The organism is Rhodanobacter sp. FW106-PBR-R2A-1-15 (genome assembly GCF_058789735.1).
The window spans coordinates 1-111,741 of sequence record NZ_JBYTEM010000007.1 but is presented as its reverse complement, the minus strand read 5'-3'; the positions used below and the strand labels follow the sequence as shown (position 1 = coordinate 111,741).

Sequence of the window (111,741 nt, the reverse complement as noted above, 5' to 3'; positions counted from 1 at the left end):
CCTCGTCGCGGAAGCGGAACAGCGGGGCAACGGGGCCGAAGGTTTCTTCGCGAAAAATTTTCGCCTGCGTCGGCACATCGGCAAGTACGGTCGGTGAGAAGAAATTGCCGCCAAGCGCGTGCCGCTTTCCGCCGCTGACAAGTCGCGCGCCGTGGGCGAGGGCGTCGGCGATGTGGTCTTCGGTTTTCGCGACCGCCGCGGCGTCGATCAGTGGGCCGAGCGTGACGCCGGTGTCGAAGCCGTTGCCGACCTTGAGCGTGGCGACGGCATGTGCAAACTTTTCCTCGAACGCGTCATAGATGCCGTCCTGGAGAAGAATGCGATTCGCGCAAACGCAGGTCTGTCCCGCATTGCGGTATTTGCAGGTCAGAGCGCCGGCGACTGCGGCATCGAGGTCGGCATCGTCGAAGACGATGAACGGTGCATTGCCGCCGAGCTCCATGCTCGCCTTCTTTATGCCTGGCGCGCAGCGCGCGAGCAGTTCTGCGCCGACCTCGGTGCTGCCGGTGAACGAGAGTTTGCGCACGAGAGGGTGGGCTGTGAGTTCGCCGCCGATTGCACGGCCCGATCCGGTGATCACGTTGCACACGCCCGCCGGCAGGCCGGCGCGTTCGGCGAGTACGGCGATCGCGAGTGCGGAAAAGGGTGTCTGGCTTGCGGGGCGCAGCACGCCGGTGCAGCCGGCCGCCCAGCCGGGGCCTGCCTTGCGCGTGATCATCGCCACCGGGAAGTTCCACGGCGTGATCGTGCCGAATACGCCGATCGGCTCCTTCCGCACGAGAATGCGGCGGCCGGCGCGGTCCGGCGGAATCACGTCGCCGTAGACACGCTTGCCTTCCTCGGCGAACCATTCGATGAAGCTTGCCGCGTAGGCGATTTCGCTACGGCTCTCGGCCAGCGGCTTGCCCTGCTCGGCGGTAAGTATGCGCGCGAGATCCTCCTGGTGCGCGAGCATGAGTTCGAACAGCCGCCGCAGCGGCTGTGCGCGAGCCTTGGCGGTCAGCGCGCGCCATGCGGGCAAGGCGCGCGCCGCAGCTTCGATGGCGCGGGCGGTTTCGGCCGCGCCGAAGTCGGGTACACAACCGAGCAACGCGCCTGTCGCCGGATCGGTGACCTCGATCGCCGGGCCCGGACCCACGGGGATCCACTCGCCACCGATGAAGTTCGCTTCGCGCAGCAAGCCTGGGTCGTCGAGCATGGAAAGGAATTCGGTGTTGGCCATGAAAGAGCTCCGAAGAAAAATTCGAATCAGGACCGGCTTGCCAGCTCGGCGAGAATTTCCGCCCCGTGTTCGTCGAGGCGCGGTGAGCGACGGTTCGTGGTGAGCGCGCTGTCCGACATGCGAATCGGCGTGCGCAGTCCGGGAATGCCGTCGTTCTCCACGAGCATTTCGCGCGCGCGGAATTGCGGATCGGCGAATACGTCGGCGACGCTGTTGATCGGACCTGCCGGCACGCCGGCCGCGTCGAGCGCAGCGAGTAAGTCGGCACGGCTGCGCTGGCGGGTCGAAACCGCGAGCAGGCCGGCGAGTTCCTCGCGATGCTGAACGCGCAAAGCATTGGTCGTGAACCGCGCATCCTCCGCCAGCGCCGCAAGATCGAGGATGCGGCACAGCCGCACGAACTGCGCATCGTTGCCGGCGGCGACGATGATGTGGCCGTCGGCGACGGGGAGAGTCTGGTAGGGCGCGATGTTCGGATGCACGTTGCCGAGGCGATGCGGCGTTGTGCCGGAGGCCAGGTAGTTCATCGCCTGATTGGCGAGCACGCCGGTCATGCAGTCGAGCAGGGCCATGTCGATGTGCTGTCCGCGGCCGGTCTTTTCGCGCGCCAGCAGCGCGGCCTGCACGGCGACGACGCCATAGAGGCCAGTGAAGATATCGGCAAAGGCGACGCCGATCTTCTGCGGCTCGCCAGCCGGGTCGCCGGTCAAATCCATGATTCCGGAAAGTCCTTGGATCATGAAGTCGTAGCCGGCGAGCGACGCATACGGTCCGGTCTGGCCGAAACCGGTGATCGAGCAGTAGATCAGACGTGGATTGAGCGTCGCGAGGCTGGCGTAATCGAGGCCGTACTTCGTCAGTCCCCCGACCTTGAAGTTCTCGATCAGCACATCGGCTGTCGCGGCGAGCTGGCGCACGGTTTCGAGGCCTTTCTCGCTGGCAAAGTCGGCGACGATCGAGCGCTTGCCGCGATTGCAGGCATGGAAGTACGCAGCGGTCTTCTCGCCGCCGCACTCGATGAACGGCGGCCCCCAAGTGCGGGTGTCGTCGCCGGCGGGGCTTTCGACCTTGATCACCTCGGCGCCGAGGTCGGCGAGCGTCTGGCCGAGCCAGGGGCCGGCGAGAATGCGGGCCAGCTCGACGACGCGCAGACCGGCGAGCGGTGCGGTGGACATGATGGACTCCGGGCGAGTATCGCTGTATGTCTCGAATTTACCGATCCGCAACGAGGAGCAGGACGAAGCTCGCTGCCAACGCCACCGCGCCAACGATGCCGAGCGCAGTGGTGCCGGATACCTGAAATGCGGCACCTCCGACGAGTGGGCCGAGCGCGGTACCGAGTCCCTGCATTGCCGCGATCAACGCGACGAAGCGGCCACGCACGTCGCATTGGCTGACGATCGCCATTTGATGCGGCAGGCCCGTGCCGACGCCGAAGCCGAGGCCGGCGATGACGAAGGCGAACCACGCGATCGTGCCGGCATGGCCGAGCGCGGCCATGCACACCGCGAGCAGGACGTAACTTGCGACCAGGACCTGCCAGCGACCGAAGTGTTTGCCGAACAGGGCGATGCCAACCGAACCGAGGCCGGTGAAAAGGAGATTGGAGGAGAGCACCGAGGCAACGGTCGGGCCGGCGAAGCCGGCTTGCGTGCCGATGCGCTCGGCGAAAGCCCAGACCGCGGCGAAGGCCAAGCTGAAAAGGGCGATGGCCGCCAGACCGCAGGCAAGCGGCAGGCGTTTTTCGTCACCCGTGCCGGTGTGGGTCGTGGCCGCAGTGTTGTCGAGCCTCGCGGGAAGCTTTACCGCAGCGGCGGCCAGCAGGCCGATCAGCAAGGCGATGGCCGTCGTCATGCCGAAGAGGCCGCCCTGCGGCAGCACGAGATGGCCAATGACGAAGGTTATGGCGGCAAGCATCGGATAGCCGATCGCGATGGCCAGGGCGAACACGCGTTCCGCATTCGGCGTGGCACCGAAGACGCGATAGGCGACCACCCAGAATGCGCCAAGTGCAAGGCCGATGCCTGAGCATGCCGCCAGCGCAGGGGGGTAGCCGATGCCGCGGGCGAGGCTCGCCAGCCCCAACCATACGAGCAGCACGCCAGCCGCGACTACCCCTCGCGGCGACATGCGCGTGCTCCACCAAGGCGCGGCGAGCCCGGCTATGGTGAAGCCGGCGAGGTAGGCCGAACCGAGTGCACCGGCCTGTGTGGCGGAGAGCCCGCCACGATCTTCTTGCAGGCCGATGAAAAATGGCAGGAACGCCCAGAACAGGCCGCCGGCGGTGAACAGGGCGATCGCCGCGCCGATCGCGGCACGATCGGGCGCCGTTGCCGGGGTGGAATGCGTCTGGCTCACAGGTCCATGCCGAAGCTGACGCCGAAGGTGCGCGGCATGCTCCAGTCAAGACCGGCAATGCCCGCACTGACCACCTGATAGGCCTCGGTGACGTAACGACGGTCGGTGAGGTTATGCACCCACAACTGCACGTGCCACTTGCCGGGGCCGTTGTCGAGCGTGACACTGGCGTTGGCAGTCATGTGAGGAGGCGAGATCAACGCGCGCGTACCGAGAAGGTCGCGGTAGATCGTATCTTCCCATTTCACGTCCATTTGGGGCACCAGCTGGTAGTCGCCCGAGATATCCCAACGATAGCGTGTGCTCGCGTTGAATTGCCGGGTCGGCGAGTTGGCGAGCGGGCGTCCCTTGATATTGACAATGTTGCCGAAGAGGTCCTGCACGAACAGGTCGCGCAGTTCGGTGTGCAGGTAGGCGCCGCCGAGGGTGACGTCCCAGAACGGCGTCGGGCGGGCGATCAGTTCGAGTTCGCCGCCGTAGATGTCGGCGCCTTTGCCGTTGGTCAGGTACGGCGCATTGACGCCGGTGCGGTTCTCCACAGCAGTGAGCTGGATACCTTTCCAGTCGTTGTAGTAGATCGCGCCGTTGAGCTGCACGCGCTTTTGCAGCGCGGTGAGTTTGAAGCCACCTTCATAGGTGACCGCGGTTTCGGATTTCGTCGGTTCGAGCGACTGCGGATTGGAGATGAAGTAGGCGCTGTAGGTGCCGGCGTTGAAGCCGCGCGACACGTTGGCATACAGGAGCAGATTCTTGTTCGGCTTGTAGTCGAGCCCGAGCTTGCCCGACAACTGGCTCTGGTCCATGCGGCTGGTGCCGGCGAACGACGTGAGCGCCGCGCCGCCGTTGGGCGTGAAGATCTCGCGGTAATCGTACTGGCGGCGCACGCCGCTATCGCGCAGCCCCGCGGTGAGCTTGAGTTTGTCGGTGAGGGCGTAGTCGATCTGGCCGAATGCGCCCCACGTCGAGGTGCGCAGGGTCGAGTAGTCCGCGATCGATGCGCCGAACCAGCGCGTGAAATCGGAGACGAAGATCGGATTGCCGGAGAGACGATCGTGCGAATAGTAGAGGCCCGTCATCCAGTTGAGCCGCTCTTTTGTATTCGAGGCGAGGCGCAGTTCTTCGGAGAACTGGTTGATGTCGCTACCGCGCACCGTGTCGATGATGTTGTTGGGGCCGGCGTCTTCGTCGTAGCCGGCACGCCGCGTCATCCAGTCGTAGCCGGTGACCGAGGTCAGCTTGACTGCGTCGAGATCCCAATTGATCTCAGTGGAGAAGCCTGCGCTCTTGTCGTGATTGCGGCCGTGCAGGCTCAGCGGATTCCGGTATGGGTCGTTGCTGGTGTTGTGGTAGCCGCTGACGTCAACACATTGTGCATTTGCCAGGCCGATATTGCCGGCGAGAAAGGCGGGACAGATCTGGCCCGCATTTGCCTGGCCCGGCGGCACGAGCGCGGCGACCTGCGAAAATGGCCACGTGTCGGAGCGGTCCGTACCACCGTGAAAGTTGACCAGCACCGACAAGGCATCGGTGGGGTTCCAGAGTACCTGCGCGCGCCAATACGCCTGGCGTAACTGGCCCGTCTTAGTGCCGTCCGCGCTGTTGCTGAACGGCCCGCTCCATTGGCGCACGAGGCGCGTGGACAAGCGGTAGGCAACCTTGTCGGACAACGGCCCACCGATCGCGCCTTCCGCGGCGGCATATTGATAACTGCCGTAGTCGACGGTGAAATAGCCATCGGGATAGAACGTCGGCCGTACCGAGATGAGGTTCATCGCACCGCCGATCGTGTTTCGTCCGTACAGCGTGCCTTGAGGGCCCTTGAGCACCTCGACGCGGTCGAGGTCGAACATGCGCAGGCCGAGCAGTGGCGGCGAGGACAAGTAGACGCCGTCGGCGTAGACGCCGACCGACTGCGGCGACAGTTCGGTGAAGTTGTCCGCGTTCATGCCGCGGATCGTGATCTCGGGATAGCCGTTCTCGCCGAACGGGCCGTGCATGTTGATGCCAGGCGAGTAGCGGGCAATGTCGGTGAGCTTGGTCGCGCCCATTTCGCGCAGGTCCGAGCCGACGAAGGCGTCGATCGTGATGCCCGTGTCGTTGATCGAGACCGCCCGGTGTTCGGCGGTGACGGTGACTGCCTGCAGCTCCGCAATGTTCTTGGCGGGTTTATTAGGTGTCTCGGCCTTCTTCTTTGCCGGCGGCACCGTGGTTTTGGTGGGCTGCGCTGCATCGGACTCGTTGGCTGCGTAGGCGGGCGACGCACCGACGAGGGCAGTGGTGGCGAGGAGGGCAAGAAAACTGCTGACGGAATGGTTCACAAGCACTCTCCCGAGCAATGCTGACTTGGAATTCCCCTCGCGAGCGCAAGAGGGTAAGTTATTTCTACATGATGACAATGTATATATGACTGGTTGACTAGTCAAGTGGCATCGTATTCGTTGGCCAGATGCCGGTTTCGAACCTGTCAGACGCGCCGCACCCGCATGCGGATCGCCTTGGTTTGCAGGTAGGCGTCGAGTCCTTCGCGACCGAGTTCGCGCCCCATGCCCGATAGTTTCCAGCCGCCGAACGGCGCCTGCAGCTCGGAGGTGTCGTTGACGTTGACGCCGATCATGCCGAACTCGAGGCGCTCGGCGAGTGCCCAGCCGCGCTCGAGATCGTTGGTATAGAGGTACGCGGCAAGGCCGAATGGCAGGCCGTTGGCTAGTTCGAGCATGTCGTTCTGGGTCGAGAAGGCACGGATCGCGGTGAGTGGGCCGAACGTCTCGGCGTTCATCGGCAGGCTGTCGAGTGGCGCATCGTCGATCAGCGTGGGGCGGAAAAAATGGCCTCCGCGGAGTGCCGCATCTTTGGGCGCGTGGCCGCCGGCGACGAGCTTGCCGCCCTTGCTGAGGGCATCGTCGAGATGCTCCCGCGTGCGGCTGATCACGCCGGCGTTGAGCGTAGGTCCGTAGGCGACGCCGGGCTCGCTGCCGGGGCCGAGCTTGATCGACTCGGTCAGCGCCACCAGGGCGTCCACGAAGCGGCGGTGTACGCGCTGGTCGACGAGGATGCGATTGACCGCGATACAGATCTGGCCCATGTTCGAAAACGAACGGCGCACGGCGGCGGCGGCGGCGGCTTCGATGTCGGCGTCGGCGAGCACGATGAATGGTGCATGGCCGCCCAGTTCAAGGACCACGCGTTTCAGGTTGCCCGCCGCGCGGCGGGCGATATCCTGCCCGGCAGCGACCGAAGCCGTCGCGGAAATCGCTGCAATGTCCGGGTGCGCCGACAATGCCGCGCCGGCGCTGGGGCCCGTGCCCGGCAGGTTGGCGAGAACGCCGGCCGGCAGCCCCGCAGCGTGGAAGCAATCGACGAGGCGAGCGATCGCGAACGGCGTTTCGTGGGGTGGCTTGATGACGATCGGGCAGCCCGTGGCGAGCGCGGGCGCGATCTTCCAGCAATACAAATCGACCGGATAGTTCCACGGCACGATGCCGGCAGTGACGCCGATAGGCTGACGCGAGACCACGGTTTTGACGTCGAGGTCCGCGGTCGGACGCAGTTCGCCGCCGAGGCGACGGCCTTCCTCGGCGTAGTAGCGCAATACCTTGAGCCCGAAATCGACTTCCTTGCGCGCATCGGGAACGGGTTTGCCCTGTTCGAGGGTCAATAGGCGGGCAATTTCGTCGCCTTCGGCTTCGATTCGGTTGGCGGCATCGTGCAGGATCGCCGCTCTCGCATCGGCCGGCATGCCTGCCCATGCAGGCAGTGCCCGTTTGGCGGCGGCGACTGCACGGTCGACGTCAGCGGCATCGGCCAGTGCGGTCCGGCCGATGAGGTCGCCGGTGGCCGGATCGCGTACTTCGAACCAGTTATTATTCAGCGGCGCATGCCACTTGCCGTCGTAAAATAGAGTGGTTTCCATGTGCGACTCACATTGTCCGCATCGAGAGCCGGCGCCACAGCTCGGCGTAGTTGAGATCGTTCTGGCGATCGGCCGCGGCTTTTTCGGTCGTGTTGGGATTGACCATGAGCATCGGCTTGGCCCCGCGCGCGGCGAGCTTCTCGACCGTCGCCGCATTGATCGCCTGGCCGATCGCGATCGCGAGGCTCGTCGAGGTGGCGCCGGTGCGGCCGGCGACGCCTTCGACCTCGAGCGCCGCGTCGCCCCTCGGCACACCGGTATCGATCACGACGTCGGCGATTTCGTAGAGGTGCTTGCCGCTGGAATGGCGCGAGGGGGTTGACGACGAATGCGGCACGCTGGTCACGCCGATGACGCGCAGCCCGCGGCGTTTGGCGCCTAGCGCGATATCGAGAGTCACCGCGTTGAGGCCCGAATGCGAGAAGATCAGCATGCTGTCATCGGACTCGATCTGGTGCGCGGAGAGAATCGCGTCGCCGTAGCCCTCCTGCGCGTGGATGAAGCGGTATTGGCGCGCCCCCATGTCGCCGAGTACGTGGTGGAACGAGATCATCGTGCTTTCGACGATGGGGCGAAAACCGACGACGGTACCGGTACGCGGAAACATCTCAAGCGCGGCGAACGCACCGTGCCCGGTGCCGAACGTGAACACGAGACGGTCGCGGGCGATCGTGTCGGCGCAGATTTCGGCTGCGGCATCGATCGCTGCCGCTTGCGTATCGAAGATATGTTCGAGGCGACGGGAAAGAAGCTGGTGATAGTCGCGAACGATGCTCATGCGTGGGTTTCCTCGATGGTGGCCGGAGTGCGCACGAGCGCGTCCAGGCCGAAACGGAACAGCTCGCTTTCGCGGGCAAGCATCGTTTCCGCACCCAGCTTGTCCCGGGTCAGGCTGTCGACGCTTGCCACGCAGAGCGTGCCGACGCGGGCGCGTAGCGCCGCAGCAGCGGCGAACAGTGCAGAACTCTCCATGTCGATCGCGTGGACACCCTGGGCGATGAGCGTGGCGCGCGTCTCCTCAACGCGTGCGGTATCGGCGGGATCAAGCGCGAACATGTCCCGATAGAAGCCGTCGTAGCTGGCGAAACGTACCTGATGCCAAGTCCGGCCGCTCGATGCGAGCGTGCTCTCCAGGTTCGCGCGCAGGTCGACGTCCGCCATAGCGCGATCACATGGCCCCGCATACACCTGTGAGGTGCCTTCGCGGCAGAGCGCGTCGGCGCCGACGACAAAATCGCCAAGCCGGATTGGCGGCAAGGTCATGGCGGTGCCCATGCGCAGGAAGCTGCGCACGCCGAGATCGAACAGTTCGTGCAGGACGATGGTTGCGATCGGTGCGCCCATGCCGAAGGTGGCGGCGGTGATGCGGGTGCCGTTCCACGTTCCGGTGATCGTGCGCAACATGCGGTTTTCGCCGAGCCATTGGACGTCGGTGAGCAGGTTGGCCAGGCGATCAATGCGACCGGGGTCGCCGAGCAGTACGGCTCGCGGAGCCACTTGGCCAGAATTAATACCGAGATACCAGGCGCGTTTCATCGAATATGACTCTCGTAATTTGCAGAACTTAGGTACGCCGGCGCAGCAGTTCGGACGAAGCGAGCGCGCCGGACCGCACGGCGGCGACGGGATCCGTCTCGCCGCCGAGCAGGGCGGCGAGCGTCGCGCCGGCCAGCGTATCGCCGGCTCCCGTTGCATCACCCACTTGCAACGGGGTGACGGGGATATGCATCGTGGTGCCGCGGCTGCGGATGTGGATTGGTTCGGCGCCGCGCGTCTCGACAACGATTTGTTCGGCATCGGCATCGACTGTGGCGTCGTCGATCCAGGTGCGTTCGTCACCGTTGCAGAATACGTAACGTGCGCGTTGCCCGAGCCGTGTGCGCAGTTCGGGCGGAAATGAGATTGGATCGTTCTTCGCGACCCATACGATGAGAGCGTCGTCACGCGCGATGTCGAGCGCGCGCAATCCACAGGCGGCGGGGCCGACGGTAACCACGACCATATCGGCCTTGCGGATCAGGTCTTCCTGTGTCGACGTCGTGGCGCTGCCCGCCGAGCCGAAATCGATCAGGCATGCGCAGCGGCCGTCGTCCTTATAGAGCAACATGGAAACCGGCGTCGTGGCTCCGGTTGAGGCATCGATACCCTGCGTGCCGATGCCATGGCGATGGCAATGGTCGGCATAGAGATTTCCCATGGCGTCGTCGCCGGTCCAGGTGACGATATCGACGCCGAAGCCGGCTTGTGCAAGCGGACGCGCGACATAGAACGAGCACCCGCCGGGCCGCGGCCACTCATCGTGCGGACGGCTGCTGATACGGCTGGTCCAACCCCAGCGGACATCGCCGTCAACGCTCGCGGCGTAGTCGAGGCAGGCGTAGCCGAGCACGGCGATGCGGGTCATAAGAGCACCTTGCAAGCGTCGTCGGTCGACGATAGCCAGCCCATGTAGCGACGAATATCCTCGCGGGCGGCGGCGGCGAGTTCGGCGCGGTTGGAGTTGGTGGCATCGCCGACAAGCAGGCAGCGATAGCCAAGGCCGAAACCGTCCTGGATCGTCGCGCGCACGCAGACGTTGGTCTTGACTCCGGCGACAATGAGGCGGCGCACCCCGTTTTCGCGAAGGAGCAAGTCGAGATCGGTGCTGAAGAACGCGCTGAAGCGACGCTTGATCAGGCCGATTTCGCGTGGAGCACCGTCCGAAGGCGGGCCGAACCCGGTGAAATACTGCGCATTGAAGGAATCGCCTTGTCCATGCGCTGGCAGCTTGTGCGACTCGAAGTCGGCGAGTCCCGGTCGGTGCACGTCGGCGACGTGGACGATCAGGCGGCCGCCGCTTCGTGCTGCATCAAGCAGGATGGCAAGTTGCGGCAGGATGTGTTGCGCTTCTGGATAGAAGTTCTCGCCGTCAGGATGGAAAAATGCGTTCTGTACGTCGACCAGGACGAGGGCGACCTCGCCTGCGCTAGGATCGATTGCGTTCGATGTCCCCGACATGGTGATTTCCCCCTAGATCTCAGGAAATCTTCCAGCCGAGCCGTTGCAACTTGGCCCGGCTTGAGCGTCCGGCTTGCGGAACTGCGAGGCTGACCGTGTAGCTGTAGCTCTCGCCTGCATAATCGGATTCGACTATTTCAAGCAGGCCACTGTCGGCGTCGTAGCTCTTGCGATGCAGCGTCATCAATACGGCACGAGCCGGTAGCTTGAGCAGGCGAGCTTCCTGCGCCGTAGCCGCGCGCGCGTGCAGGATCTCCTCGGCATGATCGACCGGAATGCCGGCTTCGGTGTAGGCGCGATAGAGGGAAAAGTCCGGCGCGCGCAATTCCTCGGCGTTTTCCGGAGCGAGCGCCTTCAAGCGACTCGCGATGCGCATCGGCAGGATGCTGTTGTGGATCGACCATGGTGTGCCATCGACAAAGCGCAAGCGCAGGAGTTGCACCGCCGCGGTAGTGCAGCCGTATTGCAAGGCTTGCTCGCGCGTCAAATCGTTGCGCTTCAAAAGCTTGTGGGAGGGCTTGCGGCCATGCTGTCGCACGGTTTCGGAAAAGCTCGCGAGCAGACCGGGCTGGCGATGCAGGGCAGGGCGCGAAACGTACGTGCCAGCGCCTTGGCGGCGCTGAACGAGACCTTCCTGAATCAACATTTCGACAGCGCGTACCACCGTGCCGCGGCTAATGCCGTACAGACGACACAGTTCCGGTTCACTCGGCAATGTATCGCCGGGATTCCAGCGGCCCGACAGGATGCCCTCGCGCAAATCGTTGGCGAGCTGCAGGTAAAGGGGAGACGCTTGTTTGGTCAGCGATGGCATGTAGGTATTCTCGCATTGTTAAGTTGACTAGTCAACTAATAGAACCCATGACGTCCTTGTAGATGACTTGAAGGGAAGTTCAGCTGGCGCGGCGGGGGGAGTTTAGAGGATGGCCGAAGCTGGCCCGCCCAGCACGGCATTCGGGCCAAGGGCAGGAAGCGGTTCAAGGTCGCCACCGACAGCAACCACGACCTGCAGATTTCAGGGCGGTGCTCGCGGACTACGGCATCGCCGCGTCGATGAGCCGGCGCGGCAACTGCTGGGACAATGCCTGCAGCGAAACGCTGTTCGGTTCGCTGAAGGTGGAGCGACTGCACGGCCAGCGCTTCCTCACCCGTCGCCATGCCAAGGATGAAACGCTCGCTTGGCTGCTCCGGTACGGCCAGTCCCGATTGCACTCCACCTTGAACTACGTCAGCCCGATGCAGTTCGAGCAACACTGGCCGGCGGGCCAAGCTACGCAAGCCAGCTCATGACCCCGGTTGCGCAGATGTACGCCAGTCGCGACGACGATTTCGGAAACGGCCGCCTCGGCCGCACGGTCTTCGAGCAGACGATCGAGCATCAAGCCGAACGACTGATGGACGACCCCGCCGCATCGACGCGGATCATCACCAGGGCCGACGTTCTCAGGCTGCGAACTGAGACAGCGTGAACGGTGGCCTGGCAGGAGCCCAGTTTGGATTAAGCCATGAATCGGGTACGGGTTGACCCATGTGTCGAGGGTGACCGGTATCAGCAAGCCTTTACGTACTTGAAAGTCACCGACAAACAGCAATAACCACTCCATGGGTCCGCTTCCGACCCGAAGCGGACATCGCGGATGTCATCGAGCGAAACGCCTACGTCCGCATCTGATGCCGAGAGATTCCGGCTTTCTTCAGGATGATGCGTGGCGTGCGGTGACTTGCCTCGCAATCACGTATCCGCGCCGGTCGCAAACCCTTCGCGCGTGCCGCGGGTGAACACGCGGTCGCCGTCCAGCACGTCGCCGGCGGCGTGCGCGGGCTCGGCCTTGAGCTTCGCGTAGATCGGCGTGAAGTCCGGGCGAGTCGCCTCGAACAGCTGCTCGAAACTGTCGATCACAAAGTAGGTCTGCTGGTAGGTGTCGATGCGGTAGCGCGTGCTCATCACGCGCTCCAGGCCGAAGCCGATGCGGTTCGGCGAGGGCGAATCGAGGCAGTAGATCGACTCGCCCTTGGAGCTGACGATGCCGGCGCCGTAGATGCGCATGCCTTCGTCGGTGTGGATCAGGCCGAACTCCACCGTGTACCAGTACAGGCGGGTGAGGTTCATCAGCGCCTCGGGGCCGATGCCGAACGCCTTCATGCCGCCGCGGCCGTAGGCCTGCATGTAGTCGGCGAACACCGGGTTGAGCAAGAGCGGCACGTGGCCGAACAGGTCGTGGAACAGGTCCGGCTCGCTCAGGTAGTCGAGCTGCTCGGGCTTCCTGATCCACCAGCTCACCGGGAAGCGGCGATGCGCCAGGTGGTCGAAGAACACCTCGTCCGGCAGCAGGCCCTCCACTGCCACCAGCTCCCAGCCGGTGGCCTTGCGCAGCACGCGGGTGACGTCCTCGAACTTCGGGATGCCGCCGTTGCCCAGGCCGAAGCGCTCCACGCCGGCGAGGAACTCCCGGCAGGCGCGCCCAGGCAGCAGTTCGCGCTGGCGCTTGAACAAGGTGTCCCACACCTCGTGGTCGCTGCGGCTGTAGCTGGCCCACGGCTGTTCGACCACGCCGGTGGCGTAGACCGGGATGTAGCCGCGGTCGGTCTGCTGGTGTTCGACTTTGCGTGGCGTGTCCATGGACTCGATTCCGGTGCGGCCTGGGGCAAGCCACAGCATACGGCGGCTCCGCCGCACCAGGGTTGTTTTGTTGCATTGATTGACGCAAGAAATGCACTATTCTTGCCTGAATATAAGCATTATGTGAGGTTTATTGCGCATGACGACACTCGACCGTACCGACCTGCGCATCCTGGCCGTATTGCAGAGCGAGGGCCGCATCACCAACGCCGAGCTGGCCGAGCGGGTCAGCCTGTCGCCCTCGGCCTGCCTGCGCCGGCTGCAGCGGCTGGAGGGGGACCAGGTGATCACCGGCTACGCCGCCCAGGTCGACCCGCAGGCCGTGGGGCTGGGCCTGCAGGCGTTCGTGCGGGTGCAGCTGGTGAAGCACGAGAGCGCGGCGGTCGAGGGTTTCGTGGCCTGCGTCAACGGCTGGGACGAGGTGGTCGCCTGCCACGCGCTGACCGGCGACATGGACTACCTGCTGCACGTCTACGTGGCCGACCTGAAGGACTTCTCGCGCTTCCTGCTCGACCATCTGCTGAACGCCGCGGGGGTGGCCGATGTCAATTCCAGTTTCGTGCTGCGCACGGTGAAGCGCTCGCCCTCGCTGCCGTTGGCCCAGCTGGAGCGCTGATAGGTTGATTCTTCAACCTCTCAGACCGGCCACGAAGGCCGGGCATGAAACAGTCACGCGTGACTGTTTCATGTGAGCGAGTCCAGGCGTGTACCGGACTCGCGACAGAAGAAAACCACAGGACGTGGTTTTCTTCACGAACTCTGAGCCGCGCCGCGGCCGCAGTCGACTGACGCTAAACTAACTGACCGATGAGCATCGACACCACCACCACGGCCGAATCCGAGCGTGACCCGCTGCGCCCGCTGCGTTACCTGTGGCGGGTGCCGCTGGTGATGCTGCACCTCGTGCTGGGCGTCGCGCTGTGCGCGCTGATCCTCAGCTGGAACCAGCGGGCGGTGATGAAGGATGGCCGTGAGCCGTTCGCGCACCGCATGATCCGCTGGTGGTCGCTCGGTTTGCTGCGCATCCTCGGCCTGCGTGCGGTGCGCTTCGGCGAGGTGCAGCGCGACCCGGTGCTGTTCGTGGCCAACCACACCTCGTGGATCGACATCGTGATGCTGCACAGCCAGCGCGCGGCCTGCTTCGTGGCCAAGGCGGAGATCGCCGGCTGGCCGCTGGTCGGCTGGCTGGCCAGGAACGGCGGCACCATCTTCCATCGCCGCGGCAACAACCATTCGTTGTCCACGGTGATGCAGGCGATGGTCGAGCGGCTGCGCGAGGGCCGCTCGGTGGCGGTGTTCCCGGAAGGCGGCACCGGCTACCACGGCGTGCTGAAGGTGTTCCATGCGCGCATCTTCCAGGCGGCGCTGGACGCCGAGGTGCCGGTGCAGCCGGTCGCGCTGCGCTTCGCCCGCGGCGGGCGGCGCGTGCTCGACGCCGGCTTCCGCGAACACGAAAGTTTCGTGCGCAACATCGTGCGCATGCTGGGCGAGGCGGCGCTGGACGCCGAGGTGCATTTCCTGGCGCCGGTACCGGCCAGCCCGGACGCGCGCCGGCGCATGGCCGAGCTGTCGCGCGAGCGCATCGCCGCGGCGCTGGAAGACCGCACCGGATGAGCCTGCTGTACGGAAAGGATTTCCGCCCGCCCTGGCCGCTCACCAGCGGCCACATCCAGACCATGCTGTCCTCCAGCGGCGTGCGCCGCCTGCTGCTGCCGCGCGCGGCGAAGGCCGTGCTGCAGGGCGCCGAGGCGGTGGTGGTCGACGGCGGCGGCGGCGTGCGCCTCACCGGCGCCTACACCGCGCAGCGCAGCCGCCCGCAGCCGCGCGGCCTGGCCGTGCTGTTCCATGGCTGGGAAGGCAGCGTGGACTCCACCTACGTGCTGCAGACCGGCAGCCGCCTGCTCGCCGATGGCTGGGACGTGTTCCGCCTGAACTTCCGCGACCACGGCGACAGCCACGGGCTCAACGAGGCGCTGTTCCACTCCTGCCGCCTCGACGAGGTGGTGCACGCGCTGGGCGACATCGCCGCACGCTGGAGCGCGCGGCCGATGGCGCTGGCCGGCTTCTCGCTGGGCGGCAACTTCGCGCTGCGCGCGGCCATGCAGACCTCGCGGGTGGGCATTCCGCTCAGCTACGCGCTGGCGGTGTGCCCGATCATCGACCCCGGCGAAGGCCTGTTCTCGCTGGAGGAAACCGCGCCGTGGTTCTACCAGGCCTACTTCATGCGCAAGTGGCGGCACTCGCTGCTGGCCAAGCAGAAGGCATTCCCGCAGCACCGCTACTTCGAGATGTCCGAACTGAAGCAGCACCTGCGCGGGCTGACCGAGTCGCTGGTGCTGCGGCATACCGACTTCAAGTCGCTGCAACAGTATCTGGACGGCTATTCGGTGGCCGGCGACGCCATGCAGGCGCTGCAGATTCCCGCCACCATCCTCACCGCCAGGGATGACCCGGTGATTCCCGTCGCCGGCTTCGAGAAGCTGGAACTGCCCGCCAACGTCGAGCTGGACATCGCGCCCTACGGCGGCCACTGCGGCTTCATCCGCGGCTGGGACATGACCAGCTACACCGACGACTACATCGCCGCGCGCTTCAATGCGGTGGCGGACGCAGCCATGCCGGCGGGCTGAGTACCGCTACGATCGCCTGGAGAGCGGGTGCCACGGACGAATGCGCACCATCATCGCGGACGGCGGGGGCGGACATGGTCGGATCGGGACGGGAGGCGTGGCGGGTTGCATCCGGCGGGCTATGCCTGGGCCTCTGCCTGGCCTGCCTGCTGCTGAGCCCTGCGGCCGGCGCCGCGGACACCAGCTTTCTGCGTTCGTTCGAAAGCGGCGAACCGGCGCCGGCACCGCCGCTGGCCGGCGCCGCATTCACGGTCGAGGTGGCCGGCGGCCCCAGTCAGGCGGCGGCATTGACGGCCAAGCCGGGCGTCGGTTTCGCCGGACAGCGTTCGCTGCGCTACCGCGGCAGCCGCGGCGGGCAGCAGCAGGCGGAGCTGTACGCGGTGGAGCTGCCGGTGCGGCCGGATACGCAGCTGTCGTACCTGATCTTCCCGCAGTCGAACGGGGGCGACCTGCGCAACCCGGCCACCTACGTGGCGGTGGACCTGCTGTTCGACGACGGCAGCCGGCTGTCCACCCGCGGCGCGCGCGACCAGCACCGCATCGGCGCCGCGGCGCGCGCGCAGGGCGAGGGTCGCACGCTGTATCCGGACCAGTGGAACTACCTGGCGATCGACGTGGGCGCGGTCGCCGCCGGGCGCACGATCAAGCGCGTCGTGCTGATGCACGACGGCCCGGCCGCCAGCTTCGAGGGTTACCTGGACGAGCTGCGTCTCGGTGCCGTGCCCGTCGATGCGCGCCGGCGCCCCAGCGAGTTCGTCGACACCCGCCGCGGCAGCAACTCCAACGCCCGCTTCTCGCGCGGCAACGCCTTCCCCGCGGTGGCCGTGCCGCACGGCTTCAACTTCTGGACGCCGGTGACCGACGCCGGCTCCGACTGGATCTATCAGTACCAGCAGCGCAACGGCGCCGACAACCGCCCGCGGCTGGAGGCGTTCGCGCTGTCGCACGAGCCGAGCCCGTGGATGGGCGACCGCCAGACCTTCCAGCTGATGCCGGCCGCGGTGGCGCATGGCGCGCCCAGCGCGAACCGCGCGGCGCGCGCGCTGAGCTTCAGCCACGCGAACGAGACCGCGCACGCGCACACCTACCGCGTGGCGTTCGATGACGGCATCGTCACCGAGATCGCGCCGACCGGTCACGCCGCGATGTTCCGCTTCACCTTCGCGGGCGACCGTTCGCAGCTGGTGTTCGACAACCGCGACGACCGCGGCGGCATCATGTTGAACCCGGCCACGCGCAGCTTCAGCGGCTGGTCCGACGTGAAAAGCCGCCTTTCCGCCGGCGCCACCCGGCTGTTCTTCTACGGCGTGCTCGACCAGCCGGTGCGCGAAAGCGGCCGGCTGCGCGGCGGGGGCCGCGACCACGTGGCGGCCTGGTTCGGCTTCGACACCACGAAGACGAAGGTGGTGAACCTGCGCATCGCCACCTCGCTGATCAGCGTGGCGCAGGCGCGGCACAGCCTGGCGCTGGAGATCGCGCCGGGAGAAAGCTTCGACGACGTGCGCGGGCGCGCGCAGCGGCAGTGGGATACGCAACTCGGCATCGTCAGCGTGGATGGCGCCAGCGCCGACGAACGGACCACGCTGTATTCCAACCTCTACCGCCTGTTCCTATACCCGAACGTGGCCTACGAGAACACCGGCAGCGCGGCGCAACCGCGTTATCGGTATGCCAGCCCGTTCTCCGCGCCGACCGGCCAGGACACGCCGACGCACACCGGCGCGCGCGTGCTCGACGGCAAGCCCTACGTCAACAACGGCTTCTGGGACACCTACCGCACCGCGTGGCCAGCCTACGCGCTGCTCACGCCGAGCAAGGCGGGCGAGATGATCGACGGCTTCGTGCAGCAGTACCGCGACGGCGGCTGGATCGCGCGCTGGTCGTCGCCCGGCTACGCCGACCTGATGGTCGGCACCAGCGCCGACGTGGCCTTCGCCGACGCGTGGCTGAAAGGCGTGCGCCACTTCGACGTGCGCGCGTTCTACCAGTCCGCGCTGAAGGATGCCACCGTGGTCAGCCCGCTCGCCGGCACCGGCCGCAAGGGGCTGCAGCGTTCGATCTTCAACGGCTACACCGATACCGGGGTGAGCGAGGGGTTGTCGTGGTCGATGGACGGCTACATCAACGACTTCGCGATCGGCAACCTCGCCGCCGCGCTGGCGCGGCAAGCAGCCACGGACGACCCGTACGCCGCGCACTACGCCGCCGACGCGGCGTACTTCCGCCGGCGCGCGCTGGGCTACGCCAACCTGTTCGACCCCGCAGTCGGCTTCTTCGTCGGCCGCGACGCCGCGGGCCGCTGGCACCACGACGCGCAGGATTTCGACCCGCTGCGTTGGGGCGGCGACTACACCGAGACCGACGCCTGGAACATGGCCTTCCACGCGCCGCAGGACGGCGTCGGGCTGGCCGCGCTGTACGGCGGCCGCGACGCGCTGGCGACCAAGCTCGACGCACTGTTCGCCACGCCGGGCGAGTTCCACGTCGGCAGCTACGGCGAGCCGATCCACGAGATGCTGGAGGCGCGCGACGTGCGCATGGGCCAGTACGGCCACAGCAACCAGCCCTCGCACCACATCATCTACATGTACGACTTCGCTGGGCAGCCGTGGAAGGCGCAGGACAAGCTGCGCGACGTGCTGAGCCGCCTCTACGTCGGCAGCGAGATCGGCCAGGGCTATCCCGGCGACGAGGACAACGGCGAGATGTCCGCCTGGTACCTGTTCAGCGCCGCCGGCTTCTACCCGCTGCGCATGGGCACGCCCGAATACGTGATCGGCGCGCCGTACTTTCCGCACCTGGACATCGCGCTGGAGAACGGCAGGCACCTGGTGATCGACGCGCCGGCAGTCAGCGACCTCAACCGCTATGTGCAGGGGCTGCGCGTCAACGGCAAGCCCTGGGACAAACTGACCCTGCCGCACGCGCTGCTGGCGCAGGGCGCCACGCTGGAGTTCGCCATGGGGCCGCGACCTTCGCGCTGGGCCAGCGGCGACGATGCCGCGCCGTCATCGCTCACTGCCGCAGGCCTGCCGCAGCCGTGGCGCAACCTGCTCGACCAGCGGCTGGGCCGCGCCCGCGCCGTGCCCGCCATCGCCGGCCTGCCGCTGCTGTTCAACCACGACTCCGGCGCCGAGGTGGCGCTGCCCGCCGCATCGACCACGATCGACTGGCGCTTCGCGCGGCCGCTGCGGGCGAGCATGCTCACGCTGACCGCCGGCAGCACGCTCGCGGCGCCGTCGGGCTGGCAGCTGCAGGGCTCTGCCGACGGCCAGCACTGGTCCACCCTCGATACGCGCCGCGACGAACGCTTCGCCTGGCCGCAGCAGACCCGCGCCTTCGCCGTGCGGGAAGCGGGTGAGTACGCGTACTACCGGCTGCGCCTTGACCCAGCGCCGGATGGCGCCCGCCAGGCCCTCGCCGAAATCGAACTGCTCGGCGTCGCCCCCGACCCGTAGGAGCCCGCTCGCGGGCGATGCTTCTGGAGCCGGGATGACCAGACGTTCGTCTGTTGAGAGCCGGGATTCGGGATTCGCAAGATCAAAAGCATCGCCCGCGAGCGGGCTCCTACGCGATCTGCCCGGGGCTGCGCTGGCGCATCCAGCAGGCGATGCTCAGGCGCTCGCGCGTGGCCGGCAGCACCTCGTGCTCGAACTGCGCGGAAAGGAACAGCGCCAGCGTGCCGGCGCGCGGGAGAACGTCACGGTGCGTGCCGTCGCCCAGGTACAGCCGCAGCGCGCCGCCGTCGGCTTCCTGCCAACCCTCGTTGAGGTAGAACACCGCCGACAGCACCCGCGCGTCGCTGTCGCGCAGGCGGTCCAGGTGCCGCGCGTAGCGTGCGCCGGGCGCATACACCGCGTAGTGCGCCTCGCTTTCCACCAGGCCCAGCATCAGCTCGCGGTTGAGTGCGCGGCGCAACGCGTCGATGCGCGCCACGAAGGCCTGCTGCGGCGGGCTCGGTGCGGCGAAGTCGAGCCACTGCGTGCGGTCGCCGCGCAGCGCCGTGGCGGTGCGTGCCGCCCCGACCCGCGCCGGCGTCAATCGCTGCGCCACATGCAGCGCCGCACACTCGTCGGCCAGCGCACGGGTCTGCGCCGTCGTCAGCAGGCCGCCCAGCACGCAGCAGCCCTCGCTGGCCAGGGCATCGGCGGCAGTGCGGAACAGGCGGTCGTCATCCATGCGCGCAGTGTAACCAGCGCGGCTCATGGCGGGCGCTGGCGCAGCGGCTGCAGCAACCGGGACAAGCCGTTATGGTCGATCTCCAGCATCAGCGCCAGCAGCCGGCCCAGCTCGCCGGCAGGGAAACCCTTGCGCGCGAACCAGGTCAGGTAAGCCCCGGGCAAATCGGCCAGCAGCCGGCCCTGGTACTTGCCGTAAGGCATGCGCACCGTCACCAGTTTCTGCAGGTCCTGCGCTTCCATCGATGCCTACTTCGCGAACGGCTGCCTCACGGTTTCACCAACTTCAACGTCATCCGATCCGACTCGCCGATCGCCTTCATCTGCGCGTGCTCGTTGTCGGGCCCGGACAGATCCGGCGGCAGGCGGTGCACGTTGATGTCTTCCGGGTCGTTCGGGTTGGCATTGATCTGCGATACGCCGGCCACGCGAAAACCGGTCTTGAGGGCCAGCGCGATCAGGTAATCCTCGGGGAGACGGTGCAATGCCCCGGCGCTTTCCACGCCATCGGCGAACGGTTTGGCGCGGTGTTCGGTGACGCCGAACACGCCGCCGTGCTTGAGCACGTTGAACGCAGCCTTGAACACGGCATCGAGCGTGGCCGGACTGTGGTTGAGCCAGTCGTGCGTGTTGCGGAAGGTGAGCACCATGTCGGCGGAGTTGTCAGCGCCCAGCTTCACCTGCTCCGGTGGGGCGAATGGGACGATTTTTGCGATGTGTCCGTACACCGCCGGGTCGGCCTTGAGCTTGGCGATGAACTTCGCGGCGGATGGTGGCGCCGCTTCGACCAAGTGGCCGTGCGCGTGGAGAAAAGGTGCGAGGATCTCGGTGTACCAGCCACCGCCGGGTGCCAGCTCGACCACCGTCATGTCCGGCTTGATGCCGAAGAACTGCAGGGTCTCGAGCGGATGCCGATATTTGTCGCGGGCCCGGTTCGCGTCGGAGCGCCAGGGGCCGTTCACCGCTTGCTGCAGCGCCGCGGTGGTGCTGTCGGCTGTGCTGGAGGGAGCGGCGCTGGCGACGGCCGGGGGCAGCAGGGCCGCGAGCAGCAGGATGAGCAGCTTGCAGGTACGACGAAACATGGTTCGACCCTCCTGACGATGGGCGTTCCAGACTACGCCGAAACGGGGCGCGGGGTCGCCACCGCGCCGGCGTTGCGCAGCGCGGCTCTGCGTCGTTCAATCCGCCGCCACGCAGCGCCCCTGTGCCCACGCCCGCAGCGCGTCCACCTGCTCGCGCATCAGCACCGATAGCGGGCGGGTCTGCTGCAGCGCGTGGAGCAGGGTGGCCTGGTCTGGCGGCGTGCCGTTGCCGGCGGCGTCGTACAGCGCGCTGACGATGGTCTGTTCGATCTCGGCGCCGGAAAAGCCGTCGCTGGCGGCGGCGAGGGCGGGCAGGTCGAAGCCGGCGGGATCGAGCTTGCGGCGTTTCAGGTGCATCGCGAAGATCTCGGCGCGCACGGATTCCTGCGGCAGGTCGACGAAGAAGATCTCGTCGAAGCGGCCCTTGCGCAGCAATTCGGCAGGCAGCTCGTTGACCGCATTCGCGGTGGCGACGACGAACACCTTGGCCTTGCGCTCGGCCATCCAGGTCAGCAGGTAGCCGAGCACGCGGCGCGACACGCCGCCGTCCTCGCCGCCGCCGGCCAGGCCCTTCTCGATCTCGTCGATCCACAGCACGCATGGCGCCAGCAGCTCGGTGCTGGCCAGCGCCTCGCGCAGGTTCTTCTCGGTTTCGCCCTGGTACTTGTCGTACAGCGTGCCGAAGTCCAGCCGCACCAGCGGCACGCCGAAGCCGCCGGCGATCGCCTTCGCCGCGAGACTCTTGCCGCAGCCCTGCACGCCGAGCAGCAGCACGCCTCTGGGCGGGTCGAGCACGGGGTCGGGCGCGGCGGCGAGGAACACCGCGCGGCGCCGCGCCACCCACTCGCGCACGCGGGCCACGCCGGCGATATCGGCGAAGCTGGCGGTGGCGTACTCGTAATGCAGCAGGCCGGAGCGGTTGAGCAGCTCGAACTTGGACTGCATCAGCACCGGCAGGTCGTTCGGGCCGAGAGCGCCGTCGGCGTAGATCAGCTTGCGCACGATGCGCCGCGCGTCCGGCGCGGACAGCCCGAGCAGGTTGCGCACGATGGTGCGCGCGGCGTCGTTGTCCACCTCGATGCGGCGGTTCTGCTCGCGCTGCCAGGCCGCTGCCTCGCCGCGCAGGATGCCGGCCAGTTCCTTCAGGTCGGGCAGCGCCAGCGGCACGCGCAGCGACAATGCCTCCAGTTCCTCGGGCAGCTCGACCTTGGCGCCGACCAGCACGATGGTGTGCGCGGCCGAGCGCTGGCGCTGCACGATCTCGCGCAGCTGGCGCAGGCTCATCGCGTAGCCGAGCAGCCCGTGGAAATCGAACATCAGGTAGATGCCGCGCTCGTCCTGGGCGCGGATCGCCTCCAGCGTGGCGGTGGCGTCGGGCGCCACGCCGCCGGCGGCGGCGAAGTCCAGCCGCTGCAGGCCGTCGGTCAGGGTCCAGCGCCACAGCGGGTGCAACGCCTGCGCGATCACGTGGCGGAAGCACTCGATCACCCGCTGCTCGTCCACCGTCTCGATCACCAGCAGCGGCGTGGCCGCGCGGACCAGGGTGGTGAGGTCGTCCAGTTCGCTCATGCGGTCCCCCCGAAAGGGCGCAGTCTAGCGGGCGGCAGGGTTTCTGGCTGCATGCGCTCCGGTATACGCTGCGCCTCCCCTCTCGATCACGGAGCCACCGCCATGCGCCTGCTGCTGCCGTTGCTGCCGTTGCTGCTGGTCCTGTCGTCGCTGCCGGCGCTGGCCGCGCCGCCGCTGGATCGGCTGACCCTGCCCAAGGGTTTCCACATAGCGCTGTACTCCGACCAGGTGCCGGATGCGCGCGAGCTTGCGCTGGGCGCGAAGGGCACGGTGTTCGTCGGCTCCAACGATGCCGGCAAGGTCTACGCACTCACCGACACGAACGGCGACGGCGTCGTCGACAAGGTGCGGGTGATCGCCAGCGGCCTGCAGCTGCCGGTGGGCGTGGCGTTCAAGGATGGCGACCTGTACGTCTCGGCGGTGAGCCGCATCTACGTGCTGCGCGATATCGAGAACCGCCTGGACGATCCGCCGAAACCCGTCGTGGTCACCGACAAGCTGCCCAGCGAGACCCACCACGGCTGGAAGTTCATCGCGTTCGGCCCGGACGGCAAGCTGTACGTGCCGATCGGCGCGCCGTGCAACATCTGCGACCCGGCGCCGGCGTACGGCAAGCTGATCCGCATGAACGCCGACGGCAGCGGCTGGCAGGACGTGGCCCACGGTATCCGCAACTCGGTCGGCTTCGACTGGCAGCCGGGCACGCGGCGCCTGTGGTTCACCGACAACGGCCGCGACCTGATGGGAGACGACCTGCCCAGCGACGAATTGAACGAGGTCACCGGCCCCGACCAGCACTTCGGCTACCCGTACTGCCACCAGGGCGACACGCTCGACCCCGAGTTCGGCAAGGGTCGCCGCTGCAAGGATTACGTGCCGCCGGTGCTGAAGCTGGGCGCGCACGTGGCCGCGCTGGGCATGCGCTTCTACGAAGGCCGCATGTTTCCGCCCAGCTATCGCGGTGCGATCATCGTGGCCGAGCACGGCTCGTGGAACCGCACGCGGAAATCCGGCTACCGGGTGATGACGGTGCGCCTGCACGGCAGCAAGGTGGTGGCGTACGAGCCGCTGATCAGCGGCTTCGAGCGGGACGAAAGCGCCTGGGGCCGCCCCGCCGATGTGCAGCCGCTGCCCGACGGCAGCGTGCTGGTCAGCGACGACCTGGCCGGGGCGGTGTATCGGGTGACGTATGGAAGCCGGGATTCGGGAGACGGGATTCGGGATTCGCAAGAGCGCCCGCGCGCGAGCGTAGATGCCCCCGCAAGCCCATGAGGGTAGGCTTGTCGTAGCGCGTTTTTCCGTATCCCGAATCCCGCCTCCCGAATCCCGGAGCTCTTATGCACCTACGCAGCGACAACTTCGCCAACGGCCAGCCAATTCCCGCCGAGTTCGCCTTCGGTAAGCGCGGCGATCCGGTCGCGCTGTCGGACAACCGCAGCCCGCAGCTGGCGTGGAAGGGCGCGCCGGCCGCCACGCGTTCGTTCGTGCTCACCTGCATCGACTCCGACGTGCCCAGCCGCGGCGACGACGTGAACCAGCCCGGTCGCAGCGTGCCGGCCGACTTGCCGCGAGTGGAGTTCGTGCACTGGCTGATGGCGAACATCCCTGCCGAGTGCGGCGAGTTGGCCGCGGGCAGCTGCAGCGACGGCGTCACCGCGCATGGCAAGCGCGCGCCGTTCGGGCCGCCGGGCAGTGTGCAGGGCATCAACGACTACACCGGCTGGTTCGCCGGCGACGCTGACATGGGCGGCGATTATCTCGGCTACGACGGCCCGTGCCCGCCGTGGAACGACGCGCTGCTGCACCATTACCACTTCAAGCTCCACGCGCTCGACACGGCTGCGCTGCCGCTGCACCACGGCTTCACGTTGGCCGAGTTGCGCGCGGCAATGGCCGGCCACGTGCTGGCCGAGGCGGAGCTGGTCGGCACCTACAGCCTGAACCCGGCGCTGGCCGGCTGAACCCGCGTAGCGCAAACGTCGGCAGCGCGTGCACGGCGCTGCCGGCACCCTTCACACCCGCATGGCGCAGGCTGTGGGTGAATGGCCGCAACGGCGGTTCCCCGCCACCATTCCCCCCGAGGACGCCCCCATGCTTCACTACGCCCTGGTTTTCCTGGTCATCGCAATCATCGCCGCCGTGCTCGGCTTTGGCGGCATTGCAGGTGCCGCGGCCGGGATCGCGAAAGTCCTGTTCATCATCTTCCTCATCCTGGCGATCATCGCGTTCTTCCGCCGCACCAGTTGAGTGCGACCATCGAACCGCGACTGTGCCACCATGAGTCTTCTCCGGAGCATGCCATGAACGAGCAAATCCAGCCCCCCGGGCCGGCCGCCGGTGACCGCATCGACCAGCGCGCCGAGCGCATCAAGCAGGCCACGTCCGAAGCAGTGGCGGCCACCAAGGACAAGGTCGAGCGCGCCGCCGACCGCGTCGAGGAAGGCCTGCACCATGCCACCGACAAGGCCGCCGGCGCCGCCCACAAGGCCAGCGACAAGGCGGCCCGGGTCGGCGAGCGCGGCCGCGAGGTCTACGACGAGACGAGGGACCGCGCCGACGCCTGGCTGGAGCAGGTGCGCGACTACGTGCGCGAGAAGCCGGTGCAATCGGTCGCCATCGCGCTGGGCGCCGGCTGGCTGCTCGGCCGCATCCTGCGGCGTTGACCCACGCGGCACGGGGGCCGGGGATGCACGACGAGGAAGGTGAGTCGCCCCGTGCAGCGCCGTCGCCGGAGCCGTCGCCGCCACCGTCCGGGCTGCTTGACGAGCTCGGCCGGTTCGGCCGCGCGGCGAGGCAGCTGTTCGGCGCCCAGGCGCAACTGCTGGCGGCGGAACTGGGGTTGGCACGCAGCGCCGTGTCATGGCTGTTGCTGGCCGGCTTGGCCGCCACCGTCGCCGGCGTCGGGCTCGGCCTGACCCTGCTCGGTCTGGCCGGCGTGCTGCTGGCAACGTGGTTCGATTCGTGGATCTGGGCGCTGCTGCTGCTGGCGCTGCTGCAGGTGCTGTTCCTGTTCGGCGCGATCGCGCTGTTCCGCCGCTGCATGCACTGGATGAGTCTGCCGGCCACACGCAGCGAGTGGGGTGCGATGATGCGCGCGGGCCTGCAGCCGGCGGAGCCCACCGCCGAGCAGGATCGCCGCGCGGAGGATCGGGCATGAGCCTGTTCAGGCAGGTGGCAAAGGTGCAGGCGGCGCAGCGACGCGTGCATGCGGCGCGCCATGCCCTGGCCCCGCCGACGGCGGCGCTGCTGGGCCGCGGCCGCGAGTATCCGTTGACCATGGTGGGCACCGCGGCCGGCGCCGGCTTCGTGCTGGGCAGCCTCAACGTGCATCCGTTGCGGGTGCCGGGGCTGGGTGCGCTGCTCGGCGACCACCTGGCCGAAGTGGCCGCCCACGCGGTGCGGCTGGTCGCGGAACTGGCAGCGGTGGCGCCGGTCGCCGCGGCCGCGGCGCATGCGGCGGACGACGAGCCGGCATGAGCGAATCCGCACCGGTACTCCCGCCGGCGCCCGGCGACGCCGCCGCCACGCCGCCGGCGCCACCGGCGACTGGCACGGCGTTGCACCCGGAGCCGCCACGGCTGGCCGCCGCGCGCGCCACGCGCCGCCACCTGCGTGCGCTGCGCGTGGTGCTGAACACACTGCTGCTGCTGGCGCTGCTGTACACCATCACGCTGAGCAAGGCGCTGTTGATCCCGCTGGTGCTGGCCGCGTTCATCGGGCTGGCGCTGAACCCGATCGTGGCCTTCGGTACGCGCCTGCATCTGCCGCGCTGGCTCACCGCCAGCGTGTTGATGCTCGGCCTGATCGTCGGCATCGGCAGTGGCGTGGGCCTGCTGGCGCAGCCGGCGGTCGGCTGGTTCCACGACGCGCCGGCGGCGATCAAGAGCTTCGTGCCGAAACTGCGCAGCTTCACCCGGCCGCTCGAAGCAGCCAACCGCGCCACCCAGACCCTGGTCAGCGGCAGCACCCGTGCGCCTGCGCCGCAGGCCACGCCGATCTCGATCAGCGCCTGGGACGTGGTTGCCACCACGCCGAAGGTGCTCGCCGCGGTGCTCGGCGTGCTGCTGCTGGTGTTCTTCTTCCTGATCTACGGCGACTCGATGCTGCGCCGGCTGGTGGAGATCACCCCCGGCTTCACCTACAAGCGGCACGCGGTGAGCATCGTGCGCGGCATCCAGACCGAGGTGTCGCGCTACCTGCTCACCGCGCTGCTGATCAACGCCAGCCTCGGCGCGGTCACCGCCGGCATGCTGTGGCTGTACAAGGTGCCCGATCCGCTGCTGTGGGGCGCGGTGGCGATGTTCGCCAACTTCATTCCCTACGTCGGCGCGATCGTCACCACCTCGCTGCTGGCGGTGGTGTGCATGCTCTACGCCAGCGACGCCAGCCTGGAAGTGTTCCTGCCGGTGTTGACCTTCGCCGGCATCACCGCGGTGGAAGGCAACCTGATCACGCCGCTGATCCAGGGCGCCAGCATGCGGCTGTCGCCCATCGCCATCCTGCTGTGGCTGCTGCTGTGGGGCTGGCTGTGGGGCATCCCCGGCGCGCTGCTGGCGGTGCCGATGCTGACCTGCACTAAGCTGATCTGCGAGCGCGTGCGCGGCTGGGAGTGGTTCGCGCACATCGTGCAGCGTTGAGCGTCCGCAAGCGGCGTAACCTCACCGCGATGTGGCTTCGCCGTCGCGGAAGAGCCGTGCGGTTGCCGCCGGGATGGTCCGAATCGCTGCCACGAGCAGCTGCATACAGGGGAGCAATGATGGAAACCAGCAACACGATCCACCTTGGCCGGCGGCGCTTCCTGCAGGCCTCGGCCATGGGTGCGGCGGCCTTGTCGACGAGCCTGCTGGCGGGCGAGGCCGTGGCCCGACAGGGCACCGGCTGCGCCAGCTTGCCGCCTTCGATCATGGCGCTGCAGCCGGTACAGTCGCAGATCGTCCCCATCACCGACGCCGAACGCCGGGCCCGCCTGAACCGGGCGCAGCAGTTCATGGCCGAAAACAAGATGGATGCCATCTTCATGGATGGCGGTGCCTCGCTGAACTATTTCACCGGCATGCACTGGTTCACCAGTGAGCGGACCATGGGCATGCTGCTGCCCAGGTCGGGGGATCCGATCTACATCACACCTGCATTCGAACTGAGCCGCGCGCTGGAGCAGATCAAGTTCGGCCATGACGTGCGTGCCTGGCAGGAGCACGAAAGTCCCTACGAGAAGATCGCGCAGATCATGGCCGAGCTGCACGCGTCCACCGGAACGCTGGGCATCGAAGATCAGGTACCGTTTTCCCGCGCCACCAACATCGGCAATGCGATGCCGCACGTGCGGCTCGTGTCCGCCATGCCGGTTACCGCCGGCTGCCGTTCGATCAAGAGTCCGGCCGAGCTGGCCCTGATGCAGGTCGCCAACAACGCGACGCTGGCGGTGTACCACGCCGTGTGGAAGGCGCTCGAACCCGGCATGACGCAGCAACAGGTGCTGGACTGGATCGGTGCCGCCTACGGACGTCAGGGACTGGCAGGCGAGGCGATCGTCAATGTCGGAAAATACTCCGCCCAGCCGCACGGTTCGATCGCTCCGCAGAAAATCGTCGAAGGCACGGTAGTGCTTATCGACGAGGGCTGTTTCGTGGAGGGCTATCAGAGCGACATCACCCGTACCTTCGTCCTGGGCAAGGCCTCCGACAAGATGAAGAAGGTATTCGGCATCGTGCAGAAGGCGCAGCAGGCGGCGCTGAAGGCGGCGCATCCGGGTGCCACGATGGAGTCGGTGGATGCCGCCGCCCGCAAGGTGATTGTCGACGGTGGCTACGGACCGGACTACAAATATTTCGCGCACCGCCTCGGTCACGGCATCGGCATGGACATGCACGAGTGGTACTACCTGGTACGCGGCAACAAGCGAAAGATCCTGGCAAACATGACCTTCAGCGATGAACCGGGTATCTACATTCCCGGCGAGTTCGGCGTGCGGCTCGAGGACATCATGTATGTCACCGATGACGGTGCGCGATGGTTCACGCCACAGAGCCCGTCCATCGAGCAGCCTTTTGGCTAGGCGTTCCGCCGGACGATTCCATTGATCAAGACCGGACCCAGGTGCCGCGCATGCTGGCCGCGTGCCTGCTGGAGAAGGACATGCCGGAACCGGTGATGACCGACGTCCGCTCCACCGGCAAGCCGGTGTGGATCGTCTACCTGCGGAAGCAGCAGCTGTCGGCGCGCGTGCAGGCCTTCATCGAATGGGTGCGCGAGCTGTTCGAGCACACCAGCCAGCCGGGCCAGCACATGGCCGGTGCGCCGAAGGCCGCGTCGAAACCGCTGCATGGGAAGGCGTTGGTCGAAGCCGCGTAGGCGCTGCATCCAGCAACGGCCGCACCTCCGGCCGCGGCGGGTTCAGGCACCGGCCGGCACCAGCAACAGCAGCGCCACGCCGAGCGCGATGCGGTAGACCGCGAACGGGGTGAAGGTGTGGCTGCGGATGTAGCCGAGCAGCCACTTCACCGCGATGAAGGCGACGATCGCCGAGACCACGAAGCCGACGACCAGCGCGGTCCAGTCCTCGTGTGCGGCGCCGCCGTCTTTCACCACCTTCAGCAGCTCGTAGCCGGTGGCCGCGTACATGGTGGGGATGCCGACCAGGAACGCGAACTCGGTGGCCGCCGCGCGGTTGCTGGTGCCGAACAGCAGCGCCGCGAAGATCGTCGCGGCCGAGCGCGAGGTGCCGGGGAAGATGCCGGCGGCCATCTGCGCAATGCCGACCAGGATCGCCACCTTCCAGGTCACCGCGCTGCGCTCGGGCTGGCGCGCGGCCAGCCGCTCGGCGGCGATCATCCACAGGCCACCGATCACCAGCGCCCAGGCCACCGGGGTCACCGTCTCCGGCAGCTTGAAGCCCAGCTTCACCGCGACGAAGCCAAGTACCGCGGTGATCAGGAACGCCACCGTGAGCTTCAGCAGGTAGTCGCGGTTGGCCGCGTCGCGCCACTGCGTCAGCAACTGCCAGATACGCCTCCAGTAGATCAGCGTGACCGCCAGGATTGCGCCGGCCTGGATGCCGATGTTGAACAGGTCCGAGCGCGCGCCCAGGCCGAACTTCTCGGCGATCAGCAGGTGGCCGGTCGAGGAGATCGGCAGGAATTCGGTGATGCCTTCGATGATGCCGAGCAGGATGACATGGAGCAGGTCGGTCACGGGTGGGTCCGTTGGCGGGCGGGGGTGGGACGCCGTCGAGCGGATCGCCGGCGTGAAACGCCATAGCTTACGGGCTTTGCCCTCGCGCCAGATGGCTGCAGGCTGAGCGACCGGTCGGAACGCGCACGCACTGCAACAGTGCAAACCGGCCGCGCCGACGGGTGCGGATGGTGCTAACGCCGGTGCGGGGCGTTCGCGCACGGCGTCGCCAACGCCGTCACGGCAACGGTTTGCGCCCGTGGCACGCGGCTTGCTGAGCATGACAAGCCATGCAAACGCATGGCCGTGTCGCGGTGGCTCATGGACGTCTGGACGGCCATTCGCGCGACGTCATCAGCGGAGGGCGCGGTCCATGCAGCGAAGCTGGTTGTACATGGTGGTCGTCGCGCCGTGCTGTGCCGCTTCCGGCCACGCATCGGCGCAAGTCGGCGAGGTGCCGGCCAGCCGGTGGGTGGTCAGCGCCGGCATGGTCAGCGACTACCTGTTCCGCGGCCTGTCGCAGACCGATCGCCAGCCTGCCGTGCAGGCCGGCGTCGAGTTTGATCATGCCAGCGGCTGGTACGTGGGCGGCTGGGGCAGCAATGTCAGCTGGCTGTCCGATGCCTCGACGTCCGCCGCACTGATTTCAAGCAGCGTGGAGCTCGACCTCTACGGCGGCTGGCGCGGCAGCTTCGGCAGCGACTGGAGCGGGGACGTCGGCGTGTACCGCTACCAGTACCCCGGCAGTTATCCGGCGCGCTTCACCCTGCCGAATACCACCGAGGGCTATGTCGCGCTGGCCTGGAAAAGCGTGTCGCTGAAGTACTCATACGCGTTTACCGACCTGTTCGGCTACGCCGGCAGCCAGCACAGCGGCTACCTGGACCTGTCGTGGAACCAGCCGTTCGCGCCGGGCTGGCTGCTCAACGCGCATGTCGGACACCAGCACGTAAGGAACGTGCGCGGCGCCTCGTTCAGCGACTGGAAGCTGGGCGTGACCCGGAACTTCGGCAGCGGTTGGTCGGTGGCACTGGGTTACTGCGACACCAACGCGAACGCGTCGATCTACACCAATGCGCGCGGCCACTACCTGGGCCGCGCTACCGCGCTGCTGAGCGTGGCCAGGTCGTTCTGAAAGACATACACCCGGAGCCATCCATGAAAATGATCACCAGCGTCATCCGTCCGTACAAGCTCGACGAGGTCCGCGACGCGCTGGCGCATGCCGGCGTGTCGGGCATCACGGTGACGGAGGTGCGCGGCTTCGGTCGCCAGAAGGGCCACACCGAGCTGTATCGAGGAGCCGAGTACGTGGTCGATTTCCTGCCCAAGCTCAAGGTCGAGGTGGTGGTGCCCGACGAGCTGCTCGACGCGGCGCTGGAGGAAATCCAGCGCGCCGCGCGCACCGGCAACGTCGGTGACGGCAAGGTTTTCGTCACCGGCGTGGAGCAGGTGCTCCGCATCCGCACCGGCGAGCTCGACGCCGATGCGCTTTGACCCACTTCCGTCATTCGCGCGCAAGCGGAGATCCCGTGTCTTTGGTCGTTTGCCGAGCATATGAAGGCGCTGGATGACCAGCTTCGCTGTTGATAAAGCGCCTCCCGCTTTCGCGGGGATGACGACCTTTAGCAAGCGTCATCCCCTCTGACCCGCATCCTGTGAGGTTTTCCATGAAACAGTTCAGGTTCCACCGTGGTGTCGGCGCGAGCTTGGCGTTGGCCCTGACCGCGCCGCTGCTGCACGCCGCCACGCCCGCGCCCGTGGTCGACAAGGGCGACGTGGCGTGGATGCTCACCTCCACCCTGCTGGTGCTGCTGATGACGGTGCCGGGGCTGGCGCTGTTCTACGGCGGCCTGGTGCGTGCGAAGAACGTGCTGTCGGTGCTGATGCAGGTGCTGACGGTGTTCTCGCTGCTGCTGCTGCTGTGGGTGGTGTACGGCTACAGTCTCGCCTTCAGCGGCGGCGGCGCGGTGATCGGCAATTTCCACAAGCTGTTCCTGCACGGTGTGACCAAAGACACGCTGGCGGCCACGTTCAGCGCCGGCGTGGCGCTGCCGGAGTACGTGTTCGTGGCGTTCCAGGCCACCTTCGCCGGCATCACCGGGGCGCTGATCGTGGGTGCGCTCGCCGAGCGCATGCGTTTTCGCGCGGTGCTGCTGTTCACGGCGATCTGGTTCACCTTCGCCTACCTGCCGATCGCGCACATGGTGTGGGCGGGGCCGAGCGGCTTCCTGTTCGCCCGGGGCGCGCTGGATTTCGCCGGCGGCACCGTGGTGCACATCAACGCCGGCGTGGCCGGCCTGGTCGGCGCCTGGCTGGTCGGGCCGCGGCTGGGCTTCGGCCGCGAGCCGATGAAGCCGCACAACGTGACGTTCACCATGGTCGGCGCGGCGCTGCTGTGGGTGGGTTGGTTCGGCTTCAACGCCGGCTCCAATCTGGAGGCGAACGCGGGCGCGGGGCTGGCCTTCATCAACACCCTGCTGGCGGCGGCGGCGGCGGTGCTGACGTGGCTGGCGGTGGAGGCGGCGATGCGCGGCCACGCGTCGATGGTGGGTGGCGCCTCCGGCGCGGTGGCTGGCCTGGTCGGCATCACCCCGGCCTGCGGCACGGTGGGGCCGATGGGCGCGATCGTGATCGGCGCAATGGCCAGTTTGTGCTGCGTGTGGGGCGTGACCCGGCTGAAGAAGCTGCTGCGCGCGGACGATGCGCTGGACGTGTTCGGCGTGCACGGCGTCGGCGGCATCGTGGGCGCGTTGCTGACCGGCGTGTTCACCGCGCCGGGGCTGGGCGGCACCGGTGCGGCGAACTATTCGGTGATCCGCCAACTCGGCGTGCAGGCGCTGGGCGTGGGTATCACCGTGCTGTGGAGCGGCGTGGTTTCGGTGCTGGGCTATCTGGTCGTCAAGCTGGTGTTCGGCCTGCGCGTACCCTACGAGGCCGAGCGCGAGGGGCTGGACATTACCTCGCACGGCGAAAGCGCCTACGATGGCTGAGCGGGGCATCGGGCAGCGGGATCGGATGAGTCATGATGGTGCAATATGGCCTTTGTATTGCACCATCACGTTTCCTTCTGATTGGCCCGAGGCAGCGAAAACTTCCGTCAGCCGTTGCTGCGCAACGGCTGCAGCCATTGGCACGGGCCTTGCTCAAGCCAGCTCACCATCCATCGCCGAGGTTGCTCCATGTCCGCCAACAAAGTGCTCGACCTGATCCAGGAGCATGAGGTCGAGTTCGTCGACTTCCGCTTCGCCGACATGCTCGGCGTGCACCACCACGTCACCTTCCCGGCCCACGCGATCGACGAGTCGACCTTCGAGGACGGCAAGATGTTCGACGGTTCCTCGATCACCGGCTGGAAGGGCATCAACGAGTCGGACATGATCCTGCTGCCCGATCCGGACACCGCCCACCTCGACCCGTTCAGCTCGCACACCCAGCTGATCCTGCACTGCGACGTGCTGGAGCCGTCGACCATGCAGGCCTACGGCCGCGACCCGCGCTCGATCGCCAAACGCGGCGAGGCGTTCCTGAAATCCACCGGCATCGCCGACACCGCGTTCTTCGGGCCGGAGCCGGAGTTCTTCATCTTCGATTCGGTGCGCTGGCAGAACGATCCGGGCCGGGTGTTCTACGAAATCGGCTCCGAGGAAGCGGCGTGGTCGTCGCGCTACAAGTACGACGGCAACAACAGCGGCCATCGCCCGGGCGTGAAGGGCGGCTACTTCCCGGTCAGCCCGGTCGATTCGCTGGGCGACCTGCGCGCCGACATGTGCAAGGTGCTGGAGTCGCTGGGCCAGAAGGTCGAAGTGCACCACCACGAGGTAGCGAACGCCGGCCAGTGCGAGATCGGCGTGAAGTTCAACACGCTGGTGAAGAAGGCCGATGAACTGCTGACGATGAAGTACGTCATCAAGAACGTGGCGCACCAGAACGGCAAGACCGTCACCTTCATGCCGAAGCCGCTGGTCGGCGACAACGGCTCGGGCATGCACGTGCACCAGTCGCTGGCGAAGAACGGCGAGAACCTGTTCGCCGGCGACCTCTACGGCGGCCTGTCGCAGACCGCGCTGTGGTACATCGGCGGCATCTTCAAGCATGCCCGCGCGATCAACGCCTTCGCCAACTCCACCACCAACAGCTACAAGCGGCTGGTGCCGGGCTTCGAGGCGCCGGTGATGCTGGCCTACTCGGCGCGCAACCGTTCGGCGAGCTGCCGCATCCCGTACGTGGCCAGCCCCAAGGGCCGCCGCATCGAGGTGCGCTTCCCCGATCCAATGAACTCCGGCTACCTGGTGTTCACCGCGCTGATGATGGCCGGCCTGGACGGCATCATCAACAAGATCGACCCGGGCGCGCCGGCCGACAAGGACCTGTACGACCTGCCGCCGGAAGAGGAGAAGAACATCCCGCAGGTGTGCTCCAGCCTCGACGCCGCGCTGGAAGCGCTGGACAAGGACCGCGAGTTCCTGAAAGCCGGTGGCGTGTTCACCGACGACTTCATCGACGCCTACATCGAGGTGAAGATGAAGGAAGTGACCAAGTACCGCGCCAGCACGCATCCGCTGGAGTTCCAGATGTACTACTCGCTCTGATCAAAGGCGGCTGCAAGCGCGGGCACATCGGAACGACAACGGGCGCCTCGGCGCCCGTTGTCGTTTTGGTCGCCCGAAGGATCCACGCGTTCGCCGATGACATCTGTCCGGGCCGATACCTCACAACCGCCGCGACGACAGCCAGTTACAGTGACGGGACAATGCCTGCAGTGAACCCGCACAAGGAGTCGGCCATGCGGCAACTACCCGCCCAGTTTGAAGACCATGCGATCCGCCGCGTCTACGACGAAGCAAGCGAGACCTGGTGGTTCTCGGTGGTGGACATCGTGCAGGTGTTGACCCGACAGCCAGATTACCAGACGGCGCGCAACTACTGGAAAGTCTTGAAGAACCGGCTGGCCAAAGAAGGAAGTGAGTCGGTTACAAAATGTAACCGACTGAAATTGACCGCAGCGGACGGCAAGAACTACGTCACCGACGTGGCCACCGCCGAAACCTTGCTGCGCTTGGTGCAATCCGTGCCCAGCCCGAAGGCCGAGCCGATCAAGCTGTGGTTGGCCAAGATCGGCTACGAGCGCATACAGGAACTGGCCGATCCGGCCTTGGCGCTGGACCGCGCCCGCGCGACGTGGCAGAAGCACGGTCGCAGCGAGAAATGGATCAGCCAGCGCATGACCGGACAGGAAACGCGAGCCAAGCTGACCGACTACTGGGACAGCCACGACGTGAAGCGTGGTCAGGAGTTCGCCATCCTCACCAACCTGATCCACGAGGAGTGGACCGGCCTTGGCGTGAAGGAGCACAAACAGCTCAAGGGGCTGAAGACACAAAACCTGCGTGACCACATGAGCGAGGCCGAACTGATCTTTACCGCGCTGGCCGAGCTGTCCACCCGGCAGATCGCCGAGACCACCCAAGCCACCGGCATGCCGGCGAACAAGGTGGCCGCGAAGAGTGGCGGCGCGATCGCGAAACGTGCTCGGCTGGAGCTGGAAAGCCAAACCGGCAAGAAAGTGGTGACCGGCGAAAACTATCTGCCGCCACCACGTCAGCGGCGCTTGAAGAAGCCGGGCAAATAGCGCGAAACGGAAAGTGGAACGCGGCAAGTCAGGCGAAGCTGGTTTGACTTGTCCGTCCCGTTTCCGCAGCTCAGAACGTCACCTGCGTGTACAGGCCGATCACGAAGGCGTCCGGGATCTTGCCGGTGCCGCCGGAGCGGAATACGTACTGCAGGTTCGGGCGCAGGGTCAGCCAAGGGGTGATCTTCGCGCCGTAGTCGATCTCGGCGATGGTTTCGTACGTCTGGATGCCGACGCTGCCGGGTGCCACCCGGTTGCGGTCGCGCTGGTAGCGGGTCAGGCGCGGGTTGGTGCGGCCGCTGGCCACCATGAACGAGATCACGTCGTTGTCGCGGCCGGGGAAGGTGCCCTGGTAGTGGCCGCCGAGCAGCCAGAAGTCGCGGAAGCGGGCGGTGGCTTTGTCGCCGACGCCGGCCATCAGGCCGAGGTTCAGACCGCGGTTGGAGTCGGGGCCTTCGCGATAGACCATGCGGTCGGCGATCACGTAGCCGCCGGAGCGGCCGTTGTGGTGCAGGAAGTGGGCGCCGGTGAGGCCGGCTGGCTGGCCGTTGATGTCGGTGTACACGTCCGGCGTGCCGGCGGTGTTGTAGTAGGCGCCGAGCTTGAGAACGCCGGGCAGCTGGCCGCGGCCGGTACTCCAGCCCAGTTCGACCGGCACGAACACGCCGCGGTGCTTGAAGCTGAGATTGAAGCCCTGGTCCTTGTTGCCGGCTTTCTCGTTGTCCAGGTAGGCGCCAACGGCGACGTAGAAGTTCGGCGTGGCGTGCCACTTCACGCGACCGCCCCACTGCGCGACGGGGTAGTTGTGCGCGCCGCTGTTGGTGGTCATCGCGTTGGCGTGGCCGCAGATGATGCCGTTCTGGAAACTGCAGAACGCCGGCAGCCGCGCGAAGTCGTCACCCACCGGCGACCAGCCCAGCTGCATGAACAGCCGGTGGTCGAGGAAGTCCTGCTGCCAGTTCAGCTCGGCCAGGCGGAAATTCTGCCCCGCGCCGTACAGTTCCTGCACCGAGAACTGGTTGCCCAGCGCCTCATTGCTCAGGCTGCGGCCGTCGCGTTCGGTGACGGTGAACTGGATCTTCGCGTTCGGCACGCCCCACAGCTTGTCGAGATCGAAGTCCGCACCGGCGTCGAGTTGCTGGGTGTAGCGCGCGGTTTGGCGGTGGCCGCCGGACAGGTTGCCCGCGCTTTCGGTGGTCCAGTGTGCACGCAGGGTGATGCCGTCGTTCTGCAGTTGCGTACGCGTGCCGCCCCAGTCGCCGGTCAGCGTGGGTCGGGTGAGCCAGCTGCTGGCCTGCTGCGCCATGGCCGGCAGCGCGCCCAGCCACAACGCGCCGCCGAGCAGCAGGCCGGGGTTCGTGCAGAAAAGATGGCGCATGGGCTCAGGCCCGGCCGGAGGAAGTTCGGCGCTGTCTGCGCCGGCGCCACAGGACGATGAAGGCGAGGATCAGCAGCAGCACCACCACCATCGCCAGCCGTGTCAGCGCGACCAAGTGCGACGGCGCGCCGCCGCCGCGCAGGTTGGCGACCTGCGTCGCGGTGATCCGTGCGGCGGGGTTGCCGTAACGCAGCGTCAGGTAGTTGCCCAGGGTGGCCACCTGGCGGTCGGACAGCGCGTCGGCGAAGCCCGGCATGCGCACGCCGGAGTCGCCGGTGTGCCAGCGGATGCCGTTGAGGATCACCAGCACCAGGTTGGCGGCGTCGGCGCGGCCGGTGGCGGTGTTGTGGAACAGCGGCGGCAAGCCGCCGTCGAAGCTGCCTTCGCCGCTGGCCTGGTGGCAGCTGGCGCAGTGCGCGTCGTAGAGCTGCGCGCCGTTCCACTGCTCGCCGTCGTCAGGCAGCGCGGTGCCGCGCTGGTCGGCGATCCCGTCGAACGCCGCGCCCCAGCGGTCGACGGGCCTGGTCTCGGCCGGGTCATGTTGCGCGGGGACCGTCTTCAGGTAGGTGGCGATCGCCTGCAGGTCGGCGGGTTCGAGATGCTGCAGGCTGTGCTCGATCGCCTCGGCCATCGGCCCGGCCGCTTGCGCCTTGCCGCGGGCGTGGCCGAGTCGCAGGTAGTCGACCAGGTCCTGCTCGCTCCAGTTGCCGATCCCGCTGTCCGGATCGGCGGTGATGTTCGGCGCGCGCCAGCTGCCGACCATGCCGCCGGCCAGTGCCTGCGACGGGCGCTCGGCCATCAGCAGGTTGCGCGGCGTGTGGCAGGTGCTGCAGTGGGCCAGCCCGCGCACCAGGTAGGCGCCGCGATTCCACACCTCGCTCTTGGCCGGGTCGGGCGTGAACGGCTTGCGGTCGAGGAACAGCAGGTTCCACGCCGCCATCGACAGGCGGATGTTGAACGGGAACGGCAACCGGGTCGGCGCCGGCTCGCTGTCCACCGGCGCCACGCCGTGCATGAAGTACGCGTACAGCGCATGCATGTCGTCGTCGGTGATCTGCGCGTAGGCGGTGTAAGGCATCGCCGGGTACAGGTGCTTGCCGTCCGCGCGGATGCCCTTGCGCACGGCGTCGCGGAACTGCGCCTCGGTGTAGTTGCCGATGCCGGCGCCGGCCGACGGCGTGACGTTGGTGCTGATGATGTCGCCGACCGGCGTAGGCACGGTCAGCCCGCCGGCGTAAGGCTTGCCGCCGGGCGCGGTATGGCAGGCCACGCAGTCGCCTGCGGTGGCCAGGTACTGGCCGCGCTGCAGCAGGGCGGCGTCAGTGTTGTCGGCTGCGCCGGCAGGCGTGGCGACGAGCAGGCCGAGCAGGGCGAGCAGCGGGAGGCGGCGGATCAGCGCGTTCATGCCAGGCCCGCCTCGTGGCTGGTGTGCGTCGTGGCCGTGCGTGCCTGTTTCGCCGGCAGGATGTGCTCGGCGGTGCGCAGTGCCAGCGCCACCGCGGTGAGCGTGGAGTTCATCGTGGCTGCGGTGGGCATCACGCCGGTGCTGCAGACAAACAGGTTCTCGTGGTCGTGCGTGCGGCCGAACGCGTCGACCACCGAACTGGCTGGGTCGTTGCCCATGCTCATCGTGCCGGTGATGTGCTGGTTGTTGGCGAACTGGCCTTCAGCGCTGTAGCGCAGCCCGGTGCCGCCCATCAGCTCGGCGATGCGGGCGAAGTCGGCCTTGGACACTTCCGCGGCGCGGCGCGTGTAGTCGTCGATCGCGTAGCGCGCCTCCGGTTTCGGGATGCCCATGGCGTCCTTCTCCGAACTGAGCGCGATGCGGTTGTCGGGGTTCGGCAGCACCTCCAGCACGTTCTTCACGTTGACCTGGCGCGCGGCGCGCCAGCGCAGCTGCTTCCCGAACTCCGCGCCGTACACGCCTTCCTTGATCAGGTCGTTGGTGACGCTATACACCTGCGAGATGTTGGTGAAGTCCAGCCGGTACGGCGCGTGCTGGCTGCGGAACGCACCGTCGCGCAGGGTATTGATCGAGCTGGGGCTCTGCGGGCCGCGGCCCAGCCACAGTTCCTCGTCGGCGTAGAAGGTGAGCGAGGTGCTGGGGTGGTCCATCAGGTGGCGGCCGACCATGCCGGAGCTGTTGGCCAGCCCGTTCGGGTATTTGCTGCTGGCCGACAACAGCAAAAGCTTCGGGCTTTCGATGCCGTTCGCGGCGAGGATGAAGGTCTTGCCGGTGACGCGGTGCTCACTCTTGTCCGGCGCGTAGTAGCGCACCGCCGCGATGCTTCCCTTGGCATCGTGCTCGATGCGGTAGACCACTGCGTTGGGCAGCACCTTCACGCCCGCCGCCTCGGCTGCTTCCACCGCGTTGATGCCCAGGTACTGCGCGTTGACCGGGCAGATCGGCTGGCAGCTGTTGTTGCCCACGCAGGCCGGTCGCCCGTCGTAGCCGCGACTGTTGCGCGCCACCGTGTTGGCGACCACCGGATACACCGGCGCCAGCCGTTCGCGGAAGCGGCGCATCGACCACGGCTCGGCCACCGGCTCCATCGGGAACGGGTGCTGTCGCGGCGAGCCGGTGTTGTCCGCGCCGGCCACGCCGAGAATTTCTTCCGCTTCCTGGTACCAGGGGTCGAGTTCCTCGTAGGTCAGCGGCCAGTCCACGCCCACGCCGTACAGGCTCTTGATGCGCACGTCGTTCGGTACCAGCCGCCACGCCTGCGCGGCCCAGTGCCAGGTGGTGCCGCCCACCGCGCGGATGTACTCGGCCTGGTACGGATACGGCCCGGCCTGTTTCAGGTAGCCGTTGTCCTTGGGCACGTAGATCGGATGCGGCGCCCACGCCGACGGCGGGTACGGCGCCATCCAGTTGCCCTTCAGCGGCGAGTTGCGGAACGCGGCGACGATGCGGGCGCGTTCCAGCCGCGGCCCCGCTTCCAGGATCAGCACCGAGGCGCCCTGCTGCGCCAGCCGCCGCGCGGCCAGCGCGCCGACGATGCCTGCGCCGATCACCACGATGTCAGCCGACTGCTGTGCGGACATGCCTTGCCACTCCTTCAGACAGGTTTGCCGGTCCAGCTGCCGTAGCTGCCGTAGGCATAGGTCGGCGGCTTCAGCACGTCGGCCACGATCACTGCGTTGAGCGCGGTCTCATAGGCGACGCAGCGCGCGCCTTCGCCGCTACCGATCACGCCCAGGCACCAGGCGCTGACGATCTGCCGCGGCAGCGGCGCCAGCGCCGCATGTTCGGTATCCAGCACGCCCTGCAATTGCAGTGGGTCGATGTGGCGTTCGTTGATCAGGGCCAGCAGCGCCTGCACGTCGGTCGGAAAAGTCGAATGGGCGGCGGCGAGGGCGTCGTACAGGCGTGTTGCCTGCGCGGCATCCAGCGCCTGCCGTCCGACCAGGATCGCCGACAGCGCGGTGAACGCGCCAAGGTCGGCGCGCGGCGCCGGTTGCGCCAGCGCCCAGGGGATCAGCGAGGCGGTGTAGGCGGTGAGCAGGCCGACCAGCAGGCGCCGCCGCGCAGGATCGGTGGGGCTGCCGCACGGAGTGTCGATGCTCTCGGGCAGGTTCGTCGCCATGATGTTCCCCAGCTTGATGCCACCATCCGGCGACTTGCCGGACACGGCAACGCTACTCTGCTGCGGGCTCAAGACGATGTGAAAAAATCCGGACCGCGAAAGCCGCGATACGTGGTTGGCGCCTTGCGAAAGGTAAAGGCATCGCCGGGCTTTCTGCAGCATCGCTGCAGCCATGCCGACGGAGAGATCTTGCGGTATCTCCACCTTGCAGCGTTCACGCATGTGTGACGAGCGACGGATCAACGTCATGCCGCGCGATGGCCCACGACCGTGTCGATCCTTCCATCGATCGCGTCGAGCCGGGGGAGCATCGCCGACCGCGCGGCATGCAACGCGGTGCCGCACGCGGAGGCCGTTGGTCGAAGACGCGTTTCATCGTGGCGTCGGCGGCGGCTTCTCCGGCGCGTACCCGACGGGTCGGCAAGTTCAACTCCGTGAGAGGGGAGAACATCGTGGACAAGTTGATCAGCGTGGCGGCGCGCCTGTTGATGGCGCAGCTCTTCATCATCTCGGGCTGGCAGAAACTGACAGGCTACAGCGGCACCGAAGGTTACTTCGCCCAGATGGGCATTCCCCTGGTTGGCGTGGTGACCCCGCTGGTCATCCTCATCGAACTGGGTGGCGGGCTAGCCCTGCTGTTCGGGTTCAAGACCCGTTGGGTGGCTGCCGTCATGGCGCTGTTCACCGTAGGCTCGGCGCTGGTCGCGCATACGCATTTGGCCGACCCCAGCCAGGCCATCAATTTCATGAAGAACCTCTCGATCGCCGGCGGCCTGCTGTGGTTCGTCAGGAACGGCGGCGGCACGGCAAGCGTCGACGCTGCGATGGACCGACCATCGCATTCATGACCTGCGACCGGTAGCGTCTCGCCGAAGCGTCGGCGCATGCTTTCCCGGTAGGCGTCATCGGTCTGCGGTTTCACGAACAGGTCGATGACTTCCGGGTAGGCCTGGCGGATCTTCCGTTCGAGGGCGAGCACCAGATCCTCGATCTCGCTGGCGCGGATGTCGTCGGCGAACTGCAGGCTGAGCGCGGCGACGATCTGGTTCGGTGCCAGTTGCACGGTGAGCAGTCCATTGACGCATGCTATCGGGCCCTGTTCCTGCGCGATGCGCAGGATCGCCGCATGCAGCCGGCGATCGCCGCGTTCGCCGATTAGCAGGCTCTTGCTCTCGCGGGCGAGCAGGGCGGCGACGAAGGCTAGCAGCAGGCCGATCAGGATCGAGGCGATGCCGTCGGCGGCCGGCAGCGCCAGCGTGGTGGCGGCATAGGTGCCGGCCACGCCGATCGCGATGCCGACCAGCGCGGCGCTGTCCTCGAACAACACCATGAAGGACGGCGGATCCTTGCTGCGGCGGAAGGCCTCGTAGTAACCCAACGGACCCTTGGCAGCCCGGAACTGGTGCAGCGAGACCAGCCAGGAGGCGCCCTCGAACACGAAGCACAGGCCGAACACCACGTAGCTCACCAGCGGGTGGGTGATCGGCTGCGGCTGGCGGACATGGACGATGCCCTGGTAGATCGACACGCCGGCGCCCAGCGCGAACACCATCAAGGCGACGATGAAGCTCCAGAAATACAGCTCGCGGCCATAACCCAGCGGATGTTCCGGGTCGGCCTGCTGCAGCGAGCGGCGCATGCCGTGCAGCAGCAGGAGCTCGTTGCCGGTATCGACGAACGAATGGACGGCCTCGCTCAGCATGGCCGAACTGCCGGTGCCGATCGCGGCGGCGGTCTTGGTGAGCGCGACCAGCAGGTTGCCCGCCAGCGCGGCATACACGCTCAGGCGTGTGGAGGATATGGAGGCCATGAACTTCCCCGCCGTCGTCGCTGCACTGGTCCAGCGTCGTTGCCGCCGGTTCCGGCGGCAACGGTGTGCCGCCGCCCTAATCCTCCCTGGGCAGCACGGTGAGCACGCGCTCAATAAAGATGTGCAGTTCCTTCATGTAGTTGCTGAGGAACTCGGTGGTCGATTCGTCGCTGACCGTGCCGTCCTCGGAGATCAGCCCCGGCTTGAACTGGATGTACGCCTCCATGGTGTTCATCAGCGGCGAATTGCAGAAGCACAGCACGCCGCGCAGCTGCTGCTGGGCGACCGCGGTGCCGATCGAGCCGGGCGAGGTGCCGATCACCCCGGACGGCTTGCGCGCGAACGAGTTCTTGCCCCACGGCCGGCTGGCCCAGTCGATCGCGTTCTTCAGCCCGCCGGGAATCGAGCGGTTGTATTCCGGGGTGACGAACAGGATGGCATCGACTTCGGCAATCGCCTGCTTGAACGCGCGCGCCACCGGCGGGTAGTCGGCGTCGTAGTCGTAGCTGTACAGCGGCAGGTCGCGGATCGGGATCTCCACCAGTTGCAACGTGGGTGGTGCGAGCCGGACCAGCGCCTTGGACAGCAGGCGGTTGATGGAGCCCTTGGCGAGGCCGCCGACGATGTAGCCGACCTTGAACGTAGTCATGGGAACTTCCTCGTGGGTGACGTGGGGTGGCGCCGCTGGAACCGTCGCGGCGGGTGATCTCTCAGAGCTTGTGAAGAAAACCACTTCCTGTGGTTTTCTTCTATCGCGAGTCCGGTACAGGCCCGGACTCGCTCACGCGAATCAGGCACTGACGTGTCCGATCCGCGCCCGGCCATCGGGCAACTGCTCCCTGCGTTGCCTCAACTCGGGCATCGGGCAACTGCTCCTGCGTTGCCTCAACTCGGGCATCCATGCCCTCGCCATGCCATCGCCCTGGCCGCGCTTCGAGGTTGAAAAATCCACAACCTCTCAATGGCAGGCCGGGTTTGCTGCGCCCGCCATGGCGAAGAAGGTGATGGTGGCCGGCGCCAGCGCGGCGCGACCGGCCGCTTCCGCGGCGCCCTGCAGCGGCGGCAACGCGTCGCCGGCAGCCAGTGCCAGCGCGTGGCCGTTCAGCTGCACCTGGCCGTCTTCAAGTTTCGCTGCACCCAGGGTGTAGCGCCGGGCCGGCAACGGCAGCTCGATGGCGGCGGGCTGGGTGCGGCTGTTGTTGATCGCCAGCACGGTCACGCCGCCGGCGTGTCCGGGCAGGCACTGCGCGTACAGGTGCAGGCCGGGACGTGACGGGCCGGCGTCGAGCACGGTGGTGCCCATCAGCCGGTGCCACAGCAGGGCCGCCCAGTAATTGGGCCGGGGCGCGAAGGTGTTCTGGTCGAGCAGACCATATTCGCTGGATGCCAGCGTGTTGTGGAACACCACGCTGACGCCGCGCCGGGCCAGCCGCCCGAGCTGGTCGAGGTAGCGGAAGCTGTCCAGGAACGTCGCCGCCCACGGGTTGCCGCCGCAGGCCGCGTCGGCGGTCTCGGTGATCCACACCGGCTTGCCCGGAACGTAGCGGTCGCGCAGGCCTTTCACGTAGAAGTCGTAGCTGGAGTCAGTGCGCGCCAGCCACGCTTCGGACAGTGCGTCGGCGGCCGTGGTCTGCGCGCCGGCGCCCATCGACGCGCAGCGGATCGAGGCCGCGCCGTAGAAGTGGTACGAGAACACGTCGAACGCCGGCTTCGGCGTGGCGGCGAGCATGTCCGCGGTCCTGACCAGGCCGGCGGCCAGCCCGCCACCGCCCATGGCGGGCATCAGCACGCCCTCGCCGACCGAGCCGGGGCCGACGATCCGCATGTCGGGCGCGGCCTTGCGCGCGAACGCGCTGAACACCGCGAAATCGCGCGCATAGTCCTGCGCGGTGTAGCCCTTCGGGGCGCCGCCGTAGACCGGCATGTCCGGTTCGTTGAAGAACTCCGCCGCGGCGATGTGGCCGCCGGCCATCTTGGTATAGGCCACGAACTTCCGTGCCTGTTCGGACGTCCAGACACCGTTCTGGTCGCGCACGCCGGCGCCGATGGCGAAGGAGGTGACCAACCTGGCGTCCACCGCCTGCGCGAAGTCGATCACGCCCTTCCACGGGCGTCGCTCGAGCACGCCCTGGAAACCTTGCGGCACCTGGGCTGGCGCGGGGCCGTCGGCATCGTGGAAGTACACCGTATTGGCCCAGGTGCCGCTGGTGCGCATGTAGGCCGGCCCGAGCGCCGCGGCGAGTTTGCGCAGGCGCGGGTTGGACAGGTCGATCGGCGCTCGCGCCTGGAACATCGTCGGGTCCTGCCCGGCCACTCCGGCCGCCGCCTCGCCCGCCGCCGCCCTGGCTTTCATCACCGCGACGCTCTCTACGGTATACGGCTTCCAGAAGTTGCCGCCGACCACTTCGGCCATTTCCACGTTGTAGGACTGGTAGCGCGCGTCGACGGTCGCGATCGCCGGCAGCGTGGCCGGAGCCAGCCGAATCGTCGGAGCCGGCGCCGGTGTTGATGGCGCGGCCGCGCCCGCGCTTGCCGCCAGCGCGGCGAGGAAGGCAGCGCCGACGAATCCGATCAGCCTGTTCGTTGTCATGTGCCGAGCCTCGTGGGTGGACGTTCCGCCAAGCCGCCGCCGCGTGTCGCGATATGCGCGGCGGTCAGTGTCCGCTGGAGTCGCCGCGGCGGGTGGTCTCGAACAGGAACCAGGTGCGCCGTTCGGTCTCGTCGATCCATTCCTCGATCAGGCTGGCGGTGGCGATGTCGCGCCGTTCCTCGCACACGCCGTGGGCCTCGCGCAGGCGCGCGGCCAGCGCCTGGTTGTCCTCGCGCAGCTCGGCCAGCATGTCGGTCGGTTCGACGTAGTCGGCGTCGTTGTCGTTGACGCGCTGCAGCCGCGCGATGTGGCCGATCGAGCGCAGCGTGCTGCCGCCGATCTTGCGGATGCGTTCGGCGATCGGGTCGGTCATCGCGAACAGCTGGTCGCCCTGCTCGTCGAGCAGCAGGTGGTAGTCGCGGAAGTTCGGCCCGCTCATGTGCCAGTGGAAGTTCTTGGTCTTCAGGTACAGCGCGAACACGTCGGCGAGGATCGCGTTCATCGCGCCGCTCACGTCGCGAGTGGCGCGGGCGTCGAGATCGCTGGGGGTAGCCAGCGGAGCGTGTTGTATGCGCTGTGCGGAGGCCTTGCTGGAGCCGGATTTCTTCATGAGGTGAGTCCTCTGGTCGGAATGCTCGGGGGTGGTCAGTAGCCCACCGTGAAACGTTGCCGCGAATGCTTCGGCGCTTCCAGTTCGTCGACGAGGGCGATCGCGTAGTCCTCCATCGAGATCCAGCTCTTGCCGCTGGCGGCGGTGAGCAACTGGTCGCCGCCCAGGCGGAATGTGCCGGTGCGTTCACCGGGGACGAGCTCGGCCGACGGCGACAGGAAGGTCCAGTCGAGCTCGCGCTCGCTGCGCAAGGCGTCGAGGAAGCGACGGCCGCCCTCGGCCTCGGGCCGATAGGCCGCGGGAAAGCCCGGTGCGTCGAGCAGGATCTGACCCGGCGCCAGTTCCAGTGTGGCCGCGCCGCCGACTACCAGCAGGCGGCCGACCCCGGCCTGCTTCACCGCGGCGATCAGCGACGCGGCGTCGGTCGTGGCGAATTTCAGCGCGCTGAGCACCGCGTCGTGGCCGGCCAGCAGCGGCCCCAGTTGCGCCGGCTGGTTGGCGTCGCCGTTCCTCAGCACCAGCTGCGACTGGCTGGCCAGCTTGCCGGTGTCGCGGGCGATGCCAGTCACCTGGTGGCCGCGCCGCAGCAGTTCCGCCAGCAGGCGCGAACCGACGCGGCCGCTGACACCAAGCAGGACAACATTCATGGCTCTCTCCCGTGGAGGTCGTGGTTGATCATGGTTTCCGGCAAGCGCTCACGTGCGGAAGTAATTTCCCAAGGCAACGCGCCAGATGCCGGTGAAGATCAGCCAGAAGCCGGTCAGCAGGCCGATGAAGGCGAGCGAGCTTTCCGGCCAGCCCAGCAGGATCAGGATCGCCAGCACGATCGACAGCAGGCCGTCGACCAGGACCCAGCCCCAGCGCGGCAGCGGCTTGAGCTGGAACGCCAGGATGCTGCGCGCGACGCCGCCGAGCAGCAGGAAGCTGCCGACCAGCAGGGCCAGCGAGGCCACGCCGGCCACCGGCATGACCAGGATCGCGATGCCCAGCGCCAGGGTCAGCAGCCCGGAGCACAGCTTCCAGCCGAAACCGCGGTGGCTGCGCGTCTGGATCGCGTAGGCGATCTCGAACGCACCGCCCAGGATCAGCAGCCAGGCGAAGAACAGCGCGGTCGCCAGCGCGGCGATCGCCGGCATCAGCAGGGCGAGCACGCCGGCGATGATCAGCAGCACGCCCCAGGCGATGATCCAGCCGCCGCCAGGAACCGCGTTGCTCTTGATGTCGCTGGTCGTAGCCATGGGCGATGTCTCCGTGACAGGCTGTGGATCGTATGGAAGGACCATACGAAACTAGAACGGATAGCTGCGCGGCGTGTGCTGCACCGAAACCCAGTGCGCCGAGGTGAGCTCGTCGATGATCCAGTCGCCGCCGAAACGGCCGATGCCGGAGTTCTTCTCGCCGCCGAAGGGGGTATGCGGCTCGTCCTCCACCGAGGTGTCGTTCACATGGGTCATGCCCGCCTCGATGCCCTGGGCGAAACGTACGCCGCGCTCCAGGTCACCGCAGAACACCGCGCTGGAAAGCCCGTAGTCGGTGGCGTTGGCCAGCCGCAGCGCGTCGGCCTCGTCCTTCGCGCGCACGATCGGCACGATCGGCCCGAACGATTCGTCGCGGAACAGCGAACTCTCCGGCGAGACGTGGGTGAACACGTGCGGCGGCAGCAGCTGCCCGTCCGGCTCGCCGCCCAGCACCTGGGTGGCGCCTTGCTGCTTCGCCAGCACGATCTTCTCGATCAGGCCGCGCAGCTGGTCGGCGTCGATAATGGGGCCGATCGCGGTGGCGATGTGGTCGGGGTCGCCCACCTTCAGCTTGCGCACGTGGTCCACGAAACGCTCGACGAAGGCATCGTGCAGCTTGGCATCGACGATGATCCGGTTGATGCTCATGCAGATCTGTCCCTGGTGCAGGAAGCGGCCGAACACGGCGGCGCGCACCGCCTGTTCCACATCGGCATCGGCCAGCACCACGAACGGGCTGTTGCCACCCAGTTCCAGCGCCACGCGTTTCAGATGGGCACCACTGGAGGCGATGCGGCCGATACCCTGGCCCACCGCGGTAGAGCCGGTGAACGAGATCAGCCGCGGTTGCGGATGCGCCACGAAGTAGTCGCCGATTTCGCTACCCGCACCCACAGTGACGCTGAGCACGCCGGCGGGCAGGCCGGCCTCCTCGAAGATCTTCGCCGCCAGCAGGCCGCCGCTGACCGGGGTGTCGCTGGCCGGCTTGATCACCACCGCGTTGCCCAGCGCCAGCGCCGGCGCCAGCGAACGCTGGGTGAGGTGCATCGGGAAGTTCCACGGGCTGATGATGCCGACCACGCCGAGCGGGCGGCGGTAGACCCGGTTCTCCTTGCCGGGGATGTCCGAGGCCAGGATGCGGCCGGCTACACGGTACGGAAACGAGGCTGCTTCGCGGGTGATGGCGCGGGCGCTGTCCCATTCGATGTTCGCCTTCAGGCGGGTCGAGCCTGCCTCGTGGATCAGCCAGCCGATGATCTCCTCGCGCCGTTCGTCGAAGATGCGCAGCGCGTTGTGCAGCACCTGTGCGCGTTTGGCCGGTGCGGTGGCGGCCCAGCCGGGCTGCGCGTCGGCGGCGGCGCGGTAGGCGTCGTCCACATCCTGCGCGGTGGCCAGCGGAATCGTGACCAGGGTCTTGCCGGTGTAGGGGTCGATGTCGGTGTTGTGGCGGGTGGAGCGGCCGCTGCGCCAGGTGCCGGCGATCGGCTGGTGGTCGAAGCCGTCATACGGTTTCGAAGGCGACTTTGGTGTGCTCATATCGGCTTCCTGGCATGCATGGTGAGGCGGCAGTCGTTTAAAAACCCGGCGGTCACCGCGCGGCATCTGCGGCGCGGACAGACGTCCATCCGCGAACCGTGGCGCCCTACCACCGATCACGCCAGACTAACGCGGCGGATGTCTGCAATACGTGGATATGAACCGGCCCTTGCGGAGTGCCCCCGATGCCTGAGCGGAATACCCTGGCGACCCGGATGCCGACGATCTTCTTCGGCCATGGCAATCCGATGAACGCGCTGCACGACAACGCCTGGACGCGGGGCTGGGCGGCGACCGGCCAGCGCCTGCCGCGGCCGCGCGCGGTGCTGTCGGTGTCGGCGCACTGGTACCTGCCTGACACTGCGGTGACCGCAATGGCGGCGCCGCGCACGATCCACGATTTCGGCGGCTTCCCGCGCGAGCTGTTCGAGGTGCAATATCCCGCGCCCGGCGACCTCGAGCTGGTGCGCCGCGTGCGCGAACTGCTGCGCCCGTTGGAGGTGCGCGCGGATGTGTCGTGGGGACTGGACCACGGCACCTGGTCGGTGCTGCGCCACGTCTATCCCGCTGCCGACGTGCCGGTGGTGCAGCTGTCCATCGACGAGTCGCAGCCACCGGCGTTCCACTACGGGCTGGGCCGGCTGCTGCGGCCGCTGCGCGACGAGGGCATCCTGCTGATCGGCAGCGGCGACGTGGTGCACAACCTGCACAGCTATGCCTGGGGCCGGCATCCGGTCGAACCATTCGACTGGGCGCAGCGCTTCGAGGCGACCGCGCGCGAGCTGATCGTGCAGGGCGACCACGCGACGCTGACGAACTACGAGGCGCTGGGCCGCGACGCGGAGCTGTCGATCCCCACGCCCGACCACTACCTGCCGCTGTTGTACGTGCTCGGCGCCAGCGACCCGGGTGAGCCGGTGACGTTCCCGGTCGAGGGTATGGACGGCGGCTCGATCTCGATGCTGAGCGTGCAGTTCGGCTGAGTGCATTGTTGTAGGGCGGGCACTGCCCGCCGCTCTCGATGGCAGAAGCTGGCGGGGAGTGCCTGCCCTAAGGAATCGGTTGAGCTTCCCGGTTGAGGGCATGGGCGGCGGCTCGATCTCGATGCGGAGCGTGCCGTTCGGCCGAGTGCCACTACAGTCGCGGAGGGCGTGATGGCGACGGAGGCTCGTGCGTTCTTGCCACGACATGGGTCCGCCGTCACAAGGCCGAGGTCTGCGCGTCGTTGTCGATGGGAATGACCTGTCCCGAAATCGACTTGCCTGCATCTGACGCGAGGAACACGATCAGGCTGGCGATGTCCTTCGGGTCGACGAAGCGTTTGATCGACTGGATGCTCATCATGGCTTGCCGCTCTTCTTCCAGCGACGTGTGGTCCGCATCGGCGCGGCCCTGCAGTACGCGTTCCATGCGTTCGCCGCCCACCGCACCCGGCGCGATCGCGTTGCAACGGATGCCGTACTGGCCCAGTTCGCGCGACAGTGTCTTGGTGAAGCCGATCAGCCCCATCTTCGCGACGCAATAGGCGCTCCGGTTCGGATAGCCGTAGCGGCCGCCGAGCGAGGACATGCAGACGATGCTGCCGGCCGGGGATTGCTTCAGATACGGGATCGCCAGCCGCGTGACGTGGAAGGTGCCGATGACGTCGACGGCCATCACCGCCTCCCACTGATCGGGATCCGCTGTCTCGACGGGCGCGGTGGGGCCGGCGATGCCGGCGTTGTTGACCAGCACGTCCAGTCCACCCAGTGCCTCGGCGGCGCTGGCGACCATGCGTTCGATGTCCTGTCGCTTCGACACGTCGCAGACGAGGGTCACCAGGCCGGGAATGTCATTCGCGGCCGTCTCCAGCGCCTGCACATTGATGTCGCAGACGCAGACGGTGGCGCCGCTGGCGACGAATGCCCGCGCGATTTCCTTGCCGATGCCGCTGGCGCCGGCGGTTACCAGAACACGTTGTGTCATGTCGGTTTCTCCTGACTTCCATGTTTTTCCATGGTGGTCGGTTTCAGTGAGCGGTCCGCGTACCCACCGGATACACCCCGCCGGTCATGAAACTGATCGAGGGGTTGCCGTCGCCGACATCCCCGATGCAAACCCTGGTGCCCTGCCTGGCCAAGGCGAGAGCCGTCGCCCCGAAGCCGCTGACCGCGCCCGTAATCAGAACGGCCTTTCCCGAGCAATCCAGCAGCAGACTTCATCGGGGTCACTCCACCCGCGCAAGGTTGCGCGATTCCTGCGCAAGACCCCGATCACTTCTCCCGCGCCGTGCGTGGCGCGCCCGGGCTGCGATAGACGCGGCCGCTCTTCATCACGAAGTCCACCCCGGCGGTGGCGCTGATGTCGGCCAGCGGATCGCCCGGCATGGCCACGATGTCGGCGTGTTTGCCCACGGCCAGCACGCCGATGTCGTCCTGGCCGAGCAGCTCCGCCGCCACGCTGGTAGCGGCCTTCAGCGCGCGCAGCGGGGTGAGGCCGGCCGCCACCATCGCCTGGAATTCGAGGATGCCGTGGCTGAAGGGGAACATGCCGCAGTCAGTGCCGTAGGCGATCTTCACCTCGCTCTGCGCGATCAGCCGCTGCGAGTCGACGATCGTGCCGCTGTCGCGGCTGAACTTCCACACCGCCTGGCACGGCAGGGTGTGCTCGTGCAGCGCGTGCAGGTCTTCGCGGGTCATCTGCATGGTCGGCACCAGGAAGGTGCCGACCTGCTGCGCCATCGCCAGCGCGGCATCGTCGATCAGGTAGGCATGTTCCAGGCTGCGCGCGCCGGCGCGGATGGCCTGCCTGCAACCGTCGGCGGCGCCGGTGTGCACCGCCACCGGCATGCCCAGTTGCCGCGCGGTGGCGGCCAGCAGGTTCATCTCGTCGTCGAACCACGTCACGCGGGCGGGGTCGTCGCCGGGGCTGAAGTAGCCGCCGGTGTTGGTGGTCTTGATCCAGTCGCTGCCGAAGGCGTGCTCGCGGCGTACCAGCGCCTTGATCGCGCCCGCATCGTCGGCGATGGCGGAAACGGGGATGTCCCAGCGTGGCCCGTAGAACCCGCGCAGGTCGCCATGCCCGGCGGACGAGCTGATGATGTGCGCGGCGACGATCAGCCGGGGCCCCTCGACGAGGCCGGCGGCGAGCGCATTGCGCAGGTCCACGGTGGGGAAGTCCGGATCGACGCAGCCCATGTCGCGCAGGGTGGTGAAGCCGTAGCGCATGTACTCGCGGGCGATGCTCAGTCCCTTCAGTGCCTTGGTTGCGGACGACGCCAGCGTCTGTCGGGCTAGATCGGCGGCATCCATGGTCAGGTGGACGTGGCAGTCGATGAAGCCGGGGCTCACGGTGCGCCCGGACAGGTCGATCGTCTGCGCATCGGGCGGCCGGCGCACGGTGGGGCCGATCTCGGCAATGCGGTCGTCTTCCACGAGGATCTCGACCGGGCCGGTCAGGCGGTCGGCTATGCCATCGAACATCCGGCCGCACAGCAATACGCAGGTTCCCATGTCAGCTCCCTTCGTCGTGGTGCCTGCGCTGCGGTGCGTCGGATGCCCCCGCCGATGCCGGCCGCGCCGTGGGCAGGTGCCAGCCGTGGCGGATCGCCATGAAGCGCAGCACGAAGCACAGGCCGCCGCCAGCCAGCGCGGCCACCATTGGCGACAGGTGCAGCAGGTGGGCGCTCACCACCACGCCGGCGCCGGCCAGCGCCGCCAGCGCATACAGGTCGGCGCGCAACACGGCCGGAATGTCGGACACCAGCACGTCGCGCAGCATGCCGCCGCCGATGCCGGTCACCATGCCGAGCAGGGCCGCCATCACCGGGTCGATGCCGTGCAGCAGCGCCTTCTGCGCGCCGGCGACCGCGAAGAACGCCAGCCCCACGGCATCCAGCCACAACACGTCGCGGCGCAACCGGTTCGTCACCGGGTACCAGAAGAAGGTGATCAATCCGGCCAGGGCGGACACGCCGGAATACCGCAAGTCGGCGATCGCCGCCGGCGGCACCGCGCCGATCAGCAGGTCGCGCGTGATGCCGCCCGCGTTGCCGGCCGCGAACGCCAGCACCAGCACGCCGAAGATGTCGAGCCGATGCCTGACCGCGACCATCGCGCCGCTGATGGCGAACACGAAGGTGCCGCCCAGGTCCAGCACCAGCTGCAGCACATGCAGCATGGCCCGGGTGGCTTCGTCCGGCCGTTCCATGGTTCAGGGCGCCGCCGCCAGCCATGCCCGCGCGGCCACCATCAGCGTCTCCACGCCGGTTTCCAGGGTCGGATGGAGCACCGGCAGGAAGCGTGGGTTGTGGTTGGTCGGGATCTCGTTGAGCCGGTTCGCGGCCTTGGCCTTGGCGTAGGTGTCGGGGTCGGTGCCGCCGACGAACCAGAACACTGACGGCACGCCCCATTCGGCGCCGAACGAGCCGAAATCCTCGCTGGCCGAGGTCGGCCCGGTTTGCCGGATGCGCTCGGCCGGGAAGTGTTGGTGGAACGCCTCGACCACGGTGGTGGTTGCCGCGTCGTCGTTGGTCACCAGCGAATAGTTGTCCAGCGGCGTGATCTCCGGCGGCTTCGGCGCGCCCGAGGCGGCCGCCTCGGCGTTGACGATGCGGGTGATCGCGGCGAGCACGCGCTTGCGTACGCCCTCGTCGAAGGTGCGCACGTTGAGCTTGATCACCGCCTCGTCGGGGATCACGTTTTCCTTGGTGCCGGCCTGCAGCGAGCCGATCGTAACCACCGCCGCCTCGGTGGGTGCCAGCTCGCGGGCGACGATGGTCTGCAGCCGCAGCACCGTCGCCGCCGCCATCACCACCGGATCGATGCTGGCCTGCGGCATCGAGCCGTGCGCGCCGCGGCCGAACAGGCGGATCTGCAGGCTGTCGGCGGCCGAGGTGATTACCCCCTTGCGCCCACCGATCGCGCCGGCCGGGCCCACCATCACGTGCTGCCCGAGCACGACATCGGGCTTGGGGAAACGCTTGAACAGCCCGTCGTCGATCATCGCCTGGGCGCCTTGCGCGGTCTCCTCCGCTGGCTGGAACACCGCCATCAGCGTGCCCTTCCAGCTGTCGCGGTTCTGCGCCATCAGCGTGGTCGCGCCGACCAGCCAGGTGACGTGCATGTCGTGGCCGCAGGCGTGCATCACCGGCACGGTCTTGCCCTCGTGATCGACCGCCGTGACCTTGCTGGCGTACGGCGCGCCGGTCGCTTCCTCGACCGGCAGCGCGTCCATGTCGGCGCGCAGCATCACGGTGGGTCCGTCGCCGTTGCGCAACAGGCCGACGACCCCGGTCTTGCCGACGCCGGTGGTTACTTCGTAGCCGGCGGCGCGCAGGTGTTCGGCCGCCAGGCCCGCGGTGCGGGTTTCCTGCATCGACAGTTCCGGGTGTGCGTGGATGTCGGTGTACAACTTCTCCAGCTGCGGCAGCAGGTCACGGAGATTGCCCGGCAATGGCTTGGCGGAAGGCGGCGATTTCTCGTTCATGGTCGTGGGTATCCCGGTTTCGAGCGTGTGATGGAAGCTGCTTCATGGCAGCGGACATTCCGTGCGTGACCCGGCGACGTGGCGTTGCGTGGTGGCCCGGGCCGGCGCGGGGTCACGCTTGCCGCGCGATCGCCCGGCCGATGCTGTGCACCAGCGTGTCGAAGTCGCCCTGGTACAGGTAGCCGTTGACGTAGAAGCTGGGCGTGCCGTTGACGCCGCTGCGCACGCCGCCCATGAAGTCGCGGCGGATGTGCGCATCGATGTCGGGGCTGCGCAGGGTGGCGGCGAGCGCCTGCTCGTCCAGGCCCAGCGCGCGCACGCCGGCTTCCAGGCCGGCGCCGCCGCGGGGTGCCCAGTCGTCCTGGTTCTCGTACAGCCAGTCGTGCATCGCCCAGAACTGGCCCTCGACCGCCGCAGCCTCGGCCAGTTCGGCGGCCATCTGGGCGTAGGGATGGGCCTGGCTCAGCGGGAAGTGGCGGAACACGAAGCGCAGGTTGCCGGCGTAGCGGTGCTGCAACTGCTTCACCAGCGGGTAGGCCATGCCGCAGGCCGGGCACTGGAAATCACCGTACTCCACCAGGGTCACCACGGCGTGCGCGTTGCCCTGGATATGGTCGTGCGCGGCCACCGGCACGGCCAGGATCGAATCCTCGTGCAGCATCATGCAGCCTCCTGCGCGGCGTCGGCGGGCAGCGTCTTCTGGATGTTGTTCGACGGCAGCGCTTCCAGCGCCTTGATGATGCCGGCAGCGCCCGGGTTCACGCCCATCGGCGACAGGTAGCTCCAGCGGATCACGCCGTCGCCGTCGATCACGAACAGCGCGCGGCCCGCGACGCCGTGCTCCGCGTCGTACACGCCGTAGGCGCGCGCCACCTTGCCCTTCGGCTCGAAGTCGGACAGCAGCGGGAAGTGGAACTTGCGCTCGCGCGCCAGCGCGGCATGGCTCCACACGCCGTCCACCGAGATCGCCAGCAGCTGCGCGTTGAGCCGGGCGAACTCGTCCAGCAGCTCGTTGTACAGCGCCAGCTGGTCGCTGCACACCGGGCTCCAGTCGGCGGGGTAGAACGCCAGGATCACGTTGCGGTCGCGGAACTCCTTCAGCGCCACGCTCTGGTCGGGGGTGGAATGCAGGGTGAACTCCGGCGCGGTGGTGCCGGCGGCGAGGATGGTCATGGCAGTCTCTGGTCTGATGGTTCCGTGCTGCGAATCTGATGGTTCCGTGCTGCAAAATTTGTGTGTCCGCGGGGATGCTTCCATGGTTGTCGGTCGTTGTCGTGACGGCCTCTTCCGCGGCGCGAAGATCGTGATTCCTTGCGGATGATCCGTGCGCAATGGCGTTTCCCTGCAGGAGATCCATGCACGACCACCCATGCGGGAATACCTGTCGAATGATGTGCCTTGGCACCGTTTTGAATCGGTGAAAATCGGCGCGTCCGTGCGCGGGGCACGCCGCTCCCGGCGGGATGATCGCGTGGTCAGTGCGTGGCTGCCGCGGGCATGGCCGGTGGGTTGGCAAACAGTACCGTGAGGCCCTCGGCGATCGTGGGGTGGGTAAAGATGGTGTCGCGCAGGGCGGTGTAGGGAAGTCCGGCCAGCATCGCGGTCTGCACCACCGCGATCACCTCACCTCCCGACACGCCCAGCGCGGTGAAGCCGAGCAGGCGATCGCTGTCGGCGGCCACCAGCGCCTTGAGAAATCCGCCCGTCTCGGACAACGTGCGGGTGCGCAACACCGCCGCCATCGGCGTGCGGGCAACGCGGTAGGCGATGCCGGCGCGCCGTGCCGCCGTCTCGTTCAGCCCGACCCGGCCAAGCTCCGGATCGGTGAACATGCAATACGGCACCAGCCGGTCCCGGGTCGTGCGCTGGCCGCCGGCGAGGTTGTCCCTGACCACCCGGAAGTCGTCGAACGCAACGTGGGTGAACTGCGGACTCCCCGCGCAGTCGCCTATCGCCCACACCCCGGGCGCGCTGGTCTCCAGGCGTTCGTTGACCTGCACATAGCCGCGCGCATCGAGGTTCACACCCGCGACGTCGAGACCGATCGCCTGCGTATTCGGCGTGCGTCCGGCCGCCACCAGGATGTCGCTGCCCTCGATGACCTTGGCGCCCGTCGCGGTCTGCACATGGCAGCGGACCTTGTCGCCGGAGCGACCCTCGACCCTGATCGGCCGGGCATTCAGCTCGACCGCGATACCTTCGTCGGCGAAGCGCCGCATCAGCAGCTGCGCCACGTCGGGGTCCTCGTGGCCGGCCAGTTGCGGGCCCTGCTCCACCACCGTGACGCGACTGCCGAAGCGCCGCATCGGCTGTGCGAACTCGAGGCCGACATAACCCCCGCCCAGCACGATCAAGTGTTCCGGCACGTGGTCCAGTTCGAGCGCCTCGACGTGCGTGAGTGGCGTGGACTGGTGCAGGCCCGGTACGTCGGGGATCGCCGCACGGGTACCTAGATTCAGATAGACGAGCTCGCCGCTAAGCACGCGGGTGCCGCCATCCTGCAGTTGCACCTCGATCGTCTTCGGTGCGATGAAACGGCCTTCGCCCATGATCAGCTCCGCGCCGCTGTTCGCGTAGTTGTTGCGGTGGATCGTGATCAGCTCATTGACCATCGTGCGCTTGCGCTCGCGCACCCCCGCCATGTCGATGCCGACCGGACCCGCAGCGATGCCGAACTCCTTGCCGCGGCGAACCAGTGATGCCACATGCGCGCTGTGGATGATGTTCTTGCTCGGCAGACAGGCGATGTTCGGACAGGAGCCGCCGATCCAGCGGCGTTCGATCACGGCGACGCGGTGGCCAGCCCTGGCCATGGTCCAGGCCAGGTATTTTCCCGATTCGCCGCTGCCGAGGATGAGGAAGTCGTAGTGTTGCGGGCTGGATGCCATGGTTGCCACCGGTGACGGTAGACGATCAGAAAGACGGCGTGTGGTTTGCTCTACGGGAGAGTCCGTAAAATAGGTTTGTCCGTGTTGGCGGCGCGTCAACACAGAAACGCAGGTCAATGCGTGAGGGATTCGAGCACGCGGGAACGCCGGCATGCCCGGGCAGTTCGGGCGATCCCGTCAACTGCGTCTGCATTCGCCCGCAACCCGGATATCGGAGCGGCGTCGCCGACACGCCCGCGGCCGGCCTGCTCCGTCGGACGGACTAGCGCGCCGCGTCGGCCTCCTGGCGGCGTTCTTCCTGCACGGTGAGGTTCGCTTCGGGTGCGCTTTCGAGCCGGGCCCGCGGGATCGGCTCGCCGCTGAGGTCCGACCGGCCGTAGCTGCCTTCTGCGATTTTCTGCAGTGCACGCTCGATGTTCGCCACGCGGCGATCGTCCACGTTGTGCAGGGCCTGGTCGACTTCCCGCCGCGACAGATCCTGCGCGTCGTCCTCTTCTTCTTCGGCCTCTTCGCCATGCTGCAGCTGGAACGCCCGCTTGCCGGCCAGATCGTTTTCCTCGCCGCCAAGCAACTGCTTGCGCAACGCCAGCAGGCGCAGGCGCTGCTGCTCGACGAACTCCTGGCTCAAGTCGGCGTGCCGCTTCGGCGACATGGGATGCTCCTGACCGTGGCACCCGCACCTGGGCGCCGGGTTACATTGCGATCAGCCGGGTGAATGCGCTGTGTAAAAACCACCAGGCGAACTGCCGCCCGATAGGGCGCCGCCCGCTCAGCGGGAGGCTTGCGGCGTGCCGCGCAGTTCCGTCACGGCGGTGGCGGCGTTCACTTGCAGCACGCCGCCGGAGAGTCTGCTGCTGCGTAGCAGCAGGTCGCGGATCGCGCGCACGTCCAGCCTCGGCGCCAGCGACAGCAGCAGGGCGGCCATGCCGCTCACGTGCGGCGCGGCCATCGATGGCCCGGAGGTGAAGTCGTAGCCGCCGCCGGGCTGGGTGGTCAGGATGTCGTGGCCGGGCGCGCTGAGCACGCCGGGCGGCGCCGCCGACGGGCCGCTCACCCTGACCAGCAACACGCCGGGCGTGCTGTCGGGGAAACCCGCCAGGTTGCCCTCCGGCGGGATCGCGGCGACCACGATGCGGCCCTGCTGCAGGATCTGCACCAGCAGCAGGTCGAGCAGCGGGTCGGCGGGGCCACCGAGGCTCAGGTTGATGATGCGGTCGTCGGTGTCGATGATCGCAGCCAGCGCCTTGGCCAGCGTGAAGGAGTTGCAGCGCGCGCCGGCATTCGGCGTGGACGGATACCAGCAGGCCTTGTACACGCTGAGCTGGGCCTGCGGGGCGATGCCCACGATGCCCAGGTGGTTGTCGCCGACCGCGGCGATGACGCCGGCGACCTCGGTGCCGTGGCTGTCGTGGTCGAACGCCGCCGCGTCGTCGTCGACCAGGTTGTGCGCGTCGTGGATGCGCCCCTGGAGGTCGGGATGGGTCAGGTCGACGCCGGTGTCGACCACCGCCACGCGCACCCCGCGACCCTCGCTGTAACGATGCGCGCGCGCCGCCTCGGTCTCGATGAAGCCGCGCTGCAGGCCGACGTAGGGGTCGTTGTACGCGTGCCCGCCGCCGGCGCTTTTCGCGTACATGGCGTAGTCGTGCAGCGGTTGTGCCAGCTGCACGCGGCGGTCCGCGGCGAGCGCCTGCAGCAGGCTGTCGCGGCTGGTGCCGGGCGGCGGCTGCAGCACGATGCAGTACAGCTTGAGTGCCTTGATCGGCCAGCCGGCGAGCTCGCTGAAGGCGTAGCGCTGGCGCAGCGCGGCCAGCGTCGAGGCCGCCTGCTGGCCGGCGCCGTAGTAGCGCGACGGGGCGTAGCCGAGCACGCTGGAGCCGGCGTGGATCGGCGGCGACTGCAGCGGGTTGGCGACCGCCAGGATGATGTCGCGCTGGCTGTCCATCGCGGCCGCGTCGCCGGCCGTCATGCGGCCGGGGCCGGTGGCCTGCGGCGGGGTGGACGCGCACGCGGCCAGGGCGAGCGCCATGACCAGAACGGGCAGGCCGCGCTTCATGGCGTGGCGAGGGGCTCCGCCAGCACGATGCCGCGCGTGCTGCGCAGCTGCTGCAGCGCCTGCTGCGTGGTCGAGGCGGAACTGGCCGGCGCCACCGTATAGGCGCCGACGTCGTTGGGGCCGGCCACCACCTGCAGCCGCAGCGCGTGCAGCAGCGCGTTCCAGTCGGCCAGCGTCATGCCGGCGTCGGGCACCACGCGGATCGTCCCCGCCAGCGCGGGCTGGCTTGGCTGGCTCAGCGTGCGATAGGCGGGCGCGCCGTCCGCCGACCACAGCTTCACGCCGAGGATGCCGATACCGAGCGCCTGCACCAGCACCGCGGCGACCAGCGCGCGGTTGATCCAGCCGGCCGCGCGCGGGCGCGCCGGGGCAGCCGGCGCCGCGGGCGCGTCGAGGCGCTGCAGCAGGCGGCCCAGTCCGGCCTCGAGGTCGGGCGCGAGCTGCGCCGGCAGCGACAGCGCCAGCCGCAGCCGGCCCTGCTGGGCGAACTCCGCGCGGCAGGCCGCGCATTGCGCCAGGTGGCCTTCCAGCCACGCGCCCTGTTCCGCCGTGGCGCTGTCCTGCAGCACCCACGGCATCATTTCCCAGGCGCGTACGCAGTCCTTGCCGGAATCCAGCGGGAACGTCATGGCATGGCCTCGGTGTGTTGGGGCGGCTCGCCGGCCAGGCTCGGCAGCACGTTGCGCAGCTTGACCCGCGCATGGAACAGACGCGCCTTCACCGTGCCCACCGGACACTGCATGATTACCGCCACCTCGTCCAGGCTGTGCCCCACGCCGTAGACCAGCTCGATCACCACGCGCTGGTCCGCCGACAGGCGGTCGAGCCCCTTGCTCAGCCAGTCGCGCAGTTCGCGGTCCTCGTCCAGGTCGTGGACGGCGCTGCGCTCCTCGCGGCGGGGATCGTCCTCCACCGGCGCGTCGCCGTACTGGCGCAGGGTCTTCAGCCCGCTGCGGTAGGCGATGCCCATCAGCCAGGTGGAGACGCGCGAGTCGCCGTGGAAGCTGCCGGCCTTCTGCCAGGCGATCCAGAAGCAGTCGTTGATGACTTCCTCGATGACGTCGGCGCGGCGGGTCAGGCGGCCGAGGAAGCGGCACAGCCGGCCGTGGTAGCTGCGGTACAGGATGCCCAGCGCGGCACGATCACCGCCTGACATGCGCTGCAGCAGCATGCGGTCGGTGACGTCGGAGTCGAGCTCGTCGTCGTGCATGGGATCCTCGCTTGGGTCGAGGGACGGTGCCGGGTTGCTGGATGGGTGCCGCGTCAGTGCGGAAAGGTTGCCTCCGGGTCAGAACGAGCGCGAGACGGTGAGCACCCACGGCGAGGCGTCCAAGGCATCCGATTGCCAGCGCGTCCGCGGGTCGGCCAGGATGCGCTGGGCTTCCACCCGCCAGGCCCCGCGGCTCCACAGCAGCCCGAGGTGGCCGTAGCGCCGGAACTCCGCCGCCGGGCGCTGGCGGTAGCTGCCGGCGCGGGCGTATTCGGAGGGGCCCGGGCGGTCGTAGCCGTAGCTATCGTACGGCGCGATCGGAGTCTGCGCGATACCCGCGCCGGCGGACAGCGAAAGCTCGCGCGTCAGCGGCCACTGCAGGCTGACGTCCGCGACGCCGCGCAGCCGGTTCCGGCCGCCGATCACGTGGATTGCCGACAGGCCGAGGGTCAGCACGTCGCGATAGCTCCAGCTCAGCCCCGCTTCGGCGCGGTCGAACGCGCGCGAGCGCGAGCTGCCCTGGTAGCGGTAATAAAGCAGGTTCGCCTGCATCTGCCAGTTGCCGGCCAGCGCCCATTGCCGCGAGGCCTGCGCCAGCGCCGCCAGCAGGCGGCCGGGCGAACGTAGCCGCGTGCTGCCGGACAGGCCCAGCGACCAGCCGGCCGGGAAGGTCCACGAGGCAGTGCCCTGCAGGATCGGCGTGTCGGGGGTCATCGCCTGGCCGCGGTCCACCAGTTGCGAGCTGAGCGCGGCCGCGCCGTTGAAGGCGACCTGCGCATGCAGCGCCGGCGCCAGGCTGGCCGCGGCGAGCAGCAGCGCGAGCGCGCCGCGGAAGACCCGACTGCCGCGCGCGCGATACACGTGCGGCCGCGTCACCGGCGCCTCAGCCGCACGCGCGCCACACCGGCCGGAGCGCACCGCAAGCCGGGGTGCGGCGGGGGACCGTGCTGCTTGCCAGAGCGTCGTCAAGCCCATCGGTGCGTGATGAAACGGCCAGTATTGATGCCGGCGGCGTTCGCGCCCACCCGGGCGGGAAGGCGCGGGGAGTTTCCATCGTGCTGCGCTGGCCAGAGCATGTCATGGATGCAGGGTCCCAAGGTAGCCGCCGCGAGTCCGGCGCGGCCGCCGTGAGCGTCGCCCGCATGACATCGGAGTCGCTGCCGCCCGGCGAGGTTCCCGCCGCAACCTTTCGCGCGCCGGGCGGCACCCAGTGAGGTCGGTCCTCCCCTCGACATCACTGCCGGGCCCGGAACATGGAAATCGAACGCATCCCGTTGCAGAAGCACGGCGACAGCCGCGGCATGCTGGTCGCCCTGGAGCAGGACCGGAACGTGCCGTTCGTGATCCGGCGCGTGTACTACCTGTTCGCCACCCACGACGGCGTGCACCGCGGCCGGCATGCGCACCGCCACCTCAACCAGCTGGCGGTGGCGGTGCGCGGCTCGGTCACCTTTCTGCTGGACGACGGCACGGGCAAGGTGCAGGTGGTGCTCGACGACCCCGCGTACGGCCTGCACCTGGGCAGCATGGTGTGGCGCGAGCTGTACGACTTCAGCGAAGACTGCGTGCTGATGGTGCTGGCCGACCACGTGTACGACCCGGCCGACTACATCACCGACTACGCGGCGTTCCTGCGCGAGGTGCGCGGCCCGGTGTACCAGGAGGGCCTGGCCGCATGCCAAAGCCTCTAGTCCTCGTCGGCGCGGGCGAGTTCGCGCAGATCGCCTGCGAGTACTTCGAGCACGACGGTGACCGCGACGTGGTCGCCTTCAGCGTCGAGCGCGACTACCTCGCGCAGCCGCAGCTGGCCGGCCGCCCGGTGGTGGCGTACGAGACGCTGGAAGCACATTACCCGCCAGCCGGGTTCGACGTGTTCGTCGCGATACCGGCCAGCCAGCTGAACCGCCTGCGCACGCGCTTCTACCTCGATGCGAAGCGCCGCGGCTACCGACTGGCCAGCTACGTGAGTTCGCGCGCCTTCGTGTGGCGCAACGCCGAGGTGGGCGAGAACAGCTTCATCTTCGAGGGCAACGTGGTGCAGCCGTTCGTGCGCATCGGCGACAACTGCGTGCTGTGGAGCGGCAACCACGTGGGCCACCGCACGGTGGTGCACGACCACGTGTTCGTCGCCTCGCACGCCGTCATCTCCGGCTACTGCGAGATCGGCCAGAGCAGCTTCGTGGGCGTGAACAGCACCTTCAACGACCACGTGAAAGTCGCCGCCGACAACGTGATCGGCGCCGGCGCGCTGGTGACCCGTGACACCGAGCCGGGCCGCGTCTACGTCGGCTCGCCGGCGCATGCGCTGCCCGGCAAGTCCAGCCTCGACGTGAGGCTGTGACGCGCGCATGTTCGCCTGGGCCAAGCAAGGGCTGATCTTCGACACCGCGCGGCAGGGGGTGGGCGGCTGGATGCGCCACTCGGCGCTCACCCCCACGCCGTACCGCCTCGACGACGAGCTCATCCGCGTCTATGCGGGCTTTCGCGATGCCGACGGGGTCAGCCGGATCGGCTACGTCGACGTACGCGCGGACGACCCCGCGAAGGTGGTGCGGGTCAGCGCCGAGCCGGTGCTCGACATCGGCCGGGGCGGCTGCTTCGACGACAGCGGCATGATCCTGGGCGACCTGGTCGACGCGCCGGGCGGCCTGCACCTGTTCTACGTCGGTTTCCAGCGCGTGGCCCGCGCCAAGTTCCTGGCCTTCACCGGTCTGGCCATCTCGTGCGACGGCGGCAACAGCTTCCAGCGCACCCAGGACACGCCGATGCTGGATCGCGCGCCCGGCCGCAGCACCATCGCCGCGGTGCATACGGCCATGTACGAGAACGGCCGCTGGCGCCTGTGGTACGCGGTGGGCGACGACTGGGAAAGCATCGGCGGCCAGCCGTTCCCGCGCTACCACATCCGCCACGTGGCGACGGACGACCTCTCTGCGATCCCGCGTGCGGACCAGGTCTGCCTGCGCCCGCAGGGCAGCGAATACCGCATCGGCCGGCCGCGCGTGTACCGCTACGGCAGCCGCTACCTGATGTACTTCACCCGCGGCAACCTCAATGGCGACTACTTTCCCGGCGTCGCCGCCAGCGACGACGGCATCGCGTGGCAGCGTCGCGACGCGAGCCTGGGCATCGCGCTGTCCACCAGCGGCTGGGACTCGCGCACGCTGTGCTACCCCGCGCTGATCCGCCGGCGCGACCGGCTGCTGATGTTCTACAACGGCAACGACATGGGCGTGGACGGCTTCGGCCTGGCCACCGCCGACGATGCGGAGGGAGCCGCCGATGTGCAGCGTTAGGCCCTACACCGCTGCCGACGTGCAGGCCTGGGACGCGCTGGTCGGGCGTTCGCGCAACGGCAACCTGCTGCACCGGCGCGGCTACATGGATTACCACGCCGAGCGCTTCGTCGACCAGTCGCTGGTGGTCGAGCGGCACGGCGAGGCGGTGGCGGTGTTCCCCGCCAGCCGCCAGGGCAGCGTGGTGACCAGCCACGCCGGCCTCACCTACGCCGGGCTGCTCACCACGCAGGAGCTGCGCGCCGAGTCGACGCTGGGCGTGTTCGGGCAGATCGCCCGCCACTACCGCGCGCTCGGCGTGGAGCGGGTGATCTACAAGGCGGTGCCGCACATCTTCCACGCCTACCCGGCCGAGGAGGACCTGTACGCGCTGCACTGCCTGGGCGCGCGGCTGCAGCGGCGCGACCTCTCCTCGGCGATCGCGCTGCGCGAGGCGTTCCACTTCTCGCAGGGCCGCCAGCGCGCGGTCAACAAGGCGCGCAAGGCTGGCATCGAGCTCAAGCCCGCCGCCGACCCGGCACAGTTCCACGCGCTGCTGAGCGAGGTGCTGCGCAAGCACGACGCGCGGCCCACCCACAGCCTGGCGGAACTGCGCCTGCTGCAGGCACGCTTCCCGCAGCAGCTGGTGCTGCACGAGGCGCGCCGCGAGGGCGAGCTGCTGGCGGGCGTGCTGGTCTACGACCTCGGCAAGGTCGCGCACACCCAGTACATGGCCGTGTCGGAGCAGGGCCGCAGTGCCGGCGCGCTCAGCTTCCTGCTGGCCGAACTGATCGGCGGCGTCTACGCCGACCGCGCGTACTTCAGCTTCGGCATTTCCACCGAACAGGAAGGACGCGTGCTCAACGGCGGCCTGGTCACGCAGAAGGAATACTTCGGCGCGCGCGCGGTGGTGCACGACTTCTACGAGTGGCCGCTGTGATGGCCGGCGCCGTGAGCGAAGTCGCCCTGGCCGACGTGCCGTTCCTCGACGTCGGGGCGATCAACGCGCGCCACGCCGACGAGCTGAAGGCGGCGGTGGCGCGGGTGATCGACTCGGGCTGGTACGTGATGGGCGCGGAGCTGGCGGCGTTCGAGCGCGAGTTCGCCGCCTGGTGCGGCGTGCCGCACGCGCTGGGCGTGGGCAACGGGCTGGATGCGCTGGCGCTGATCCTGCGCGGCTACCGGCAGCTCGGCGCGCTGCGCGAGGGCGACGAGGTGATCGTGCCGGGCAACACCTTCATCGCCGGCTTCCTCGCGGTCAGCGCCAACCGGCTGCTGCCGGTGCCGGTGGAGCCCGACCCGTCGAGCTTCAACCTCGACCCGGCCTGCGTGGAGGCGGCGATCGGGCCGCGCACACGCGCGATCATGGCGGTGCACCTGTACGGCCAGCTGGCCGACATGCCGGCGCTGGCGGCGCTGGCGCAGCGGCACCGGCTGCTGCTGATCGAGGACGCCGCGCAGGCGCATGGCGCGGCGTGCGACGGCCGCCGCGCCGGCGCGTTCGGCGACGCCGCGGCCTTCAGCTTCTTCCCGGCCAAGAACCTCGGCGCGCTGGGTGACGGTGGCGCGGTGGTGACCGCCGACGCGCAGCTGGCGCGACAGGTCGCGGCGCTGCGCAACTACGGTTCGGAGGTGAAGTACCGCCACCTCTGGCAGGGCGTCAACTCGCGGCTGGACGAGATCCAGGCGGCGATGCTGCGGGTGAAGCTGCGCCACCTCGACGAGGATGTCGCGCGTCGCCGCGCAGTGGCGCGCCGCTACCGCGATGGCATCCGCCATGCGCAGATCCGGCTGCCGCAGGTGACGCACGAGGAGGGTCACGCCTGGCACCTGTTCGTGGTGCGCTGCGCCCGGCGCGACGCGCTGCAGCGGCACCTGCTCGCGCACGGCATCCACAGCCAGGTGCACTACCCGGTACCGCCGCACCGGCAGCCGGCCTACCCGGAGCTGCACCAGCTGCGGCTGCCGCTGACCGAACGCCTGCATGACGAAGTGCTGAGCCTGCCGATGGACCCCACGCTGGGCGACGAGGCGGTGCAGCGGGTGATCGACGCCTGCCAGGCATTCCGGTGTCCGCCATGAACATCGCGCGCGCCGGCTTCTACTCCGGCCTGGCCACCGCGGCGCGGCTGCTGGCGGCGCTGGTGGTGGTCAAGCTGGTGGCGTGGTTCGCCGGGCCGGAGGGCGTGGGCAAGCTGGGCCAGTTCATGAGCCTGATGTCGCTGCTGGCGGTGCTGGCCGGCGGCGGCATCAGCGCCGGCATCGTGAAGTACGTGGCCGAATACCGCGAGGATCCACAGCGCCTCGCGCGCCTGCTGGCCGCCGCGCTGTGGTACGCGCTGTGCGCCTCGCTGCTGATGGGTTGCCTGGCGCTGGCGTTCAGCCGGCCGCTGGCGTCGTGGCTGCTCGACGACCCGGCCTACGCGGGGCTGATCCGCGTGCTGGCCGTGGCCCAGCTCGGCATCGCGCTGGTCAACTACATTCTGGCCGTGGTCAACGGCTTCATGGACGTGCGCCGGCTGGCGCTGATCCAGGTGCTGGGCTCGCTGCTCAGCATCGCCACGGTGATCGCGCTGGCGCGCTGGCTGCAGCTGTACGGCGCGCTGCTGGCGCTGGTGCTGGGCCAGCTGCTGTGGCTGCTGGTCGGGCTGCCGGCGTGGTGGCGCAGCCCGTACTTCCGGCGCAGCATGCTGCGGCTGCGCTTCGACCGCGAGATGACCTGGCGGCTGGCCGCGTTCTCGGTGATGACGCTCACCGCCGCGCTGGTCTCGCCGCTGGTGAACATCGCGGTGCGCGACCACCTCGCGCTGCAGCTGGGCTGGCAACAGGTCGGTTACTGGCAGGCGGTGGGCAAGGTGTCGGACGCCTACCTGCTGTTCCTCACCGCGGCCATCAACATCTACTACCTGCCCAAGCTGGCCTCGATCCAGGGGCGCGACGCGCTGCTGGCCGAGCTGCGCCATGCGTACCGTTACATCCTGCCGGTGGTGGTGCTCCTGGCCGCCTCGGTGTACCTGCTGCGCGAGCCGCTGACGCGCTGGCTGTTCAGCGCGGACTTCGCGCCGGCCAATGCGCTGTACGCGCCGCAGCTGATCGGCGACGTCATCAAGATCGCGGCCTTCATCCTTTCCTACGTGATGCTGGCCAAGGCCATGACGCGGCTGTTCGTGATCTCCGAGTGCGTGTTCGCGGCCAGCTACCTGGCGCTGGTCTACGTGTTCACCGCGCGCTTCGGCCTGGTCGGCGCGATGTACGCCTTCGCCGCCAACTACCTCGGCTACCTCGCCTTCAACCTGCTGGTCGTGCGGCGCTACCTGGGAGGGCTGTGACGATGGCGTACGACGTATCCGTAAGCGCCGCGCCGCCGCTGGTCTCGGTGCTGATTCCGGCGTTCAACCACGAGCGCTTCGTGCGCCGCTGCCTGGACAGCGTGCTGGAAGACCCGTACCCGGCGAAGGAGCTGATCATCATCGACGACGGCTCGACCGACCGCACCGGCGCGCTCATCGCCGACTGGGTGGCGACGCACTGCATGGACATCCCGATCGAGTACGTGCAGCGCGGGAACCGCGGCATCGCCGCGACCCTCAACGAACTGGCGGCGCGCGCGAACGGCGAGTTCCTGCGCCCAGGCGCCAGCGACGACTATCTGCTGCCCGGCGGGCTCGACGCCCAGGTCCGCTACCTGCAGGAACACCCGGGCAAGGGCGCGGTGATCGGCGATTCGATCGTGGTCGACCAGGACGACCGCAAGCTGCACGACAGCGGCATGTGCGACCTGCACGGCGCCGACAAGAGCCTGTACCGCTCCGACGACGGCATCCGTCGCGCGGTGATCCGGCAGTGGGCGGTGGGCGGGCCGGTCGCGCTGATCCGCAAGAGCGCGCTGGACACCGTCGACCGCTGGAGCGAAGGGCTGCGCATCGAGGACTGGGACCTGTTCCTGCGCCTGGCCGCGCGCGACGCGCTCGGCTTCATCGACGTCGGCGTGTGCGCCTACCGCATGCACGACGCGAACCTGAGCCGCACCCGGCACCTGGAGACGCGCCTGGGCAACCTCGCCGAATCGCGGCACATCGCGCTGCGCCGCGCCGGCCTGTTCGACGAACCGTACCGCACCCTGCTGCGCGCGCAGGCGCACTACATCGACGCCAAGATCGCCTTCCTGCAGCGCCGGCCGGGGTCGCTGCTGGCGCACGTGGCGGCCTACCTGTCGCTGGTGCTGGCGGCGCGCACCCGGCCGCCGCCGCCGACGCCCCACGCGGGGCTGCCATGAAACAGCTGCTGCGGCTTCCCTCCAGCTGGCTCGGCCTGCCGCTGCTGTTCGCCTGTGGGCTGACCTGGTTCACCTATGACCTTTCCGTCGACTACCTGCAGGGCCTGTTGCTGCTGGCCCTGCTCGCGGCGGTGATCATCCTGTTCGACGTGCAGGCGGGCGTGCGGCTGCCGGAGTTCGCGCGTTTCCGCGCGCGCCACTACGCCGGCACCCGCGAGGCGTTCCTTGCGCTGGCGCTGGCCTGGCTGATCGTGCTGTTCTGCGTGTTCGACCTTACGCTGTTCCCGATCCCGCTGTTCGACAAGCCCTCGGCCTATGCGGTGATGGACGGCGGCCGCGCGCACGTGCGGCACGTCTCGGACATGTGCTGGGTGCTGCCGCCGATCGGCCTGCTGTGCGCACGCAGCCGGCGGCTGCGCATTGCGCTGATCGCCATCGGCTTCGTGTTCCCGGTGCTGGTGATCGACCGCAACCGGCTGTTCGCCACCTTCTTCTCGTTCGCGCTGGTGCTGGTGCTGCGCCGGGACGAGACGAAGCCGCTGCCGTGGAAAACGCTGCTGCTGCTGGCGCTCGCCGGCAGCAGCATCTTCTCGATTCTCGGCATGCTGCGCTCGGGGCCGCTGGACCACGTCACGCTGCCGTTCAGCGCGGCGTACCACGCCGCGCCGCAAGCTATCAAATGGCTGCTGCTGTACGCCAGCGCCGGCCCCTACAACTTCAGCGCGATCCTGGCCAAGGGCTACCGCAACCCCGACTTCCTGATCAACCAGCTGGTGCCGCTGCACGGCTCGGTGGCGACCGCCGGCACCGGCATCCCGCTGGATGCGTCGAACATCAACGTGGGCACCGAGTTCTTCCCGTTTCTGCTGGCGTTCGGTCCGGTGGGCGCCGCGCTGTCGGTGTTCGCGCTGTACGCGCTGTTGCTGTGGAGCGTGCAGCGGCTGCGCTCGGCGGTGCCGCTGTTCTCCCTGCTGATGTTCCTGCGCATGGCCTATGTCGGCGTGATGTCGCCGTTCGCGCCGCAGGCGTTCACCTGGACCAACGCCGGCTTCATCGGCATCTGCCTGGTGCTGCCGATCATCGCCAGCTGGCTGCCGAACCGGCGCGCATTGGCCCCTTCACCTTCCATCCAGCGAGTGGCGAACCATGGAACGCGATGAAATCTACCTGATCGACCTGTGGCGGATCTTCACTCGCCAGTGGCTGTGGTTCGTGCTGGTGCTGGTGCTGACCCTGGCCTGCACCTACGCCTTCGCACATTTGGTGAAACGCCAGTGGGAAGCGACCGCGTGGATCCAGATCGCGCAGGTCGGCTCGGTGCCGGCGGGCCAGGACCCGAAGGTCGAGCCGCTGCAGCGGGTCACCGAGCGGCTGCAGCTGGTGCCGTTCCAGAACCAGGTGCTGGCCAGCGCCGGCTACGCGAAAACCACGCCGGTGGCGCGGCTCTACCGCAACAGCCTGAAGCTGGAACCGATGCTCTACGCCGGCTCGCTGGTCAAGCTGACCGTGCGCGCCTACTCGCCCCAGCAGGCCGGCGAACTCGCTGCGGCCACGGTGGCGCGGCTGCGCGCGGTGCACCGGGAGCTGGAGGAGCCGCCGCTGCAGGCGGCTCGCGCGCGGCTGGTGCGGATCGAAGCCGACTTGGGCACCGCCGAGGCCGACCACGCCCGCTACCAGCAGGCGGCCGAGCCGGGCGGCTTGCACGCGGTTGGCGGCAAGGACATGGCAAACCCGGTGTTGGCCAGCCTGCTGCTGGCCAACAAGAACGAAGAGGTGCGCGGCCTGACCCAGCAGCGCAACGATCTCGTCGAGCGCCTCGGGCCGGCCTACACCTACGACACCTCGATGGTGTGGCCGGCCTACGTGCCGGAGAAGCAGGCCTTCCCGAACCCCGAGCTGACCTATGGCCTCGGCCTGCTGCTGGCGCTGTTCCTGGGCGCCTCCGCGGCGCTGGCGCGGGACGTGGCGCGGCGTTCGCGGGCGTGACCGCCGCGCATTCAACCAAAGCGGCCGCGGCCGGCACTCACGGCCAGAGCCATCGAGGCGGCGGAACGCGGATGGGCATGAACGGACAGCACAAACTCGAAGGCGCCGGCATGTCGCTGGACGACGCGCAGCTGCTCGACACGCAGCATGCCTTCGACAGCGTCGCCGCGGACTACGACGGCCCGCGCGGCAACAACGAGCTGATCCAGCGCATGCGCCTGACCATGTGGGACACCATGCAGGGCGAGTTCCCGGTCGCCGCGCGCCTGCTCGACCTCGGCTGCGGCACCGGCATCGACGCCGTCGAGTTCGCGCGCCGCGGCCACCAGGTCGTCGCCAGCGACTGGTCGCCGCGGATGGTCGAGCGCACCCGGGCGCGCGCGGCGGCGAGCCTGTCGCCGCAGGTGCGCGCCATCCACCTCGGCATCCAGCAGCTGGACCGGCTCGACGACGCGTTCGATGGCATCTACTCGAACTTCGGCCCGCTGAACTGCGTGTCGGACCTCGCCGGCGTGGCGGCCGAGTGCGCGCGTCTGCTGCGCCCCGGCGGCCGACTGGTGTTCTCGGTGATGGGTCGGATCTGCCCGTGGGAACTGGGGCACTACGCGCTGCGCGGCCGCTTCCGCCGCGCCGGTGTGCGCGCCGCGCGCGGCGCCACCGCGGTGGGCATGAACCGCCACACGGTGTGGGCCTGCTATTACCTGCCGCGCGAGTTCTACCGCGCGTTCGCCGGCCACTTCGCGCTGGCCGGCTATCGCGCGCTGAGCCTGTTCATGCCGCCGCCCTACCTGGTCGACTACTGCCGCCGCCACCCGCGCTGGTGCGAGCGGCTGGGCCGGCTCGACGACCGCTTCGGCGCGCTGCCGCTGCTGCGCGACATGGGCGATCACTTTCTGATCGTGCTGCGGCGGCGCTGAGCGATGGACGTGCTGCAGGCCGCGCTGGATGTCAGCCTGTGCCGCGCGGCGACGGTCACGCCGGCGGCAACCTCGCGCGCGCCGCTGCCGATCCGCGCCGGGCGCATCGGCGCTTCGCTGGCCGCGCGGGCCTGGCGCATCGACCTGCGCGACCACCTGATCTTTCCCGGCCTGGTCAACGCGCACGAGCACCTGCACGTCAACGCCGTGCCGCCGCTGCGCCACGGCGCGCCGTTCCCCAACAGCTACGCCTGGATCGCGGCGTTCCAGGCGCACTTCGCCGACCCCGCCGTGGCCGCCGCGCTGCGGGTGCCGAAGGCGCGGCGGCTGCGCCACGGCGCGCTGAAGAACCTGCTTGCCGGAGTCACCTGCGTGGCGCATCACGACCCCTGGCACGCGGCGTTGGACGCGCTGGATTTCCCGGTGGCGCTGCTGCGCGACTACGGCTGGAGCTACGCGCCGGGCTGGCCCGGTTACGGGCCGCCGGTGCAGGAGAGCTTTGCCGCCACGCCTGCCGATCGCCCGTGGCTGATCCACCTGGCCGAGGGCACCGACGCCATCGCGCAAGCGGAACTCGATCAGCTGGATCAACTGGGCTGTCTCGCCGCGAACAGCGTGCTGGTGCACGGCGTGGGCCTGCGCGAATGCGACATCGACCGCGTGCTCGCCAGCGGCGCGGCGGTGGTGTGGTGCCCGACCAGCAACCACCGCCTGCTCGGGCGTTCGCTCGACCCGCGGCGGCTGTGCGCGGCGGGGCGGCTGGCGCTGGGCAGCGACTCGCGGCTCAGCGGCGCGCGCGACCTGCTCGAGGAGATGCGCGGCGTGGTCGAGCGCGGCGAGCTCGGCCCCATGCAGGTGCTGGAGCTGGCCACCACCGCGGCCGCGCGCATCCTGCGCCTGCCTTCGCGCGGCAGCCTTGCGCCGGGCGCGCGGGCCGACCTGGTGATCGTCGAGGACCGCGGTGGGGGCCCGGCCGGCAGCCTGACCGGCGTCCGCCGCAGCGACATCCGCGCGGTGGTGCGCGACGGCGTGCCGCGCATCGCCGATCCGGATTTCGCCGCATGGTTCGCCGCCGCCGGCGTGGACACGGTGCCGGTAACGCTGGACGGCAAGCCGAAGCTGCTGGCCGCGGCGCTGGCCGAGCCGGCGCTGCTCGCGCTCGAGCCCGGACTCGAACGCGTCGCTGCGCGCAACGACCGCGCGCGCGATGCCACTGCCGAAGCCAGGTGCTACCCATGACCGCCCAGCCCACGCTCGAACCGCGCGCGGCCTACGCGCTGTGGGCGCCCGGCTACCCGGCGCGTGCGCACAACCCGGTGATGCAGGCCGAGGAGCGCGCGATGCTGGCGCTGATGCCCGCCAGCCTGCGCGGGCAGGCCGTGCTCGACGTCGGCTGCGGCAGCGGGCGCTACATGCTGCACGCGCTGCGCCGCGGCGTGGCGCGCGTGACCGGCGTGGATCTTTCGCCGCACATGCTCAAGCGCGCCGACACGGAACTGGCCGCGCTGCATGCCGGCGTGCCGGTCGCGCTGGTGCAGGGCAGCGTGGCCGCGCTGCCGCTGCCGGATGCGCAGGCGGACTTGACCGTCTGCGGCCTGGTCGTCGGACACCTCGACAACCTCGAACCAGCGCTGGCCGAACTGCGCCGGGTGACCCGGCCCGGCGGCACGCTGCTGTTGAGCGACGTGCATCCGATCGGCCATGCGCTCGGCTGGCGGCGCGACTTCAAGGCCGGCGGCCTGAGCTACGCCGTGCGCCACACGCCGCATCTGTACAGCCACTGGCACGCCGCCTGCCTGGCGCTCGGGCTGCAGATCGAACAGGTGCTGGAACCCATGCTCGACCCGGCCGACGTCCCCGCCGGCGCGCACTTCGACCGCATGGCGCTGGAGGTTCCCGTCGCGCTGGTGTTCCAGCTGCACCGGGCGCCCTAACGCCGCTTGCCCGCAGGCCTTCCCATGACTTCTCCACGCACCCTGCTGATCAACCCCACCATCACCTCGCGCAGCAGCGCGCGCTTCCCGCTGGCGCTGCTGCACCTGGCGGCGGCACTGGAGCGCAGCGGCAGCAGCCGCATCATCGACGGCAACGTGGACCGCGACTTCGTCGACGACACCCTGCGCGTGCTGGAACAGGAGCGCTTCGACGCCGTCGGCGTCGGCGTGATGGGTGGCCCGCAGGTGGCGCCGGCGATCGCCGTGTCGCAGGCGATCCGCGAACGCTACCCGGCGCTGCCGATCATCTGGGGCGGCTACTTCCCCACGCTGCACACGGACGCCACGCTGGCCGCGCCCTATGTCGACTATGCGGTGCGCGCGCAGGGCGAGGAAACCCTGTCAGAGCTAGTCGCCACGCTCAGCGGCAACGGCCCGGCGCTGGAACAGATCGCCGGGCTGTCCTGGAAGAACGCCGGCAGCGTGGTGCACAACCCGCCCCGCCACATCGTGCGCCACGACCCCGCGGGGCTGCTGCCTTACGACAAGCTCGGCGATCCGCGTCGCTACCTGGCGCGCACCTACCTCGGCCAGCGCACCGTAGCGCACCAGGCGGCGATCGGCTGCCGCTACCACTGCACCTTCTGCGGCGTGGCCGCGATGTTCGGCGGCGCCACCTTCCTGCCCGCCGCCGCGCGGCTGGAGCGCGAGCTCACCTACCTCAAGCACACGCTGGGCGCCGATTCGGTGCAGTACTTCGACCATAATTTCTTCGACCGCGAGGCGGACATGGTGCCGCTGCTCGAAGTGATGGCCCGCTTCGAACTGCCGTGGTGGTGCTTTGCCCGCGCCGACGCGCTGCTGAACCTGTCCGAGCGCTCGTGGGAACTGGTGCGCAAGAGCCGGCTGCGCATGGCCTACATCGGCGCGGAATCGCCGAACGACCAGATGCTGCACGACATCCGCAAGGGCACGCGCCCGGACCAGACGCTGGCGGTGGTCGAGCAGTGCCGCCGTTACGGGGTGATCCCCGAGCTGTCGTTCATGGTGGCGCCGCCCGATAACACCGAGGAAGAAACCGAGCACACCTTCGAGTTCATCCGCGAGCTGAAGCGGATCAACCCGCAGACCGAGGTCGTCATCTACATCTACACGCCGCTGCCGGAGCACAGCCGCCACGAGCAGGACCGCCGCAAGCGGCCGGGCGCGCCACTGCTCGACCTCGACGGCGCGCCGGTGGTGTTCCCGACTACGCCGGACGAGTGGACCGAGTCGCGCTGGGTGCACTACGCCTGCCACGTCGACGCGCCCTGGCTTAGCGATCGCCTGCGCCAGCGCATCAACGACTTCGTCACCGTGCTGCGCTGCCGCTACCCCACGGTGCAGGACCTGCGCGCGCCGCCGTGGGCGAAGCGCAACCTGAGCGCCATGGCCGGTTGGCGTTACCGCTTCCGGAAGTACGACCGACCGTGGGAGCTGAACCTGGCGAACCGGTTCGTGCGCCTGCGCATGCCGCAGGTATCGGGCCTCTAGGCCGGTGCCGGCCGTGCACGTGGCGCAGATCAATTTCCTGCCGGTGCCGGCAGGCCTCGCCTCGGCCGACGTGTTCGAGCAGTGGCCCACGCTGGCCGACGTGGCCGAAGCGGTGGCCAGCGCCGGCACCCGCGTGTCGGTGATCCAGCTGGCGACGCGCCCGGAGCGCGTGCAGCGCAATGGCATCGACTACCGCTTCATTCCGGTGCCCGGCGGCGCACAACGGACGCGCCGCCTCGCCGAGCTGCTGGGCGAGATCCGGCCCGACGTGCTGCACCTGCACAGCCTAGGCTTCGCCGCCGATGCGTTCGCGCTGGCGCAACGCCTGCCGTCGCTGCCGATCGTGATCCAGGACCATGCCGACCGCCCGCCGCGCCGCTGGCGGTGGCCATGGTGGCGGCGCCGGTATGCCGCCGCGGCGGGCATCGCCTTCACCGCCGCCGAGCTAGCGCAGCCGTTCACCCGCGCCGGCCTGTTCGCGCCGCACACGCGACTGTTCGCGATACCCGAATCCAGCAGCCGTTTCACGCCGGGCGATCGCGCCCGCGTGCGCGCCGAAACCGGCCTGCACGGCGAGCCCTGCGCGCTGTGGGTCGGCCATCTGAACTCGGGCAAGGACCCGCTGGCGGTGCTCGACGGCGTGGCCGGCGCCGTGCAACGGTTGCCCGGTCTGCAGCTGTGGTGCGTGTTCGGCAACGCGCCACTGCTCGAGGCGGTGCGTCAGCGCATCGCGGGCGATCCGCGGCTGGCCGGGCGCGTGCACTTGCTCGGCAAGGTGGCTCACGCCCGGATCGAGGCGCTGATGCGCGCCACGGACCTGTTCGTCGCCGGCAGCCATGCCGAGAGCTGCGGCTACTCGCTGCTGGAGGCGCTGGCTTGCGGCGTGGCGCCGCTGGTCACCGACATTCCTGCGTTCCGCGCGCTGACCGACGACGGCCGCATCGGCCGCCTGTGGCCCTGCGGCGACGCCGCGCAGCTGGCCGAGGCGCTGGTTGATGTCGCGACGAACGGGCCATCGCCGGCGCAGGTGCGCGCACACTTCGACGCCACGCTGTCGTTCGCCGCGCTGGGCCGCCGCTGGGCCGGTGCCTATGCGCAGGTGCGCGCCGACCGGCTGTGGGGGCCGGGATGAAACTCGCGCTGGTGGTGCCGGGCGGGGTGGACCGCAGCGGCGAGTTCCGCGTGATCCCGGTGCTGCTGGCGTTGATCGGGCGGCTGGCGCGCGTGCACGAGGTGCATGTGTTCGCGCTGCAGCAGGAGGCAACGGCGGGCCGCTGGGAACTGGCCGGCGCCACCGTGCACAACATCGGCGAGGGCTGGACCCGGCTGCGCGCGATCGCGGCGATCCGCGCCGAGCATCGCCGCGCGCCGTTCGATGTGGTGCAGGCGATCTTCTCCGGCTCGTGCAGCCTGGTCGCGGTGGCCGCGGCGAAATCGCTGCGGCGGCCGAGCCTGGTGCACGTCGCCGGCGGCGAACTGGTCGCGCTGCACGCGATCGGCTACGGCGGCCGGCGCAAATGGAAAGGGCGCTTGCGCGAGGCGGTGGTGCTGCGCGGTGCCAATGCAATCACCGCAGCCAGCGCGCCGATCGTCGACGCGCTGGCTGCGCTCGGGCTCAAGGCTCGGCGCGTGCCGCTCGGCGTCGACCTGCGCGGGTGGCCGCCGCTGGCGCCGCATGCGCGCGGCACGGGGCCGGCGCGGCTGATCCACGTTGCCAGCCTCAACCGGGTGAAGGACCAGCCGACCCTGTTGCGCGCGCTGGCCGCGCTGGCCAGCACGGGGCTGGCCTTCCGCATGGACATCGTCGGCGTGGACACGCTGCACGGCGAAATGGAACGGCTGGCCTGCCAGCTCGGACTGCAGGACCAGGTGCGCTTCCACGGCTTCAAGACCCAGCGCGAACTGCGCCCGCTGATGGCCTCGGCCGACCTGCTGGTGCTGTCCTCGCTGCACGAAGCCGGCCCGCTGGTGCTGCTCGAAGCGGCGGTAGCCGGCGTACCCACGGTCGGCACCGCCGTCGGCCACCTGGCCGAGTGGACGCCATCGGCCGCGCTGGCCGTGCCCATCGGCGACTGGGCCGCCCTGGCGAGCGCGATCAGCCGGGTGCTGACCGATGAGGCGTTGCGCCTGCAGCTGGCGGCTGCTGCGCAGTGCCGGGCGCTGCGCGAAGACGCGGATCATACGGCGCGGGCGTTTGAGGCGTTGTATTTGCGGTTGGTGGCGGCAGGGGAGTGAAGGGTAGAGTGAGCGTATTGGGCATTGGGCTGGATTTGTCCTGCGATACGGCGCACACCAACATGGTGGATCACTGGGGCTCGGAGGGCACGATCGGTTTGCCGGCTCGCTGATCGCCGAGTTCTAGCGGTAGCCCTATGTTGGACCCAATAAAGACTCCCGCAAAGGGAGTCGGAGGCAACTATCCCCGTCCCCCTTTGAGGGGCATAGGGCGTCACGGTCCGCGTGCTCCGGTTCGAGTCGTCAGCGTGGCGCCGGGCGGCGTGGTGATTTTCTGGTCGCGCAGCCAGCCCAGCGCGAGTGGCCAGAGCGCATCCCGAAAGCGGTCGTTGAAGAACGCAAAGTGTCCGATCGCGTCGAAGCCGAGCGCGGCGGCGTCGAGGCGCAGGTGATGCCGTTCCGCGCCCGTGAAGTACGCCAGCAGCCGGTCGATGGCGGCGGGGGTGCCGAACGGATCGTCGTCCAGGCCCAGCGCGAGGATGGGTGCCGTCACCGCCGCGAAGCGATGCACCAGCCGTGCCGCGTCCGCTCCCGGCGAGCGATGGCGCGTGAGGCTGCGCTCGAACAGCGGCCCCATGCGCGACCAGTTCCGGGCGACGCCCTTGGGCGTGTCCTCCATCCAGCCGAACCGTTTGGCCGGCAGGTAGCCGCAAAGCGCGACCAGCAGCGGCATCAGCGCGTGCCAGCGCCAGAGCATGCCCCGGCGGGCCCAGTGGGCGTAGTCGCGCCAGTAGGCGTACTGCGCGCCCACCGTGAAAATGCGGCGAACCCGCGCGGCCGTTGGCGCCACCCCGACGAGGAACCCGCCGATCGAGTGGCCGACCACATCGACCGGGCGGCCGGGGCATGCCGACACGACGTGGGCCAGTACCGCGTCGAGGTCGCTCCCCCAGTCGAGCCAGTCCGCCTCGAAACCCCGCAGCGAGCCGTAACGCGACCCGCCGATGCCCCGGTAGTCGAACGTGACGACGTCGTACCCGTGGTCGAACAGGTAGGCAGCGAACCGCGCATAGTATTTGGACTGCACCGACGTGGCGGGTGCAATGACGGCGACCGGACGCGCCGGATCGGCGTGATCCGGCCGATGCCACCAGCGTGCGTGCAGGCGATAGCCGTCGGCGGCGTGGATGGCGAGGGTTTGCGGATGCATGAGGTGCGTCATGAGGCCATCGATGATGGCATCAATGGGGGACAGGCTGAATCCGACGGCGGAAACGGGGGCAGAGTAGCCTTTCGGAGGCAATCATCCTGAGTCAATTATCTCCGTCTCCCTTGATTCGAGCGCCGACTATCGACCCGGGACAGACACGCCTTGCCCGACCAGCATCGACTGGTTCGCCACAAGTTCTTCGCGGAGTTGCCGCCCTATCTGCGCCCGATGCGGCAGGCCGCGCATTCGCCGCAGCACGTTGCGCAGCATCTGCTGGTCCTGGAACGCGCCCAGCTGGTCGCTGAGCTTGTGCAGTGCCTTGGCGGTTTTGCTCGCGGATTCTTTCGCCGCGTCCTTCGCGATGTCGGGTTCGATCCTGGCCAGGGCTTCCATCTGCATGCGCAATTTGCGCACGCGGCGGCGCCAGCGATGCAGGTTGGCCGGCAGCGGGTCGGCCTTGGCTCGCGCCTCTGCCTTGGTCACGCGGTGGCAGCTGCGCTCCAGTGCCTGCCGCAGGTCCGTGGTCTTGAGTTCGTGCCATGGCATGTCGCCCAGCTGCTGCGCGGCTCGCTCGACCACGCGGCGCCGGCGCCGGAAGTCCACGTCCCGCGCCAGCGCCTGTTGAATCAGCTCGTCGCGCCGGCGCACCAGACGCTTGATCGCTGCTGCCCACTGCTTCGCTTTGCCCCTGGCGGCGAGGCCTTCGGCCGTGTCGACCATGACGTGCGCATCGCGCAGCGCCGAAAGGCTGTCGCCCAGGCGCTCCAGCGTCCGGTCGACCGCCGCGGCATCCGGCAGGCGATCCTCCACCAGGAACAACAGCGCGCGCAGACGCCGGATCGCCTTTCTCGCGCCATGGATGGAAACGTGGATGTGGTGCCGCGAGGCAAGCGCGCGAAGAATCGCCGCACACTCCTTGTGCACCGCCGCCTGCATGCGTTCCGCGAGCTCCGGAGTTGCTCCCGATGGCATTGCGACTTCCACCAGCCGAAACAGCCGTCACCTTAGCGGCGCGGCCTGCCGGACACCAGTCCGGTGTACTCGCCTCCCACATGATCGGCACGGAAATGTTGATGCCGCGCAGCACAAGCGAGAACGGTCCGCTGCGTTGCAGCGGGCCGATCGAGTCAGCGGGAAGATGTTGCGTCGACCAGGTGGACCTATCCCGACGCGACCAGCGTGTGCTCCGTGTTCTCACGGGAAGCGAGGGGTTCCAGGGCCGCGTGCACCACATACAGCATGTCCATCCGCGGCACTGGCCGGGTCAGCCAGGTCAGGATGCGCCGGCGGTGCGCGGTGGTGACCCAGCTCTGCCCCTGCAGCCAGAGCTGGGTGCGCACCATGTCGGCGCGTTCCTGGCGCGCTTCGTCCGGCGGGCTCACGCGGTTCCGCAGATAGCGCCCGACTTCGCGAATCGAGCGCGCCCATTCGATGCCGGCGAAGGCATGCAGCCACAGTTCCGAGCACGACACCCGGGTCAGGCTTTGCCGGTGCGAGATCGTCCGCAGCAGCCGCGGACAGTCGCGTTCGAGCCGAGCCAGCACGGCGGCGGGGATCGCTTCGGGGTAGTGGCGTGCAGCCAGCCGCAGCGGTGGCAGCGCCCACCACGGCGGCTCGCTGGCGTCGGCCCACAGCACCGCCCAGTCGCTGGCGGCCAGGTGCGTGGCCAGCCGCGCGATGTCGTGCAGGTGCAGCAGGCGCAGGCTGCGCCCGCACATGTTGCCCGCCGCGTGCAGCAGCAGGTGGCTCATCAGCGCGCCCGGCGACGGGTAGGGGTTCAGCCCGGGCTCGGCGGTACGCGGATAGATGCGCGCGGTGATGTCGACCATCGACACCGGCAGCCGCTCGCGGATGCGCGTGTGCAGCTCGATGTTGACCGGCGTGTCGTGGTGCTCGCCCAGCCCGGCGAACGGCTGGCCGCTGGCCGGCTTGAACACGCGGTGCTTCCATTGTGCAAACGACTCCACGTAGCCGAGCTTGAGCAGCAGCGCGGTCGCCGCGGCGGCATCGTCCTCGCGCACCAGCAGGTCGATGTCGGCCATCGGCCGCTCGCCCGGCGTGTAGATGCCCAGTGCGTGCAGCGCGGCACCCTTCAGCGGCACCACCGCCAGAGCGGTGGTGCGGGCGTCGGCGTCGATCTGTTGCAGCAGCGCGTGGATGCGCTGGTGGCGTCGCTCCACGTGGTCGCGCTGGCTTTCCAGGAAGCGCCGCCATGACTCGTGCTTCCACGCGCAGCAGTGGCACAGCAGCGGCGACACGCCGTGTGCCACGGCGACCGCGGTGGCCAGCCGCCATTCCAGTTCGCTCCATGCCGGCGTAGCGCGGCCCGGCCCGGCCAGTTCCGCGGCGAACGCCTCGGTGATGCGGCGCAGGCCATGGCGGACGATCCTGAGTGGCGGCAGCATGGCGCGCTCAGTACAGCGGCAGCGCGACGTGGCGCGCCGGCGCGGGCGGCGGCGAGGTGGCATTCCGGTTGCGGTGCGCGCCTTCGCTGGCGATCAGCGCCGTCCACTGCGCGTCGAGCGCGGCATGGCGCTGGTCCGGTGCGGCGGGCTGCGCCTGCTGGATGGCGACCTGTTCGTGCAGCAGGTCGCGCACGCGGCGGTAGAAGTCCGAGTCGTAGGCGCCGCGGAACATCATGGCCAGGTCGCCGCTGTCCTGCCAGTGGGTCTTCGCGCCCAGCTGCGCCTTCACCTGCTCGTAGAATTTCGTGCCCGGCAGCGGGTAGGACACGCTCACCCCGATGTCGTCCGGCGCGGCCTGCGCGATCAGCTCGCGGGTCGCCAGCAGGTCGGCCAGCTGCTCGCCGAGGTAGCCCAGCTGGATGAAGAAGCCCACGCGGATACCGTGCTCGCCCAGCCGCGCGCGCGCGGTGACCAGGTCGGCGACGTGAGTGCCCTTGTTCATCGCGTCGAGCACGCGCTGGCTGCCGCTTTCCGCGCCGATCCACGCCTCCGCGCAGCCGGCTTCGCCGAGCGCGGCGGCCATGCGCTCGCTGATCAGGTCGGCGCGGGTCTGGATGGTGAACGGTACCGGCCCGTCGGCGGCGTGCAGGTGCGCGGCGAACGCCGTCACCCAGTCGACGCGGAAGCCGAAGATGTCATCGGCCAGCCAGATGTGATCCGGCTGGAACGTGCGCTTCAGGTAGCTCATCTCCGCCGCCACGTCCTCGGCGCGGCGTTGGTTGTAATGGTTGCCCCAGATCGGCTTGGCGCACCAGTGGCAGCGGAACGGACAGCCGCGCGAGGCCGCCATGTTGAGGCTGAAGTAGCCGTGCCGTTCGTGCCAAAGCGCGCGGTAGCGCTCGATGTCGACCAGGTCCCAGGCCGGGTGGCCGACCAGCCGCGGGTCCGGCGGCAGTGCGCCGAGGCGGGTCAGCCGCAGCTGTCCGCCGGCCAGCGTGGCGACGCCGCCGAGGCCGGCGGCCCAGTCGTCGCCGATCGCCGGATCGCGCTGCAGCCGCCCGACCAGTTCGGCCAGCGCGGCGATGCCTTCGCCGACCAGCACCGTATGCGCACCGGCAGCGAGGAAGGCATCGGGATGGTCGGAGGCGTCGGAGCCAGCGACGATCACCCGGGCGCCGCCGGCGCGCGCCGCGGCAATCATCTGGCAGGCCGCCTCGCGCATGCGGCCCAGGCACATCTTGGTGAGGAAGTTGAAGTTGTCCTCGTACAGCACCACCAGGTCCGGCCGGGTGGTTTGCAGCGAGGCCTCGAAGTCGCCGACGCCGTCGGCGAGCATGGCGTCGAACAGGCTCACCGCGTGCCCCATCTGGCGCAGCAGCGCGGCGACCTGGATGGTGGCGAGCGGCGGATACGGCTTGCCGCGCTCCCACTGCTTCGGGTCCAACCGCAGGAAATAGCAGTGGCCGACGTGGATCCTCAGCATCGTGCGGTAGCCTCGATCATGGCCAGGGGCCGACGTGCGGCGCCATCGCTCGACGCTGCCGGGCGTAAGTGCCCCGGCGCGGGGCATCGGTTGCCTGGCGCGGCAAAAATTCCTGAAGAACGGCGAGCCTCGGCTGGTCGATCCCTTCTCCCTTCGGGAGAAGGTGGCCCGCAGGGCCGGATGAGGGTCCGGTCGAAGCAACGAGTCACCGGCATGCCAAGAAATTGGATGTCGTGCTTCGCCCGGACCCTCTCCCCAACCCCTCTCCCGGTGGGAGAGGGGCTTCAAGTAGCTGAGGCTCGGCGTTAAGCAGGAAAATATTCGGTGGGCGGGACCCGGCCCGCGCAACCTTTGCCCGTCGCAGCCGCACCTACCATTCGGCGTGCCCAACGAGGCTGGACCCGCGATCGGCGACGATGACCCTGAACCCACACCACGATGCCTGGGACGCCGCTTCCGATCCGTTCGGCGAGCGCCCGCGCCGGCAGGTTTCGCTGTGCCGGCAGATCATGGGCGGGAACTTCCGCTTCGAAAGCGCCAGCGCGGCGCTGCTGTCTCTGGTCGAGACCGCCTACGCCGGCCTGCCGCCGCACCGCTTCCCGATGGCCGTGCCGGAATTCCGCATCGAACTGCGCCTGCTGCCGCGCCGCGCGGCGCCGCCTGTCGCCGAGCCGCCGCCGGTGCAGATGCAGTCGGGCGCCGGATTGATCTGCGGCGTGATGGACGCGTCGAACTACGTGGTGCTGGCGCCAGCGCAGCGGCAGGCGCTGGTGGTGGCTTCCGCGGACATGCTCGATCGCCCCTACCACCTGCGCTACGAACTGATCGAGTTCGCCGTGTTCACCCTGGCCACGCGCGGGCTTGGCTTGGTGCCGCTGCATGCGGCCTGCGTGGGCCGGCAGGGGCGCGGCATCCTGCTGCTGGGGGCCAGCGGCACGGGCAAGTCGACGCTCGCCCTGCACAGTCTGCTGCACGGCCTGGATTTCCTCGCCGAGGACGCGGTGTTCGTGCAGCCGGACAGCCTGCTCGCCACCGGCGTCGCCAACTACCTGCACGTGCGGGCCGATGCGCTGCGCCGCGTCGACGACGCGGAGGTGCGCCGCTGGATCGGGGCGGCGCCGGTGATCCGTCGCCGCAGCGGCGTGGAGAAATTCGAGGCCGACCTGCGCCACGGCGGTGGTCGCCTCGCGCCGACGCCGCTGGCGCTGGCCGGCGCGGTGTTCGTCTGCGGCGAGACGGCCGACGACCCCGCCGCGCTGCTGGAGGCCGTGCCCGCGGCCGAGATCGCCGCCAGGCTGTGTGCCGACCAGCCCTATGCCTGCGGGCAGCCGGGCTGGCAGCACTTCGCGCGACGGCTGGCGCGGCAGGGCGTGCACCAGCTGCGTCGCGGGCGCCATCCGCGCGATGCCGTCACTGCCTTGTGCCGGCTGCTCGACTGATGCCGCCGCGCTGCGCCGGCCAGGTAACGATGGGCAGGTGTGTGGCGAAGCACTTGGGAGTAGCTTGCCAGGCGTACCCGATGGTTCGTTCAACAGGCAGAAGACGGCGCGGATGGGTTGCGTGCCGGTCGATGCCCTTCACGAGGATCACGAGAATGAAAAAACGTCTTGCGGGAGCGGTGGCCGGTGCACTGGTGGCGCTGGCCCTGGCGCTGCCGGCTGTTGCCGCGCTCAAAACGGGCGCCGTGGCGCCCGACTTCACCGCCGCGGCCAGCCTGGCCGGCAAGCACTTCACCTTTTCCCTCGGCGAGGCGCTGAAGAAGGGGCCGGTGGTGGTGTACTTCTACCCGTCGGCCTTCACCGGCGGTTGCGATCTCGAAGCGCACACCTTCGCAACCCAGAAGGACAAGTTCGATGCGGCCGGCGCCACCATCATCGGCGTGTCGGCCGACAGCATCGAGCGGCTCGACGCGTTCTCGGCCGACCCCAAGTACTGCGCCGGCAAGTTCCCGGTCGCCTCCGACGCCGACGGCAAGGTCGCCGCTTCCTACGATCTGGAGACGGTCGCGGCCAAGCCGGGCATGAAGGACGTGCGCGGCGTGGAGATCGACCACGTGTTCATCCCGCGCACCACCTTCGTGATCGCCGGCGACGGCCGCATCGTCGCCGCGCTGTCGTCCGAGACCGACCACCTCAGGCCCGACCAGCATGTGAAGGAATCGCTGGCCATCGTGCAGCGTATGCGGGCGGCCAAGGCGCCCTGAGAGCGAGCGCGGGAACGCCGCGCGTGCGGCATTCCCGCGCTCGCTGCTGCAACCTTTTCCCCAGCGCACCGCACACACCCGGCGCGGACCTTCCGCACCCGAAGAGGTGTTGCCCTGAACCGCCACGCCGCACGTCGAAACCGCTGCCGCGCTGGCCACGCGGAGCCGTCGTGAAACCGGCTGATTCGCCGCGGGCGCCTGACCGGCCATGGGACTTGCTGCGTTCGCTGGTGCGCACGCTCACTGGCGTCGAGCGGGTGGAGACGGTCGCGTACGTGCTGCTGTCGCTGGGCGCGGCGTTTGCCGGCAGCCTCGCGGCCCTGCTGCTGGTGCCGCTGGTGCAGCCGGGACAGGCGCTGCCGTTCGGCGGCGTGCTGTTCGATCCGCGGCGCAGCGTCGAGCTGCAGGCCACTGCCTTCGTCGCCGCGACCGGCGCGTTCGCGTTGCTGCGCTGGCAGGCGGCACGGCTGGGTGCGCGCCTGGTCGGCCGCTACGGCATGCATTTGCGGCGCGCGGTGCATGCGCGGCTGATCAAGGCGCCGCTGAGCTCGCTGGCCGATGCGACCTCGGCGGAAATCGCCAACGTGCTCACCCACAACGTCGAGCTTATCGTGCAGGGCTTCGGTGCCCTGCAGCAGTTGCTGATCGCCGGCGTCAGCGCCGCCGTCAGCCTGGGCTTTGCGTTCTGGGTTTCGCCGCCGCTGATGCTGGCGGCGCCGGTGCTGATGGGCCTGGGCCTGCTGGCATCGCGCGCCTACGGCCGCGAGCAGTCGCTGGTCGCGCGCCAGTACGTGGTCGACATGACCCGGCTGTTCTGGCACAGCGAGGATTTCCCGCGGCGCCTGCGCCACGTTCGTTCGTTCGAGCGCGAGGCGGCTGAGCAGGCGAGCTATGGCGCCATTTCCGGGCGGCTGTGCCACGGCTACCGGCGCCAGCTGGAGCTGGTGGCGTCCGGGCGGCTGCTGCTGGAATTGCTGGCGGCGGCCGGGATCGCCGCGCTGTTCGTGCTGGCCCATCGCTGGCACGGCGTCGAGCAGGCCGAGTTGATCGCGGTGTGCCTGCTGCTCGGGCGCCTGCTGCCCTACCTGGTGACCACGCGGCAGAGCTTCCAGCAGCTGCGCTCGGCCGCGCCGGCGTTCGAACTGTGGCAGCGCTACATGAACCTGGAGCCGGTGTACGCCTCCGCGGCGTCGCCGCAGGCCGACGCTTCGGGCGCCGCGCTGCACATCGAGCGGATGCGGCTAACCCCGCCGCCCGGCGGGCTGGAGATCGGCGGGCTGGTGCTGCGGCCCGGCGAGCTGACCCTGGTCTGTGGCGACTCCGGCATCGGCAAGAGCAGCCTGGTCGACGTGCTGGCCGGCATGATGACGCCCGAGGTTTTCGTGGCGCACCGCGACGGCGGACCGATCGACTTCGGCGCGTACCGCGAGCTGGTGCGCCACGGCGCCTACGTCAGCCAGGACGTGCGGCCGTGGCAGCACTCCGTGCGCGAATGCCTGCGCTGGGCGGCACCCGACGCCACCGACGCGATGCTGTGCGATGCACTGGCCGACGTCGGCCTCGACAAACGGCTGGCCGAGGCGCCGCAGGGGCTGGATACCGAACTGCGCGGCGCGTCGAGCCGGCTTTCCGGCGGCGAACTGCAGCGCCTGCTGCTGGCCCAGGTGATCCTGCGCCAGCCGTTCCTGGCCGTGCTGGACGAAGCCACCAGCGCCCTCGACGCCGCTTCGGAAACCGCCGTGCTCGCGACGATCAGGCGCCGCCTGCCACAGACCATCCTGATCGTCGTCTCGCACCGCCCCGGCGTGGCCGCGATCGCCGACCGGTGCCTGACCATCGGCAGTGACCTCGTCGCCACGGTCGCTGGGCGGCCGGTTCGTGGTGTGGCGGTGGCCGGATCGTCCAAGCTTCTCGAAAAAGCATCACCGCTCAGCTGAAAGTCGATTTGCACCAAGACGAGACATTGCCCATGATGGTGCAATGAACGAGCTGGTGTGGCGGACGTGGGCGGAGCAGACGGCGACCGGGCTGGCCCTGGTCGACGCGAACCTGCGCCTGCGCTGGCTCAACCCCGCGCTGGTCGAAGGCCTGGGGCTGGGTTTCCGCAACGCGGTGGGACAGTCGCTCGGCCTGCTGTTGGACGATGCCGACGAGGGCGCGGCGCAGGCGGCAAAGGTGTTGGCGGAGCAGCGGTCGACGCAGTGGCGCGCCGTGGCGCTCGCCACGGCCGACGACCGCAAGCTCAGCGCGGACATCGCGCTGCAGCCGTTCGGCGACGGCCTGCTGCTGGAAGTGCACGTGCTGGCCGAACCGTCGCCGGCCACCTCGCCGCTGTCGGCCACCCTGCGCGGCTTCGCGCACGAGGTGAAGAACCCGCTGGCCGGCCTGCGCGGCGCGGCACAGCTGCTGCAGCGGCGGATCGAGGGCGAGGACCTGCAGGCGCTGGCCGGCATGATCATCGCCGAGGCCGACCGCCTCGGTGCGCTGGCCAACCGCCTGCTGCATCACGACGGCGCGGCGCAGCTCGGCCCGGTCAACATCCATCGCCTGCTGGAGCGGCTCGCCGACCTGCTGCTGGCCGAACCCGCGCCGCCGCAGCTGCGCCACGACTACGACCCCAGCGTGCCCGACCTGCACGGCGACGCCGATCGCCTGCAGCAGATCCTGCTGAACCTTGCGCGCAACGCGCTGGAAGCCGGCGCACGCACGCTCACCCTGCGCACGCGGATCGAGCACGGCGTGCGCGTGGGCGAGCGGATGCTGCGCATGGCGCTGCGCGTGGACGTGGTCGACGACGGCCCCGGCGTGCCCGCCGCGCTGCGCGACACCTTGTTCCAGCCGCTGGTCTCCGGCCGCGCCGACGGCACTGGCCTGGGCCTGGCGCTGTCGCGCGAGATCGCCCACGAACACGGTGGCGAACTGCGCTACGCCAGCCGCCCCGGCCACACGGTGTTCTCGCTGTACCTGCCCATGGAGCGCCCGCATGACTGATTCGCGCATGCACGCTCTGCTCCCTCCCCTGCGTCGCAGGGGAGGGCTGGGGTGGGGTGCGCTCTTGATCTCTCTCGCGACCCGGCGCAACCCCCTCCCAACCTCCCCCTGCAGGCAGGGGGAGGAGCTCGGCGGAGCGAGCCATGTCCCGCACGTGCTCCCTCCCTTACGTAGCAGGGGAGGGCTGGGGAGGGGTGCGCTCTTGATCTTCCCCGCCACCCGGCGCTACCCCCTCCCAACCTCCCCCTGCAGGCAGGGGGAGGAGTCCGGCGGAGCGAGCCATGTCCCGCACGTGCTCCCTCCCCTGCGTAGCAGGGGAGGGCTGGGGAGGGGTGCGCTCTTGATCTTCCCCGCCACCCGGCGCCACCCCCTCCCAACCTCCCCCTGCAGGCAGGGGGAGGAATCCGTAGAGATGAGCGATGACTGACGAAATCTGGATACTCGACGACGACCGTGGCGTGCGCTTCGTGCTGGCCGAGGCGCTGCGCGACGCCGGGCTCGCGGTGCGCGAGTTCGACGCGGTGGCTGCTGTGCGCGCGGCGCTGCGCGAGGCGCGCCCCGCGCTGCTGCTCACCGACGTGCGCATGCCGGGCGAGGACGGGCTGGGCCTGCTCGGCGGGCTCAAGGCAGAGGGCATCGGTCCGGTGATCGTGATGAGTGCGTACACCGACGTGGCCACCACCGCCGCGGCGTATCGCGCCGGGGCGGTGGACTACCTGGCCAAGCCGTTCGACCTCGATCAGGCGGTGGCCGCGGTGCAGCGCGCGCTGGCCAGCGTGGCCGCGCCGGCAGTGCCCGCCGGCCCGGCGCTCGCGCCGAACCATGCGCTGCTCGGCGAAAGCGCGCCGATGCGCGAGGTGTTCCGGCTGATCGGCCGCGTTGCCGCCAGCGACCTCAACGTGCTGGTCACCGGCGAGACCGGCACCGGCAAGGAACTGGTGGCGCGCGCGCTGCACGAGGAAAGCGCGCGCCGCGACAAGCCCTTCGTGGCGCTGAACACCGCGGCGATTCCGTCGGAGTTGCTGGAGAGCGAACTGTTCGGCCACGAGGCCGGCGCGTTCACCGGCGCCACCCGTCGCGTCGCCGGGCGCTTCGAGCAGGCCGAGGGCGGCACGCTGTTCCTCGACGAGATCGGCGACATGCCGCTGATCCTGCAGACGCGGCTGCTGCGCGTGCTGGCCGGTGGCGAGTTCTACCGCGTGGGTGGGCGCGAGCTGATCCGCTGCAACGTGCGCATCGTCGCCGCCACCCACCAGGATCTCGCCGCGCGCGTCGCCGCCGGCGCGTTCCGCGCCGACCTGATGCATCGCCTCGACGTGGTTCGCATCCATCTCCCTGCACTGCGCGAGCGCCGCAACGACATTCCGCTGCTGGCCCGCCACTTCCTTGCCGCCGCTGCGCAAGAGCTGAAGCTGCCGCCGAAGCGCTACTCGAAGGCCGCGCTGAAGCTGGTCGCCCAGCGCGACTACCCCGGTAATGTGCGCGAGCTGGAGAACCTGTGCCGGCGGCTGGCGGTGATCGCGCCAGGTAGCGAGATCCTGCCGACCGACCTCGGCAGCAGCGCCGAGGCGGCGCGCGGCGGCGAGTGGACCGACGCACTGCGCGAGTGGGCCACGCAGGCGCTGACCGACGGCGAGGCGGACATCCATGCGCGCGCCCGCGCGGCGCTCGACCAGACCTTGCTGCAAGCCGCGCTGCAGGCGCACGAGGGGCACCGGCAGAACGCGGCGCAGGCGCTGGGCGTGGGCCGCAATACGCTGACCCGCAAGCTCGGCGCCTCGCGCACCCGGCGCGGGTGACGCCCGCGACGCCTCCTCCTCCTTGTGTCGTCCTCCCGCGTAGGGCGGGCACTGCCCGCCGCTTCTGCGTAGGCGTCGCATGGCGAATGGCGGGCGGTGCCCGCCCTACGGTCCAAGGGTGATGCGCAGGCGGTGTGTGCCGCCGTCATCGGCCAGCGGCACCTCCTCGTTGGCAACTAGCGTTTGGCCGTCCAGTTCAACCTGCGCCACACCACGGCAAACCCGCTGCGGGTTCTCCACCTCGATCTCGTAGCAGGTGACGCGCCGTTCGCCGCGGCGGCGGTAGCTGAGCCGGAAGCCTGGCCAATCCTTCGGCATGCACGGCTCGATGCGCAGCCGCTCGCCATGCAGATGGAAGCCGAGCAAGGCCTCCAGTCCGGCGCGATACAGCCAGCCGGCAGAGCCGGTGTACCAGGTCCAGCCGCCGCGGCCGAGGTGCGGCGCCACCGAATAGACGTCCGCACAGGCGACGTAGGGTTCCACCTTGTAGCGCTCGATCGCTTCGGGGCTGTCGCCGTGGCGGATCGGGTTGAGCAGGTCGAACAGTCCGCCGGCACGGTCGCCGTCGCCGAGGCCGGCCCAGGCGAAGATCGACCAGACCGCGCCGTGCGTGTACTGGCCACCGTTCTCGCGCACGCCGGGCGGGTAGCCCTTGATATAGCCGGGGTTCTCGCGGCTGTGGTCGAACGGCGGGGTGAACAGGCGCGCGATGCGATTGTCGTGGTCGAGCAGCAGGCGATCCACCGACTCCATCGCCTGCACCGCGTGCACGCGATCGGTGATGTCGGCCAGCACGCTCCACGATTGCGCGATGGCGTCGATGCGGCACTCGTCGCTTGCGTGCGAACCCAGCGGCGTGCCGTCGTCGTAGTAGCCGCGGCGATACCACTGGCCGTCCCACGCCCGTTCCAGCGCGGCACGCAGCGCGTCGGCATGGCTGCGCCAGCGCTGCGCGCGCTCCTGCTCGTCGCGTCGTTCGGCGTACGGCGCCAGCGCGCCGATGGTGGCGAGCAGGAACCAGCCGAGCCAGCTGCTCTCGCCGCGTCCCTCGGCGCCGACCGCGTTCATGCCGTCGTTCCAGTCGCCGCTGCCGATCGGCGGCAGGCCGTGCGCGCCGCAGGCGAGGCTGGTGTCGATCGCCAGCGCGCAGTGCTCGTATACGCTGGCTTGCCGCTCGGAGGGCTCGGGCTGGAAGAACGCGTCGGTGGCGCCGTCGGGTATCGGCTGGCCGGCGAGGAACGGCAGCGCTACGTCCAGCACGGCTGCATCGCCGCTCACCTCGACGTAATGCATGGCCACGTACGCCAGCCAGAGGCGGTCATCGCTGACTTTCGTGCGGATGCCCTGGCCGTGCGGCGGCAGCCACCAGTGCTGCACGTCGCCTTCGGCGAACTGGCGGCCGGCGGCGCGCAGCAGGTGTTCGCGGGCGAGATCGGGGCGGCTCACGCACAGCGCCATCACGTCCTGCAGCTGGTCGCGGAAACCGTAGGCGCCGCTGGCCTGGTAGTAGGCGGTGCGCGCCCACAGCCGGCAACCGGCGACCTGGTACGGCAGCCAGTCGTTGAGCAGGATGTCCAGCGCACGATCGGGCGTGCGCACCTGCACGGCATCGAGCAGGCCATTCCACTGCGCGGCGATGTCGGCGAGCACGTCGTCGATGTCGATCACGCGATATTTCTCCACCAGCGCCTGCGCGGCGGCCTCGTCGGTGGCCTCGCCGAGCAGAAGCCGCAGGTCGAGCTGCGTGCCCGGCGGCAGTTCGATGCGCACCTGCAGGGCGCCGCACGGTTCCAGTCCGGCACCGAGACGGCCGGACAGCGGCGCGCCGTCGCGCAGCGCGAGCGGCAGTGCGACCGTGCCGAGCGGCCCCAGGAATTCGTAGCGGTCGCCGCTCATCGAATGCGCGGGTCCGGCCAGATCGATGAACGCCACGCGGTCGCCGAAGTCGGGCCGCCAGCGGTTGCGCGCGAACAAGGCGCCGGTGCGCTCGTCACGCGACGTGATCACGAACGGCGCCGGCGTGCTGCCGTTCGCGCCCAGCGCCCACTCGACGTAAGCGGTCACCGACAGCCGCCGCGCGCGCGGCGAGCGATTGCGCAGGCGCAGGCGCGACAGCTTGAGCGGGTCGTCCGTCGGCACGCACGCCAGCAGCTCCAGCTCGATGCCGTGAGCGTCGTTCTCGAAGCGCGTCCAGCCCTTGCCGTGGGTGGCCGCGTAGTGCGCGCCGGCCACGCGGATCGGCAGCGCGGTGGCGCTCCACAGCACGCCGGTGTCCTCGTCGCGCAGGTACAGCACGTCGTGCGGGCTGTCGCTGACCGGATCGTTCGGCCACGGCGTCAGCGGATTCTGCTGGCTGTTGAGCGACCATGCGTAGCCGCCGCCTTCGGCCGACAGCATGCAGCCGAACGCGGGGTTGGCGATCACGTTCACCCACGGTGCGGGCGTGGGGCGCTGTTCGTCGAGTTCGATCCGGTAGGCGCGGCCACCATCGACGAAGCCGCCGTGGCCGTTGGCGAATTCCGGCGCGTCGGTGCTGGCGGTGACGGCGGCAGCCGCAGCCGTGGTGGTTGCGCGGATCGCCGATGGCGCGGCGGGGGCGGGCGTCGACCCGGGCGCGGCCGGCGCCGGCGGCGCGCCATCCAGCACCACGCGCGCGACCGTCAGCAGGCCGTTGCGCAGGTCCTCGCCGATCGCGTCGTCGCGCAACGCGAACAGTTCGGCCTTGGGCAACCGGTCACCGGTTTTCAGGCGCGCCTGCTGCGCACTCACCAGCGGATCGAGCGCGGCTTGCCACGCGTCGCCGGCGCCGTGCAGCAACACCACGTCGACGGCGAGTTGCTGGCTGCGCCAATACTGCTGTGCCTGCAGCACCTCGTTCACGCGCGCCAGGTCGTCGGCTTCGCCGAGGCGAAGCAGGATGATCGGCCGGTCGCCGGAGATGCCGGCGGACCACAGCACTGGCGCGCCGCCGCGGCCGCGCGCCAGCGCGTCGGGCGCCGCGCGCTGGCGCGGATCGTTGTACAGCAGCGCGCTCATCCAGCCGGTGAATCGCGCCGCCTGCGCGGCGCCGATGCCGAGTCGTCGGCGCTCGGCTTCGGCCTGTTGCCCGGCGCCGTCGAACAACCGCTCGGCGGCGTCCGCATCGCCGAGTTGGGTGGTCAGCACCATGGCGCCGTCGCGCGAATCGGCCAATCGCGTCCACAGCAGCAGGGTCACGCTGCTGTCCGGCGCCAGCGTGAAGCGTCGGCGCAGGCTGAATACTGGATCGAGCACGCAGCCGACCGTGTTCGACAACGCGGCCCCCGGCTGCATCGCCCGCGCATCACGCAGCGTGCGCAGGCGACCGAGGAAGCGCGCACGGTCGGTTTCGCATTCGCCGGCATCGCCGCCTTCCGCCCCGGCGATCTGCATCGCCTGCGCGGCCCACACCTCGGCCTCGCTGGCGTCGCGCCGCCGCCGCGTGGCCAGCAGCATGCCGTGCGCGGCGTCCCATGCGGTCTGCACGAACATCTTGGAGAACGCCGGATGCGCGTCGTCGGCACTGATCGGGCCGAGCACCAACTCCGCGTACGAAGTCAGCGACAGCGTGCGCTTGCGGTCGCCGTGGTTGCTCAAGCTGAGCCGGCGCAGTTCGATGTCGGCGTCGGCGGCTACCGCCACCTCCAGCACGCTATGTACGCTGTGGTGGCGCCGGCTGAAACGGGCGCAGCCGGCGTCGAACGCGGCCGCGTCGTCCGGCCTGTGCGTGCCATACGGCTGCCGGCTGGCTGACCAGGCTTCACCGTCATCCTCGTCGCGCAGCAGCAGGTAGCTGCCCCAGCCGTCACCGACCGGATCCTCGCGCCAGCGCGTCACCGCCAGGCCGCGCCAGCGGCTGAAGCCGGCGCCGTTCGCGCCCAGCATCACGCTGTAGCGGCCGTTGGACAGCAGGCAGCGCTGCTCCGCATCGATGCTGCGCGAGGAAGGCGATGGCATGGCGACTCCGTCGACGGCGACGAAAGTTCCAGCGTGCGCCGCGCGAAGCATAGGCGGCGTCAATCCGCGCTTCACCCTGCCGCGGAGTAGGATGCATGCCGCATCCATCGAGCATGCGGGTCCGGCGCCGAGGCGCGGCGTCTAGCGCGCCCGGGTGCCCTCACTGCGACAGGCCACGACGAGATCCATGCGTTCCCACCCGCCCAGCCATCCGCTCGGATCCGATACGCGGCTGCAGCGCCTGCAGAACAAGGCGTTCGCCTACTTCCAGTACGAGACGAACCTGCAGAACGGCCTGGTCTCCGACAAGACCGCGCCGGACTGGCCGGCCAGCATCGCCGCGACCGGGCTGGCGCTGAGCTGCTACCCGGTGGCGGTCGAACGCGGGCTGATGAGCCGGCACGAGGCGATCAAGCGCACGCTCGCCGCGCTGCGCTTCTTCCGCGACAGTCCGCAGGGCACCGAACCCGACGCCAGCGGCTACCGCGGCTTCTATTACCACTTCCTCGACATGCAGACCGGTCGGCGCGTGTGGCAGTGCGAACTGTCCACCGTGGACAGCGCCTTCCTGTTCGCCGGCATGCTGACCGCCGCCGCGTACTTCGACGACGACAGCGCCGAGCAGAAGGAGATCCGCGACACGGCGAACTTCCTCTATCAGCGCGCCGACTGGCCGTGGGCGCAGGCCGCGGACGGCACCATCGGCCACGGCTGGCACCCGGAAAGCGGCTTCATCCCGCATCGCTGGCAGGGCTACGACGAGGGCCTGCTGCTGTACGTGCTGGCGCTCGGCTCGCCGACACATCCGCTGCCGCCCGCAGCCTATGCGGCCTGGTCGTCCACCTACGAGTGGAAGCGCTGCTACGACATCGACTACCTGTACTGCGGCCCACTGTTCACCCACCAGCTGTCGCAGGTGTGGATCGACTTTCGCGGCATCCGGGACGCGTTCATGCGCGGCAAGGGCATCGACTATTTCGAGAACAGCCGCCGCGCCACCCTGGTCCAGCAGCGCTATGCGAGCGACAACCCGCTGGGCTTCAAGGGCTACGGCGAGCACTGCTGGGGCATCACCGCCAGCGACGGGCCCGGCCCGGCGACACTGAAGATCGACGGCATCGAGCGCCAGTTCTACGACTACGTCGGCCGCGGCGCGCCGTACGGCATCGACGACGGCACGCTGGCGCCGTGGGCGGTAGTGGCGTCGCTGCCGTTCGCGCCGGAGATCGTGCTGCCGACGGTGCACTACTTCATCCACACGCTGCAGCTGCACGACGCGCATCCCTACGGCTTCAAGGCCAGCTTCAACCAGACCTGGGGCGACAAGCCCGGCCAGCCGCTGGACGGCTGGGTATCGCCGTACTGTTTCGGTGTCAACCTCGGCCCGATCATGCTGATGGTGGAGAACCATCGCAGCGGCATGCCGTGGCAGCTGATGCGCGGCTGCCGCTGGATCGTCGACGGGCTGCGCCGCGCCGGCTTCGACGGCGGCTGGCTGGATGCCGGCAAACGGCACGCATGAACACGACAACCTTTCCCGTTACGGAGTGAGCACGATGGAACTTGGCATGGTGGGTCTCGGGCGCATGGGCGCGAACATGGCAGAACGCCTGGTGAAGGGCGGCCACAAGGTCACCGGTTTCGACCCCAGCGCCGACGCGCGCCAGGCCGCGGCGGCGAATGGCATCGCGCCGGTCGCCTCGCTGGCCGCGCTGGTCGCCGCGTTGCCCGCGCCGCGCGTGATCTGGCTGATGGTGCCCGCCGGCAAGGTCACCGACGACACCGTCAGCGCGCTGCTGCCGCTGCTGGCCAAGGGCGACACGCTGATCGACGGCGGCAATTCCAACTACAAGGACACCCTGCGCCGAGCGCAGCGCTACGCCGAGCGCGAGCTGGGCTACGTCGACTGCGGCACCAGCGGCGGCGTGTGGGGGTTGAAGGAGGGCTACAGCATGATGATCGGCGGCGACAAGACCACCGTCGAATCGCTGCGGCCGATCTTCGAGACGCTGGCGCCGGCGAAGGACCAGGGCTGGGGTCACGTCGGTCCGGTCGGCTCGGGCCACTTCACCAAGATGGTCCACAACGGCATCGAGTACGGCATGATGCAGGCCTACGCCGAAGGCTTCGCGATCCTCAAGCACAAGCAGGAGTTCGCCCTGGACCTGCACCAGGTCGGCGAGATCTGGCGCACCGGCAGCGTGGTGCGCTCGTGGCTGCTCGACCTGGCCACCGACGCACTCGGCAAGAACCCGAACATGGACGGCATCGCACCCTACGTGGTCGACTCCGGCGAGGGCCGCTGGACCGTGGATGCGGCGATGGAACTGAGCGTGTCCGCCCCGGTAATCACCCTGTCGCTAATGGAACGCTACCGCTCGCGCGACAGCGACTCGTTCGCCGACAAACTGCTGGCGTCGCTGCGCAACGAGTTCGGCGGGCATGCGATCAAGAAGGAGTAGCGTGGTTCGCATCGGTCCCCCGATGCTCCCGTAGGAGCCCGCTCGCGGGCGATGCCCTTGCCGCTCCCATGCCTGCTGCCCGAACGGCTCGCTTCCTCTCCACCGTTAGCGCGCGGGCTGGCATCGAACCCTCATCCCGTCATGCCGGCGAAGGCAGGCATCGCACTTCACCCGTTGCGGCCACGCCGGGGTCCTCGACCTCCTCTCCCGGTCTCGCCGGGGAGAGGGAAGGGTAAGGGGCACTCTTGACTGGCTCTGGGAAAGTCGCCCGCAGCGCACGCTGGGAAGCATGCGCGAACTTCAACCGCGGACGGGGTTTCGCCAAGCGTGCCCAGCTAAAGCAAGCCGCCTTGCGCCGGTGCGTAACTCAACCGGCCGTCCACGATGTGCGCCGGCGAGGTGTACGGGTGCACCGTGCTGTGCGTAGCGTCGATGATGTGGATGACCTCGATGCCGCGCAGCTTCAGCACGTCGGAAACGATCGAACGGTGGCAGCGCCACCACACCGCTTCGGCGCACATCATGGCGGTGCGCTTGCCGGCGGCCAGCGCCAGCAGCTCGGCGAGGCCGTCGGCAAACTCCGCGGTGGCCGTGTAATCCGCGTAGCCCTGGAACGAGGCGTTGCGCCACCCCGTATTCGGTGAGCCCGGCTGCACCTTGCGCCGGCCGCCGAGTCTGGGCATCCATTGGTAGACGATGCCGTGCGCGGGCAGCGTGGCGGCCAGCGCGTCGCTGGCGAAATGCGGGTAGCGGCGCGAACCGGGAAAACGGCGCACGTCGGCGATCGCCTCGATCCGGTATTCATCCAGCAAGCCGAGGAATTCCTCCAACGTGCGGGTCGAATGGCCGATCGTCCAGATCGTGGCGGGGTCGTCGGGCATCTCAGTCAATCTTGTGCAGCGCCGCGCCCTTGTGCATGGCGACGTGGTCGGTCTTGTCGCTCTGGATCTCGTACTGCGGGTCGGCCTCGCTGCAGTGGCGCAGGTGACCTTTGTATTCCGTATCGCGCGTGTGCACTGCGGTGATCCGGCCAGTCACATAGCCGGCCTCCGAATTCCAGCGCACGTGATCGCCGACCTTGAAGGGATGGCTCATGGCGGTTCCTCATGCATGTTTACCGACCATTGACGCATGCGCTTCGTCCACGCCAGGTGGAGAGAGGCCTCGTGGCGGCGGAACATCCCGGTCCGGCTACTTGGTGCTCATGTTCCTCCCGAAGATGCCAAAGAACGGCACATGCAGGGCGAGCGGCAGGGACCGCCATACATCGAAGTCGCTGCGATCGGCCCGTAGCACGTAGAGTGCGAGCGGATGGGCCAGCAACAACAGCCACCAGCACAGCAGGGCCGGTTGTCCCGGCAGGCGGCCGTGGTCGCGCCGGTAATTGCTCATGCCGAAACTGCCGCGCAGCAGCGCCCAGGCCAGCCCGAACAGCAACACGGTGGCCCTGACCTCGACCTTTCGGTGCGGAGGCGCGCTGTTGGCAAAGTGATCACCCGTGGCCCCATGCTACGTCACCGCCCGTGGAGTGACGAGCCAACGCGGGACCGCGGCGGCGCTACCCGCCCCTGGATGGCCGTTGCGTGTGCCGGCTGTGGCCTGGTACGCGGAACGGCGATAATGGCAACTGCCAGCGGCTTCCCCGCCCGCAGAGGTTACGCATGACCGACCACATGCCTGAGGACCTGTCCGCCATCGGCAGGGACCTGAGGGCCTACACCGACGAGCTGCGCCCGTGGCATGGCGTGGTCCGCAACGTGCAGGGGGACTGGGTGCTGCTCAGTCACGACCTGGTCCTGCAGGCCGCACGGGACGACCAGCGCTTCTCGAGCGCGGTGTCGCGCCACCTGCATATTCCCAACGGGCTGGATGGCGCGGAGCACAGCGCCTACCGCACGGCGCTCGACCGCTTTCTCACCCCGGGGGCACTCGCCCCCTTCCAGGGGGCATTCCACCGGGCGGCGGTCGACGTGGTCGCGTTGCTGCCCAGAGGGGTTGCAGTGGACGCGGTGGGCGGGTTCGGCAGCCGGTTTGCCGTCCGTGCACAGAGTGCGTGGCTGGGCTGGCCGAGCGATCTGGAAGACCAGCTGGTGGACTGGGTGGCCGAGAACCACGCCGCCACACGCATGGGCGACCGCTCGCGGACACGGCAAGTGGCGGAGGCCTTCGATGCGCTGATCCGCGACGTACTCGCGCGGCGCCGTGATGTCGCGCCCCCGGACGCCGCCTACGATGTCACCGCCCGGCTGATGCGGACCGAAGTGGACGGCTGGCCTTTGACCGATGAGGAGATCGTCTCGGTCCTGCGCAACTGGACCGGCGGTGACCTGGGCACCATCGCACTGTGCGTCGGCGTGCTCGTGCATCGCCTGGCCACGCAACCTGCCATGCAGGATCGGCTGCGTGCGGGCGTGTCCGACGTCGAGTTCGACGCCATCGTCGATGAGATCCTGCGGATCGACGACCCGTTCGTATCCAATCGCCGCGTGACCACCTGTCCGGTCACGATCGGCGGCGTGGAGCTGCCGCAAGGGGCGCGCGTGAAGTTGAACTGGACGTCCGCCAACCGCGACGAAAGCGTGTTCGGCAACCCCGACGCCATGGACCCGCAGCGCAACGCCACGTACAACCTGGTGTACGGCATTGGCCGGCACGCCTGCCCCGGCCGCCCGCTGGCCACGCTGGAACTGCGCATCGCGATGCAGGCACTGCTGGCGGCGACTTCCTCGATCATGCTGGCGCCACAGTCGCCGGCCGAACGCGAGGTGGCGCCGGTGGGCGGCTGGGCCAGGGTGCCCGTGATGCTGGCATAAGCGGGGCGTTTCTCCTTGGCTCTTGCAACCGCGGACATCGCCGATTGCCTTGAAGCGGCCGTCCGTTAATCCCCGGCACAGGATCGTGACGCCTCCCCGGATGGCGTGCCGGCATGAACACGCACGAAAGCACCAGCCCCGATTCAAGGATGGTGGCAAAGAGCGAACACCGGGTCGTGCGGAAAGCCCTCAAGCCGGAACAACGCTGCCGCATGGCATATTCACGGATCGCGGTGCCATGTCTTGTCATCCACCATCTGCGATGGCAAGTATCGTCATGCTGGATTGCTTGTTGAGTTCGGCAGCTCGGACATTCACCCCAGCCGCAGCAGCTTCCGCACCGCCGGCAGGTTGCGCCGGCTGATCTCGGGGTTGAGTTCGCTGCCGTCGAGGCGGGCCAGCACGCGGCCGTCGGCGAGGGTCTTGAGGCCGAGCAGGCGCGGCGGCGGGACGAGGCAGTTGCGGTGCAGGCGGATCAGCTGGTCGGGGTAGGTTTCTTCCAGCTGGCGCAGCGATTCCTCGATCAGCAGCTCGCCGCGGCGGTGCTGCACCACCACGTATTTCTCGTCGGCGAGCAGGCAGATCACCTCGTCCAGCGCGATGCGCACCTGCTCGCCGCGCAATCGGCCGTGCAGGTAGGCGGGCGGTTCGCGCGGGGCGTCGGCGAGGCGGCGTTGCGCGCGCTGCAGCGCGTCGCGCAGGCGGTCGAGCCGCACCGGCTTGAGCAGATAGTCGACCGCGCCCAGCTCGAACGCCTTCAGCGCGTGTGCCTCGTAGGCGGTGCAGAAGATCACCTGCGGCCGCGTGCGGCCGGCCAGGCGCTGTGCCAGCGCCACGCCGTCGGTGCCGGGCATGTTGATGTCCAGCAGCAGCGCGTCCGGCTGCAGTTCGTCCAGTGCGGCCAGCGTGGCCTCGCCGTCGCCGACGCTGCCGACCACCTCCACTTCGGCGCATTCGGCCAGCAGGGCGGTCAGGCGCGCGCGCGCCAGCGGCTCATCGTCGACCACCAGCACGCGCATCAGCCTTTTCCCCCCGGCAGTTGCAGCCGTACCACGAAGCGCTCGCCCTGCGCGCCGGCCTGCACGCTCGCCTGCGGCCCATAGCGGTAGGCCACGCGCTGGCGCACGCTGTCCAGACCATGACCGTTGCCGGCGGCAGGCGGGGTGGGCGGCAGCGGGTTGCCGATCTCGATGCGCATGTCGCGGCCATCGCGCCAGCCACGCAGGGTCACTTCGCCGCCCTCGCGCAGCGGCTGGATGCCGTGGCGCACCGCGTTCTCCACCAGCGGCTGCAGCAGCAGGCGTGGTAGCGGGAAATCGCCCGGCAATTCGTCCAGTTCGCGCCGCACGCGCAGGCGTTCGCCCAGGCGCAACTGCTCGATCGCCAGATAGCGTTCGACCAGCGCCAGCTCCTCGCCCAGCGTGCCGTCGGCGCTGTCGTGCTGGCCCAGCGCGGCGCGGAACAGTTCGGAGAGATCCTCCACCGTGCGCTCGGCGGCGGCGGGATCGACCCGGATCAGTGCCGCCACGGTGTTCATGCTGTTGAACAGGAAGTGCGGGCGGATACGCGCCTGCAGTGCTTCGACCTGCGCGCGGCTCACTGCTGCCAGCCGTACCTGCCACTGCGCCAGCACGTAGAAATAGCGCAGCATCGCGGCGCCGAGCAGGGCGGTGATCAACAGGTTGTCGCACACGAACACGGGCAGGCTGCCGCGCACCAGGTGCATCTGCAGCGCGCCGTCGAACCAGTGCGCCGCGAGGCTGCCGAGCAGCACGATCAGCAGCAGCAGCAGCCACACGCCCGCATACGGCAGGTGCCCGGGCAGGCGCTGCAGCCATGGCCGCAGCGCGCACAGCACCACCGCGGCCACCATGCCCAGCAGAGTCGCGAACAGCATGCCGACGCTGTAGGCCGACCAGTCGCGCGGGTTGTCGCGAGCCAGCCACATCACGGTGACCGTGAGCGCACCGACCACCAGCAGCGCGAACAGCGCCGGCAGCTGGCAGAAGTCCGGCAGCGGACTTTGTTCGGTGCGGCCGCGTGCGGCGCGGCGGGAGGTGGGTTCGCGCATGCTGGCAAGTATGCCGCAGCGCGGTCGCGCTTACGTCAGCCGCTGGCCCAGCCAGCGGCGCAGGTCGTCGATCTCCTCGGCGCAGACCGCGTGGGCCATCGGGTAGGTGTGCCAGTCCACCGCGTAACCCAGCGCCTGCAGCGCATCGCGCGAAGCGCTGCCACGCGGCAGCACCACCACCGGGTCGGCGGTGCCGTGGCCCCAGAAGATCGGCGTGGCCGCGTTTGCCGCGCTGCGCTCGGCGGCGAGCGCGCTGGCGATCGGCAGGTAGGTGGACAGCGCGACGATGCCGGCCAGCTTTTCCGCATGGCGCAGCCCCGCGGCCAGCGCGATCGCGCCGCCCTGCGAGAAGCCGGCGAGGAAGATCCGCCCGCTCGGCACGCCGCGCTCGTGCTCGCGTTCGATCAGCGCCTCGACCGCGGCGATCGAGGCGCGGATGCCGGCTTCGTCCTGCCGCGCATGCGCGTCGAAGCCGATGATGTCGTACCACGCGCGCATCGACATGCCGTTGTTGATCGTCACCGGTCGCACCGGCGCATGCGGAAACACGAAACGCAACGCCGGCCACGCCGGGTCCACCAGCTCCGGCACGATCGGCGCGAAGTCGTTGCCGTCCGCACCGAGGCCATGCAGCCAGATCACGCTGTAGCGGGGCGAAGGGCCGGTTTCGTGTTCGACGGTGGGCAGGGACATGGCATGGATCGATGGTGGAAGACGGGTGTCATCGTAGCAGTCCTGCTCCCCGCCTCGACGCGTAGGAGCCCGCTGGCGGGCGATGCTCCTGCCCTGATGACAGAACAAGAGCATCGCCCGCCAGCGGGCTCCTACAACGGGGTGGGGTGATTTATTTTTCGACAGCTAACCCCAGCTCGTGCGCGAAGAAGGTCAGGCCGATCGCAGTGTCGCCGACGCGCTGGCTGAACGGGGCGCCGATGCCGTGGCCGGCGTTCGTGTGGGTCAGCAGCAGGATCGGCTGCGTCGACGAGCTGGCGTTCTGCAGCGCGGCGGCGAACTTGCGCGATTGCCATGGCGCCACCCGCGGATCGTTTTCGCCAGTGGTGAGCAGCACCGCCGGGTAGGCGGTGTTCGCCTGCACGTGCTGCAGCGGCGAGTAGGCCAGGGTGGCCTTGAACTGGGCCGGGTCCGCGATGCTGCCGTACTCGGGGATGTTGTACGGGCCGTTGGCGAAGTGGGTCTCGTGGCGCAGCATGTCGTAGATGCCCACGCGCGCCACCACCGCGCGGTAGTCGCCGGGGTGCTGCACGATCTGCGTGCCCATCAGCAGGCCGCCGTTGCTGCCGCCCAGGATGCCGAGATGGCCGCGGTCGGTCCAGCGCGCGTCGATCAGCGCCAGCGCGGCGGCGTGGAAGTCGTCGAACACGTTCTGCTTGTGCAGTTTCTGGCCCTGCGCGTGCCATGGCTGGCCGTTCTCGTTGCCGCCGCGGAGGTTGGCGTAGGCGAGCACGCCGCCGCGTTCCAGCCAGGCCAGGCTGGCGCCGATGAAGCCGGGCTTCACCGGCAGGTCGAAGCCGCCGTAGCTGTACAGGATGGTGGGCCGCTTGCCGTTCGCCGTGGTGCCCTGCAGCGACAGCACGGTCACCGGGATCTTGGTGCCGTCCTTCGAGCTGCCGTCGATGCGCTGCACCACCACCTTCGAGTAGTCGGCGGCAGGCTTCACCTCGAACACGGTCTTCAGCGTGCCGTTCTTGCCGTCGTACTCGGCCCAGCGCGTGGGTGTGGTCCAGCCGCTGTAGCTCACCAGCGCCTTGTCGCTGCCGGATTCGGCGGCGATGTCGCCGATGCCGATGCCGTGCGGCGGCAGCGGCAGCCGGCGCACGAATTTCGCGCCGGCGGCGTACTGCTCGACCCACCAGTCCGGACCCCAGCTGCGCACCACCAGGAAGCCGTCGCCGAGCGGGGCGATCTGCTGGATCGCGCCCGCGCGTTCGGCCAGCACCGGCACAGCCTTGCCGTCGCTGCCGATGGCCACGATGCGGCCGCGCGGCGCATCCTGGAATGCGGCGGCATATAGACGTCCATTCACCCAAGCCGCCGTGCGCACGTTGGCGTGGCGGTCGAGCACGCGGGCGAAGCCGTCGTCGTGCTGCAGGAACACTTCGGCCGGGCCGCCATCGCCGTCGTAGGTGAGCACCGCGGCCTGCGCGCTGGCCGGCGCATTCACCAGCACGTACTCGGCGGTTTTCGAATAGCCCTGGCCGAACACCACGTGGTCCGTCGCGGCGGCCTGGCCCAGCGCGTGGTGCACCAGCGTGGCGTGGAACTGTTCCACTTCCTGCCCGGCCGCTGGCGGCGCGAAGCGCACGTAGCTGAAGCCGTGCTCGTCGGCGTCCCAGGCCAGGCCCTGCGGGGTGGTGCCGCCGCCGGCCCAGGGCAGGGTGTCGGGCAGGGTCTTGCCGCTGGCCACGTCGAGCACGCGGATGGTGGTCAGCTCACTGCCGCCCTCGGCGGTGCCGTAGGCGAGGTAGCGCCCGCGCGGCGACGGCCAGTAGGCGGTGATCGCCGTGCCGCCGTGCTCGACGTTCGGGTCCACCAGCACCTTCGCCGCGCCGTCCGGCCAGGCCTGTGCGATCAGCACCGGCTGCGGCTGCGGCGGGATCTGCTGCAGGTAGAACAAGGTGCCGCCGGCCAGCGTCGGGCCGGAGCGCGTGGTCGAGGTGATCGCCAACTGCTGCACCCGCGCGGTAAGCGCCTTGCCCTGCGGCATCGCGGCCAGGGCCGCCTCGGTGTACGCGTTCTGCGCGGCTATCCATTGCCGCACCGCCGGGGCGTCCGGGTTTTCCAGCCAGCGGTACGGATCGGCCACGCTGACGCCGTGGAACTCGCTGGACGCGGCCTGCCGCGGCGTGGGCGGCGGCAGCGGCTGCGATTCGCCGATCAGCGCCACTTCGCGTGGTGGCTTCGGCGACGGATTCACGGGCGGCAGCTGGGCCGCGATGGTGCCGCCGGCGGCGAGCAGCAGGGGGACGACAAAGGACGCGAGGCGCATGGCGGGTTCCATGGAAAGACGTGGAGGCCCGGGAGAGTAGCAACGCGCCGCCGCCATTGCAGCCGACGACCGCTGACTATCGGCAGGGTGGCCGCGTACCTGCGGCCGGCTCGGGTATGCTGGCCTTTTTGCCAGGGGAGAACCCATGCGTCGTTTGCTGCTTGCCGCCCTCGTCGCCTTCATTGCTGCGCCGGCCGCCGCCGCGCCGGCGTCGACGCCGTTGGACCTGGAAACCGTGATGGCCAACCCCGACTGGATCGGCCAGGCGGTGGAGCAGCCGTACTGGAGCGTGGACGGACGCCATGTGTACTACTCGATGAAGCGTGATGGCAGCCCGCTGCGCGACCTGTACCGGGTCGACCCGGCGACCGGCCAGAGCGTGAAGCTCGACCCGACCGAGCGGGCGCAGGCCGATGGTCCGGCGGTGTTCGACCGCGCGCACCGGCATGCCGCCTTCATCCTGCATGGCGACGTGTTCGTGGTCGACCTGGCCAGCGGCCGGCGCCGCCAGGTCACGCGCACGCCGCAGGACGAAGTCGCACCGCGCTTCTCTGTCGACGGCCGCGCGCTGCAGTACCGCACCGGCAACGACTGGTACAGCTACGACCTGGCCAGCGGCGTCGCGGCGCCGGCGGCGATCCTGAAATTCGCCGACGATCCGCAGGCGAAGCAGCCCGATGCGCTGGGCAGGCGCCAGCTCGAGCTGTTCAAGACGCTGCGCGAGATCAAGGCCGACAAGCAGGCCGCGCGCGACGAGGACAAGGCGCAGGATGCGGCCGACCCGGGCCGTGCGCCGCCACCGTTTTACCTCGGCGACAAGATCGCTGCGGTGGATACCGAACTGTCGCCGGACGGCCGCTGGATGCTGCTGGTCACCGTGCCCAGGGACTACGCCAAGGGCGAGGCGCCCAAGGTCAACCACTACGTCACCGAGAGCGGCTATACCGAGCCGCAGGACGCGCGCATCTATGTCGGGCGCAACGATCCCGCGCCGCAGTCGCTGCTGCTGCTGGACCTGCGCGGGCATCAGCAGTACCCGCTGAAGACCGACGGCCTGCCGGGTATCAAGGACGACCCGCTCAAGGCGCTGCGTGCGCAGGCCGTGACCGCGCTGGAAAAGGCCGGCAAGCAGGACGAGGCGAAGGCGCTGAAGGCGCCCGACGTGCGCGCGGTGCGCATCATCGCCGGCACCGATGACATTGGTGGCGGCGGCATCGTGTGGAGCGACGACGGCGGCCAGCTGGCGATCCAGCTGCGCGCGATCGACAACAAGGACCGCTGGATCGCCAGCGTGGACTTCGACAGGCACGCGCTGGTGCCGCAGCACCGGCTCACCGACCCGGCGTGGATCAACTGGAATTTCAACGATTTCGGCTGGCTGAAGGACGGCCGCACGCTGTGGTACCTGTCCGAGGAAACCGGCTGGTCGCAGCTGTATGCGAAGCCGCTGGGCGGCAAGCCGAAGGCGCTGACCACTGGCCGGTTCGAGGTGAGCCATCCGCAGCTTGGCGAGGACGGTCGCTGGTTCTACCTGCGCACCAACAAGGTGGCGCCGTACAGCTACGACGTCTACCGCGTGCCGTCCGCCGGCGGCGAGCTGGCGCGTGTGACGAACTACCAGGGCATGGACGACTTCGCGCTGTCGCCCGACGGCACGCAGCTGGCCGTGCTGCATTCCGCGCCGTACCTGTTCGCCCAGTTGGCGGTGCAGCCGGCCGCCGGCGGCACGCCGCGCGAACTGACCCGGACGATGAAGCCGGCCTACCTGGCGCACGACTGGATCGCGCCGAAGATCGTCGAGGTGCCGTCCTCGCACGGCGCCGGCTCGATCTACGCGAAGTACTACGGCCCGGCCAATGAAACCGATGCGCCCGCCTCGCGACCGGCGGTGATCTTCGTCCACGGCGCCGGCTACCTGCAGAACGTCAAGCTGTCGTCCACGTACTATTTCCGCGAGCAGATGTTCCACAACCTGCTGGTGAGCCAGGGCTACGTGGTGCTGGACATGGACTACCGCGCCTCGGAAGGTTACGGCCGCGCCTGGCGCACCGCGATCTACCGCCAGATGGGCCACCCGGAGCTGGAGGACCTGCTCGACGGCAAGGCCTGGCTGGTGAAAAACCATGGCGTCGATCCGCGGCGCGTGGGCATCTACGGCGGCAGCTACGGCGGCTTCATGACCGAGATGGCGCTGCTGCGCGCGCCCGGCGAATTCGCCGCCGGCGCTGCGCTGCGCCCGGTCAGCGACTGGACGCTGTACAACCACGAGTACACCTCGAACATCCTCAACGATCCGCAGCTCGATCCCGCGGCGTACCGGGCCAGCTCGCCGATCGAATACGCGGAAAAGCTGCAGGACCCGCTGCTGATCCAGCACGGCCTGATCGACGACAACGTGTTCGCCGAGGATTCGATCCGCCTGTACCAGCGCTTCATCGAACTGCACAAGAAGAACTTCTGGATGTCGCTGTACCCGCTGGAACGCCACGGCTTCGTGCATGCCGATTCCTGGTACGACGAATACCGGCGCATCGACGAGTTGTTCGGAACGTACGTGAAGCCGGTGAGGGATGAGTCGAGGCACTGATCGCGCGTCGTTGCCCGTCGCGCTGATGTAGGTACGCACCTGTGCGCGATGCTCTTGGCTCTGCCCGGCATCAGAGCATCGTGCACAGGGTGCGCTCCTACGGGCAGTTATGCGGGTATGCGGACCGATGCACGAGATACGCGAAAAGCGTTATGGCTGGCGTTGGTGAGAAGGAACTTCCGATGACGAAAGGAGGTATCGACGCATGAATCTTGCCTTGTTCGATTTCGACGGCACCATCACCACCCGCGAGATGTTTGCCGATTTCATGCATTTCGCGGTGACGCCGCGGCGGCTGGCTGTCGGCAAGTGGCTGCTGGCGCCGGTGGTGATCGGCTACAAGCTCGGCCTCGTTTCCAGCAATGCGATCCGCTCGCACGTGGTGCGCTTCGGTTTTCGCGACGAGCCGATGGCGCGACTGGACCAGGCCGGTGAGCGGTTCGCGCGCGAGGTACTGCCCGGCGTGTTGCGCGAACAGGCGATGGAACGCATCGCCTGGCACAAGGCGCAGGGCGACGTGGTCGTGGTCGTCTCCGGCGGGCTCGACGCCTATCTGCAGCACTGGTGCCGCCGGCACGGGCTGGCGCTGATCTGCTCGGAGCTGGAAGTGGTCGATGGCCGCTACAGCGGTCGCTATCGTGGAAGCCAGTGCGTCGGCGCCGAGAAGCCACGGCGGGTGCTGCAGCAGTACGACCCCGGCGACTTCGACTGCGTCTACGCCTATGGCGACACCAGCGAGGATCTTGACCTGCTGGGCATCGCTGATCGACGGTACTTCAACTGGCAGGAAGTGGCCTGAGTCATCGGGCACCCCGCGTTGCGTGCAACGCGAGGTGCCCGGGACAGTGCCGTCGAACGAACCGGCTCAGTGCAGCGAGGCCAGCTTCACGCCCTTCACTTTCAGCGCCTGCGCTACGTCGTACATCGCCTGGTTGAGGATCTTGTGAGTGTTCTCGTCGGCGCCATGGCCGAACTTCGCGTCGATGTCCTGCATCACCTGCACGTGGATGTCGTGCGACAGGGCCTTGTCGAACAGATAGCCCGACCACCAGGTGCCGTCGGTGGTGGTGCCGGCCGTCACCAGCGTGCTGGCCAGCTTCGCGCCCTTCAGGTCGGCCGGCGCGGCCGGCAGCTTCACTCCCGCTTCGGTGGCGCGCTTCAGGCCGTCATTGACGGCGAAGGTCATGCCGGCGATGAAGTTGTCGGTGGCGGTCTTGCCGTACTGCTTGGTGAGCTTGGCCACTTCGGCGTTGACGGTGTCCTGGCCCAGCATCGAAACCAGCGCCGTGGCGAAGTCGAAGTGGCTGGCGCCACCACCGGCTTCGACCAGGGCGGCGGTGACGTTCAGCGCGGGCGCACCGCTGTAGGTGCCGCCGCCGAACCAGTTCATCTGCGAGGCGTACATGCTGTGCGCGGGGGTGGCTGGGGCGTGCTGCGCCTGCACGGCGGCGGTGCCGCCGAAGGCCAACGCGAGGGCGAGTGCGAAGACGGTCTTGTTCATGGTGATCACTCCTTCAGATGGGTAGCGCCAGCGAACGGATGCACGCTATAGACGTACCAGTGCGCATGGGATGCGATCAGCCCGCGAGAGGTTCCGGGTGAATCGGCTGCGCGCGCGGGAACCTCGGGCGCAGCCAGTTCATCGGATGGTCGACCACTACCGAAAAAGGCTCTCCGATGCTCGATGTCGACCAGGCTTTTGCCCAGCCCGCCGTACTGCCTGCAGCGGCCGAAACCCCGCATCCGACCCGCGCCGAGGCCGAAGCCGCGGTGCGCACGCTGATCCGCTGGGCCGGCGACGACCCCGCGCGCGAAGGCCTGCTGGCCACTCCGGCGCGGGTGGTGCGTGCGTACGAGGAATGGTTTGCCGGCTACCGGCAGGATCCGGCCAGCCTGCTCAGCCGCACCTTCGGCGAAGTCGGCGGCTACGACGAACTGGTCATCCTGCGCGACATTCCGCTGCAGTCGACCTGCGAACACCACCTGGCGCCGATCCGCGGCGTGGTGCACATCGCCTACCTGCCGAACCAGCGCGTGGTCGGCATCTCCAAACTGGCGCGGCTGGTCGAGGCGTTCGGCCGGCGCCTGCAGATCCAGGAGCGGCTCACCGTGGAGATCGCCGACACGCTGGCCAAGGTGCTGCAGCCGCGCGGCGTGGCGGTGATCATCGAAGCCAGCCACGACTGCCTGTCCTCGCGCGGGGTGCGCCTGCACGGGGTGTCGATGCAGACCCGGCGCCTGCTCGGCGAATTTGCGCGGGAACCGCGGCGTGGCGAGATCCTGGCGACGCTGGCCGGCTGAGAGGTTGTGGCTATTCAACCTCTCAGCCGGCCAGGGATGGCCGGTCGCGGATCGGGCACGCAGGTGCCTGATTCGCGTGAGCGAGTCCGGGCGTGTACCGGACTCGCGATAGAAGAAAACCACAGGGAGTGGTTTTCTTCACAGGCTCTGACCCGGGAACCTCAAGTCACCCCGATGCATCGGATCAGGTGTAAAAGGAGAAAGCCATGTCAGCCCATGCCCATGTTTCACCCGTCGATGTCGCCGCACTGGACGATCACGCGCTGGTGGCGCTGGTCCGCGACGGCCATCGCGAGGCGTTCCGCCACATCATGCAGCGCTGCAACCAGCGGCTGTTCCGCGTGGCGCGCGCGGTGCTCGGCGAGGATTCGGAAGCGGAAGACGTGCTGCAGGAATCGTATATGCGTGCCTATCACAAGCTGGATTCGTTTCGAGGCGACTCGACCCTGCTGACCTGGCTGACCAGCATCGTGCTGAACGAGGCGCGCGGGCGCCTGCGCAAACGGCACACCATGGTCGACCTGGAGCAGGTCGACGCGGCGGTGGACGATACCCACCAGGTCATCCAGTTCCCCTCGAAATTCGGTAGCGAGGATCCGGCCGTCGCGGCTGCCCGCAGCCAGATCCGCCACCTGCTCGAACACGCCATCGACGACCTGCCGCCGGCATTCCGCACCGTCTACATGATGCGCGAGGTGGAGGAGTGTTCGGTCGAGGAAACCGCCCATCTGCTGGCGATCAAGCCGGAGACGGTGAAAACCCGCCTGTATCGCGCGCGCCGGCTGCTGCGCACGTCGTTGCACGGCAGCCTGGCCGAAACCATGAGCGGGGCGTTCCCGTTCATGGGCCAGCGCTGCGCGCGCGTCACCGACGCGGTGATGGCAAGGTTGGACGCCGAGCCGGCCAATTGAACTGATGTAGCGCACCCTGTGCGCGATGCTCTTCGTCATGTGACGGAAAGCATCGCGCACAGGGTGCGCCCCCACGGACGCCGGTCAGTGCGTGGGGGGCGGGGTGATCCGCTGCAGTCGTTCGGCCAGCGTGGCGCGCGACAGCTCGCCCATGTGCAGCTCGCGCAGGCGGCCGTCGGCGTCGAGGAACAGCGTGGTCGGGTAGCCGCGCACGTTGTACTGGTTCGACAGCTGCAGGTTGCCGTCGATCAGCACGTGCTGCAGCGTCAACCGCTGCACCTGCATGAACTGCCGCACCGCCGCCGCCGATTCGCCCTGGTCGGCGAACACGAAGCGCACCTGCGACATCGTACGCTGCGCCTCGGCCAGCACCGGCATCTCGCGCCGGCACGGCCCGCACCAGGTGGCCCACAGGTTGATCACGGTGGGCTGGCCGCGCAGCGTTTGCAGCGGCACCTCGCGTCCGTCCAGGTCGCTCAGCACGAAGGCCGGCAGGCCGGGATGGGTGGTCGTGGCCAGCTTGTACGCGGCCAGCCCGGCGAAGGCCCAGGCCGCGATGCCGACCGCCACGCCGGCGGCCAGCGGCCGGCGCAGCGGCGGCCGGCGCCAGCCGATCAAGGTCGTCGCCAGCAGCAGGCCGAGCAGACCGGCGATCCGGTCGAAGCCCTGGTCGCGGATGTTCAAGATGCTCCAGGGCTGCTGCGCATACTGCGGCCACCAGCCGGCCACGTAGGCGATGCGCGCCACCAGCAAACCGAAGCCGAGTGCCAGGTACAGCGCGTTGCCGGCGTCGGCATGGCCGCGTCGGCGCAGAAAGCCGACGGTGGCAAGCGCAGCGATGACGCCGAACAGCAGCGCCAGCACGGCCGACGAAAGTGCCAGCGGTCCGATGTTCAACGTGATGGTTCCTTGCCGGGGCCGCCGCGGGATCGGCGAGCGTGTGCAGGAACGCACCTTACCCGGTATCGCGCGCCAGCGGACTCAGCGCAACGCCGCTGCCTCGCGCGCCAGCTGCTCGATGCCGGTCCAGTCGCCGCTGGCGAGTTTGTCGGCGGGAGTGAGCCAGGAGCCGCCCACGCAGAGCACGTTTGGCAGGGCCAGGAAATCCGGCGCGCTGGCCAGGCTGATGCCACCGGTGGGGCAGAAGCGGATCTGCGGCAGCGGGCTGGCCCAGGCGCCGAGCAGCTTGTGGCCGCCGGCCGGTACCGCCGGAAAGAACTTCAGATGCCGGTAGCCGCGTTCGAGCAGGGCCATCGCCTCGCTGGCGGTGGCCACGCCGGGCAGCAGCGGCAGTTCGCTGTCGTCGGCGGCGTCGAGCAGGCGAGGCGAGGTGCCGGGCGACACGGCGAAGCGCGCGCCGGCCTGTTGCGCAGCCGCCAGGTCGCGCGCGGACAGCGCGGTGCCGCAACCGACCACCGCGCCTTCCACCTCGGCGGCGATCGCGCGGATCGCGTCCAGCGCGGCGCTCGTGCGCAGGGTGACCTCGATCGTCGGGATGCCGCCGGCGACCAGCACACGCGCCATCGGCACCGCGGCCCTCGCGTCGTCGATGATCACCACCGGAATCACCGGCGCCAGCCGCATCAGGGCTTCGACTTGCTGCTGCTTGTGTTCGATGGGACTGGTCACGTGGGCTCCGGACTGTTGGCTCCTCCCCCTGCAGAGCAGGGGGAGGTTGGGAGGGGGTTGCTCAGGTTGGCGGGATAGGTCAAGAGCGACCCCACCCCAACCCTCCCCTGCTGCGCAGGGGAGGGGCACGAGCTCACAGCACGCCGGCGCCGAGGTCGGCGTTGGCGGCTGCCTGGCGGAACAGGCCGAACAGTTCGCGGCCCATGCCGCTGTGCTCGGCGGACAGGTCGGCGACGTGCGGCAGGCGGGCGTCCAGCTCGTGCGCTTCCATCAGGACGTCCAGACGTCCGTTCGCCGCGTCCAGCCGGATGAGGTCGCCGTCGCGGATCTTGGCGAGGTTGCCGCCGGCCACCGCCTCGGGGGTCACGTGGATCGCCGCCGGCACGCGGCCGGAGGCGCCGGACATGCGCCCGTCGGTGAGCAGGGCGATGCGGTGGCCGCGGTCCTGCAGCAGCGCCAGCGTGGGGGTGAGCTTGTGCAGCTCGGGCATGCCGTTCGCGCGCGGACCCTGGAAGCGCACCACCGCCACGAAGTCGCGGTTGAGCTCGCCGCGCTTGAACGCGCCAGCCACCTCGTCCTGGTCGTTGAACACGATCGCCGGCGCCTCGATCAGCAGGCGGTCGTCCGGTACCGAGGAGACCTTGATCACCGCGCGGCCGAGGTTGCCGTCGAGCATGCGCAGGCCGCCGTCGGCGCGGAACGGTTCGTCCACGCCGCGCAGCACGCCGCGGTTGCCGCTCTGCTTGGCCACCGGCAGCCAGGCGATGTCGCCGGCCTCGTCCAGCTGCGGCACGCGCGTGTAGCCTTCCAGGCCGGTGCCGAAGATGGTCTGCACGTCGGCGTGCAGCAGGCCGGCGCCGAGCAGCTGGTCGATCAGGAACGCCATGCCGCCGGCGTCGTGGAACTGATTCACGTCGGCGTAGCCATTCGGGTACACGCGCGCCAGCAGCGGGATCGCGCCGGACAGCGCGTCGAAGTCATCCCAGCGCAGCTGGATGCCGGCGGCGTGCGCGATCGCCACCAGGTGCAGCAGGTGGTTGGTGGAACCGCCGGTGGCGTGCAGGCCGATCACGCCGTTGATGATCGCGCGCTCGTCGATGAGGTGGCCGAGCGGCAGGTAATGGTCGCCCAGCGCGCTGAGGTCGGCGACGCGGCGCACCACCTCGGCGGTGAGCGCGTCGCGCAGCGGCGTGTCCGGCGGGGTGAAGCTGGCGCCGGGCAAGTGCAGGCCCATGATCTCCATCAGCATCTGGTTGGAGTTCGCGGTGCCGTAGAAGGTGCAGGTGCCAGGCGCGTGGTAGGAAGCGGCTTCGGCTTCCAGCAGTTCGGCCTTGCTCGCCTTGCCGTCGGCGAAGGCTTGGCGCACCTTCGATTTTTGCTCGTTCGGGATGCCGCTGGGCATCGGGCCACTGGGCACGAAGGCGGCGGGAAGATGGCCAAAGCTCAGTGCGGCGATCAGCAGTCCCGGCACGATCTTGTCGCAGATGCCGAGGAACAGCGCGCCATCGAACATGTCGTGCGACAGCGCCACCGCGGTGGCCAGCGCGATCACGTCGCGCGAGAACAGCGACAGCTGCATGCCGGCGCGGCCCTGGGTGATGCCGTCGCACATCGCCGGCACGCCGCCAGCGACCTGCGCGGTGAAGCCGGCGTCACGGGCGATCTGGCGGATCAGCGCGGGGTAGCGCTCGTACGGCTGGTGCGCCGACAGCATGTCGTTGTAGGCGGTGACGATGGCGAGGTTGGCTTGCTGGCCGCTGCGCAGCGCGGCCTTGTCCTCGGTGCCGCAGGCGGCGAAGCCGTGCGCGAGGTTGCCGCAGGACAGGTGCCCGCGGCGCGGCCCGCTGCGGTCCGCCGCGTCGATCCGTGCGAGGTAGGCCGCGCGCGTCTCGCGACTGCGCTCGCGCAGGCGTTCGGTGACTTCGGCGACGACGGGATGGAGCGTGGTCATGATTCGTTCCGGTCAGGTAGATACCGTCTCGTCCCGCGTTATGCAAGCGAGCATCCAGGTGATGCGTGCGCAGAGGCAACGAGGCGGTGTCTGGGGTAGTCAGGATCAAA

Annotated in this window: 102 protein-coding genes and 2 pseudogenes (1 of these 104 only partly in view); 49 read left to right on the top strand and 55 right to left on the bottom strand. The window is 68.9% G+C overall.

All coding sequences use genetic code 11. The features are described from left to right. The 10 genes from AC3WTD_RS06085 to AC3WTD_RS06040 all read right to left on the bottom strand — a co-directional run. On the bottom strand, positions 1-1,222 hold the 5' portion of the coding sequence (locus AC3WTD_RS06085; RefSeq protein ID WP_492613228.1) for an NAD-dependent succinate-semialdehyde dehydrogenase. The gene continues 257 nt to the left of window position 1, outside the view; only the first 1,222 of its 1,479 coding nucleotides appear in the window; it begins with the start codon at positions 1,220-1,222; its stop codon lies off the left edge, out of view. Positions 1,223-1,248: 26 nt separating this feature from the next. Beyond that, complete coding sequence (locus tag AC3WTD_RS06080) at positions 1,249-2,397, bottom strand: CaiB/BaiF CoA transferase family protein (RefSeq protein ID WP_108471214.1); 1,149 nt, start codon at positions 2,395-2,397, stop codon at positions 1,249-1,251. A gap of 37 nt (positions 2,398-2,434) precedes the next feature. Next, entirely contained in the window at positions 2,435-3,580 is a 1,146-nt protein-coding gene (locus AC3WTD_RS06075) for an MFS transporter (protein WP_492613227.1), read from the bottom strand. Then, a complete protein-coding gene (locus AC3WTD_RS06070; RefSeq protein ID WP_492613226.1) occupies positions 3,577-5,898 on the bottom strand; it encodes a TonB-dependent receptor in 2,322 nt (773 codons plus the stop codon). The genes AC3WTD_RS06075 and AC3WTD_RS06070 overlap by 4 nt, the downstream gene beginning before the upstream one ends. 146 nt (positions 5,899-6,044) lie before the next feature. Continuing rightward, positions 6,045-7,490 carry an aldehyde dehydrogenase family protein gene (locus tag AC3WTD_RS06065; protein WP_492613225.1) on the bottom strand — a complete coding sequence of 482 codons (1,446 nt, stop codon included), beginning with the start codon at positions 7,488-7,490 and terminating at the stop codon, positions 6,045-6,047. 7 nt (positions 7,491-7,497) lie between these two features. After that, positions 7,498-8,268, bottom strand: coding sequence for a sugar isomerase domain-containing protein (locus AC3WTD_RS06060; protein WP_492613224.1), 771 nt, complete (start codon positions 8,266-8,268; stop codon positions 7,498-7,500). Then, positions 8,265-9,026 (bottom strand): phosphorylase family protein, encoded by a 762-nt coding sequence (locus AC3WTD_RS06055; protein WP_492613223.1) that lies wholly within the window; start codon positions 9,024-9,026, stop codon positions 8,265-8,267. Before AC3WTD_RS06055 ends, AC3WTD_RS06060 begins: the two co-directional genes overlap by 4 nt. Before the next feature lie 28 nt (positions 9,027-9,054). Beyond that, positions 9,055-9,894: a carbohydrate kinase family protein gene (locus AC3WTD_RS06050; protein ID WP_492613222.1), complete on the bottom strand. Its 840-nt coding sequence runs from the start codon at positions 9,892-9,894 to the stop codon at positions 9,055-9,057. Beyond that, complete coding sequence (locus AC3WTD_RS06045; RefSeq protein WP_492613221.1) at positions 9,891-10,487, bottom strand: cysteine hydrolase family protein; 597 nt, start codon at positions 10,485-10,487, stop codon at positions 9,891-9,893. The genes AC3WTD_RS06050 and AC3WTD_RS06045 overlap by 4 nt, the downstream gene beginning before the upstream one ends. A gap of 19 nt (positions 10,488-10,506) precedes the next feature. Then, positions 10,507-11,301, bottom strand: a complete 795-nt coding sequence (locus tag AC3WTD_RS06040; protein WP_108471206.1) for a GntR family transcriptional regulator — start codon at positions 11,299-11,301, stop codon at positions 10,507-10,509. 197 nt (positions 11,302-11,498) lie between these two features. Between AC3WTD_RS06040 and AC3WTD_RS06035 the strand changes: the two are divergent. Together AC3WTD_RS06035 and AC3WTD_RS06030 are read left to right on the top strand one after the other, a co-directional pair. Continuing rightward, a pseudogene (locus AC3WTD_RS06035) lies at positions 11,499-11,777 on the top strand (integrase core domain-containing protein); the annotation flags it as partial. Beyond that, positions 11,774-11,956, top strand: coding sequence for a hypothetical protein (locus AC3WTD_RS06030; RefSeq protein WP_492613220.1), 183 nt, complete (start codon positions 11,774-11,776; stop codon positions 11,954-11,956). The pseudogene AC3WTD_RS06035 and the gene AC3WTD_RS06030, both read left to right, overlap by 4 nt. A 263-nt stretch (positions 11,957-12,219) precedes the next feature. Here AC3WTD_RS06030 and phhA read toward each other — a convergent pair whose 3' ends face one another. Next, positions 12,220-13,107, bottom strand: a complete 888-nt coding sequence (gene phhA, locus AC3WTD_RS06025) for a phenylalanine 4-monooxygenase (protein ID WP_492613219.1) — start codon at positions 13,105-13,107, stop codon at positions 12,220-12,222. Between the two features lie 139 nt (positions 13,108-13,246). On the opposite strand from phhA, the gene AC3WTD_RS06020 reads away from it, so the two are divergent. The 4 genes from AC3WTD_RS06020 to AC3WTD_RS06005 all read left to right on the top strand — a co-directional run bounded on the left by AC3WTD_RS06020 (position 13,247) and on the right by AC3WTD_RS06005 (position 19,195). Beyond that, a complete protein-coding gene (locus AC3WTD_RS06020) occupies positions 13,247-13,723 on the top strand; it encodes an Lrp/AsnC family transcriptional regulator (RefSeq protein WP_492613218.1) in 477 nt (158 codons plus the stop codon). A gap of 191 nt (positions 13,724-13,914) precedes the next feature. Beyond that, the gene (locus AC3WTD_RS06015) at positions 13,915-14,721 is read left to right on the top strand and encodes a lysophospholipid acyltransferase family protein (RefSeq protein WP_492613217.1); all 807 of its coding nucleotides are present in this window, start codon (positions 13,915-13,917) and stop codon (positions 14,719-14,721) included. Further along, complete coding sequence (locus AC3WTD_RS06010; protein ID WP_492613216.1) at positions 14,718-15,737, top strand: YheT family hydrolase; 1,020 nt, start codon at positions 14,718-14,720, stop codon at positions 15,735-15,737. Before AC3WTD_RS06015 ends, AC3WTD_RS06010 begins: the two co-directional genes overlap by 4 nt. A 74-nt stretch (positions 15,738-15,811) precedes the next feature. After that, positions 15,812-19,195, top strand: coding sequence for a GH92 family glycosyl hydrolase (locus tag AC3WTD_RS06005; protein ID WP_492613215.1), 3,384 nt, complete (start codon positions 15,812-15,814; stop codon positions 19,193-19,195). Positions 19,196-19,304: 109 nt separating this feature from the next. Here AC3WTD_RS06005 and AC3WTD_RS06000 read toward each other — a convergent pair whose 3' ends face one another. The 4 genes from AC3WTD_RS06000 to AC3WTD_RS05985 form a co-directional block, all read right to left on the bottom strand. Further along, positions 19,305-19,916 (bottom strand): 2OG-Fe(II) oxygenase, encoded by a 612-nt coding sequence (locus AC3WTD_RS06000; protein ID WP_492613214.1) that lies wholly within the window; start codon positions 19,914-19,916, stop codon positions 19,305-19,307. A 23-nt stretch (positions 19,917-19,939) separates the two neighbouring features. Beyond that, positions 19,940-20,158 (bottom strand): DUF3820 family protein, encoded by a 219-nt coding sequence (locus AC3WTD_RS05995; RefSeq protein ID WP_492613213.1) that lies wholly within the window; start codon positions 20,156-20,158, stop codon positions 19,940-19,942. A gap of 26 nt (positions 20,159-20,184) precedes the next feature. Continuing rightward, positions 20,185-20,997, bottom strand: coding sequence for a class I SAM-dependent methyltransferase (locus AC3WTD_RS05990; protein WP_492613212.1), 813 nt, complete (start codon positions 20,995-20,997; stop codon positions 20,185-20,187). 96 nt (positions 20,998-21,093) lie between these two features. Then, positions 21,094-22,566, bottom strand: coding sequence for an AAA family ATPase (locus AC3WTD_RS05985; RefSeq protein WP_492613211.1), 1,473 nt, complete (start codon positions 22,564-22,566; stop codon positions 21,094-21,096). Positions 22,567-22,668: 102 nt separating this feature from the next. Here AC3WTD_RS05985 and AC3WTD_RS05980 point away from each other — a divergent pair, with 102 nt between their 5' ends. The 9 genes from AC3WTD_RS05980 to AC3WTD_RS05940 all read left to right on the top strand — a co-directional run bounded on the left by AC3WTD_RS05980 (position 22,669) and on the right by AC3WTD_RS05940 (position 28,917). Then, positions 22,669-23,838, top strand: coding sequence for a PQQ-dependent sugar dehydrogenase (locus tag AC3WTD_RS05980; protein ID WP_492613210.1), 1,170 nt, complete (start codon positions 22,669-22,671; stop codon positions 23,836-23,838). Between the two features lie 65 nt (positions 23,839-23,903). Beyond that, positions 23,904-24,527 carry a YbhB/YbcL family Raf kinase inhibitor-like protein gene (locus AC3WTD_RS05975; RefSeq protein ID WP_492613209.1) on the top strand — a complete coding sequence of 208 codons (624 nt, stop codon included), beginning with the start codon at positions 23,904-23,906 and terminating at the stop codon, positions 24,525-24,527. A gap of 130 nt (positions 24,528-24,657) precedes the next feature. Beyond that, a complete protein-coding gene (locus AC3WTD_RS05970; RefSeq protein ID WP_027491500.1) occupies positions 24,658-24,813 on the top strand; it encodes a DUF1328 family protein in 156 nt (51 codons plus the stop codon). A gap of 53 nt (positions 24,814-24,866) precedes the next feature. Continuing rightward, positions 24,867-25,229: an ElaB/YgaM/YqjD family protein gene (locus AC3WTD_RS05965; protein WP_492613208.1), complete on the top strand. Its 363-nt coding sequence runs from the start codon at positions 24,867-24,869 to the stop codon at positions 25,227-25,229. Between the two features lie 23 nt (positions 25,230-25,252). Continuing rightward, entirely contained in the window at positions 25,253-25,723 is a 471-nt protein-coding gene (locus AC3WTD_RS05960; protein WP_027491498.1) for a hypothetical protein, read from the top strand. Then, positions 25,720-26,043 carry a hypothetical protein gene (locus AC3WTD_RS05955; protein ID WP_492613207.1) on the top strand — a complete coding sequence of 108 codons (324 nt, stop codon included), beginning with the start codon at positions 25,720-25,722 and terminating at the stop codon, positions 26,041-26,043. The genes AC3WTD_RS05960 and AC3WTD_RS05955 overlap by 4 nt, the downstream gene beginning before the upstream one ends. Further along, the gene (locus AC3WTD_RS05950) at positions 26,040-27,203 is read left to right on the top strand and encodes an AI-2E family transporter (RefSeq protein ID WP_492613206.1); all 1,164 of its coding nucleotides are present in this window, start codon (positions 26,040-26,042) and stop codon (positions 27,201-27,203) included. Before AC3WTD_RS05955 ends, AC3WTD_RS05950 begins: the two co-directional genes overlap by 4 nt. 119 nt (positions 27,204-27,322) lie before the next feature. Beyond that, entirely contained in the window at positions 27,323-28,621 is a 1,299-nt protein-coding gene (locus tag AC3WTD_RS05945; RefSeq protein WP_492613205.1) for a M24 family metallopeptidase, read from the top strand. A 50-nt stretch (positions 28,622-28,671) separates the two neighbouring features. Further along, a complete protein-coding gene (locus AC3WTD_RS05940) occupies positions 28,672-28,917 on the top strand; it encodes a hypothetical protein (protein ID WP_027491494.1) in 246 nt (81 codons plus the stop codon). Between the two features lie 42 nt (positions 28,918-28,959). Here the strand turns inward: AC3WTD_RS05940 and AC3WTD_RS05935 are convergent, their stop codons facing one another. Continuing rightward, on the bottom strand, positions 28,960-29,757 hold the full coding sequence (locus AC3WTD_RS05935; RefSeq protein ID WP_492613204.1) for an undecaprenyl-diphosphate phosphatase: 798 nt from the start codon (positions 29,755-29,757) through the stop codon (positions 28,960-28,962). Positions 29,758-30,109: 352 nt separating this feature from the next. On the opposite strand from AC3WTD_RS05935, the gene AC3WTD_RS05930 reads away from it, so the two are divergent. The 5 genes from AC3WTD_RS05930 to AC3WTD_RS05910 all read left to right on the top strand — a co-directional run bounded on the left by AC3WTD_RS05930 (position 30,110) and on the right by AC3WTD_RS05910 (position 35,368). Beyond that, positions 30,110-30,871 (top strand): TorF family putative porin, encoded by a 762-nt coding sequence (locus AC3WTD_RS05930; protein ID WP_027491492.1) that lies wholly within the window; start codon positions 30,110-30,112, stop codon positions 30,869-30,871. A gap of 23 nt (positions 30,872-30,894) precedes the next feature. Beyond that, positions 30,895-31,233 (top strand): P-II family nitrogen regulator, encoded by a 339-nt coding sequence (locus AC3WTD_RS05925; RefSeq protein WP_027491491.1) that lies wholly within the window; start codon positions 30,895-30,897, stop codon positions 31,231-31,233. A 173-nt stretch (positions 31,234-31,406) separates the two neighbouring features. Beyond that, positions 31,407-32,729, top strand: a complete 1,323-nt coding sequence (locus AC3WTD_RS05920; RefSeq protein ID WP_492613203.1) for an ammonium transporter — start codon at positions 31,407-31,409, stop codon at positions 32,727-32,729. A 189-nt stretch (positions 32,730-32,918) separates the two neighbouring features. After that, on the top strand, positions 32,919-34,328 hold the full coding sequence (gene glnA / locus AC3WTD_RS05915) for a type I glutamate--ammonia ligase (RefSeq protein WP_027491489.1): 1,410 nt from the start codon (positions 32,919-32,921) through the stop codon (positions 34,326-34,328). 65 nt (positions 34,329-34,393) lie between these two features. Further along, positions 34,394-35,368: a BRO family protein gene (locus AC3WTD_RS05910; protein ID WP_492613202.1), complete on the top strand. Its 975-nt coding sequence runs from the start codon at positions 34,394-34,396 to the stop codon at positions 35,366-35,368. A gap of 70 nt (positions 35,369-35,438) precedes the next feature. Here the strand turns inward: AC3WTD_RS05910 and AC3WTD_RS05905 are convergent, their stop codons facing one another. From AC3WTD_RS05905 to AC3WTD_RS05890, 4 genes are read right to left on the bottom strand one after another with little or no spacing between them, the layout of a single operon-like run. Next, a complete protein-coding gene (locus AC3WTD_RS05905) occupies positions 35,439-36,746 on the bottom strand; it encodes a carbohydrate porin (RefSeq protein WP_492613201.1) in 1,308 nt (435 codons plus the stop codon). A 4-nt stretch (positions 36,747-36,750) separates the two neighbouring features. Continuing rightward, positions 36,751-38,151, bottom strand: a complete 1,401-nt coding sequence (locus AC3WTD_RS05900) for a c-type cytochrome (RefSeq protein WP_492613200.1) — start codon at positions 38,149-38,151, stop codon at positions 36,751-36,753. Continuing rightward, on the bottom strand, positions 38,148-39,791 hold the full coding sequence (locus AC3WTD_RS05895) for a GMC family oxidoreductase (protein WP_492613199.1): 1,644 nt from the start codon (positions 39,789-39,791) through the stop codon (positions 38,148-38,150). Before AC3WTD_RS05895 ends, AC3WTD_RS05900 begins: the two co-directional genes overlap by 4 nt. A 14-nt stretch (positions 39,792-39,805) precedes the next feature. Further along, positions 39,806-40,333 (bottom strand): sugar dehydrogenase complex small subunit, encoded by a 528-nt coding sequence (locus AC3WTD_RS05890; protein ID WP_051257479.1) that lies wholly within the window; start codon positions 40,331-40,333, stop codon positions 39,806-39,808. 257 nt (positions 40,334-40,590) lie between these two features. Between AC3WTD_RS05890 and AC3WTD_RS05885 the strand changes: the two are divergent. Then, positions 40,591-40,983, top strand: a pseudogene (locus AC3WTD_RS05885) (DoxX family protein); the annotation flags it as partial. Here AC3WTD_RS05885 and AC3WTD_RS05880 read toward each other — a convergent pair. From AC3WTD_RS05880 to AC3WTD_RS05850, 7 genes are all read right to left on the bottom strand, one after another. Then, complete coding sequence (locus tag AC3WTD_RS05880; protein WP_492613198.1) at positions 40,884-42,143, bottom strand: cation diffusion facilitator family transporter; 1,260 nt, start codon at positions 42,141-42,143, stop codon at positions 40,884-40,886. The pseudogene AC3WTD_RS05885 and the gene AC3WTD_RS05880 sit on opposite strands and share 100 nt — an antisense overlap. A 76-nt stretch (positions 42,144-42,219) precedes the next feature. Then, positions 42,220-42,792 (bottom strand): NADPH-dependent FMN reductase, encoded by a 573-nt coding sequence (locus tag AC3WTD_RS05875; protein ID WP_492613197.1) that lies wholly within the window; start codon positions 42,790-42,792, stop codon positions 42,220-42,222. A gap of 309 nt (positions 42,793-43,101) precedes the next feature. Then, positions 43,102-44,733, bottom strand: a complete 1,632-nt coding sequence (locus AC3WTD_RS05870) for a glycoside hydrolase family protein (protein ID WP_492613196.1) — start codon at positions 44,731-44,733, stop codon at positions 43,102-43,104. A gap of 64 nt (positions 44,734-44,797) precedes the next feature. Then, positions 44,798-45,343, bottom strand: a complete 546-nt coding sequence (locus AC3WTD_RS05865; protein WP_027491227.1) for a Dps family protein — start codon at positions 45,341-45,343, stop codon at positions 44,798-44,800. Positions 45,344-45,378: 35 nt separating this feature from the next. Beyond that, positions 45,379-45,990, bottom strand: a complete 612-nt coding sequence (locus AC3WTD_RS05860) for an NAD(P)-dependent oxidoreductase (protein WP_027491228.1) — start codon at positions 45,988-45,990, stop codon at positions 45,379-45,381. 48 nt (positions 45,991-46,038) lie between these two features. Next, positions 46,039-46,581, bottom strand: a complete 543-nt coding sequence (locus AC3WTD_RS05855) for an HdeD family acid-resistance protein (protein WP_492613195.1) — start codon at positions 46,579-46,581, stop codon at positions 46,039-46,041. 51 nt (positions 46,582-46,632) lie between these two features. Then, positions 46,633-48,117 carry an aldehyde dehydrogenase family protein gene (locus AC3WTD_RS05850; RefSeq protein WP_492613194.1) on the bottom strand — a complete coding sequence of 495 codons (1,485 nt, stop codon included), beginning with the start codon at positions 48,115-48,117 and terminating at the stop codon, positions 46,633-46,635. 185 nt (positions 48,118-48,302) lie between these two features. Between AC3WTD_RS05850 and ygiD the strand changes: the two genes are divergently transcribed. Further along, the gene (gene ygiD, locus AC3WTD_RS05845; protein WP_492613193.1) at positions 48,303-49,100 is read left to right on the top strand and encodes a 4,5-DOPA-extradiol-dioxygenase; all 798 of its coding nucleotides are present in this window, start codon (positions 48,303-48,305) and stop codon (positions 49,098-49,100) included. Between the two features lie 217 nt (positions 49,101-49,317). Here ygiD and AC3WTD_RS05840 read toward each other — a convergent pair whose 3' ends face one another. From AC3WTD_RS05840 to AC3WTD_RS05785, 12 genes are all read right to left on the bottom strand, one after another. Continuing rightward, positions 49,318-50,082: an SDR family oxidoreductase gene (locus AC3WTD_RS05840; RefSeq protein ID WP_027491232.1), complete on the bottom strand. Its 765-nt coding sequence runs from the start codon at positions 50,080-50,082 to the stop codon at positions 49,318-49,320. 287 nt (positions 50,083-50,369) lie between these two features. Next, positions 50,370-51,608, bottom strand: coding sequence for a metal-dependent hydrolase family protein (locus AC3WTD_RS05835; RefSeq protein WP_492613192.1), 1,239 nt, complete (start codon positions 51,606-51,608; stop codon positions 50,370-50,372). 1 nt (position 51,609) lies between these two features. Next, a complete protein-coding gene (locus AC3WTD_RS05830; RefSeq protein WP_027491234.1) occupies positions 51,610-52,305 on the bottom strand; it encodes a trimeric intracellular cation channel family protein in 696 nt (231 codons plus the stop codon). A gap of 3 nt (positions 52,306-52,308) precedes the next feature. Beyond that, positions 52,309-53,583, bottom strand: a complete 1,275-nt coding sequence (locus AC3WTD_RS05825; RefSeq protein ID WP_492613191.1) for a M20 family metallopeptidase — start codon at positions 53,581-53,583, stop codon at positions 52,309-52,311. Between the two features lie 112 nt (positions 53,584-53,695). Beyond that, entirely contained in the window at positions 53,696-54,247 is a 552-nt protein-coding gene (locus AC3WTD_RS05820) for a DsbA family protein (RefSeq protein WP_492613190.1), read from the bottom strand. Continuing rightward, positions 54,244-54,756 carry a redoxin domain-containing protein gene (locus AC3WTD_RS05815; protein ID WP_027491237.1) on the bottom strand — a complete coding sequence of 171 codons (513 nt, stop codon included), beginning with the start codon at positions 54,754-54,756 and terminating at the stop codon, positions 54,244-54,246. The genes AC3WTD_RS05820 and AC3WTD_RS05815 overlap by 4 nt, the downstream gene beginning before the upstream one ends. A 302-nt stretch (positions 54,757-55,058) precedes the next feature. After that, positions 55,059-56,471, bottom strand: a complete 1,413-nt coding sequence (locus tag AC3WTD_RS05810; RefSeq protein ID WP_492613189.1) for a mercuric reductase — start codon at positions 56,469-56,471, stop codon at positions 55,059-55,061. 262 nt (positions 56,472-56,733) lie between these two features. Further along, positions 56,734-57,123, bottom strand: a complete 390-nt coding sequence (locus AC3WTD_RS05805) for a TraR/DksA family transcriptional regulator (protein ID WP_492613188.1) — start codon at positions 57,121-57,123, stop codon at positions 56,734-56,736. Positions 57,124-57,240: 117 nt separating this feature from the next. Then, the gene (locus AC3WTD_RS05800; protein WP_492613187.1) at positions 57,241-58,527 is read right to left on the bottom strand and encodes a S8 family serine peptidase; all 1,287 of its coding nucleotides are present in this window, start codon (positions 58,525-58,527) and stop codon (positions 57,241-57,243) included. Next, entirely contained in the window at positions 58,524-59,156 is a 633-nt protein-coding gene (locus tag AC3WTD_RS05795) for an anti-sigma factor (protein WP_492613186.1), read from the bottom strand. Before AC3WTD_RS05795 ends, AC3WTD_RS05800 begins: the two co-directional genes overlap by 4 nt. Next, a complete protein-coding gene (locus AC3WTD_RS05790) occupies positions 59,153-59,737 on the bottom strand; it encodes a sigma-70 family RNA polymerase sigma factor (RefSeq protein WP_027491242.1) in 585 nt (194 codons plus the stop codon). Before AC3WTD_RS05790 ends, AC3WTD_RS05795 begins: the two co-directional genes overlap by 4 nt. A gap of 78 nt (positions 59,738-59,815) precedes the next feature. Then, positions 59,816-60,613 carry a hypothetical protein gene (locus AC3WTD_RS05785; protein ID WP_492613185.1) on the bottom strand — a complete coding sequence of 266 codons (798 nt, stop codon included), beginning with the start codon at positions 60,611-60,613 and terminating at the stop codon, positions 59,816-59,818. Between the two features lie 377 nt (positions 60,614-60,990). On the opposite strand from AC3WTD_RS05785, the gene AC3WTD_RS05780 reads away from it, so the two are divergent. From AC3WTD_RS05780 to AC3WTD_RS05710, 15 genes are all read left to right on the top strand, one after another. Further along, complete coding sequence (locus tag AC3WTD_RS05780; protein WP_027491244.1) at positions 60,991-61,428, top strand: sugar 3,4-ketoisomerase; 438 nt, start codon at positions 60,991-60,993, stop codon at positions 61,426-61,428. Next, complete coding sequence (locus AC3WTD_RS05775) at positions 61,413-62,078, top strand: acetyltransferase (RefSeq protein ID WP_027491245.1); 666 nt, start codon at positions 61,413-61,415, stop codon at positions 62,076-62,078. The genes AC3WTD_RS05780 and AC3WTD_RS05775 overlap by 16 nt, the downstream gene beginning before the upstream one ends. 7 nt (positions 62,079-62,085) lie before the next feature. After that, a complete protein-coding gene (locus tag AC3WTD_RS05770; RefSeq protein ID WP_492613184.1) occupies positions 62,086-63,033 on the top strand; it encodes a glycoside hydrolase family protein in 948 nt (315 codons plus the stop codon). Further along, entirely contained in the window at positions 63,020-63,952 is a 933-nt protein-coding gene (locus AC3WTD_RS05765; RefSeq protein ID WP_492613183.1) for a GNAT family N-acetyltransferase, read from the top strand. Before AC3WTD_RS05770 ends, AC3WTD_RS05765 begins: the two co-directional genes overlap by 14 nt. Beyond that, complete coding sequence (locus AC3WTD_RS05760; RefSeq protein WP_492613182.1) at positions 63,952-65,094, top strand: DegT/DnrJ/EryC1/StrS family aminotransferase; 1,143 nt, start codon at positions 63,952-63,954, stop codon at positions 65,092-65,094. Before AC3WTD_RS05765 ends, AC3WTD_RS05760 begins: the two co-directional genes overlap by 1 nt. Next, positions 65,091-66,341: an O-antigen translocase gene (locus AC3WTD_RS05755; RefSeq protein WP_492613181.1), complete on the top strand. Its 1,251-nt coding sequence runs from the start codon at positions 65,091-65,093 to the stop codon at positions 66,339-66,341. The genes AC3WTD_RS05760 and AC3WTD_RS05755 overlap by 4 nt, the downstream gene beginning before the upstream one ends. Before the next feature lie 2 nt (positions 66,342-66,343). Further along, positions 66,344-67,288, top strand: coding sequence for a glycosyltransferase family 2 protein (locus AC3WTD_RS05750; protein ID WP_492613180.1), 945 nt, complete (start codon positions 66,344-66,346; stop codon positions 67,286-67,288). Next, entirely contained in the window at positions 67,285-68,448 is a 1,164-nt protein-coding gene (locus tag AC3WTD_RS05745; protein WP_492613179.1) for a hypothetical protein, read from the top strand. Before AC3WTD_RS05750 ends, AC3WTD_RS05745 begins: the two co-directional genes overlap by 4 nt. Then, entirely contained in the window at positions 68,435-69,274 is an 840-nt protein-coding gene (locus AC3WTD_RS05740) for a Wzz/FepE/Etk N-terminal domain-containing protein (RefSeq protein WP_492613178.1), read from the top strand. The genes AC3WTD_RS05745 and AC3WTD_RS05740 overlap by 14 nt, the downstream gene beginning before the upstream one ends. A gap of 77 nt (positions 69,275-69,351) precedes the next feature. Then, positions 69,352-70,191 carry a class I SAM-dependent methyltransferase gene (locus tag AC3WTD_RS05735; protein ID WP_492613177.1) on the top strand — a complete coding sequence of 280 codons (840 nt, stop codon included), beginning with the start codon at positions 69,352-69,354 and terminating at the stop codon, positions 70,189-70,191. Positions 70,192-70,194: 3 nt separating this feature from the next. Next, entirely contained in the window at positions 70,195-71,430 is a 1,236-nt protein-coding gene (locus AC3WTD_RS05730; protein ID WP_027491254.1) for an amidohydrolase family protein, read from the top strand. Further along, the gene (locus tag AC3WTD_RS05725; protein ID WP_492613176.1) at positions 71,427-72,125 is read left to right on the top strand and encodes a class I SAM-dependent methyltransferase; all 699 of its coding nucleotides are present in this window, start codon (positions 71,427-71,429) and stop codon (positions 72,123-72,125) included. The genes AC3WTD_RS05730 and AC3WTD_RS05725 overlap by 4 nt, the downstream gene beginning before the upstream one ends. A 24-nt stretch (positions 72,126-72,149) precedes the next feature. Then, positions 72,150-73,658 carry a B12-binding domain-containing radical SAM protein gene (locus AC3WTD_RS05720; RefSeq protein ID WP_492613175.1) on the top strand — a complete coding sequence of 503 codons (1,509 nt, stop codon included), beginning with the start codon at positions 72,150-72,152 and terminating at the stop codon, positions 73,656-73,658. A gap of 13 nt (positions 73,659-73,671) precedes the next feature. Continuing rightward, positions 73,672-74,790 carry a glycosyltransferase family 4 protein gene (locus AC3WTD_RS05715; RefSeq protein ID WP_492613174.1) on the top strand — a complete coding sequence of 373 codons (1,119 nt, stop codon included), beginning with the start codon at positions 73,672-73,674 and terminating at the stop codon, positions 74,788-74,790. Continuing rightward, positions 74,787-75,893 (top strand): glycosyltransferase family 4 protein, encoded by a 1,107-nt coding sequence (locus tag AC3WTD_RS05710; RefSeq protein ID WP_027491258.1) that lies wholly within the window; start codon positions 74,787-74,789, stop codon positions 75,891-75,893. Before AC3WTD_RS05715 ends, AC3WTD_RS05710 begins: the two co-directional genes overlap by 4 nt. 214 nt (positions 75,894-76,107) lie before the next feature. Here AC3WTD_RS05710 and AC3WTD_RS05705 read toward each other — a convergent pair whose 3' ends face one another. The 4 genes from AC3WTD_RS05705 to AC3WTD_RS05690 form a co-directional block, all read right to left on the bottom strand. Continuing rightward, the gene (locus AC3WTD_RS05705; protein WP_492613173.1) at positions 76,108-77,055 is read right to left on the bottom strand and encodes an alpha/beta hydrolase family protein; all 948 of its coding nucleotides are present in this window, start codon (positions 77,053-77,055) and stop codon (positions 76,108-76,110) included. A 126-nt stretch (positions 77,056-77,181) separates the two neighbouring features. Next, entirely contained in the window at positions 77,182-78,015 is an 834-nt protein-coding gene (locus tag AC3WTD_RS05700; RefSeq protein WP_492613172.1) for a CHAD domain-containing protein, read from the bottom strand. Positions 78,016-78,203: 188 nt separating this feature from the next. Continuing rightward, positions 78,204-79,448: a nucleotidyltransferase family protein gene (locus AC3WTD_RS05695; RefSeq protein WP_492613171.1), complete on the bottom strand. Its 1,245-nt coding sequence runs from the start codon at positions 79,446-79,448 to the stop codon at positions 78,204-78,206. Between the two features lie 7 nt (positions 79,449-79,455). Then, positions 79,456-80,931, bottom strand: a complete 1,476-nt coding sequence (locus AC3WTD_RS05690; protein ID WP_492613170.1) for a B12-binding domain-containing radical SAM protein — start codon at positions 80,929-80,931, stop codon at positions 79,456-79,458. A gap of 416 nt (positions 80,932-81,347) precedes the next feature. Between AC3WTD_RS05690 and AC3WTD_RS05685 the strand changes: the two genes are divergently transcribed. The 5 genes from AC3WTD_RS05685 (at position 81,348) to ntrC (ending at position 87,924) form a co-directional block, all read left to right on the top strand. Beyond that, positions 81,348-82,370: a phosphoenolpyruvate carboxykinase (ATP) gene (locus AC3WTD_RS05685; RefSeq protein ID WP_037088766.1), complete on the top strand. Its 1,023-nt coding sequence runs from the start codon at positions 81,348-81,350 to the stop codon at positions 82,368-82,370. 155 nt (positions 82,371-82,525) lie between these two features. Next, positions 82,526-83,134, top strand: a complete 609-nt coding sequence (locus tag AC3WTD_RS05680; protein WP_492613169.1) for a peroxiredoxin — start codon at positions 82,526-82,528, stop codon at positions 83,132-83,134. A 170-nt stretch (positions 83,135-83,304) separates the two neighbouring features. Next, a complete protein-coding gene (locus AC3WTD_RS05675) occupies positions 83,305-85,071 on the top strand; it encodes an ATP-binding cassette domain-containing protein (RefSeq protein WP_492613168.1) in 1,767 nt (588 codons plus the stop codon). A 43-nt stretch (positions 85,072-85,114) separates the two neighbouring features. After that, positions 85,115-86,125 (top strand): two-component system sensor histidine kinase NtrB, encoded by a 1,011-nt coding sequence (locus AC3WTD_RS05670; RefSeq protein WP_492613167.1) that lies wholly within the window; start codon positions 85,115-85,117, stop codon positions 86,123-86,125. A 419-nt stretch (positions 86,126-86,544) separates the two neighbouring features. Next, entirely contained in the window at positions 86,545-87,924 is a 1,380-nt protein-coding gene (ntrC, locus tag AC3WTD_RS05665) for a nitrogen regulation protein NR(I) (RefSeq protein WP_492613166.1), read from the top strand. A 105-nt stretch (positions 87,925-88,029) separates the two neighbouring features. On the opposite strand, the gene AC3WTD_RS05660 is transcribed toward ntrC, so the two are convergent. Next, a complete protein-coding gene (locus AC3WTD_RS05660) occupies positions 88,030-91,899 on the bottom strand; it encodes a GH36-type glycosyl hydrolase domain-containing protein (RefSeq protein ID WP_492613165.1) in 3,870 nt (1,289 codons plus the stop codon). Between the two features lie 187 nt (positions 91,900-92,086). Here AC3WTD_RS05660 and AC3WTD_RS05655 point away from each other — a divergent pair, with 187 nt between their 5' ends. Both AC3WTD_RS05655 and gnd read left to right on the top strand, forming a co-directional pair. After that, on the top strand, positions 92,087-93,421 hold the full coding sequence (locus tag AC3WTD_RS05655; RefSeq protein WP_492613164.1) for a glucoamylase family protein: 1,335 nt from the start codon (positions 92,087-92,089) through the stop codon (positions 93,419-93,421). A 34-nt stretch (positions 93,422-93,455) separates the two neighbouring features. Continuing rightward, positions 93,456-94,361: a phosphogluconate dehydrogenase (NAD(+)-dependent, decarboxylating) gene (gene gnd / locus AC3WTD_RS05650; RefSeq protein ID WP_008437677.1), complete on the top strand. Its 906-nt coding sequence runs from the start codon at positions 93,456-93,458 to the stop codon at positions 94,359-94,361. 335 nt (positions 94,362-94,696) lie between these two features. Here gnd and AC3WTD_RS05645 read toward each other — a convergent pair whose 3' ends face one another. The 3 genes from AC3WTD_RS05645 to AC3WTD_RS05635 form a co-directional block, all read right to left on the bottom strand. Next, positions 94,697-95,242, bottom strand: a complete 546-nt coding sequence (locus tag AC3WTD_RS05645) for a DUF488 domain-containing protein (protein ID WP_492613163.1) — start codon at positions 95,240-95,242, stop codon at positions 94,697-94,699. A gap of 1 nt (position 95,243) precedes the next feature. Next, positions 95,244-95,456 (bottom strand): hypervirulence associated TUDOR domain-containing protein, encoded by a 213-nt coding sequence (locus AC3WTD_RS05640; protein WP_027491268.1) that lies wholly within the window; start codon positions 95,454-95,456, stop codon positions 95,244-95,246. Positions 95,457-95,552: 96 nt separating this feature from the next. After that, positions 95,553-95,801 (bottom strand): hypothetical protein, encoded by a 249-nt coding sequence (locus AC3WTD_RS05635; RefSeq protein ID WP_492613162.1) that lies wholly within the window; start codon positions 95,799-95,801, stop codon positions 95,553-95,555. 221 nt (positions 95,802-96,022) lie between these two features. On the opposite strand from AC3WTD_RS05635, the gene AC3WTD_RS05630 reads away from it, so the two are divergent. Then, a complete protein-coding gene (locus tag AC3WTD_RS05630) occupies positions 96,023-97,174 on the top strand; it encodes a cytochrome P450 (RefSeq protein WP_492613161.1) in 1,152 nt (383 codons plus the stop codon). 314 nt (positions 97,175-97,488) lie between these two features. On the opposite strand, the gene AC3WTD_RS05625 is transcribed toward AC3WTD_RS05630, so the two are convergent. The 4 genes from AC3WTD_RS05625 to AC3WTD_RS05610 form a co-directional block, all read right to left on the bottom strand. After that, positions 97,489-98,193 carry a LytR/AlgR family response regulator transcription factor gene (locus AC3WTD_RS05625; RefSeq protein ID WP_492613160.1) on the bottom strand — a complete coding sequence of 235 codons (705 nt, stop codon included), beginning with the start codon at positions 98,191-98,193 and terminating at the stop codon, positions 97,489-97,491. Next, on the bottom strand, positions 98,193-99,245 hold the full coding sequence (locus AC3WTD_RS05620; RefSeq protein ID WP_492613159.1) for a sensor histidine kinase: 1,053 nt from the start codon (positions 99,243-99,245) through the stop codon (positions 98,193-98,195). The genes AC3WTD_RS05625 and AC3WTD_RS05620 overlap by 1 nt, the downstream gene beginning before the upstream one ends. Before the next feature lie 30 nt (positions 99,246-99,275). Then, positions 99,276-99,938 carry an alpha/beta hydrolase gene (locus AC3WTD_RS05615; RefSeq protein ID WP_492613158.1) on the bottom strand — a complete coding sequence of 221 codons (663 nt, stop codon included), beginning with the start codon at positions 99,936-99,938 and terminating at the stop codon, positions 99,276-99,278. 151 nt (positions 99,939-100,089) lie between these two features. Beyond that, positions 100,090-102,252 (bottom strand): prolyl oligopeptidase family serine peptidase, encoded by a 2,163-nt coding sequence (locus tag AC3WTD_RS05610; RefSeq protein WP_492613157.1) that lies wholly within the window; start codon positions 102,250-102,252, stop codon positions 100,090-100,092. A gap of 145 nt (positions 102,253-102,397) precedes the next feature. Between AC3WTD_RS05610 and AC3WTD_RS05605 the strand changes: the two genes are divergently transcribed. Continuing rightward, positions 102,398-104,839, top strand: a complete 2,442-nt coding sequence (locus tag AC3WTD_RS05605) for a S9 family peptidase (RefSeq protein WP_492613156.1) — start codon at positions 102,398-102,400, stop codon at positions 104,837-104,839. 205 nt (positions 104,840-105,044) lie between these two features. Next, positions 105,045-105,638 (top strand): HAD family hydrolase, encoded by a 594-nt coding sequence (locus AC3WTD_RS05600; RefSeq protein ID WP_027491276.1) that lies wholly within the window; start codon positions 105,045-105,047, stop codon positions 105,636-105,638. Between the two features lie 66 nt (positions 105,639-105,704). Here AC3WTD_RS05600 and AC3WTD_RS05595 read toward each other — a convergent pair whose 3' ends face one another. Beyond that, positions 105,705-106,340 (bottom strand): hypothetical protein, encoded by a 636-nt coding sequence (locus AC3WTD_RS05595; protein WP_027491277.1) that lies wholly within the window; start codon positions 106,338-106,340, stop codon positions 105,705-105,707. A gap of 176 nt (positions 106,341-106,516) precedes the next feature. Here AC3WTD_RS05595 and folE point away from each other — a divergent pair, with 176 nt between their 5' ends. Next, positions 106,517-107,140, top strand: a complete 624-nt coding sequence (gene folE, locus AC3WTD_RS05590) for a GTP cyclohydrolase I FolE (protein ID WP_492613155.1) — start codon at positions 106,517-106,519, stop codon at positions 107,138-107,140. Between the two features lie 206 nt (positions 107,141-107,346). Further along, positions 107,347-108,051 (top strand): RNA polymerase sigma factor, encoded by a 705-nt coding sequence (locus tag AC3WTD_RS05585; protein ID WP_027491279.1) that lies wholly within the window; start codon positions 107,347-107,349, stop codon positions 108,049-108,051. Positions 108,052-108,135: 84 nt separating this feature from the next. On the opposite strand, the gene AC3WTD_RS05580 is transcribed toward AC3WTD_RS05585, so the two are convergent. From AC3WTD_RS05580 to edd, 3 genes are all read right to left on the bottom strand, one after another. Further along, positions 108,136-108,948, bottom strand: a complete 813-nt coding sequence (locus AC3WTD_RS05580) for a TlpA disulfide reductase family protein (RefSeq protein ID WP_027491280.1) — start codon at positions 108,946-108,948, stop codon at positions 108,136-108,138. A gap of 84 nt (positions 108,949-109,032) precedes the next feature. Then, positions 109,033-109,680, bottom strand: coding sequence for a bifunctional 4-hydroxy-2-oxoglutarate aldolase/2-dehydro-3-deoxy-phosphogluconate aldolase (eda, locus tag AC3WTD_RS05575; protein WP_492613154.1), 648 nt, complete (start codon positions 109,678-109,680; stop codon positions 109,033-109,035). A 133-nt stretch (positions 109,681-109,813) separates the two neighbouring features. Then, entirely contained in the window at positions 109,814-111,631 is a 1,818-nt protein-coding gene (gene edd / locus AC3WTD_RS05570; RefSeq protein ID WP_492613153.1) for a phosphogluconate dehydratase, read from the bottom strand. Positions 111,632-111,741: the final 110 nt, after the last annotated feature.

Coding starts and splice junctions, on each gene's coding strand:
- AC3WTD_RS06080 (WP_108471214.1), bottom strand. CDS start 2,397: ATGTCCACCGCACCGCTCGCCGGTCTGCGCGTCGTCGAGCTGGCCCGC.
- AC3WTD_RS06065 (WP_492613225.1), bottom strand. CDS start 7,490: ATGGAAACCACTCTATTTTACGACGGCAAGTGGCATGCGCCGCTGAAT.
- AC3WTD_RS06060 (WP_492613224.1), bottom strand. CDS start 8,268: ATGAGCATCGTTCGCGACTATCACCAGCTTCTTTCCCGTCGCCTCGAA.
- AC3WTD_RS06055 (WP_492613223.1), bottom strand. CDS start 9,026: ATGAAACGCGCCTGGTATCTCGGTATTAATTCTGGCCAAGTGGCTCCG.
- AC3WTD_RS06050 (WP_492613222.1), bottom strand. CDS start 9,894: ATGACCCGCATCGCCGTGCTCGGCTACGCCTGCCTCGACTACGCCGCG.
- AC3WTD_RS06045 (WP_492613221.1), bottom strand. CDS start 10,487: ATGTCGGGGACATCGAACGCAATCGATCCTAGCGCAGGCGAGGTCGCC.
- AC3WTD_RS06040 (WP_108471206.1), bottom strand. CDS start 11,301: ATGCCATCGCTGACCAAACAAGCGTCTCCCCTTTACCTGCAGCTCGCC.
- AC3WTD_RS06030 (WP_492613220.1), top strand. CDS start 11,774: ATGACCCCGGTTGCGCAGATGTACGCCAGTCGCGACGACGATTTCGGA.
- phhA (WP_492613219.1), bottom strand. CDS start 13,107: ATGGACACGCCACGCAAAGTCGAACACCAGCAGACCGACCGCGGCTAC.
- AC3WTD_RS06020 (WP_492613218.1), top strand. CDS start 13,247: ATGACGACACTCGACCGTACCGACCTGCGCATCCTGGCCGTATTGCAG.
- AC3WTD_RS06015 (WP_492613217.1), top strand. CDS start 13,915: ATGAGCATCGACACCACCACCACGGCCGAATCCGAGCGTGACCCGCTG.
- AC3WTD_RS06010 (WP_492613216.1), top strand. CDS start 14,718: ATGAGCCTGCTGTACGGAAAGGATTTCCGCCCGCCCTGGCCGCTCACC.
- AC3WTD_RS06005 (WP_492613215.1), top strand. CDS start 15,812: ATGGTCGGATCGGGACGGGAGGCGTGGCGGGTTGCATCCGGCGGGCTA.
- AC3WTD_RS06000 (WP_492613214.1), bottom strand. CDS start 19,916: ATGGATGACGACCGCCTGTTCCGCACTGCCGCCGATGCCCTGGCCAGC.
- AC3WTD_RS05995 (WP_492613213.1), bottom strand. CDS start 20,158: ATGGAAGCGCAGGACCTGCAGAAACTGGTGACGGTGCGCATGCCTTAC.
- AC3WTD_RS05990 (WP_492613212.1), bottom strand. CDS start 20,997: ATGTTTCGTCGTACCTGCAAGCTGCTCATCCTGCTGCTCGCGGCCCTG.
- AC3WTD_RS05985 (WP_492613211.1), bottom strand. CDS start 22,566: ATGAGCGAACTGGACGACCTCACCACCCTGGTCCGCGCGGCCACGCCG.
- AC3WTD_RS05980 (WP_492613210.1), top strand. CDS start 22,669: ATGCGCCTGCTGCTGCCGTTGCTGCCGTTGCTGCTGGTCCTGTCGTCG.
- AC3WTD_RS05975 (WP_492613209.1), top strand. CDS start 23,904: ATGCACCTACGCAGCGACAACTTCGCCAACGGCCAGCCAATTCCCGCC.
- AC3WTD_RS05970 (WP_027491500.1), top strand. CDS start 24,658: ATGCTTCACTACGCCCTGGTTTTCCTGGTCATCGCAATCATCGCCGCC.
- AC3WTD_RS05965 (WP_492613208.1), top strand. CDS start 24,867: ATGAACGAGCAAATCCAGCCCCCCGGGCCGGCCGCCGGTGACCGCATC.
- AC3WTD_RS05960 (WP_027491498.1), top strand. CDS start 25,253: ATGCACGACGAGGAAGGTGAGTCGCCCCGTGCAGCGCCGTCGCCGGAG.
- AC3WTD_RS05955 (WP_492613207.1), top strand. CDS start 25,720: ATGAGCCTGTTCAGGCAGGTGGCAAAGGTGCAGGCGGCGCAGCGACGC.
- AC3WTD_RS05950 (WP_492613206.1), top strand. CDS start 26,040: ATGAGCGAATCCGCACCGGTACTCCCGCCGGCGCCCGGCGACGCCGCC.
- AC3WTD_RS05945 (WP_492613205.1), top strand. CDS start 27,323: ATGGAAACCAGCAACACGATCCACCTTGGCCGGCGGCGCTTCCTGCAG.
- AC3WTD_RS05940 (WP_027491494.1), top strand. CDS start 28,672: ATGCTGGCCGCGTGCCTGCTGGAGAAGGACATGCCGGAACCGGTGATG.
- AC3WTD_RS05930 (WP_027491492.1), top strand. CDS start 30,110: ATGCAGCGAAGCTGGTTGTACATGGTGGTCGTCGCGCCGTGCTGTGCC.
- AC3WTD_RS05925 (WP_027491491.1), top strand. CDS start 30,895: ATGAAAATGATCACCAGCGTCATCCGTCCGTACAAGCTCGACGAGGTC.
- AC3WTD_RS05920 (WP_492613203.1), top strand. CDS start 31,407: ATGAAACAGTTCAGGTTCCACCGTGGTGTCGGCGCGAGCTTGGCGTTG.
- glnA (WP_027491489.1), top strand. CDS start 32,919: ATGTCCGCCAACAAAGTGCTCGACCTGATCCAGGAGCATGAGGTCGAG.
- AC3WTD_RS05905 (WP_492613201.1), bottom strand. CDS start 36,746: ATGCGCCATCTTTTCTGCACGAACCCCGGCCTGCTGCTCGGCGGCGCG.
- AC3WTD_RS05900 (WP_492613200.1), bottom strand. CDS start 38,151: ATGAACGCGCTGATCCGCCGCCTCCCGCTGCTCGCCCTGCTCGGCCTG.
- AC3WTD_RS05895 (WP_492613199.1), bottom strand. CDS start 39,791: ATGTCCGCACAGCAGTCGGCTGACATCGTGGTGATCGGCGCAGGCATC.
- AC3WTD_RS05890 (WP_051257479.1), bottom strand. CDS start 40,333: ATGGCGACGAACCTGCCCGAGAGCATCGACACTCCGTGCGGCAGCCCC.
- AC3WTD_RS05880 (WP_492613198.1), bottom strand. CDS start 42,143: ATGGCCTCCATATCCTCCACACGCCTGAGCGTGTATGCCGCGCTGGCG.
- AC3WTD_RS05875 (WP_492613197.1), bottom strand. CDS start 42,792: ATGACTACGTTCAAGGTCGGCTACATCGTCGGCGGCCTCGCCAAGGGC.
- AC3WTD_RS05870 (WP_492613196.1), bottom strand. CDS start 44,733: ATGACAACGAACAGGCTGATCGGATTCGTCGGCGCTGCCTTCCTCGCC.
- AC3WTD_RS05865 (WP_027491227.1), bottom strand. CDS start 45,343: ATGAAGAAATCCGGCTCCAGCAAGGCCTCCGCACAGCGCATACAACAC.
- AC3WTD_RS05860 (WP_027491228.1), bottom strand. CDS start 45,990: ATGAATGTTGTCCTGCTTGGTGTCAGCGGCCGCGTCGGTTCGCGCCTG.
- AC3WTD_RS05855 (WP_492613195.1), bottom strand. CDS start 46,581: ATGGCTACGACCAGCGACATCAAGAGCAACGCGGTTCCTGGCGGCGGC.
- AC3WTD_RS05850 (WP_492613194.1), bottom strand. CDS start 48,117: ATGAGCACACCAAAGTCGCCTTCGAAACCGTATGACGGCTTCGACCAC.
- ygiD (WP_492613193.1), top strand. CDS start 48,303: ATGCCTGAGCGGAATACCCTGGCGACCCGGATGCCGACGATCTTCTTC.
- AC3WTD_RS05840 (WP_027491232.1), bottom strand. CDS start 50,082: ATGACACAACGTGTTCTGGTAACCGCCGGCGCCAGCGGCATCGGCAAG.
- AC3WTD_RS05835 (WP_492613192.1), bottom strand. CDS start 51,608: ATGGGAACCTGCGTATTGCTGTGCGGCCGGATGTTCGATGGCATAGCC.
- AC3WTD_RS05830 (WP_027491234.1), bottom strand. CDS start 52,305: ATGGAACGGCCGGACGAAGCCACCCGGGCCATGCTGCATGTGCTGCAG.
- AC3WTD_RS05825 (WP_492613191.1), bottom strand. CDS start 53,583: ATGAACGAGAAATCGCCGCCTTCCGCCAAGCCATTGCCGGGCAATCTC.
- AC3WTD_RS05820 (WP_492613190.1), bottom strand. CDS start 54,247: ATGATGCTGCACGAGGATTCGATCCTGGCCGTGCCGGTGGCCGCGCAC.
- AC3WTD_RS05815 (WP_027491237.1), bottom strand. CDS start 54,756: ATGACCATCCTCGCCGCCGGCACCACCGCGCCGGAGTTCACCCTGCAT.
- AC3WTD_RS05810 (WP_492613189.1), bottom strand. CDS start 56,471: ATGGCATCCAGCCCGCAACACTACGACTTCCTCATCCTCGGCAGCGGC.
- AC3WTD_RS05805 (WP_492613188.1), bottom strand. CDS start 57,123: ATGTCGCCGAAGCGGCACGCCGACTTGAGCCAGGAGTTCGTCGAGCAG.
- AC3WTD_RS05800 (WP_492613187.1), bottom strand. CDS start 58,527: ATGAAGCGCGGCCTGCCCGTTCTGGTCATGGCGCTCGCCCTGGCCGCG.
- AC3WTD_RS05795 (WP_492613186.1), bottom strand. CDS start 59,156: ATGACGTTCCCGCTGGATTCCGGCAAGGACTGCGTACGCGCCTGGGAA.
- AC3WTD_RS05790 (WP_027491242.1), bottom strand. CDS start 59,737: ATGCACGACGACGAGCTCGACTCCGACGTCACCGACCGCATGCTGCTG.
- AC3WTD_RS05780 (WP_027491244.1), top strand. CDS start 60,991: ATGGAAATCGAACGCATCCCGTTGCAGAAGCACGGCGACAGCCGCGGC.
- AC3WTD_RS05775 (WP_027491245.1), top strand. CDS start 61,413: ATGCCAAAGCCTCTAGTCCTCGTCGGCGCGGGCGAGTTCGCGCAGATC.
- AC3WTD_RS05770 (WP_492613184.1), top strand. CDS start 62,086: ATGTTCGCCTGGGCCAAGCAAGGGCTGATCTTCGACACCGCGCGGCAG.
- AC3WTD_RS05765 (WP_492613183.1), top strand. CDS start 63,020: ATGTGCAGCGTTAGGCCCTACACCGCTGCCGACGTGCAGGCCTGGGAC.
- AC3WTD_RS05760 (WP_492613182.1), top strand. CDS start 63,952: ATGGCCGGCGCCGTGAGCGAAGTCGCCCTGGCCGACGTGCCGTTCCTC.
- AC3WTD_RS05755 (WP_492613181.1), top strand. CDS start 65,091: ATGAACATCGCGCGCGCCGGCTTCTACTCCGGCCTGGCCACCGCGGCG.
- AC3WTD_RS05750 (WP_492613180.1), top strand. CDS start 66,344: ATGGCGTACGACGTATCCGTAAGCGCCGCGCCGCCGCTGGTCTCGGTG.
- AC3WTD_RS05745 (WP_492613179.1), top strand. CDS start 67,285: ATGAAACAGCTGCTGCGGCTTCCCTCCAGCTGGCTCGGCCTGCCGCTG.
- AC3WTD_RS05740 (WP_492613178.1), top strand. CDS start 68,435: ATGGAACGCGATGAAATCTACCTGATCGACCTGTGGCGGATCTTCACT.
- AC3WTD_RS05735 (WP_492613177.1), top strand. CDS start 69,352: ATGAACGGACAGCACAAACTCGAAGGCGCCGGCATGTCGCTGGACGAC.
- AC3WTD_RS05730 (WP_027491254.1), top strand. CDS start 70,195: ATGGACGTGCTGCAGGCCGCGCTGGATGTCAGCCTGTGCCGCGCGGCG.
- AC3WTD_RS05725 (WP_492613176.1), top strand. CDS start 71,427: ATGACCGCCCAGCCCACGCTCGAACCGCGCGCGGCCTACGCGCTGTGG.
- AC3WTD_RS05720 (WP_492613175.1), top strand. CDS start 72,150: ATGACTTCTCCACGCACCCTGCTGATCAACCCCACCATCACCTCGCGC.
- AC3WTD_RS05710 (WP_027491258.1), top strand. CDS start 74,787: ATGAAACTCGCGCTGGTGGTGCCGGGCGGGGTGGACCGCAGCGGCGAG.
- AC3WTD_RS05705 (WP_492613173.1), bottom strand. CDS start 77,055: ATGACGCACCTCATGCATCCGCAAACCCTCGCCATCCACGCCGCCGAC.
- AC3WTD_RS05700 (WP_492613172.1), bottom strand. CDS start 78,015: ATGCCATCGGGAGCAACTCCGGAGCTCGCGGAACGCATGCAGGCGGCG.
- AC3WTD_RS05695 (WP_492613171.1), bottom strand. CDS start 79,448: ATGCTGCCGCCACTCAGGATCGTCCGCCATGGCCTGCGCCGCATCACC.
- AC3WTD_RS05690 (WP_492613170.1), bottom strand. CDS start 80,931: ATGCTGAGGATCCACGTCGGCCACTGCTATTTCCTGCGGTTGGACCCG.
- AC3WTD_RS05685 (WP_037088766.1), top strand. CDS start 81,348: ATGACCCTGAACCCACACCACGATGCCTGGGACGCCGCTTCCGATCCG.
- AC3WTD_RS05680 (WP_492613169.1), top strand. CDS start 82,526: ATGAAAAAACGTCTTGCGGGAGCGGTGGCCGGTGCACTGGTGGCGCTG.
- AC3WTD_RS05670 (WP_492613167.1), top strand. CDS start 85,115: ATGAACGAGCTGGTGTGGCGGACGTGGGCGGAGCAGACGGCGACCGGG.
- ntrC (WP_492613166.1), top strand. CDS start 86,545: ATGACTGACGAAATCTGGATACTCGACGACGACCGTGGCGTGCGCTTC.
- AC3WTD_RS05660 (WP_492613165.1), bottom strand. CDS start 91,899: ATGCCATCGCCTTCCTCGCGCAGCATCGATGCGGAGCAGCGCTGCCTG.
- AC3WTD_RS05655 (WP_492613164.1), top strand. CDS start 92,087: ATGCGTTCCCACCCGCCCAGCCATCCGCTCGGATCCGATACGCGGCTG.
- gnd (WP_008437677.1), top strand. CDS start 93,456: ATGGAACTTGGCATGGTGGGTCTCGGGCGCATGGGCGCGAACATGGCA.
- AC3WTD_RS05645 (WP_492613163.1), bottom strand. CDS start 95,242: ATGCCCGACGACCCCGCCACGATCTGGACGATCGGCCATTCGACCCGC.
- AC3WTD_RS05640 (WP_027491268.1), bottom strand. CDS start 95,456: ATGAGCCATCCCTTCAAGGTCGGCGATCACGTGCGCTGGAATTCGGAG.
- AC3WTD_RS05630 (WP_492613161.1), top strand. CDS start 96,023: ATGACCGACCACATGCCTGAGGACCTGTCCGCCATCGGCAGGGACCTG.
- AC3WTD_RS05625 (WP_492613160.1), bottom strand. CDS start 98,193: ATGCGCGTGCTGGTGGTCGACGATGAGCCGCTGGCGCGCGCGCGCCTG.
- AC3WTD_RS05620 (WP_492613159.1), bottom strand. CDS start 99,245: ATGCGCGAACCCACCTCCCGCCGCGCCGCACGCGGCCGCACCGAACAA.
- AC3WTD_RS05615 (WP_492613158.1), bottom strand. CDS start 99,938: ATGTCCCTGCCCACCGTCGAACACGAAACCGGCCCTTCGCCCCGCTAC.
- AC3WTD_RS05610 (WP_492613157.1), bottom strand. CDS start 102,252: ATGCGCCTCGCGTCCTTTGTCGTCCCCCTGCTGCTCGCCGCCGGCGGC.
- AC3WTD_RS05605 (WP_492613156.1), top strand. CDS start 102,398: ATGCGTCGTTTGCTGCTTGCCGCCCTCGTCGCCTTCATTGCTGCGCCG.
- AC3WTD_RS05600 (WP_027491276.1), top strand. CDS start 105,045: ATGAATCTTGCCTTGTTCGATTTCGACGGCACCATCACCACCCGCGAG.
- AC3WTD_RS05595 (WP_027491277.1), bottom strand. CDS start 106,340: ATGAACAAGACCGTCTTCGCACTCGCCCTCGCGTTGGCCTTCGGCGGC.
- folE (WP_492613155.1), top strand. CDS start 106,517: ATGCTCGATGTCGACCAGGCTTTTGCCCAGCCCGCCGTACTGCCTGCA.
- AC3WTD_RS05585 (WP_027491279.1), top strand. CDS start 107,347: ATGTCAGCCCATGCCCATGTTTCACCCGTCGATGTCGCCGCACTGGAC.
- edd (WP_492613153.1), bottom strand. CDS start 111,631: ATGACCACGCTCCATCCCGTCGTCGCCGAAGTCACCGAACGCCTGCGC.